The sequence below is a fragment of the Caballeronia temeraria genome (genome assembly GCF_001544795.2).
Classification (GTDB): domain Bacteria; phylum Pseudomonadota; class Gammaproteobacteria; order Burkholderiales; family Burkholderiaceae; genus Caballeronia; species Caballeronia temeraria.
This window is the reverse complement of the sequence record NZ_FCOI02000012.1, coordinates 56,380-171,722: the sequence shown is the minus strand read 5'-3', so window position 1 is coordinate 171,722 and position 115,343 is coordinate 56,380. Positions and strand designations below refer to the sequence as shown.

At 62.3% G+C, this 115,343-nt stretch carries 99 protein-coding genes (2 of these 99 only partly in view); 45 read left to right on the top strand and 54 right to left on the bottom strand.

Annotated elements, in window-relative coordinates; all coding sequences use genetic code 11:
* From AWB76_RS18930 to AWB76_RS18905, 6 genes are all read right to left on the bottom strand, one after another.
* Nucleotides 1-110, bottom strand: partial view of a glycosyltransferase family 4 protein gene (locus AWB76_RS18930; protein ID WP_061161665.1) — the start only. It extends 1,054 nt beyond the left edge of the window; the window shows 110 of its 1,164 coding nt (coding positions 1-110); the start codon lies at nucleotides 108-110; the stop codon falls past the left edge of the window.
* Between the two features lie 13 nt (nucleotides 111-123).
* Nucleotides 124-1,290 (bottom strand): glycosyltransferase family 4 protein, encoded by a 1,167-nt coding sequence (locus tag AWB76_RS18925; RefSeq protein WP_061161664.1) that lies wholly within the window; start codon nucleotides 1,288-1,290, stop codon nucleotides 124-126.
* Entirely contained in the window at nucleotides 1,287-2,357 is a 1,071-nt protein-coding gene (locus AWB76_RS18920) for an SDR family oxidoreductase (RefSeq protein ID WP_061161663.1), read from the bottom strand. Before AWB76_RS18920 ends, AWB76_RS18925 begins: the two co-directional genes overlap by 4 nt.
* Nucleotides 2,350-3,561 carry a glycosyltransferase family 4 protein gene (locus AWB76_RS18915; RefSeq protein ID WP_061161729.1) on the bottom strand — a complete coding sequence of 404 codons (1,212 nt, stop codon included), beginning with the start codon at nucleotides 3,559-3,561 and terminating at the stop codon, nucleotides 2,350-2,352. Before AWB76_RS18915 ends, AWB76_RS18920 begins: the two co-directional genes overlap by 8 nt.
* A 115-nt stretch (nucleotides 3,562-3,676) precedes the next feature.
* Nucleotides 3,677-4,954 (bottom strand): Vi polysaccharide biosynthesis UDP-N-acetylglucosamine C-6 dehydrogenase TviB, encoded by a 1,278-nt coding sequence (gene tviB, locus AWB76_RS18910; protein ID WP_061161662.1) that lies wholly within the window; start codon nucleotides 4,952-4,954, stop codon nucleotides 3,677-3,679.
* Nucleotides 4,955-5,050: 96 nt separating this feature from the next.
* On the bottom strand, nucleotides 5,051-7,291 hold the full coding sequence (locus tag AWB76_RS18905; RefSeq protein WP_061161661.1) for a polysaccharide biosynthesis tyrosine autokinase: 2,241 nt from the start codon (nucleotides 7,289-7,291) through the stop codon (nucleotides 5,051-5,053).
* A 781-nt stretch (nucleotides 7,292-8,072) separates the two neighbouring features.
* Between AWB76_RS18905 and AWB76_RS18900 the strand changes: the two genes are divergently transcribed.
* The gene (locus AWB76_RS18900) at nucleotides 8,073-9,206 is read left to right on the top strand and encodes an MraY family glycosyltransferase (RefSeq protein ID WP_061161660.1); all 1,134 of its coding nucleotides are present in this window, start codon (nucleotides 8,073-8,075) and stop codon (nucleotides 9,204-9,206) included.
* Between the two features lie 171 nt (nucleotides 9,207-9,377).
* Here the strand turns inward: AWB76_RS18900 and asnB are convergent, their stop codons facing one another.
* From asnB to AWB76_RS18865, 8 genes are all read right to left on the bottom strand, one after another.
* Complete coding sequence (gene asnB, locus AWB76_RS18895; RefSeq protein WP_061161659.1) at nucleotides 9,378-11,399, bottom strand: asparagine synthase (glutamine-hydrolyzing); 2,022 nt, start codon at nucleotides 11,397-11,399, stop codon at nucleotides 9,378-9,380.
* Nucleotides 11,400-11,445: 46 nt separating this feature from the next.
* Nucleotides 11,446-12,579: a glycosyltransferase family 4 protein gene (locus AWB76_RS18890; protein WP_061161658.1), complete on the bottom strand. Its 1,134-nt coding sequence runs from the start codon at nucleotides 12,577-12,579 to the stop codon at nucleotides 11,446-11,448.
* 213 nt (nucleotides 12,580-12,792) lie between these two features.
* A complete protein-coding gene (locus AWB76_RS18885) occupies nucleotides 12,793-14,151 on the bottom strand; it encodes a glucosamine inositolphosphorylceramide transferase family protein (protein WP_061161657.1) in 1,359 nt (452 codons plus the stop codon).
* Between the two features lie 619 nt (nucleotides 14,152-14,770).
* The gene (locus AWB76_RS40990; protein ID WP_167357769.1) at nucleotides 14,771-15,124 is read right to left on the bottom strand and encodes a hypothetical protein; all 354 of its coding nucleotides are present in this window, start codon (nucleotides 15,122-15,124) and stop codon (nucleotides 14,771-14,773) included.
* A gap of 1 nt (nucleotide 15,125) precedes the next feature.
* On the bottom strand, nucleotides 15,126-15,254 hold the full coding sequence (locus AWB76_RS42725) for a hypothetical protein (RefSeq protein ID WP_279616426.1): 129 nt from the start codon (nucleotides 15,252-15,254) through the stop codon (nucleotides 15,126-15,128).
* Nucleotides 15,255-15,463: 209 nt separating this feature from the next.
* Nucleotides 15,464-15,910: an NUDIX domain-containing protein gene (locus AWB76_RS18875; RefSeq protein ID WP_061161728.1), complete on the bottom strand. Its 447-nt coding sequence runs from the start codon at nucleotides 15,908-15,910 to the stop codon at nucleotides 15,464-15,466.
* A gap of 350 nt (nucleotides 15,911-16,260) precedes the next feature.
* Nucleotides 16,261-18,375 carry a phosphocholine-specific phospholipase C gene (locus tag AWB76_RS18870; protein WP_061161656.1) on the bottom strand — a complete coding sequence of 705 codons (2,115 nt, stop codon included), beginning with the start codon at nucleotides 18,373-18,375 and terminating at the stop codon, nucleotides 16,261-16,263.
* Nucleotides 18,376-18,404: 29 nt separating this feature from the next.
* On the bottom strand, nucleotides 18,405-18,671 hold the full coding sequence (locus AWB76_RS18865) for a hypothetical protein (protein ID WP_157696161.1): 267 nt from the start codon (nucleotides 18,669-18,671) through the stop codon (nucleotides 18,405-18,407).
* A 152-nt stretch (nucleotides 18,672-18,823) separates the two neighbouring features.
* Between AWB76_RS18865 and AWB76_RS18860 the strand changes: the two genes are divergently transcribed.
* Entirely contained in the window at nucleotides 18,824-20,089 is a 1,266-nt protein-coding gene (locus tag AWB76_RS18860) for a YbfB/YjiJ family MFS transporter (protein WP_374729935.1), read from the top strand.
* A 37-nt stretch (nucleotides 20,090-20,126) separates the two neighbouring features.
* Here the strand turns inward: AWB76_RS18860 and AWB76_RS18855 are convergent, their stop codons facing one another.
* Complete coding sequence (locus tag AWB76_RS18855) at nucleotides 20,127-21,533, bottom strand: replication initiation protein (protein WP_061161654.1); 1,407 nt, start codon at nucleotides 21,531-21,533, stop codon at nucleotides 20,127-20,129.
* Nucleotides 21,534-22,175: 642 nt separating this feature from the next.
* Here AWB76_RS18855 and AWB76_RS18850 point away from each other — a divergent pair.
* From AWB76_RS18850 to AWB76_RS18840, 3 genes are all read left to right on the top strand, one after another.
* Complete coding sequence (locus tag AWB76_RS18850) at nucleotides 22,176-23,387, top strand: ParA family protein (RefSeq protein WP_061161653.1); 1,212 nt, start codon at nucleotides 22,176-22,178, stop codon at nucleotides 23,385-23,387.
* Nucleotides 23,384-24,361: a ParB/RepB/Spo0J family partition protein gene (locus tag AWB76_RS18845; protein WP_061161652.1), complete on the top strand. Its 978-nt coding sequence runs from the start codon at nucleotides 23,384-23,386 to the stop codon at nucleotides 24,359-24,361. Before AWB76_RS18850 ends, AWB76_RS18845 begins: the two co-directional genes overlap by 4 nt.
* 1,567 nt (nucleotides 24,362-25,928) lie before the next feature.
* Nucleotides 25,929-27,899, top strand: coding sequence for a TonB-dependent receptor (locus tag AWB76_RS18840; RefSeq protein WP_096031327.1), 1,971 nt, complete (start codon nucleotides 25,929-25,931; stop codon nucleotides 27,897-27,899).
* Between the two features lie 15 nt (nucleotides 27,900-27,914).
* Here AWB76_RS18840 and AWB76_RS18835 read toward each other — a convergent pair whose 3' ends face one another.
* Nucleotides 27,915-28,388 (bottom strand): hypothetical protein, encoded by a 474-nt coding sequence (locus tag AWB76_RS18835; RefSeq protein ID WP_061161650.1) that lies wholly within the window; start codon nucleotides 28,386-28,388, stop codon nucleotides 27,915-27,917.
* A gap of 52 nt (nucleotides 28,389-28,440) precedes the next feature.
* Nucleotides 28,441-28,884 (bottom strand): zinc-finger-containing protein, encoded by a 444-nt coding sequence (locus tag AWB76_RS18830; RefSeq protein ID WP_061161649.1) that lies wholly within the window; start codon nucleotides 28,882-28,884, stop codon nucleotides 28,441-28,443.
* Between the two features lie 360 nt (nucleotides 28,885-29,244).
* Here AWB76_RS18830 and AWB76_RS18825 point away from each other — a divergent pair, with 360 nt between their 5' ends.
* From AWB76_RS18825 to AWB76_RS18805, 5 genes are all read left to right on the top strand, one after another.
* The gene (locus tag AWB76_RS18825; RefSeq protein ID WP_244173399.1) at nucleotides 29,245-29,514 is read left to right on the top strand and encodes a hypothetical protein; all 270 of its coding nucleotides are present in this window, start codon (nucleotides 29,245-29,247) and stop codon (nucleotides 29,512-29,514) included.
* 358 nt (nucleotides 29,515-29,872) lie between these two features.
* Nucleotides 29,873-30,265 carry a hypothetical protein gene (locus AWB76_RS18820; protein ID WP_061161647.1) on the top strand — a complete coding sequence of 131 codons (393 nt, stop codon included), beginning with the start codon at nucleotides 29,873-29,875 and terminating at the stop codon, nucleotides 30,263-30,265.
* A 20-nt stretch (nucleotides 30,266-30,285) separates the two neighbouring features.
* Nucleotides 30,286-30,678, top strand: coding sequence for a c-type cytochrome (locus AWB76_RS18815; protein WP_244173398.1), 393 nt, complete (start codon nucleotides 30,286-30,288; stop codon nucleotides 30,676-30,678).
* Between the two features lie 32 nt (nucleotides 30,679-30,710).
* Nucleotides 30,711-31,760: a catalase gene (locus AWB76_RS18810; RefSeq protein ID WP_061161645.1), complete on the top strand. Its 1,050-nt coding sequence runs from the start codon at nucleotides 30,711-30,713 to the stop codon at nucleotides 31,758-31,760.
* A gap of 119 nt (nucleotides 31,761-31,879) precedes the next feature.
* Complete coding sequence (locus AWB76_RS18805; protein WP_061161644.1) at nucleotides 31,880-32,800, top strand: AEC family transporter; 921 nt, start codon at nucleotides 31,880-31,882, stop codon at nucleotides 32,798-32,800.
* Between the two features lie 6 nt (nucleotides 32,801-32,806).
* On the opposite strand, the gene AWB76_RS18800 is transcribed toward AWB76_RS18805, so the two are convergent.
* Nucleotides 32,807-33,772: a LysR family transcriptional regulator gene (locus AWB76_RS18800; RefSeq protein WP_061161643.1), complete on the bottom strand. Its 966-nt coding sequence runs from the start codon at nucleotides 33,770-33,772 to the stop codon at nucleotides 32,807-32,809.
* Between the two features lie 30 nt (nucleotides 33,773-33,802).
* On the bottom strand, nucleotides 33,803-34,648 hold the full coding sequence (locus tag AWB76_RS18795) for an AraC family transcriptional regulator (RefSeq protein ID WP_061161642.1): 846 nt from the start codon (nucleotides 34,646-34,648) through the stop codon (nucleotides 33,803-33,805).
* Nucleotides 34,649-34,984: 336 nt separating this feature from the next.
* On the opposite strand from AWB76_RS18795, the gene AWB76_RS18790 reads away from it, so the two are divergent.
* From AWB76_RS18790 to AWB76_RS18745, 10 genes are all read left to right on the top strand, one after another.
* On the top strand, nucleotides 34,985-35,836 hold the full coding sequence (locus AWB76_RS18790; protein ID WP_082864467.1) for a transporter: 852 nt from the start codon (nucleotides 34,985-34,987) through the stop codon (nucleotides 35,834-35,836).
* 26 nt (nucleotides 35,837-35,862) lie between these two features.
* Nucleotides 35,863-37,587, top strand: a complete 1,725-nt coding sequence (locus AWB76_RS18785; RefSeq protein WP_061161726.1) for an FAD-dependent oxidoreductase — start codon at nucleotides 35,863-35,865, stop codon at nucleotides 37,585-37,587.
* Entirely contained in the window at nucleotides 37,584-37,961 is a 378-nt protein-coding gene (locus tag AWB76_RS18780; protein ID WP_061161640.1) for a c-type cytochrome, read from the top strand. Before AWB76_RS18785 ends, AWB76_RS18780 begins: the two co-directional genes overlap by 4 nt.
* 22 nt (nucleotides 37,962-37,983) lie before the next feature.
* Nucleotides 37,984-38,430, top strand: a complete 447-nt coding sequence (locus AWB76_RS18775) for a nuclear transport factor 2 family protein (RefSeq protein WP_061161639.1) — start codon at nucleotides 37,984-37,986, stop codon at nucleotides 38,428-38,430.
* A 137-nt stretch (nucleotides 38,431-38,567) separates the two neighbouring features.
* Nucleotides 38,568-39,059: a cupin domain-containing protein gene (locus AWB76_RS18770; RefSeq protein WP_061161725.1), complete on the top strand. Its 492-nt coding sequence runs from the start codon at nucleotides 38,568-38,570 to the stop codon at nucleotides 39,057-39,059.
* 32 nt (nucleotides 39,060-39,091) lie between these two features.
* Nucleotides 39,092-40,087: a hypothetical protein gene (locus tag AWB76_RS18765; protein WP_061161638.1), complete on the top strand. Its 996-nt coding sequence runs from the start codon at nucleotides 39,092-39,094 to the stop codon at nucleotides 40,085-40,087.
* Between the two features lie 89 nt (nucleotides 40,088-40,176).
* On the top strand, nucleotides 40,177-41,640 hold the full coding sequence (locus AWB76_RS18760) for an aldehyde dehydrogenase family protein (protein ID WP_061161637.1): 1,464 nt from the start codon (nucleotides 40,177-40,179) through the stop codon (nucleotides 41,638-41,640).
* A 23-nt stretch (nucleotides 41,641-41,663) separates the two neighbouring features.
* Nucleotides 41,664-42,719: a maleylacetate reductase gene (locus tag AWB76_RS18755; RefSeq protein WP_061161723.1), complete on the top strand. Its 1,056-nt coding sequence runs from the start codon at nucleotides 41,664-41,666 to the stop codon at nucleotides 42,717-42,719.
* Nucleotides 42,716-43,534 (top strand): intradiol ring-cleavage dioxygenase, encoded by an 819-nt coding sequence (locus AWB76_RS18750; protein WP_061161636.1) that lies wholly within the window; start codon nucleotides 42,716-42,718, stop codon nucleotides 43,532-43,534. Before AWB76_RS18755 ends, AWB76_RS18750 begins: the two co-directional genes overlap by 4 nt.
* Nucleotides 43,531-43,866 carry a Rieske (2Fe-2S) protein gene (locus tag AWB76_RS18745; RefSeq protein WP_061161635.1) on the top strand — a complete coding sequence of 112 codons (336 nt, stop codon included), beginning with the start codon at nucleotides 43,531-43,533 and terminating at the stop codon, nucleotides 43,864-43,866. The genes AWB76_RS18750 and AWB76_RS18745 overlap by 4 nt, the downstream gene beginning before the upstream one ends.
* On the opposite strand, the gene AWB76_RS18740 is transcribed toward AWB76_RS18745, so the two are convergent.
* The 5 genes from AWB76_RS18740 to AWB76_RS18720 all read right to left on the bottom strand — a co-directional run bounded on the left by AWB76_RS18740 (nucleotide 43,859) and on the right by AWB76_RS18720 (nucleotide 49,110).
* Complete coding sequence (locus AWB76_RS18740; protein ID WP_244173397.1) at nucleotides 43,859-45,166, bottom strand: hypothetical protein; 1,308 nt, start codon at nucleotides 45,164-45,166, stop codon at nucleotides 43,859-43,861. The genes AWB76_RS18745 and AWB76_RS18740 overlap by 8 nt on opposite strands.
* Before the next feature lie 259 nt (nucleotides 45,167-45,425).
* Nucleotides 45,426-46,169 carry a FadR/GntR family transcriptional regulator gene (locus AWB76_RS18735; protein ID WP_061161634.1) on the bottom strand — a complete coding sequence of 248 codons (744 nt, stop codon included), beginning with the start codon at nucleotides 46,167-46,169 and terminating at the stop codon, nucleotides 45,426-45,428.
* An 18-nt stretch (nucleotides 46,170-46,187) separates the two neighbouring features.
* Nucleotides 46,188-46,994, bottom strand: a complete 807-nt coding sequence (locus AWB76_RS18730) for an ATP-binding cassette domain-containing protein (protein ID WP_061161633.1) — start codon at nucleotides 46,992-46,994, stop codon at nucleotides 46,188-46,190.
* The gene (locus AWB76_RS18725; RefSeq protein WP_061161632.1) at nucleotides 46,994-48,004 is read right to left on the bottom strand and encodes an ABC transporter permease; all 1,011 of its coding nucleotides are present in this window, start codon (nucleotides 48,002-48,004) and stop codon (nucleotides 46,994-46,996) included. Before AWB76_RS18725 ends, AWB76_RS18730 begins: the two co-directional genes overlap by 1 nt.
* Nucleotides 48,004-49,110, bottom strand: coding sequence for a sugar ABC transporter substrate-binding protein (locus AWB76_RS18720; RefSeq protein ID WP_061161631.1), 1,107 nt, complete (start codon nucleotides 49,108-49,110; stop codon nucleotides 48,004-48,006). The genes AWB76_RS18725 and AWB76_RS18720 overlap by 1 nt, the downstream gene beginning before the upstream one ends.
* Before the next feature lie 326 nt (nucleotides 49,111-49,436).
* Between AWB76_RS18720 and AWB76_RS18715 the strand changes: the two genes are divergently transcribed.
* Nucleotides 49,437-51,179, top strand: a complete 1,743-nt coding sequence (locus AWB76_RS18715; RefSeq protein ID WP_061161630.1) for an IlvD/Edd family dehydratase — start codon at nucleotides 49,437-49,439, stop codon at nucleotides 51,177-51,179.
* A gap of 3 nt (nucleotides 51,180-51,182) precedes the next feature.
* On the opposite strand, the gene AWB76_RS18710 is transcribed toward AWB76_RS18715, so the two are convergent.
* The gene (locus tag AWB76_RS18710) at nucleotides 51,183-52,106 is read right to left on the bottom strand and encodes a DMT family transporter (protein WP_061161629.1); all 924 of its coding nucleotides are present in this window, start codon (nucleotides 52,104-52,106) and stop codon (nucleotides 51,183-51,185) included.
* A 104-nt stretch (nucleotides 52,107-52,210) separates the two neighbouring features.
* Here AWB76_RS18710 and AWB76_RS18705 point away from each other — a divergent pair, with 104 nt between their 5' ends.
* Together AWB76_RS18705 and AWB76_RS18700 are read left to right on the top strand one after the other, a co-directional pair.
* Nucleotides 52,211-53,071 carry a class I SAM-dependent methyltransferase gene (locus AWB76_RS18705; protein ID WP_061161628.1) on the top strand — a complete coding sequence of 287 codons (861 nt, stop codon included), beginning with the start codon at nucleotides 52,211-52,213 and terminating at the stop codon, nucleotides 53,069-53,071.
* A 16-nt stretch (nucleotides 53,072-53,087) separates the two neighbouring features.
* Nucleotides 53,088-53,549 carry a cupin domain-containing protein gene (locus AWB76_RS18700; protein WP_061161627.1) on the top strand — a complete coding sequence of 154 codons (462 nt, stop codon included), beginning with the start codon at nucleotides 53,088-53,090 and terminating at the stop codon, nucleotides 53,547-53,549.
* On the opposite strand, the gene AWB76_RS18695 is transcribed toward AWB76_RS18700, so the two are convergent.
* Complete coding sequence (locus tag AWB76_RS18695; RefSeq protein WP_061161626.1) at nucleotides 53,546-54,319, bottom strand: DeoR/GlpR family DNA-binding transcription regulator; 774 nt, start codon at nucleotides 54,317-54,319, stop codon at nucleotides 53,546-53,548. The genes AWB76_RS18700 and AWB76_RS18695 overlap by 4 nt on opposite strands.
* Before the next feature lie 224 nt (nucleotides 54,320-54,543).
* Between AWB76_RS18695 and glpK the strand changes: the two genes are divergently transcribed.
* Both glpK and AWB76_RS18685 read left to right on the top strand, forming a co-directional pair.
* A complete protein-coding gene (gene glpK, locus AWB76_RS18690) occupies nucleotides 54,544-56,067 on the top strand; it encodes a glycerol kinase GlpK (protein WP_061161625.1) in 1,524 nt (507 codons plus the stop codon).
* A gap of 13 nt (nucleotides 56,068-56,080) precedes the next feature.
* Nucleotides 56,081-57,631: a glycerol-3-phosphate dehydrogenase/oxidase gene (locus AWB76_RS18685; RefSeq protein ID WP_374729934.1), complete on the top strand. Its 1,551-nt coding sequence runs from the start codon at nucleotides 56,081-56,083 to the stop codon at nucleotides 57,629-57,631.
* Between the two features lie 46 nt (nucleotides 57,632-57,677).
* Here AWB76_RS18685 and AWB76_RS18680 read toward each other — a convergent pair whose 3' ends face one another.
* The 4 genes from AWB76_RS18680 to AWB76_RS18665 all read right to left on the bottom strand — a co-directional run bounded on the left by AWB76_RS18680 (nucleotide 57,678) and on the right by AWB76_RS18665 (nucleotide 63,626).
* Nucleotides 57,678-58,451: a hypothetical protein gene (locus tag AWB76_RS18680; protein WP_061161623.1), complete on the bottom strand. Its 774-nt coding sequence runs from the start codon at nucleotides 58,449-58,451 to the stop codon at nucleotides 57,678-57,680.
* 229 nt (nucleotides 58,452-58,680) lie between these two features.
* Complete coding sequence (locus tag AWB76_RS18675; RefSeq protein ID WP_061161622.1) at nucleotides 58,681-59,868, bottom strand: porin; 1,188 nt, start codon at nucleotides 59,866-59,868, stop codon at nucleotides 58,681-58,683.
* Nucleotides 59,869-59,900: 32 nt separating this feature from the next.
* The gene (locus AWB76_RS18670) at nucleotides 59,901-62,315 is read right to left on the bottom strand and encodes a glycoside hydrolase family 31 protein (protein WP_061161621.1); all 2,415 of its coding nucleotides are present in this window, start codon (nucleotides 62,313-62,315) and stop codon (nucleotides 59,901-59,903) included.
* Nucleotides 62,316-62,339: 24 nt separating this feature from the next.
* Nucleotides 62,340-63,626, bottom strand: a complete 1,287-nt coding sequence (locus tag AWB76_RS18665) for an MFS transporter (RefSeq protein WP_061161620.1) — start codon at nucleotides 63,624-63,626, stop codon at nucleotides 62,340-62,342.
* Nucleotides 63,627-63,928: 302 nt separating this feature from the next.
* Here AWB76_RS18665 and AWB76_RS18660 point away from each other — a divergent pair, with 302 nt between their 5' ends.
* The 6 genes from AWB76_RS18660 (at nucleotide 63,929) to AWB76_RS18635 (ending at nucleotide 68,772) form a co-directional block, all read left to right on the top strand.
* Nucleotides 63,929-64,327, top strand: a complete 399-nt coding sequence (locus AWB76_RS18660; RefSeq protein WP_061161619.1) for a VOC family protein — start codon at nucleotides 63,929-63,931, stop codon at nucleotides 64,325-64,327.
* 60 nt (nucleotides 64,328-64,387) lie between these two features.
* Nucleotides 64,388-65,038 (top strand): twin-arginine translocation signal domain-containing protein, encoded by a 651-nt coding sequence (locus AWB76_RS18655; RefSeq protein ID WP_061161618.1) that lies wholly within the window; start codon nucleotides 64,388-64,390, stop codon nucleotides 65,036-65,038.
* Nucleotides 65,039-65,074: 36 nt separating this feature from the next.
* A complete protein-coding gene (locus tag AWB76_RS18650) occupies nucleotides 65,075-66,658 on the top strand; it encodes a GMC family oxidoreductase (protein ID WP_061161617.1) in 1,584 nt (527 codons plus the stop codon).
* A gap of 89 nt (nucleotides 66,659-66,747) precedes the next feature.
* Nucleotides 66,748-67,077, top strand: a complete 330-nt coding sequence (locus AWB76_RS18645) for a ribbon-helix-helix domain-containing protein (protein ID WP_061161722.1) — start codon at nucleotides 66,748-66,750, stop codon at nucleotides 67,075-67,077.
* Between the two features lie 103 nt (nucleotides 67,078-67,180).
* Complete coding sequence (locus tag AWB76_RS18640; RefSeq protein WP_061161616.1) at nucleotides 67,181-68,242, top strand: catalase family peroxidase; 1,062 nt, start codon at nucleotides 67,181-67,183, stop codon at nucleotides 68,240-68,242.
* Entirely contained in the window at nucleotides 68,239-68,772 is a 534-nt protein-coding gene (locus AWB76_RS18635; RefSeq protein ID WP_061161615.1) for a cytochrome b, read from the top strand. Before AWB76_RS18640 ends, AWB76_RS18635 begins: the two co-directional genes overlap by 4 nt.
* A gap of 10 nt (nucleotides 68,773-68,782) precedes the next feature.
* Here AWB76_RS18635 and pdxR read toward each other — a convergent pair whose 3' ends face one another.
* A complete protein-coding gene (gene pdxR, locus AWB76_RS18630) occupies nucleotides 68,783-70,300 on the bottom strand; it encodes a MocR-like pyridoxine biosynthesis transcription factor PdxR (RefSeq protein WP_061161614.1) in 1,518 nt (505 codons plus the stop codon).
* 545 nt (nucleotides 70,301-70,845) lie between these two features.
* Here pdxR and AWB76_RS18625 point away from each other — a divergent pair.
* Genes AWB76_RS18625 through AWB76_RS18610 form a run of 4 tightly spaced genes read left to right on the top strand, consistent with a single transcriptional unit; the run spans nucleotide 70,846 to nucleotide 73,772 of the window.
* Entirely contained in the window at nucleotides 70,846-71,994 is a 1,149-nt protein-coding gene (locus AWB76_RS18625) for an MGDG synthase family glycosyltransferase (RefSeq protein ID WP_061161613.1), read from the top strand.
* On the top strand, nucleotides 71,991-72,500 hold the full coding sequence (locus AWB76_RS18620; protein ID WP_061161612.1) for a hypothetical protein: 510 nt from the start codon (nucleotides 71,991-71,993) through the stop codon (nucleotides 72,498-72,500). The genes AWB76_RS18625 and AWB76_RS18620 overlap by 4 nt, the downstream gene beginning before the upstream one ends.
* A complete protein-coding gene (locus AWB76_RS18615) occupies nucleotides 72,493-73,131 on the top strand; it encodes a dual specificity protein phosphatase family protein (protein WP_082864466.1) in 639 nt (212 codons plus the stop codon). The genes AWB76_RS18620 and AWB76_RS18615 overlap by 8 nt, the downstream gene beginning before the upstream one ends.
* On the top strand, nucleotides 73,131-73,772 hold the full coding sequence (locus AWB76_RS18610) for a YdcF family protein (protein ID WP_208606584.1): 642 nt from the start codon (nucleotides 73,131-73,133) through the stop codon (nucleotides 73,770-73,772). The genes AWB76_RS18615 and AWB76_RS18610 overlap by 1 nt, the downstream gene beginning before the upstream one ends.
* Before the next feature lie 38 nt (nucleotides 73,773-73,810).
* Here AWB76_RS18610 and AWB76_RS18605 read toward each other — a convergent pair whose 3' ends face one another.
* The 7 genes from AWB76_RS18605 to AWB76_RS18575 all read right to left on the bottom strand — a co-directional run bounded on the left by AWB76_RS18605 (nucleotide 73,811) and on the right by AWB76_RS18575 (nucleotide 82,742).
* On the bottom strand, nucleotides 73,811-75,124 hold the full coding sequence (locus AWB76_RS18605) for an MFS transporter (RefSeq protein ID WP_061161610.1): 1,314 nt from the start codon (nucleotides 75,122-75,124) through the stop codon (nucleotides 73,811-73,813).
* 33 nt (nucleotides 75,125-75,157) lie between these two features.
* Nucleotides 75,158-76,831, bottom strand: a complete 1,674-nt coding sequence (locus AWB76_RS18600) for a GMC family oxidoreductase (protein WP_061161609.1) — start codon at nucleotides 76,829-76,831, stop codon at nucleotides 75,158-75,160.
* A gap of 217 nt (nucleotides 76,832-77,048) precedes the next feature.
* Entirely contained in the window at nucleotides 77,049-77,873 is an 825-nt protein-coding gene (locus AWB76_RS18595; RefSeq protein WP_074171375.1) for an IclR family transcriptional regulator, read from the bottom strand.
* Nucleotides 77,874-77,882: 9 nt separating this feature from the next.
* Nucleotides 77,883-78,896, bottom strand: coding sequence for a phosphate acetyltransferase (gene pta, locus AWB76_RS18590; protein WP_061161608.1), 1,014 nt, complete (start codon nucleotides 78,894-78,896; stop codon nucleotides 77,883-77,885).
* Between the two features lie 65 nt (nucleotides 78,897-78,961).
* Complete coding sequence (gene xsc, locus AWB76_RS18585; protein WP_096031325.1) at nucleotides 78,962-80,728, bottom strand: sulfoacetaldehyde acetyltransferase; 1,767 nt, start codon at nucleotides 80,726-80,728, stop codon at nucleotides 78,962-78,964.
* A gap of 294 nt (nucleotides 80,729-81,022) precedes the next feature.
* Nucleotides 81,023-81,871, bottom strand: a complete 849-nt coding sequence (locus AWB76_RS18580; protein ID WP_061161606.1) for an IclR family transcriptional regulator — start codon at nucleotides 81,869-81,871, stop codon at nucleotides 81,023-81,025.
* Nucleotides 81,872-81,989: 118 nt separating this feature from the next.
* Entirely contained in the window at nucleotides 81,990-82,742 is a 753-nt protein-coding gene (locus tag AWB76_RS18575) for an IclR family transcriptional regulator (protein WP_061161719.1), read from the bottom strand.
* A 153-nt stretch (nucleotides 82,743-82,895) separates the two neighbouring features.
* Here AWB76_RS18575 and AWB76_RS18570 point away from each other — a divergent pair, with 153 nt between their 5' ends.
* Both AWB76_RS18570 and AWB76_RS18565 read left to right on the top strand, forming a co-directional pair.
* Complete coding sequence (locus tag AWB76_RS18570; protein WP_208606583.1) at nucleotides 82,896-83,882, top strand: AAA family ATPase; 987 nt, start codon at nucleotides 82,896-82,898, stop codon at nucleotides 83,880-83,882.
* Nucleotides 83,879-85,612 carry a cobaltochelatase CobT-related protein gene (locus AWB76_RS18565; RefSeq protein WP_061161605.1) on the top strand — a complete coding sequence of 578 codons (1,734 nt, stop codon included), beginning with the start codon at nucleotides 83,879-83,881 and terminating at the stop codon, nucleotides 85,610-85,612. The genes AWB76_RS18570 and AWB76_RS18565 overlap by 4 nt, the downstream gene beginning before the upstream one ends.
* Here the strand turns inward: AWB76_RS18565 and AWB76_RS18560 are convergent.
* From AWB76_RS18560 to AWB76_RS18545, 4 genes are read right to left on the bottom strand one after another with little or no spacing between them, the layout of a single operon-like run.
* Nucleotides 85,559-86,503, bottom strand: coding sequence for a CobW family GTP-binding protein (locus AWB76_RS18560; protein WP_244173396.1), 945 nt, complete (start codon nucleotides 86,501-86,503; stop codon nucleotides 85,559-85,561). The two genes, AWB76_RS18565 and AWB76_RS18560, sit on opposite strands and share 54 nt — an antisense overlap.
* Entirely contained in the window at nucleotides 86,500-88,152 is a 1,653-nt protein-coding gene (locus AWB76_RS18555) for an amidohydrolase (protein WP_061161604.1), read from the bottom strand. Before AWB76_RS18555 ends, AWB76_RS18560 begins: the two co-directional genes overlap by 4 nt.
* Entirely contained in the window at nucleotides 88,149-89,552 is a 1,404-nt protein-coding gene (locus AWB76_RS18550; protein WP_061161603.1) for a sodium:solute symporter family protein, read from the bottom strand. Before AWB76_RS18550 ends, AWB76_RS18555 begins: the two co-directional genes overlap by 4 nt.
* A gap of 11 nt (nucleotides 89,553-89,563) precedes the next feature.
* The gene (locus tag AWB76_RS18545) at nucleotides 89,564-89,773 is read right to left on the bottom strand and encodes a DUF3311 domain-containing protein (protein WP_061161602.1); all 210 of its coding nucleotides are present in this window, start codon (nucleotides 89,771-89,773) and stop codon (nucleotides 89,564-89,566) included.
* Nucleotides 89,774-89,998: 225 nt separating this feature from the next.
* Here AWB76_RS18545 and AWB76_RS18540 point away from each other — a divergent pair, with 225 nt between their 5' ends.
* The 3 genes from AWB76_RS18540 (at nucleotide 89,999) to AWB76_RS18530 (ending at nucleotide 93,383) form a co-directional block, all read left to right on the top strand.
* Nucleotides 89,999-91,432 carry an NAD(P)/FAD-dependent oxidoreductase gene (locus tag AWB76_RS18540; RefSeq protein ID WP_061161601.1) on the top strand — a complete coding sequence of 478 codons (1,434 nt, stop codon included), beginning with the start codon at nucleotides 89,999-90,001 and terminating at the stop codon, nucleotides 91,430-91,432.
* A 43-nt stretch (nucleotides 91,433-91,475) separates the two neighbouring features.
* The gene (locus AWB76_RS18535; RefSeq protein ID WP_061161600.1) at nucleotides 91,476-91,865 is read left to right on the top strand and encodes a nuclear transport factor 2 family protein; all 390 of its coding nucleotides are present in this window, start codon (nucleotides 91,476-91,478) and stop codon (nucleotides 91,863-91,865) included.
* A gap of 78 nt (nucleotides 91,866-91,943) precedes the next feature.
* On the top strand, nucleotides 91,944-93,383 hold the full coding sequence (locus AWB76_RS18530; protein ID WP_061161599.1) for an amino acid permease: 1,440 nt from the start codon (nucleotides 91,944-91,946) through the stop codon (nucleotides 93,381-93,383).
* A 43-nt stretch (nucleotides 93,384-93,426) separates the two neighbouring features.
* Here the strand turns inward: AWB76_RS18530 and AWB76_RS18525 are convergent, their stop codons facing one another.
* Nucleotides 93,427-94,188, bottom strand: coding sequence for an IclR family transcriptional regulator (locus tag AWB76_RS18525; RefSeq protein WP_061161716.1), 762 nt, complete (start codon nucleotides 94,186-94,188; stop codon nucleotides 93,427-93,429).
* 210 nt (nucleotides 94,189-94,398) lie between these two features.
* Between AWB76_RS18525 and sauS the strand changes: the two genes are divergently transcribed.
* The 3 genes from sauS (at nucleotide 94,399) to AWB76_RS18510 (ending at nucleotide 98,898) form a co-directional block, all read left to right on the top strand.
* Nucleotides 94,399-95,862, top strand: coding sequence for an acylating sulfoacetaldehyde dehydrogenase (gene sauS / locus AWB76_RS18520; protein WP_061161598.1), 1,464 nt, complete (start codon nucleotides 94,399-94,401; stop codon nucleotides 95,860-95,862).
* The gene (locus tag AWB76_RS18515; RefSeq protein WP_061161597.1) at nucleotides 95,859-97,493 is read left to right on the top strand and encodes an AMP-binding protein; all 1,635 of its coding nucleotides are present in this window, start codon (nucleotides 95,859-95,861) and stop codon (nucleotides 97,491-97,493) included. The genes sauS and AWB76_RS18515 overlap by 4 nt, the downstream gene beginning before the upstream one ends.
* Before the next feature lie 115 nt (nucleotides 97,494-97,608).
* Nucleotides 97,609-98,898 (top strand): MFS transporter, encoded by a 1,290-nt coding sequence (locus tag AWB76_RS18510; RefSeq protein ID WP_061161715.1) that lies wholly within the window; start codon nucleotides 97,609-97,611, stop codon nucleotides 98,896-98,898.
* A gap of 51 nt (nucleotides 98,899-98,949) precedes the next feature.
* Here the strand turns inward: AWB76_RS18510 and tssH are convergent, their stop codons facing one another.
* The 4 genes from tssH to AWB76_RS18490 form a co-directional block, all read right to left on the bottom strand.
* Complete coding sequence (tssH, locus tag AWB76_RS18505) at nucleotides 98,950-101,616, bottom strand: type VI secretion system ATPase TssH (RefSeq protein ID WP_061161596.1); 2,667 nt, start codon at nucleotides 101,614-101,616, stop codon at nucleotides 98,950-98,952.
* A gap of 125 nt (nucleotides 101,617-101,741) precedes the next feature.
* Entirely contained in the window at nucleotides 101,742-102,227 is a 486-nt protein-coding gene (locus AWB76_RS18500; RefSeq protein WP_061161595.1) for an Hcp family type VI secretion system effector, read from the bottom strand.
* 99 nt (nucleotides 102,228-102,326) lie between these two features.
* Nucleotides 102,327-104,009: an OmpA family protein gene (locus AWB76_RS18495; RefSeq protein WP_061161594.1), complete on the bottom strand. Its 1,683-nt coding sequence runs from the start codon at nucleotides 104,007-104,009 to the stop codon at nucleotides 102,327-102,329.
* A 5-nt stretch (nucleotides 104,010-104,014) separates the two neighbouring features.
* Entirely contained in the window at nucleotides 104,015-104,752 is a 738-nt protein-coding gene (locus tag AWB76_RS18490; protein ID WP_061161593.1) for a DotU family type IV/VI secretion system protein, read from the bottom strand.
* A gap of 455 nt (nucleotides 104,753-105,207) precedes the next feature.
* On the opposite strand from AWB76_RS18490, the gene tssB reads away from it, so the two are divergent.
* Both tssB and tssC read left to right on the top strand, forming a co-directional pair.
* Nucleotides 105,208-105,720: a type VI secretion system contractile sheath small subunit gene (gene tssB / locus AWB76_RS18485; RefSeq protein ID WP_061161592.1), complete on the top strand. Its 513-nt coding sequence runs from the start codon at nucleotides 105,208-105,210 to the stop codon at nucleotides 105,718-105,720.
* 55 nt (nucleotides 105,721-105,775) lie between these two features.
* Nucleotides 105,776-107,329 (top strand): type VI secretion system contractile sheath large subunit, encoded by a 1,554-nt coding sequence (gene tssC, locus AWB76_RS18480; protein ID WP_061161591.1) that lies wholly within the window; start codon nucleotides 105,776-105,778, stop codon nucleotides 107,327-107,329.
* Nucleotides 107,330-107,407: 78 nt separating this feature from the next.
* On the opposite strand, the gene AWB76_RS18475 is transcribed toward tssC, so the two are convergent.
* The 7 genes in view from AWB76_RS18475 to AWB76_RS18445 are tightly spaced (at most 29 nt apart) and all read right to left on the bottom strand, a layout consistent with a single transcriptional unit that may run on beyond the window.
* A complete protein-coding gene (locus AWB76_RS18475; RefSeq protein ID WP_061161590.1) occupies nucleotides 107,408-108,826 on the bottom strand; it encodes an MFS transporter in 1,419 nt (472 codons plus the stop codon).
* A 29-nt stretch (nucleotides 108,827-108,855) separates the two neighbouring features.
* Entirely contained in the window at nucleotides 108,856-110,073 is a 1,218-nt protein-coding gene (locus AWB76_RS18470; protein WP_061161589.1) for an NAD(P)/FAD-dependent oxidoreductase, read from the bottom strand.
* Nucleotides 110,066-111,031, bottom strand: a complete 966-nt coding sequence (locus AWB76_RS18465) for a VOC family protein (protein WP_061161588.1) — start codon at nucleotides 111,029-111,031, stop codon at nucleotides 110,066-110,068. Before AWB76_RS18465 ends, AWB76_RS18470 begins: the two co-directional genes overlap by 8 nt.
* A 10-nt stretch (nucleotides 111,032-111,041) precedes the next feature.
* The gene (locus AWB76_RS18460) at nucleotides 111,042-112,532 is read right to left on the bottom strand and encodes an aldehyde dehydrogenase (RefSeq protein ID WP_061161587.1); all 1,491 of its coding nucleotides are present in this window, start codon (nucleotides 112,530-112,532) and stop codon (nucleotides 111,042-111,044) included.
* Between the two features lie 14 nt (nucleotides 112,533-112,546).
* Nucleotides 112,547-113,371: an aspartate dehydrogenase gene (locus AWB76_RS18455; RefSeq protein WP_061161586.1), complete on the bottom strand. Its 825-nt coding sequence runs from the start codon at nucleotides 113,369-113,371 to the stop codon at nucleotides 112,547-112,549.
* Nucleotides 113,364-115,031 carry a thiamine pyrophosphate-binding protein gene (locus AWB76_RS18450; RefSeq protein WP_061161585.1) on the bottom strand — a complete coding sequence of 556 codons (1,668 nt, stop codon included), beginning with the start codon at nucleotides 115,029-115,031 and terminating at the stop codon, nucleotides 113,364-113,366. The genes AWB76_RS18455 and AWB76_RS18450 overlap by 8 nt, the downstream gene beginning before the upstream one ends.
* A protein-coding gene (locus tag AWB76_RS18445; RefSeq protein ID WP_061161584.1) for an SDR family oxidoreductase crosses the window boundary here: on the bottom strand, nucleotides 115,024-115,343 show its 3' portion. Its footprint extends 490 nt past the window's final position; 320 of the gene's 810 nt are visible here — the last part of the coding sequence; its start codon lies beyond the right edge, outside the window; its stop codon occupies nucleotides 115,024-115,026. The genes AWB76_RS18450 and AWB76_RS18445 overlap by 8 nt, the downstream gene beginning before the upstream one ends.

Below are 115,343 nucleotides of genomic sequence, written 5' to 3'. Positions count from 1 at the left end.
ATGACGAGCGTCACCGTATCGCCGCGTTGCGCCCACGCATTGACGAGAGAAGCCGCGACGCGCTCGGCGCCGCCGCTTCCCATCGAACTGACCACGAGCATGATGTTCATCGGTCGTGGCTCCTTATCGTCCGGCAACGGGAACGCGCAGATTCGCGCGGCGCGGAACCTTCACGCCGGATTCTTCGAACACTTCCTGCCATAGCGCAATGGTCTTCGGCAACGCGAACGTGTCGTTGACCGAGGTCGCGCAGTGCGCCATGCGATGACGCTCTGCGTCGTCCTTCATCAGCGTTTCGAGCGACTTCGCGAGCGCGCTCGCATCGCCGACAGGATTCACGAGCAGCCCGTTCGTGCCGTGCGTGACGATCACGCGCGGGCCCGAATCGCAGTCGTAGCTCACGGCGGCGCAACCGCTCGCCATCGCTTCGACGAGCGTCATCGAAAATCCTTCGAAGTGCGAACTGAGCACGTACAGATCCGCGCGCTCGTACCAGTCGGCGACGTTGCCGGCGCGGCCTGGCAGAAACACGCGGCCACGCAGTTTCGCTTCGTCGACGCGGCGTTCGAGACTCGCGCGCGCCAGACCTTCGCCGACGATCACGAGATCCCATTGCGGCAGCGCGCCGGCGATCTTCCTGAACGCATCGATGAGGCTGTCGAAGCCCTTTTCGGGCGACAGCCGTCCGACCGCGAGCAGCAGCTTGCGCTCTTCACGGACGACACTTTTCGGCTCGATGATCGGATTCGTTCGCGCGATGGGCAGCGTGAACGGCGGCGGAATCACCTTGACGTCGGTGCAGCGGCAATGCGTTTCGATCCAGTCGCGGGTCTCATCCGTGAGTGCGACGACCTTGTCCGCGAAGCGATACGTCATGAGCCGCAGACGCTCCCAGAACGGCGTGAGCGGCGCGCGCGGCGGATGCGTGTGCTCGCTCGCGATGATCTTGTACGGCAGGCCGATGCCCGCGAGCACGGCGAGCACGTTGGCGGTCGCCATGACGCCCAGCGCGACGGTCGGCTTGGTCTCGCGCAGCACCTTGCGGAAAGCCAGCACGCGCTTCGCGTTCGAGATCAGCGTGCGCACGAAGCCGCCGCCCTCGACGCCGCCCGCGAGACCCAGCTCGATACGCTTCACGCCCGGATGAAACGGATAGACGTCGCCTTCACCGGCCGTCAGCGTGACGACGGTCACTTCCCAGCCGAGCGCCGCCCACTCGTTCGCGAGATTGGCGGTGACGCGCTCCGCGCCGCCGCCGTGCATCGAGTAGATGAAAACGACTATTTTCATGCGGGCCTCGTCGCCATGTCGGCTTCGACCGGAACGCGGCGCTGCGAAAGGAAGCGGATGTACCACGGCATCGCGATCGCGAGACCATCGGCCAGCGGAATCGCGCTCGCATAGCCGAGCAATTGCGCCGCTTTATCGACGTTCGCCTGCGAATGACGCACGTCGCCCGCGCGGAACGGTGCATATACCGGGCTGCCCTCGTTGATCACACCGTTCTCGGCGAGCTCGCGTTTCAGGCCGTCATACAACTGATTGAGCGTCGTGCGATCGCCGACCGCGACGTTGTAGACCTGATTGCGCGCATCGGCATTCGAGAGCGCCGCGAGGATATTCATCTGCACGACGTTATCGATGAAGCAGAAATCGCGGCTCGTCTCGCCATCGCCGTTAATGGTGACCTGTTCATCGTCGATGAGCGCGGCCGTCCACTTCGGGATCACGGCCGCATACGCGCCGTCCGGATCCTGGCGCTTGCCGAAGACATTGAAGTAGCGCAGGCCGATCGCGTTCAGACCATACGTGCGCGCAAACACCGACGCATACAGCTCGTTGGCGTACTTCGTCACCGCATACGGCGAGAGCGGCTGACCGATGCGATCCTCGACCTTCGGCAGACCCGGATGGTCGCCGTACGTGGAGCTCGATGCCGCATAGGTGAAGCTCTCGACTTTCGCATCGCGCGCGGCGACGAGCATGTTCAGAAAGCCGCTGATGTTGACTTCGTGCGTCGTGATCGGATCGTTCACGGAGCGCGGCACCGAGCCGAGCGCCGCTTCGTGCAGCACGTGCGCGGCGCCTTTCACCGCGGCGCGGCAATCGTCGAGATTGCGGATGTCGCCTTCGATGAAGCTAAAGCGAGCCCATTGCGCAGGCGTCACGAGCGAGCGCACTTCGTCGAGATTGCGCTGATGGCCCGTCGCGAAGTTGTCGAGCCCGACGACTTCCTGGTCGAGCTTCAGCAGCGCTTCGAGCAGATTCGAGCCGATGAAACCGGCGACGCCGGTGATCAGCCACTTCTGCGGATCGCGCGTCAGTTGTTGACGGATCGATTCGTAACGATCAGACATGAAAGTCTCCAAATTTGCCGACGGGCGCGGCGTGTTCGCGGCGCTCGCCTTCGATCGCGATCGAGGGAACCAGCTCGCGATACACGGCAAGCGTCTTCTCGATAACGATGCGTTCGTCGAAATTCTTCAGTGCCTTCTCCCGCGCGGCGAGGCCCAGCGTTCTCGCGAGCGCGCGGTCGTCGTCGAGCTGGCGGATCGCATCGGCGAGCGCGCCTGCATCGCGCACCGGCACCTGCAGTCCATCTACGCCCGACTCGCTGACCACTTCGCGGCAGCCCGGCGCGTCCGTCGTGATCAGCGGCAGCGCACAGCCCGCGGCTTCGATCAACGCTTTCGGCAAGCCTTCGCGATAGCTCGGCAGCACCATCACATCCACTTCCGTGAAGAGCTTCGGCATGTCGCTCACATGACCGAGCCATTCGACGAGCCCTTCCTTGACCCAGCCGTGGACCATCGCCGTGCTCACCGACGCCGGATTACCGTCATCGGGCGAGCCGGCGAGGAGGAAGCGCACGGTGCGGTTCTCGCGCCGCAGCATGCGCGCCGCCTCCACATATTCCTCGATGCCCTTGTCCCACACGAGCCGCGCAGCCAGCAGAATGCGCAGCGGTTTGACCGCATCTTCCGGCGATTCTTCGCGCACCTTGAAGCGGGTGAGATCGACGCCCGATCCTTTGATCAGACGAATCGACTGCTTCTCGACGATGCGCGCGGCCTCGAACAGCTTGATGTCATCCGGGTTCTGCAGCACGAGAATGCTGTCGCGTCCATTCAGCGCCGAGCGCATGACCGTACGCACGATCGGCTTCAGAATACGCGCCTTCAGGTCGCGGCTCGTGAAGACATAGCCCATGCCCGCGACCGCATTCACGCGCGCCGGCACGCCTGCGAGCTTGCTCGCGAACGAGCCGTACACTGCGCTCTTGATCGTGAAGCCGTGCACGAGCTGCGGCTTTTCGCGCTGGAAGAAACGCGCGAGCCACAGCACGAGCGCGAACTCGCGCAGCGGATTCAGGCTGCGCCGGTTCATCGGCACGGCATGCCAGCGAAAGCCCTGATCACGCAACTTCGGGCCGTATTCGCCGTCCGGTGACAACAGAATGACCTCGAAACCCGCATCGCGCAGTTTGCGAGCGAACGAAAGTCGAAAGTTATATAGATACCAATCGGTGTTGGCGTACAGAACTACCTTGGGCATCTTCATTGCGAACTCCGAACGTCCGGTTGACATCGCCGCGGGCAACTCCCGAATCTCGAGAGCCGAACCGCGGCGATGTTGTGCGACGGCCTGCATCGATCAGTGCCGATGCCACCGAACCTCAGAGACGCATGTCGCTCGACTCGGGCGGCAGAACGTACTTGAGGTCGCACAGCACGTGCCGCGACTTGCCGTAGGCGTGGATGCCTTCCGCGCCTTCATCGGCGAACTGCTTGTGCGCCACGGCGAGCACGATCGCGTCGTAGACGCCCTTGGCCGGCTGATCGACCGGATCGATGCCGTACTCGTGATGCGCCTCTTCCTTCGAGACCCACGGGTCGTACACGTCGACCTGGACGCCGTACTCCTTGAGGTCCGCGATGATGTCGACCACGCGCGTGTTGCGCAGGTCCGGGCAGTTCTCCTTGAACGTCAGGCCCATGATCAGCACGCGCGCACCGGAGATGGCGATATCGCGCTTGGTCATCGTCTTCACGAGCTGCGAGACGACGTAGTTGCCCATGCTGTCGTTCAGGCGCCGCCCGGCGAGGATGATTTCCGGGTGATAGCCGATCGCCTGCGCCTTGTGCGTCAGGTAGTACGGATCCACGCCGATGCAGTGGCCGCCGACGAGACCCGGACGGAACGGGATGAAGTTCCACTTCGTGCCGGCCGCGAGCAGCACGGACTCGGTGTCGATGTTCATCTTGTTGAAGATGATCGACAGTTCGTTGATCAGCGCGATGTTCACGTCGCGCTGCGTGTTCTCGATCACTTTCGCTGCTTCCGCCACGCGAATGCTGCTCGCCTTGTGCGTGCCCGCCGTGATGATGCCGCGATACAGCTCGTCGACGAAATCCGCCACTTCGGGCGTCGAACCGGACGTCACTTTCTTGATGTCCGGCAGACGGTGCGACTTGTCGCCCGGGTTGATCCGCTCGGGGCTGTAGCCGACGAAGAAGTCCTCGTTGAACTTCAGGCCCGACATCTTTTCGAGCACCGGCACGCACTCTTCCTCGGTCGCGCCGGGATAAACCGTCGATTCATAGATGACGACGTCGCCCTTCTTCAGCACGCTGCCGATGGTCGTCGACGCGCCGATCAGCGGCGAAAGGTCCGGGCGCTTGTAGTGGTCGATCGGCGTCGGCACGGTCGCGATGAAAACCGTGCAGCTGCGCAGGTCTTCGACTTCGGCGCTGTATTGCATGAGCGTCGCGGAGGCCAGCTCGGCATCGTCGACTTCGAGCGTGACATCACGCCCTTCGCGCAGCGCGTTGATGCGCGCACGGTTGATGTCGAAGCCCACGACGGGATGGCGCTTACCGAATTCGACGGCAAGCGGCAGGCCCACATAACCCAGGCCGACGATACCGAGTTTCAACTCTTGCGGCGAGAACATATTCACTTCTCCTCGTTATACAACTCAGGACATTTGTTTAGTACTGCTTTTTGATTCGGGGTCCAGCACGAGTGGATGCCGGATATGAGTCAGGCCTCAGTCTTTGTCGTCGGCCTTGTAGGCAGCGTAGGCGTAGCCGCCGTACTGGCGCGCCTGGGCATAGTTGCCGTAGTGCACCTTGAAGCCGTTCAACAGAACGCCGGTGACGCTTGCGCCGGACTGTTCGAGCCGTTTCACCGACTCCGAGATTTCACCGGAGCGCGTATCCCCATAACGCGCAACCAGGAAGATCGAACCCGCGACGGGCGCCATGATCGCCGTGTCCGACACCGCCAGAATCGCCGGTGCGTCGAGCAGCACGATGTCGTAGTCCGCCGACGCACGGTTCACCGATTCCGTGAACGCGTCCGACAGGAGCAGCTCGGCCGGGTCCGGCGGATAGAAGCCGCACTGGACGAAGTCGAGGTTGTTCAGCACCGAGCGATGCACGGTTTCCTCGAGCGTCGCGGAACCGTTCACGACATCCACGAGACCCTTGCCGCGCGGCAGGCCGAAGTACTGGTTCAGGTGGCCGCGGCGCAGGTCGCAGTCGACGAGCAGAACACGCTTGCCGCCCGCGGCGAGCAGCGTCGCCAGATTCGCCGAGACGAACGACTTGCCGATGCCGGGCAACGGACCCGCCAGCATCACGACGTTGTTCGGCGCATCCATCAACGCGTACTGCAGGGACGAGCGCATCATGCGCAGGCCTTCCACGGCCGGATCGGTCGGGTAACGCGAAGCGAGTGCGAGCTGTTCCGGCTTCTTCTCGGCGATACGCTTCGCAAGCTCTTTCTGGCGGTCGCTGTCCGGAATCGTCGCGAATACCGAAAGACCCGTCTTCGATTCCAGTTCCTTCGGATCGAGCACGCCCTTGAACAGGAAGTCGCGAGCAAATGCCAGCACGATGCCGATGAAAAGACCAATACCTGCGGCGATCACGAGCACCAGCGCCTTGACCGGCTTGACGGGACGCTCGGGCACTTCGGCATGGTCGAGCAGTTCAACCGTCGGCGTGCGGCCGGCCTTGATGAGGCGCATCGTTTCGATGTTGTTGCGCAAAGCCGAATACACATCGGTGCTCATGCGCACGTCGCGTTGCAGACGAAGCGCGCCTTGCTCGGCCTGCGGCATCGCCTTGACGCGCGCCGCGAGGTCGTTGATGTACTTCTCGGTCGCCGCAATCTGCTGATCGATCACCACCACGCTCGGATGCGACGGCGAGAAGTGCACGGCCAGGTCGGCACGGCGGCGCTTCAGGTCGAGCAACTGCGCGTCGGCCTGGGAAGCCTGCTGCATGACGATGCGGCCTTCTTCGTCCGGATTGAACAGCGTGCGGCTATTGCGATACGCGTTGTAGTTGTCTTCAGCCGATTCCATCTGACGCTTGGCGTCCGGAAGCTGCTGCTCGAGATATTCGAGCGACTTCTCTGCGTTGATGCCACGACGGTCGGCGTTCTGCTTCACATACATGCGCGACAGTTCGTTGATCGTCGCCGCGACGAGCGTCGGATCCTTGCCTTCCAGCGTCGTGCTGATCACGCCCGACTTGTTGCCCTGCTCGGCAATGGCCAGCGAAGCCTGCAAACGGTCGATGGCCGACACGCGCGAGTTACGCGTCAGATCGAATTCAACACCCTTTTCGCCGTGGATGAAGCCCACGAGCAGCGAAATCGGGCCGGCTTCCGTGTCGAAGCGCTGCACGGTGCCGACCTGGCCACCGACGCCCGTCTCGACGCCCGGACCGCGCACCTGATACTGGCCGTTGCCGAGATAGCGCAGCGTGTATTCCTTGCCTTCGTATTTCTTCGGCACGTCGAACGCGGAAACGTCGATGGATTCGGCGCCCCATGCGTAACCGCCGCGGCCGAAGAGACCGGGAGTCGACGTCTCGTCGTTCATGCGTGCGACCATGCCGCCGATGATCGGGAAGCGATGCGGCGCAGCCTGGATATACAGCTTGAGCGCATCGACGACCGGGCCGAGCACAAACTTCGAGCCGATGACCTGGATTTCGCCTTCTGCGGTCGCGCGCTGATCGAACATCGTGGCCGCGGTTCTGACCATGTCGCGCGAGTCGGTCGGCGGCGCATTGCTCGAGTCGTCGACCTTGACGAGCATGCCAGCCTGGTAAATCGGGGCCGAGAAGTACGCGTACACCACCCCGATGCTGAAGACGACCGCTACGGTCGCCGCGATCATCTTCCAGTGACGGCCCAGCGTTTCGAGAATCGACGTGAGCTCGATCTCTTTGTCGGTCTCGGCCGTTACGGCTGACGCCTGATTTTTAACTTTCATAGAACGTCTCGTTACAGGCTCTTATGGGACCGGCGCGCGTCATGCGCACCGGATGCGGATCGAAACACCTGCGAGCGCCCAAAGGGCGCAAACACCTTTTGCTTATTCTTGAATTCAGGCCTGCATTCGGAGCCGTTAAAATCCCGCTCCGGCATTGCAGTGGTATTGAAACACACGACTCAACAAAAGAGAAATTCCACCAGACGATTTTTGTTGTTTATCGAACCTTTCAATGCGACCGAATGTTCGCTTTACCGCTTTTAAGAATTTATTGAGTATGCTGGCCATTTGAACAAATCGAAAACTACCACAGCGCGGATTCTTGTATGCGCGGCACCGCACACATGATTGCTGTTAATAGAATTGCGAATTTTATGAAGAAAGCCAGTTTAGCCTGTGTTCGATTTCCGGACATTTTTTCGCTCACGCTCCAGCCGTTTCGGGCCTATGCTAGCGGTAGAGACGGCGCAACACCGCTTCCTCCGCGGAAAATCGTACCGACCCCCAAACAAAATGCGAGCGAAAGTGGGCTTGCGCACCGACAACACTCGATTTTCAAAAAGGCGGATATTAAGTCCTTTATATGAAATCAGTGTTTTCTTCCCGATTATAAAATCGGTTTGTATGAATAATTGGGGGAAGTCCCGATATAATCAAAGTAGGCTCGGTTTCACACATTAAAACGCCATAAATGCGTGGACAATGGCAGGGGTAGTACCTACCATAGGCTTTCGGGTTTTGAAATTCGAAAAGAGATGCGCCCTCTTCGTGAGTGAAAAAAATGTTAAACCTTGCGCTTGGCTTCATCAGTTCTTTCTGCATGACGCTACTTATAGTTAGATTCGCGGGGCGCTACGGGGCGCTCTCCCTGGATCATGATTTGAACGGGGTTCAAAAGAATCATTCTCATCCGGTCCCCAGAATCGGCGGCATTGCATTGATGGTCGCGGCCTGCGTGACCTTTCCCATCGCAGCGATCTTCGGCGGCAATCCGCGCGACGAGTCCCTTTTGCTGCTGCTCTGCGCGGCGCCCGCGTTCGGCAGCGGCGTGATCGAGGATCTGACCAAGCGCGTCAGCGTGCGGGCGCGCCTTCTGTGCGCGATGCTCGCGGGGCTGCTGGGCGTGTTCGTGCTCGGCGGCGTGGTCGGCCGCGTGGATCTGCCGCTCGTCGACCCGATCCTCACCGTCACGCCCATCGCGATCGGTCTCACGGTGCTCGCTGTCGCCGGCCTCACCAATGCGGTCAATATCATCGATGGTTTCAACGGACTCGCCGCAGTCGTCGCGATTCTGATTTTCGGTTCGATCGGTTATGTCGCGCATGAAGTCGGCGATTTGCTCGTGATGAGCACGGCGCTCACGATGATCGGCGCAATCGGCGGTTTTGCGATCTGGAATTATCCGGCGGCATCGATTTTCCTCGGCGATGGCGGTGCTTATTTCATCGGCTTCACGATTGCCGAGTTGCTCGTGCTGCTGGTCGCGCGTCATCCGAATGTCTGCGCGTGGTACGCGATGGTCGTCGCGATCTATCCGCTCTTCGAAACGCTCTTCTCGATCTACCGCCGCCGCATCGTGCGCGGTCGTCCGGTCGGCGCGCCCGACGGCATCCACCTGCACACGCTCATCTTCAAGCGCGTCGTGGGCAAGGGCACGGACCCGCGTCAGCGTCAGCGCCGCAACGCGCGCACGTCGCCGTATCTGTGGGTGTTGAGCATGATCGGCATCGTGCCGGCGTCGCTCTTCTGGCACAACCCGGTCGTGCTTGCAGTGACGGCGGTCGTGTTCGCGGTCGCGTATGTCTGGCTCTACACGGCGATCGTGCGGTTCAAGACGCCGCGATGGCTCGTCGGCAGTCAGCGGCGCAGTGTCGTCGCCAGCACCGTTGCCGAGCAAACGACGCATCACAAGTGATCCTAAGTAGCTGGTTGTGACGGAAAGATAAAGGCCCCGGTCGAAACGACCGGGGCTTTTTTGTTTGAGATGTGCCGGCAAGCGCCGCTTCAATCGCCGATGAATCGCGCATAAAGAAAAAGGCCCTGGTCTTTTCAGACCAAGGCCTTCGTCATTCAAAGTCCGTCTATATCAGCTTGCGATTCCGGCGAGATCCGCCGTGCGCGACGTGAAGAGCGGGATCGACGATGCCTGCTGATGCTCCAGCCACTGCTGGAACATCAGCACGTTCCACAGTTGACGATGCCAGTTCTGCTCGCCCGACAGATGCTGCTGCCATTTCGCGCGCACGGTGGCCGCATCGAAGAAGCCTTCGCGACGCAGCCGCGACGCGTCGAGCAGCGCTTCCGCCCAGTCGCGCAGCTCGCCGCGCAGCCAGTGCGTGATCGGCACGCCGAAGCCTTGCTTGGGCCGCTCGATCATCGCGCGCGGCACATGGCGATACAGCACCTGGCGCAGCGCCCATTTGGTCTGGCCGTCGCGCACCTTCATCGACTGCGGCAGACGCCACGCGAATTCCACGACGCGATGATCGAGGAACGGCACGCGCGTTTCGAGCGAGACGCCCATCGCGGCGCGATCGACCTTCGTGAGAATGTCGTCGGGCAGATAGGTGATCATGTCGAGCGCCATCATGCGCTGCACGTCGTCGAGGCCGGTGAACGCGGGCGCATTGCCGGTCATCAGCGTGGGCGGTTGATAGCCGCCGATCACGAGCGCGGCCGGGTCGTTCCATTGCGACATGAGATGCAGATACACCTCGTCGCGCGACTGGCACGACAGCAGCTCCGCGCCCTTGTGCAGCTTGTCGCCGACCTTCACGCCGCGCAGCGACGACGGCAGGATCGGTTCCATCAGCCCCGCCATGCTGTTCCAGCGCTTGGGCGAAATCCCGGCGATGCCGGATGCCGCCAGCTTGCGCAACGGCGCCGGCATCATCGTCATCTTGTCCCACATGCCGGGCGCGGTCTTGTAACGCTGATAGCCGCAGAAGAGTTCGTCGCCCGCATCGCCGGACAGCGAGACCGTCACGTGCTGGCGCGCGAGTTGCGAAACGAGAAAGGTCGGCACCTGCGATGAATCCGCGAACGGCTCATCGTAAAGCTCGGGCAGGCGCGGAATGACGTCGAGCGCCTGGCGCGCGGTCACATACATCTCGGTGTGTTCGGTGCCGAGATGCGCCGAGACCGCCTTCGCGAGCTTGGCCTCGTCGAAGTCGCTTTCATTGAAGCCGATGGTGAACGTCTTGACCGGACGCGACGATTGCTTCTGCATCAACGCGACGATCGTCGACGAATCCACGCCGCCCGACAGGAACGCGCCGAGCGGCACGTCGGAGAGCATCTGCTGGCGGATCGCGTCCGTGAGCAAGTGCTCCAGTTCATCGACGGCGTCTTCCGGACTGCCCGCGAAGCCGCGCGCAGCGCCGTTCACAGCCGCTTCGACGCCCGACCAGTAGGCCCAGACGCGCGGCTCGCGCCGTTCGAGCGACACTGTGAGCATCTTGCCCGGTTCGAGCTTGCGGATGCCGTCGAAAATGGAATACGGCGACGGCACGCAGCCGTGGCGGATCTGCAGCGTCAATGCGCCGCGATCGACGTTGTTATCGAACGCGGGATGCGCACGCAGTCCCTTGAGCTCGGAGCCGAACAGGAACACGGCGTCGTCGCCCTGCCCTTGCCAGCCGTAGTAGATCGGCTTTTCGCCGAGCCGGTCGCGCGCGAGCGTGAGCTGGCATTCCTGCCGGTCCCACACAGCGAACGCGAACATGCCGACGGCACGCTCGATCGTCGCCTGAACGCCCCAGGCATCGAAGCCCGCGATCAGCGTTTCGGTGTCGGAGCTGCCGCGCCACGCGGGCGCGCGCTGCGTGTCTTCGAGTTCATCGCGCAGATCGAGGTGGTTGTAGATCTCGCCATTGAAGGCGATCACATAACGCCCGCTGCTCGACGCCATCGGCTGATGCCCTGCCGACGAAAGATCGATGATCGCCAGCCGCCGATGACCGAGCGCAATGCCGCGCAGGTCGTCAGTCCACTCGCCCGCGTCGTCGGGCCCGCGATAGGCGATGGCCAGCGCCATCTTACGCACCGTTGTCTTCGAGTCGTCCGGGCCGAAGCCGCGTCCACCCAGAAAGCCGACGATACCGCACATGTTCGTTCTCCTTACGATGCGGCCATAGGCCACGCTGATGCGATGCTCATTTCTCTTCGACGAGCCGCAGGTAGATATCTTCGAAACGCTCGCGCGCGCGCATCATCGTGAATTCGGCGTGGATGCGCGCCTTCGCGAGCTGACCGAGGCGGATGCGCTCGTCGGGTTTCATGTCGACGATACGGTCGAGCCCCGCCGCGAGCGCGTCGCTGTTTTCCTTCTCGACGACCACGCCCGTATTGGCGACGAGCATGGCCGCATCGCCCACGTCGGTGACGACGCATGGCAGCGCCATCGCCATCGCTTCGCCGACCACGTTCGGGAAGCCCTCCGTGCGCGACGACAGGCAGAACACGTCCATCGCGGAAAGACACGCGGGCACATCGCGCCGCTCGCCGAGCAGCACGAAGCGCGAGGCGAATCCCGTCTGCGCGATCCAGTCCCCGAGCTCGCGATTGTTCGCGTCGAGATCGCGGCCGACCAGCATGAAGCGCACGTCGGGATGGCGCGCGGCGAGCATGCCCGCCGCGCGCACGAAATTCTGATGATCCTTCACCGGATGAAAGCGCCCGAGAATGCCGACGACGACCGCGCGCTCGTCGAAGCCGCATTGCTCGCGGATCGCGCTGCGCTGTTCGGGCGTGGCGCACAGGCGCGCGACGTCGAATCCGTTCGGCACGACCATCATGCGGCTCGCGTCATAGCCGACGGAAACATGAGCGCGTCGCGATGCTTCGGCCGCGCAGACGATCGTCTGCGGCACGTAGTACGACAGCCACGCGCAGATCTTGCGCAGCAGCACGGTCACGCGCGAGCCGCCCGATCGGACATCGGTGGTGCGCACGCCCCAGACGATGCGCTTGTGCGCCGCGATCCGTCCGGCGAGGCCGCCGAGAAAATCGGCGTGATACATCCACGTTTGAATGATGTCGGGACGCACTTCGCGAATCAGCTTGACGAGGTGCATCAACGCGCGCGGAAAGCCGAGCGGGGATTTCATGCCGAGGCTATGCACTTCGATGCCGCGCGCGGCGAGTTCTTCGCCGATCTTGCCGGTCGTCGTCAGCGAGCAGACGACGTGACGAAACCGCGGATGTTCGATATGCGACTCGATGAGGCGCTGAAGCATGCGTTCAGCGCCGTCCGCATTGAGCGCAACGATGACATGGAGGAGCTTCATGGTCCCGGCTGCCGTTTTTCTACGATGGGCCCGTCTCCAGGCAACCGACGCGCGTCGCTGGCGGCAATGCTTGTGCTGACGGGTGTGTTTTATGACGATGGGCTGCCTCGCCGGAACACGCTCCGGCGAGTCATCAATGTAAGCCGGCGCGGTGGCACGCACTGTGCGACGTGCCACACGCCGGTCGTCCTCCCCGGGCGCCTCCGGTGGATGTCACGCACGCCTCATCGCGCCGCGCCACGGATTCCACTTGCGCAGTTGCGTCTTGAGATCGATGACCGTGATCCCGCCGACCGCATTCCACGTATGCAGCCCCTGATGACCGCGCGGCGGCGTGCGAACCGACACCGTGCGCTCGGCGTAGGTCGTCGTCGTGAGCTCGGTGATTTCGCGGAAAGTCAGCGCCGCGCCGTATTCGCGCTCGCAGTTCTGCGCGGGGCGAATCAGGCGGTTCTGGCCATCCTTGAACAGGTTGCCGGCCATGCGCGCGAGACGGCAGTCCGAGACGACCGGATTCATCGGATGCGCGGTCCATTCGCCGAACGGGCTGTCGGAATAGAAAATCGACAGTTCGTCCCAGTTCGATCCGCCATCCTCCGTCATGCTCGTGAACATCCACCACGTCTTGCCGTCGTGATGAAGCGTCGTATCGGCCGCGACGACGTCGCGCATGATCACCTTGTGCAGCACCCAGTCGGTCGGAAATGCCGCGGCGCGATACATCTCGATCGTGCGATTGCCGCAGGTCTCCGGAATCATGAAGACCTCGCCCTCATGCTCGAAGAGGAACGGGTACGACAGGTGATAGCTCTTGTCGAGCACGACGCGCGGCGTCTCCTGCCATGTCTGCGTGGCGGGATCGAACGCGATATGGCTGATCGTGCCGCGATTCGTGTCGTAAGGCAGGCTCTCGAAGAACAGGTGGTAGTCGCCGTTCTTGCCGCGCCAGAGGAACGGATCGGCATGGAATTGCGACGTCATGCCGGGCAGCGTGACCCAGTTGCGGCTTTCGTCGCCATCGGCGCCGCTCTCGATGCGCGGCTCGGCGGGCGTGTCGGTGCGGCGATACGCCAGCACCCAATGTCCGCGCTGAACGAGCAGCTTGAGCGGCTGGTTCAGCACCTTGCGTCCGAGATGCCGCAGCCCGAAGAACGCCGACGTGAACGGCGACAGCTGTGCCGGCCGCGACTTCGCCTTGACGAGCGGAAGCTCGCGCACGGACGCGGTGGCCTCGAGACGCTTCTGCGCCCGGTCGATGAGCACGGCGACGCGCCGCAGACTCGTCTGAAGCGACTTCTGGAAGAAGAGCTTCTCCGGAATCGCGACATAGGATTCGGCGAGCAGTCTCATTTCGCCGGACTCGGGTGACTTCCAGACGATCTGGATATGCGGCGTCCGGCATTGGAGAAGCGCCCTCCACAGCGCTTCGATGTTCTCATAGCCGTCGTACAGCACGATGATCGGAGCACGCGCGTGAACGTCGCCTCGTGGTGCCTCGACGGAGTCACCATAGAGCCGCTTTTCGATGCGCGTCCACCACTCGAGCACGGAAGGATATGCGGTTTGCGCCATTTTCTTTCCCTCAGACAGCAGCGGATTCGCCAGTCGATCGAATTGCGATCTTTAGCTAAGCGCTTAACTGTCTTTATATGTGTTGTAGTCCGGCGCTTTCGAAATGATGAACATACATTTCATGATGATGCCGGCGAAGAAAGACTAGAGTCTGGGGAAGGTGCTTGCGGTGCGCTATCGCACACAGTTGCGACAGCTAAATAATGCGAGGGATTTTGAACGGCTGTGCAGATATCGACGGCGCGGCGCATGGGCCGGCGCGCTCGGAGCGGCGCGCTTCGCGGATCTGGCGGAAGACCTAACTTGTTGGCGGAACGGGAAAATTGGTCCTGGGTCAGGGTTCGTCACGGCGCACGGCGACTTCGCGCCTGCGATACCACGTGGGCCGCTTGTGAGCAGGCTTGCTCATTTCATCTGCCTTATGCTTGGAAGAAGGCGAAAAGATAATTTCGAACACGGCCAGCAATGCGAGACCGATTATTGCGAAAAAAACAATTGCGCCTATGACACCGCCTACCGACATGCTTCCTCCGCGCTCGTCCGCGTTGAATCAAGCATTTGATAAATCCCGCTGCTGAAAGTTTTGGCCGAATGATGTTTTTAATTATTACCGATTATATCACATCGCAATTCGACTGATTCTGACTTCACGGACCCATATGGATGATTTTCGGACAAACCCTGCGCGTGCAAATCCCTGAACAAAAGGGTGAAAGCGCATCTGTTCCACCGACCGTGCGCCCCGCTCCCCTGTGAGGTGCCCGCCCGGCGCGGCGCGATGCGCCCCAGGCAGCGTGCGGGCGGTGGCATCCGCGATTAAATCGGCAATCGAAGCACCATTATTTATTCGATCGAGGCGGATTTCGAAAGACAGCATTGCACCATTCGAATGCCCGAGCCTGATATTCGACCGGGCGCCGACAGCCACATCTATTTGACCGACAATTAATCGGTCAGGTAGACGGAAACGCATTTCACGCGAGTCGTTCTTTCTCGGCCGGTTTCTCGGACGTTGTCAAAAGAATGTCCGCGACAGCCAGCAACGAGAGACTCACCACGGCCACGAATCCGACGGTCCCGGCGAACATACTGATGAGCTTCATGGGTTCCTCCGCCTGCCAAAGGGCGAATGCTTCCGTTGCTCAGGATTGCGGCAAGCGCCCAGCCACCACACGCCGGACTGCCAGCAACCATTCCAACGTAAGCATAGGCGCAACTTCGCCGAAAAAGTATTCATTTTTCGGCAAAATATGCGCCCACGCCTTTGAACAGACGAGAAAAATCGTCCGATCTGACGAAAAGACGATGCGATTCAGCGCCCGCGCCTGCCGAAGCCCGCCGCCACTTCCGCTTCGTCGTCGCGATGATTCCACGCGTGCCGCGCGGACTCGCGGCTGCCGCCCATCGCCCGGCTCAGGATGGCGCGCGTGCCCGGCGTCGCGCTGACATGCGCGAGCTGAGCCGCTTCGACCCACAGCAATTCGTGGAACCGGCCGCCGGCTTTCGGCCTCAGATGCACCTCGTCCGGTATCGCGATCCGGAAAACATGATGCATATGATGCGCCGACGCCTGCTGAAACAGAAACGCGGCGGCGCTCGCCTCCACGCCGGTGTCTTCGTGCAGCGCTCGGATCGCTGCGACAATCGTCAATTCGTCGAATGCCACCGTTCCGCCTGGCAGCAACCACGGTCCGCCACGCTCCCGGACCAGCAGCACTGACTGGCGACGAACCAGCAGCACAGTTGCTCGTTCTCTCATCCCCGTCTCCGTGTTGCACTCCAATTCGTTGTTGGATTGACGTGCGATACGACGCGCGACGTGCCATTTTGATTTCATCGTCGCGTCGATCTCAGGCGTGAATTGGCGTGCACGTTCGATCTTCACAGGGTTCGAGACGCTTCGCAATGCGTGATCGCCCACGTATGTGCGCTGCACGACGAGGCGTCATCGGAAAAAACGCCCGCAATGGCAGACTAGTGGGAGTGGGCCGGAAGGCCCGAGAGCCGCCTGTGCAGCGGATGACGGGAAAATTGCGATGCCGGGACGCGGCCGCGCGCAGGTTTCGAGCGCGCGCGGCCGGCAATGCTTACCGTGTTTCTCGCGCGACGTCAGGCTCCGAAAGCGGGATCGCTCATGCTGTCGCGGCCGGTCTCGACGTGACCGGCGAGGCGTCGGAGAAACGCGGCATCCGTGTCGACCGTGACGTCGATGTCGTACCAGCCATGCGCATCGCGCAGATCGAGGTAGAGCTGCGCGGTGTCGCCGCCGCGTACGCGTCGCGTGATCGTCTTCGACGGATCGTAGGCATTGACCACGCTGAAGGTGCACGCGGCCGTGCCGCGATTCGCGAGCCGCAGTTGCAGATTGCCGTTCGCGACGTCGTACCCTTCCACGACGTCCGGCGCGGCCTGCTCGCGTGACCACCAGCCGTGCTGCTGCGCGAGCGCTTTACCCGCGATCCGACGCAGAAACCCATTGGGGCCATGCACGACGAAATCGAAGCTGCCGTCCGGATTCGCCGCGACGCGGTCCGCGAGGCGCTTGCGCGCTTCGACCGTGTAGGTGCGCGGCGCATCCGTGCTGGCGTTGCGATAGAGCAGAAAGACGGCGCCCGCGCTGCCCGTGTTGATGAAATCGAACGAAACGGTATCTTTCGATGCGTCCGCCCGCGTGCGCACGAAAAGCTCGTACGGCAACGCGCGCGCGGCGCGCACGCCGGACTCCTGCTTCGGCAGCGCCTGCGCCGCGGGCGGAACGGGCACGTAGTCCGGATGGCGCAGCTTGTCGGGCGGAACGTAGCCGCTCGTGCCCGGCAGCGTGGGCATCGCGCTGTTCGGATTGCGGAAGTCGAACGCGGACGTCAGATCGCCGCAAATCGCGCGGCGCCACGGCGAGATGTTCGGCTCGGCGAGACTGTGCGCGCGCCCGAAGCGCTTCTGGATGAAGCGGATCACCGAGGTATGGTCGAAGGTTTCGGAACACACCCAGCCGCCCTTGGACCACGGCGACACGACGAGCATCGGCACGCGCGCGCCGAGGCCATACGGTCCGCTCGCGTATTTGGCGCTGCCCGGAAAGATTTCCGCGCTGGTATCGACGGTCGAGAGGCCGTTCGCGCTGGAAGCCGGCGGAAACGGCGGCACGACGTGATCGAAGAAGCCGTCGTTCTCGTCGTAGTTGATGAGCAGCGCTGTCTTGCTCCACAGATCCGGGTTCGATGTCAGCACCTGCAACACCTGATCGACGTACCAGGCGCCGTAGTTCGCGGGCCAGTTCGGATGCTCTGAGAACGCCTCGGGCGCGACGATCCACGAGACTTGCGGCAGCGTGCCGGCCTGCACGTCGCGCTTCAGGATCGAGAAGTAGTCGTCGCCGGCGGCCGCGTTCGTGCCGCGACGCGCCTTTTCATAGAGCGGGGTGCCGGGCTGCGCGTTCTGATACTGCGTGAAGTAGAGAAGCGAGTTGTCGCCGTAATTGCCGATGTACGCGTCGTCCGTCCAGCCCCAGGCGTTCTTCGCATCGAGCCCGTTGCCGATGTCCTGATAGACCTTCCACGAGATGCCCGCGCGCTCCAGCACTTCGGGAAACGTGGACCAGCCGTAGCCCGCTTCCGCATTGTCGACGACCGGGCCGCCGCCCGTGCCGTCGTTCCCGACATAGCCCGTCCACATGTAATAGCGGTTCGGATCGGTCGACGTGTTGGTCGAGCAGTGATACGCGTCGCAGATCGTGAAGGCGTCGGCGAGCTGATAGTGGAACGGGATGTCGTCGCGTTGCAGGTGCGCCATCGTCGTCGTGCCTTTGAACGGCACCCACTGGTCGTAGAGACCGCCGTGGAATGCGCCCTTCCCGTCCGTCCAGCCGTGCGGCAGATCCTGCAGGAATTGCAGGCCGAGGTTCGATGCGTCCGGATGAAACGGCAGCACTTCGCCCGCGCCGGCCGCGATCGGCTGATTGAAAACCGGCTTGCCGCTCGGCAGCGTCACGGCGCTTTTGTCGCCGAAGCCGCGCACGCCGCGCAAGGTGCCGAAGTAATGGTCGAAGGAGCGGTTCTCCTGCATCAGCACGACGATATGCTCGATGTCCTCGATCGATCCATGACGATTGTTCGCGGGAATCGCGAGCGCCTGGCGAATGCCGAGCGGCATCACGTTCAACGCGGCGGTCGCGCCTGCGGCCTCGACGGCCGCGCGCAGAAAGTCACGACGGTTCTTGTTTTTCATTCGTGTTGGCGGGGAAGTGAAAGGAAGGGTCAGTCGACAGTGTGAATCACCGGCGTCGCGAGCGGCTCCGATGCGGCTCGTGCCATTGCGGGTTGCGTGGGCTGATCGGATGCGCGGGTCGTGGCCTGCTTTGCCCAGTCCTGAAGCTCGCTCGTTTGAGTCGCGGCGGGCGCGTCGTTCGTTGCGTCGACGGGTGTCGATGTTTGCGCCGCGCGCTCGCCGCATCCGCAAACGCTTGCGCAGACGCACACGACGAAACACGCCACGAGGATGTGGCGGCTTGCAACAGTCGACATCGGCTTCTCCGGCAGGGTCGCGCAGATCGATACAGCGCTGCGAAGCATAGCCACGGCTTGTGTAAGCAATGTGACCGATCCGCGCGATACCATAGGGCCGCAGATCGACGGCACGACAACAAGACGAATCGCCATTAGAGGACGACAAGAGCGTGATACAGCGTGACGATGCGAACGGAGAACTTCGCAAGGAACTGGCCGGGGACGAGGCGGCCGGTCGCAGCCAGGCGCTGCTTCTCGCGATAGCGCTGTCGCTCGGCAGCGCCATCGCGCTCGGGCTCGCGCGCTTTTCCTACGCGCTGCTGCTCCCGCCGATGCGCCTCGATCTCGCATGGAACTTCGCCCAGGCCGGCGCGATGAACACGGCGAACGCATTCGGCTATCTGCTCGGCGCGCTGGCGTTCTCGCGATTGTCGATACGCCTGCCGTCATGCACGCTGTTCGTCGCCGGCTGCGCGCTCACGGCGCTTCTGATGGCGGCGAGCGGCGCCACGACCGATACCGACGCCCTGCTCGCGTTGCGCGTCGCGACGGGCATCGGCAGCGCGCTCGTGTTCGTGAGCGGCGGCGTGCTCGCGGCGCGGCTTGCATCGATATCGCCGCGCGATGCCGGGCTCGTGATCGGCCTCTATTACGGCGGCACGGGCTGGGGCATCGTGATCTCGTCGATCGCCGTTCCGCTCACGGTGCTGCCGGTCGCGCACGGGTGGCGCTTCGCGTGGTTCGCGCTCGCGGCGGCTTGCGCCGCGTGCTCCGGCGCCGCGATCTGGGCGGCGCGGCGAATAGAGTCCGCGCAACCGCCTGCGTCGGCGCGTCATGGCGCTCAAGCCGCATCGGGCACGCCGGTCCAACGTCGGCGTTTCGCGCTCGCGCTCGCCGGATACGCGTGCTTTGGCATCGGGTATATCGGCTACATGACGTTCATCGTCGCCCTGCTTCGCAACGCGGGCATGAGCGCGACGGTGGTGACCGGCTTCTATATCCTGCTCGGCGTGGCGACGGTGGTGTCGGCGCGGATGTGGTCGGGGCTGCTCGACCGTATGCGCGGCGGGCAGGCGCTCGCGATCCTCAACGGCCTGCTCGCGACGGCGACGCTCATTCCCGCGATGCTCGCGCATCCGTTCGCGGCGTTCGTGTCGGGCACGCTGTTCGGCGCGACGTTTCTGTCGGCGGTGGCATCGACGACGGCATTCGTGCGGCACAACTTGCCGGCGGCTCAGTGGCCAAGAGGAATCAATGCATTCACGATCGTGTTCGCGCTCGGGCAGATCGTCGGTCCGGTCGTGATCGGACGTGTGTCGGATAGCGCGGGGCTGACGCGCGGCCTCGTCTATTCCGCGCTCGTGCTGACGGCGGGCGCTCTGCTCGCGGCTTGTCAAAAGCCGTTGAAGCTGGTTCAGCGTCGAAATGACGAATGATTCGGACTTCGAATGAATTCGCGATGCTTCGCGAGATTCAGATCCTGCTGCTCACACGTGCCTTTTTCATCTTCGCGTAGACATGCGAACAGAAGGCGTCAGCGACCACGCGATTGACCGTGAGAATGTTATCGGCACTCAGGCTTTCGCGTGAAAGGCCCTGCTTCTCGATAAGCCGTTGCGGAATCAACTGGCTCACGAACGAGTGGCACAACTCCTTGCGCGCGGGCGCATCGACCGATTCGAAGTAGTCGCGGCCGGCGCGAATCTCCTCGCTCATCTTGGCCCTGGCCGTATCGTTCTGCGCCTGAATGCTCGCTTCGAGTTTGGCCTGCGTCGTATCGCGTGAGCGGCGTTGCTTCCCTTCGTCCTCGAGTTGCTTCGCCTTGATCGACGCCATCTTCCGGTCCGCTTCGCCGATGCGGTAATTCCCCTCCAGCGCCTTGAACAGATAGCCGCGCGGGCTGACCGTCACCTTGCCTTCGTTGAGCTTGTGGCGCGTGTACTCGATCGCTTGCTCGAGCCGCTCGTCGGTCCACACGTCGCGGCGCTTCGCGAGACGCTCGAAGTCGGGGGTATCGAAGGCGAATTCGTTGTGCAGGAGGAGGTACATCGAATCCTGGATGCCGGCGCGCGCTGCATCGGCGCCCTGCTTCTTCGTGAAGCGGAAACGGATTTTCAGCTTGTCCGCGGCGACGCGATCGGCGTTGGGCTCCCAACTGACATCGAAGTCGGACACTTCATTGAGCTGGTCGATGGCGGGCGTGAGGAAATGCTTCTTGAATTCCTTCACTTCCTTGCGCGATTCGCCGACCTTTCCCGGCCACTCAAGCACGTCGTCGAAAGCGAACCACTCGGTGACGCCGTGACCTTCGCAGGGGATGAGGCGGTCGTAGATCGCACGGGCGAGCGAGAGCGAAAAGGCCGTCGATGCACGCAGGCTCAACCAGTGAGCCTTGTACGGACTGATCAGATATTTGATGACGCGCCCCGAAAGCAGGACGCAAACGACATTGCGTTCGATGTAGCAGTCGCCCAGCAGACTGATGGTGCCCCACGAGTCCTTTTCGGTCAGTTCCTCGATCGACGGCGCCGTCATGATTTCGACGCGTGCCCGAGCTGCGGCTCGCATCTGCGCGATCAGATGACTGTGATTGCGGCTGTCGTAACGCATCAGCCACTTGAAGTAGTTGACGTCGGCCGTGAAGGTGTAGACCTTATCGTCGATGAGCTCTTCGGGTGCCTTCGTCGCGACAATGAAATAGGCCGCATCGAGCACGCGCCGGGCGGCGATGCCTAGCCCGCCGACCCGCGTGAAGATGTTGTTGCGCAGGAAACCAATGTCCCTCGTCGACTCGCAGATCGCCGATCCTTGTCCGGACATGTCTTCATAAATGTCCAGCGCCAGTTGCTGCGGCGTGACAGTGAGGTCTTGGTTTTCCATGCTTCGGATTCGGCTTCGATCCCCGGCACTCTATCAGGCGAGCAGGGGGTGTCAACACAAAAACCACCCCCGTGTTACCTCATGGCATTTGCACAAAAAGCGCCCCCTTCTGCTGATGCGAGCACAATTTCCGTCCTGCTCTGCACAAATTCCGCCCCCCGCTGCCCAATTTGCGGATTTTTCAGCACAAAAACCGTCCTGTGCATCACAAAAAGCGTCCCTATCCACAGGGTTTGTCGTTGTTTTTCAAGGGAAAGTGGGAACCCTGTTTGTAGGTTGGCGGGTCTAGGTTTACAAAAAACAAAACGAACTGCGGTTGCAGTTTACGCAGCCCGGCTGTTTTCCATCTTCTAAGTGCTTGAATTTGCTTTATAAAATTTGATCTGTATGCGTGGCACAAAAACCGCCCTCGGGGTGGTTTTTGTGCTGAATGGCACGGCCGTCTCGTCGTTTAAAACGCTTAAGAAACGCGGCGGTTTCGGAACGCCCACGCGGCATTTTCTACAGCGCAAAAAACGTCGATAAATCAATCGGTTGTGAAATGAGTGATAGCCGGACGGTCAAAACTCTGCGCAGTACAACCTTGTTTACGCGTATTCGTGTATTCTGCGCTTCGACGTCAATACTTGGAGAAAGCGCAGAATGGCAAACGTAGGCACGCTACCTATGGAGAACCGGAAGGTCACGCTCCGCGAAGTCGCGGAATTCGCGGATAACCTCGAACCCTTCTCGGATAACCTTCGGGAACAGATCCTTGCCCCCCGCCCGCGCAAGCTGGCACCCTACTACACCATTAGTGAATTGGCCGAGATGTGCAATCTGACTCGGCAGCAGATTCAATATCTGGTGACTAAAGGCGAGGGTGGACTGCCAAGCGGCACACTCAATGGTAGCGGCCGCAGCCGTACGTTCACGCTGCCCGAAGTGCGGGTCTGGGTAAAGATGGCGTCTGATATTTACCAGACGCGCCTCGACGACAACGACGGGGCGTTCAGAGGGAAGGTTCTCACAACAGCTCAATTGAAGGGTGGCTCGGCGAAGACCACCACGACGGTTTGCCTCGCTCAGGCGCTGACACTTCTGGGCCGCAAGGTGCTGCTCGTCGATCTCGATCCGCAGGCTTCGGCATCGGAATTGTGCGGTCTCTATGCCGAGAAGGAAATCTCCGGCGACGATACTGTGCTGCCCTACATATACGACCAGAACGTCGAAGGCGGCCTCGGCGCGAGCGTGCAGTCGACCTACTGGGACGGCCTCGACATTATCCCCGGCCACACATTCCTGTATGGCGCCGAGTTCCTTCTCCCCGCTCGTCAAAAGACGATACAGGGATACCGGTTCTGGGCTGTCTTGCGCGAGGGACTCGAACCGCTGCGATCGCAGTACGACTACATTCTGATCGATACGTCGCCGTCACTCTCGTACATGAACTTGAACGCGCTGCTCGCCGCCGACGCACTCTTGATGCCGATGATTCCGGAGAATCTCGACTTCATTAGCTCGCTCGCATTTTGGCGGCTGTTCTCCGATGTCGCGGAGGACTTTCTTCCTTATGAGGAAGACAAGGTCTACGACTTCATTTCGATCCTGCTGTCAAAGGTTGATTACGGAAAGACGTCATCGGCGCCGGTGGTACGACAGTGGGCGCAAAGCGCGTATGGTCGTTGGCTCGATCCGTTCGAGATTCCGGCCAGTTCGGTGATGAGTGGCGGAGCGCTGTCCTTCTCGACTGCTCTCGATGTCGTCAGCACACATTCGACAGCGAAATCGCTGCAGCGGGTGCGACAGCCCATGATGCAATATGCCAAATGGCTGGATGATATGTTCGTCAAATCATGGAAGGAGTCGGCATGAGCAATAACATCCGAGAGCAGCTCATGGCCAAGACGGCCAACCTTCCGAAGCCTGCGGACTTCAAGGGCGAGAACAAAAAGGATAAAACGAACCGCGGTCCGCAGACGATGCCCGGCATCACGAGCGCATTGGCTGCCGCTCAACTTCGGATTCAAGAGCTCGAAGCTCGGGGTGTCGAGACGGAGATTCCTGTCGACGCCATCGTGCCGAACCCGTGGCAACCGCGTCGCCAATTTAACGAGACCAAGCTTGCGGAACTGGCGCGCTCGATTAATGAGGTTGGGTTGCTACAGGCGGTGACGGTTCGACGTGTCGGGGAATCGTTCCAACTGGTGGCTGGCGAGCGACGTTGGCGAGCGCACAAGCTGGTCAACAAGGCAACGGTTCGGTCGGTCGTTATCGATTGCACTGATCAGGACATGGCCGCGTTAGCGCTGATGGAAAACGTCACGCGCGACGATCTATCCGATTATGAAATCGCGATCGCGATTCGACGCGCTGAATCCGAGTTTCCTAATCGGACGCGGCTGGCAGAAGCGATGGGTATCACGCGAAGCGACCTTTATCGATTTCTCGCATACGACGCTCTCCCGGATTTTGTGAAGCGGGATCTGGATTTGAATCCTTCGGTGCTTGGTGCATCGTCGGCGCAGGATATCGTCAACGCGCTCAAGAAGAGCGGCGAACAGGGAATCAAGGCGTTTCAGGAATTGTGGCCGCTGGTTCTGTCGGGCGATCTTGTTCAAACGAAAGTGGCGGCGAGTCTGAGCGCTCAAGCGAGTCGCGGGGAGTCGGCGACGGATGCCGGAGGGCGGAGCATTCTCAAGATTTTTGCGGGGAAAGTGCAAGCGGGAAGCATCACGAAGGACGTCAAGGGGCTTACGTTCAAATTCAAGGCCGGCGTGATGACCGAGGAGCAAGAGAATCAACTTCGCGAGCATATAGGGAAGATGTTCTCTATTCGGTCCGAGTGACCTCCCTCAGCAACCCGCTCCGGCGGGTTTTTTTATGCCCGCGGTTTTTGGGTCCCTGTTTTGTCGGTCTGTCGGTGCGGATTGGGCCATGAGAAGAGTGTCCGAATTCGGACAGTGGCGTGACTGTCGAATCGTGGGGGCTCCAGGCGCGCCGGCGAGGCCGACAGCTAGTGTCCGAATTCGGACACTCCGATACGCGCGTTGGCTTCGAGCAAATCGACGTGTACTGGGCTGCTTCGTTGGACGTGCGCAAATCCTTCACTCCGAGTGTGCATCCGCCTCGCCTCGACGCGTTTTTTTCTGAGTTCCGAAGAAGCGACAAGACCGCAGAACGCCCTGCCGTGCGGTTTGGGCCCCGGCCCAGACACCGGTCCCCAAGTCTGAAGTCAACGAAACATACCTGCGCGCGGCAAGACCGCGATAACGCTTGGTCGTGAGGCCAGCAACTCGACGGCGGATAGTGTCCGAATTCGGACAGTGATGACAAAAACAGTGGACCAGCGCAAATGCAGGGGAGTTTCGATTCATCAACACTAACACCCGCGGCCAGTTCATCCAGCTGAATCTCAATCAGGAAAAGATCAACTCGAACACGCAGATGCATAAGGGACTTCGGCAGCTAATCGAGTTTGCGACCGGTCGACTGATCGACCGAAATCCTTACTGCGAATGGATCCTCCCCTGGAGGATGCAGGGTTCGTGCGTTGGGGGCGCATTTCAACCTCGCCGATAATCCCGCAGCAAGGCCCCACGAAACCAGTTTGGCGCAGAAGGGCTCGAGAAATGACGAAGCCGCCGGGGGCGACTGCAGCAAAACCAATTCATCGCACGATGCGCGAGCGGCTCTTTTTACCCAAACCCTAACCAGGACTTTCTCGGCCAAGAATGATGAATGGCGGCTGCCGCTGCGTGGGGATCTTTGAACACCGCCGCGAACTCGGTGCGAAAAACATTTAATCGACGGCGATGGAGTTCAGCATGAATGCCGCGGCAAAGCTGAATGGAGGTCTTATCCGTTGCTCGCAGGGATGACGATTATGAACTCCACAGTATGGATGTGCCGCCAAGCTTATTGGCGCGATGAAGGATTTCGGTACTTCATTGCCACACTGGCATCGGTATCAGCGTCAAATGAGAGCACATTCATCGTGAAACAATGCTGCAGATAATCTGCGACAATAAACCAATTTATTATCAATGACTTAATAGACATATAGCGAAAATGTTTCACGAAAAGCGGCTCATCGCACACTGGTAACGCTAAAGAGGACGAGCCGTACAGCTCCGATGACAAGTCTCGACTTCCCTCTGTAACGAACGATACACATTCCGTATCTGCATCAGCTTGCGCCGCGACTACCGTTTTGCAATGATACGTTATATCATTACCAGCAGAATCAGAATGCACATTTCCCGTGATCCGAAAAACAAGCAAGTATTGCAACGTTATAGCATCACATAAAATCACGTGACCCGACCCAAACCAACCGCCGTCGTACCCGCGTCCAGATTCCTCCCTTGGACCGCGCTTCTCCTCTCAACCCTTGCCCGAGCCCAATCTGAAACAATCCCCGACACCCCGATCCACCCGATATTCATCACCGCAAACCCACTCGGCTCCTACGCACTCGTCTCCCCGACGAGCACCCTCGACGGCAACGCGCTCGCACTACGACGCGCCGACTCTCTCGGCGAAACGCTCAACGGCCTCCCCGGCGTCTCGACCACAACCTACGGTCCGATGGTCGGACGCCCGATCATCCGCGGCATGGACGGCGACCGCATCCGTCTGTTGCAAAACGGCGTAGCCGCATATGACGCGTCGTCCCTGTCGTACGATCACGCCGTGCCGCAAGACATGATGTCCGTGGAACGCGTCGAAATCGTCCGGGGACCGGCCGCGTTGCTCTATGGCGGCAACGCCATCGGCGGGGTGGTGAGCACCATCGACAACCGCATTCCGCGCGAAGCGATCGAAGGCGTGTCCGGAGAAGTCGATGCCAGCTACGGCGGCGCCAACGACGCACGCGCCGGCGCCGCGCAGGTGGAGGGCGGCAACGGTCGATTCGCGTTTCACGTCGATGCCTTCGATCGCGAGACCAGCAATGAGCGCATCCCCGGCTTCGCGCATTCCGCCGCCCAACGTGCACTCGACGGCCCCGATCTTCCGCAGCCCTACGGCAGCATTCCGAACAGCGACGGCCGCTGGCATGGCGGCGCCATCGGCTCGTCGTATACGTGGGCGGATGGCTACGCGGGCGTGAGCTACAACGGTTACGAGGCGAACTATGGTTCCGTCGCCGAGGACGATGTCCGCCTGCGCATGCATCAGGATCACATCGCGGCGGCGTCGGAGATCCGGAATCTGCAAGGGCCGTTCAGCCAGTTGAAGATCGACTTCGCCTACACCGACTACGAGCACAAGGAGATCGACGACGGCGAAACCGGCACGACCTTCCGCAATCACGGCTACGAGGCGCGCATCGAAGCGCGGCACAGAAAGATCGGTCCGCTCGACGGCGCGATCGGCTTGCAACTCAGTCAGAACACGTTCTCGGCGCTCGGCGATGAAGCGCTCGTGCCGACATCGCAGACGACCAACGCGGCGCTTTTCGGACTGGAAGAGTGGAACGTGACGGACGCGCTGAAATTGAGCATCGGCGCACGCTACGAACATGTGAACATCGACCCGACGTCCGGCGGAGACGAAAAGTTTGCCGGCTCGCCGAAGCGCGACTTCAACGCGGGCAGCGTGTCCGCCGGCGCGCTCTTCAGGCTGAATCCCGTGTGGAGCCTGGCCGGCAACGTCGCGTACACCGAGCGCGCGCCCACGTACTACGAGCTCTACTCGAACGGCCCGCACGATGCGACCGGCCAGTACCTCATCGGCAATCCGGAAGCACAGAAGGAGAAAGCGATCTCGACGGATCTGTCGCTGCGCTTCGCGAGCGGCCCGAACAAGGCGAGCGCGGGCGTCTTCTACAGCCGCTTTCGCAACTATCTGACGGAGTTCAACACGGGCCGGCTCGTCGATGACGACGATGAACCCGTCGCGCCCGGCACCGGCGATGCGCTCAACGAAGCCGTCTACCGCGGCGTGCGCGCGGAGTTCTACGGCGTCGAACTGGACGGCACGTGGCGTGTTGTCGACACGGGCGCACAGCGGCTCGATGTCTCGTTCGTCGCGGACTACACGCACGCGCGCAATGTCGATACCGGCGAGGCGCTGCCGCGCATTTCGCCGTTGCGCGCGACGCTCGCGCTCGACTACGCGTACGGTCCCTACGGCGCGAGAACCGAGCTGATACACGCGTGGGCGCAACATCGCGTGCCGGAAAACGATCTGCCGACCGGAAGCTACACCACGCTCGGCGTCATCCTCACGTACAAGTTTCGCTACGGCTCGACGAACTGGCTCGCCTACGTGCGCGGCCAGAATCTGACGAACCAAGAAGTGCGCTACGCGAGTTCGGTCGTGCGAGATATCGCGCCGGAGGGCGGCCGCAGCGTGATGATCGGCTTGCGTACCGCCTTTTGACGACGAACGCGCGTGTCAGAGCGGCGCCGACTTGCGCGCGTGCATCGGCTGATACGGCTCGCCGGACTTGAAGCGCTCGAGCCGATCGCTTGCAACCGACAAAGCCGCGAACGATGCGCGCCGCAACTGATGATCGTAGAGCGACACGATCGCGGCGAGCCGTTCGAAGTCGTCCGCCGCGAGCGTCCACGTACCGGATGCGCGGCCGGCATCGAACACGGCGGCCATCGACTGATCCGCGCGAAGCAGCTCTTCGTGCGAGAAGTCGCCGTGTCCCGCTTCGGCGAGAAACTTCGCGAGATACATCGCCTCGGTGATGTGCTGCGCCGGCGCGATATCCGGCGCGCCCGAGCGCAACGCCGTCAGCGACATGTGCGCAGCGAGCGCGAGCTCGTCCGCCACTGCGCGCGGGATGGGAAGCAACTGCGCTTTGCTGAGCCGCGCGCGCGTCGCGTGGGGCGAGCGCTGAAAGGGAAGAGTGCGTGACATGCGAGGATCGATGGTTGACCTTCTTGGGTTAACGTTCATCGACCGCAGAATCTTAAGGGTGCCGCGTGCGTTCCTGTTCGAAATGTTCGACGACCGCAATCGCGCGCTCGCATTGATCGGCGTCCAGCGTGTGAATGCTGCACTTCTCCGGCTCGACGCCGATCGCCTGCGCGAGCCACTTCATTCCCTTCGAACGCGCCTCGAAAACATTGCAGCCGTCGCGCCGCACCTTGGCCTGCACGAGCGGTTCGAGTGCCGCATGCAATTGCACTTTCAGATCGCGCAAGCGGGCATCGGCCAGACGGCCCAGCGGCACGTTGCGTGTGCTGCGCGGAAAAATGCCGATCCACGCCTGACAATTGGCGCACGTCCACAGCGGGCCGTGGTCATCGCGGTACGGATAGGCTTCCTCGCCCGCGCGCGCGAGTGTCGCGGGCGCGCCGCAGTAATCGCAGTTCGGATGAGGCAGAGGTTTGACGGGGCGGCCGACGCGCATTGCAAGAAACTTCCGGGCGGGAAAGCCAATATATCAAACCCTTCGAGGACGCTACCGTCGAAAGCGCTTTGCATGGCGCGATATCGCAGACCGCTTAAGCAAACGCATTCACGAAGTTCCCGCCACGCGCGCCGGCAAAGGAATGCGTGGATCGGGAATTTACTTTTACGATCGGCGGTATACGGTAGGAGTGCGTGCTACCCGCTACGCGCTTTCGGAGCTTACAAGCCCCTGCCAAGTTCGATCAGAAGCCCGGAAGGTGCGTCGTCCCGCGCCATGACCGAGTCCCCGCATGCGTCTCGCAAGCTCGTCGCAAGCTTGCAGTCCTCAATCGATTCCCTGACTCAAGAGGTGATGGCGATGAGAGCAACTCTTCTATTGGCCGCATCGGCCGCCGGTGTCTTCGCGATGAGCGCCATCGCGCAAACGCAGGACATGCAGATGGCGCCGGCGCAAGGCAGCGCCGTGCAGCAAAGTACGCAGGACAGCAGCACGGCGACGAACGATTCCAGCTACGGCGGAGCGATGTCGACGAGCAAGTCCGGCAGCGCCTCGCGCGATGCCTGGACCGGCGGAACGATGCAGCTTTGCACGCCGGGCCTGAGCTGCAATATATATAGCGGCCAGTAGCGATGTGTCGAAGGCGGCGGGGACGCCTTCGACATTTCACTTCCTCTTCCCTCCGGCTGCCTTCCATTCACAGTCCTCCAATGGCGGGGTACTGTCCCTCCGAATGCGTGGTTTTTCCCGACGACCGTTCGTTCGATAGTAGTGGCCATCACAAGACGGCCACTCATCGGCCACGCGCGGCGATGGCGCCACGCGACAACTCCCTTCCGCGACGAAACGCCTGCGACGCGCGGCATGCGCGACGCTCGTGGTCGTCGGCGGGTCTTCTGGCTTCACATTCGTCGAGGCTTCGTTCGTTCTCTATGCATCAGCACATCTGCACAGCCGCCATTGCGCGGTCCGTAAGGAGGTACCCGAAATGAAATCCCATCAGACAAGCCGCGCGGCGTTCCTTGCGATCACGATACTGGCGTGCGCAAGCACCTTCGCCGCGACGAATGGAAACGATGCCGATGCGCGTCCCATCGCCGTCGACGGCGGCCCGCTCGCGCTCACGGTACAGACGCCATCGGGCGGAACGTCGCGCCTGATCTACGCCGACGATGACGGCTGGCGCCTCGACGATCGCGATGCAAACCTCAAGCCGACGCAGGCGCACATCACGCAGGCGTCGACGGAACCGCAAAAGGAGGCGTCCGCGAGCGAGCGGCCGATGACCGTCTTCATCGACGGCCCCACGGGATTCACCTATGTATGGATGCGCGATCAGGGATGGAAGTATGTCGGCCGGCTTTCCGGGCGCACGCGTTGAATCGCGGATCGAGGCAGATCGTGACGCGACGAGCGGTGCGCTTCGCGATCGCGGGCGTGTTCGGCGTGTCGTCGTCGGCGCATGCTCAGGCGCCCGCCGCAGCCGACGCTTCGCTGATCGACGGATGGCGCGCGGTGCGCATCGCCGACTGCGCGCGCTGCCACGGCAAGGATCATGAAGGACTCGCCGCGCCGTCGATCGTCGGCTTTGCACGCACACAAAGCCGTGAGCGCTTCATCGCCGCCATTCTCGACGGCAATCCGGAGCAGGGCATGCCTGCATATCGCGGCAATCCGCTGATCGAGAATCATATCGACGCGATTTATCGCTACTTCGCGGCACGCGCCGACGGCAGCGTCGCGGCGGGCGCGATGCCAGGTCGCGCGTCAGATACCGCAACTACACTTGAATAGCGCGCTGTCACTCGAAGCGCGAACGGAGGTTAATGGTGAACTCCAATCAATCAGTCAGCGACGGCACCGGCTGGTCCGACAAGCTCGACGATGCAGCTACGCTCGCGATGCTCGTCGCGGCAATCGGCGCGCAGCAGAAGAAGCTCGCCGCCAGCAGACACACGGGCCTGAACGGAGAGATCGATCGCGCGCAACATCAGAAGCAACTGCTCGGCGCATTGGGAACGATTCGGATTGCTAAGTATATTCCAGAGGCTGCACGGTTCGGCCCGTTCGCTGGCGGCCGCGCGACGTACCGCGTCGCGTGTCGCATTTCCAACGGGCAACCGTCTCCGCAGCCCGATACGGCGCCCGACGTTCGCGGCATCGCGCTCAAGTTCTTCACGAAGGAGGGCGTCGAAACCGATCTGCTGATGACGAACGAAGGCGGCCGCTCGCACGCCCGCGACGCGGCGCAGTTCATGGCGGTCGCCGATATCATCGCCGCGCTGCTGGCCGAGGGAACGGTGAGCGGCATCGCGCAGGGCTTTCGCGAGATGATGATGGCCAGGCTCGGACCAGTCGAAGGCGCGCGGATTCTGGCGATCCTCTTCAAGGAAACGAGAGTGCATCACGTCGCCAGCGTGGCGACGGAGCATTATTGGGGATCGGTCGTGCAACTGGGGCAGGCGGCGGTCAAATACTCGCTGCATCCGCATCCGTCGACGCCCGAGGGAACGAACGCCGAGCGCCACGGCGACAATTATCTGCGCGCCGATATTTTCAATCGTCTGGAGCAAGGCCCGGTCAAGTGGCAGCTCGGCGTGCAATTCTTCGTCGATGAAGCAACGACGCCCGTGAACGATGCATCCGTTGCATGGAAGTCGGACATGGTGATGATCGGTGAACTCGAACTCGATGCGCCGCCGTCCGCCGACGACGAAGCGCGCGTCGACCGGCTCGCGTTCAATCCGGCCAATGGCTTCGCGCCGCTCGGCATCACGCATGCACGCAAGGAAGTCTATGCGGCGAGCGCGGCGAATCGCGAAGGACGCGGTGTGCTGTCGAGCGACGAAGCGCGCGCGCTGCTCGGCGCGCGCTAGCGGCGTTCATCGCGCGGCTGCGCAAGATCGGGCGTCGCGCGACGATTTTCTCCGATAATGATGCGCATTCGGAAACGGGCGTGCCGCGCCCGTGCGCAGCATCGATATCGGAGCCGCCCATGCATCTTGCAGGCATGATTCTCCCGATCTTTGCCATCATCCTGACCGGATGGATCGCGCGCGTGTCGGGCTATATGCCGCACGCGCTGGCGCCGTCGCTGATGCGCTTCGCCTACTACGTCGCGATGCCCGCGCTCGTCTTTCTGACCATCGCCGACGAATCGCTTCGTTCGCTGCTCGAATGGCGCTTTCTCGCCGCGTTCGGCGGCGGCTCGATGATCTGTTTCGCGGCCGTGTTGCTCGTCGCGCGAATCGCGCGGGGCGCGAGTCTCGCATCGGCCGCGATGCTCGCTGCCGCCGTCGCGATGACCAACACCGGCTTCGTCGCGCTGCCGGTCCTGAAGACGCTCTACGGCAAGCCCGGCGTGCTCGCGGCGGCGGTCGCAACGGTGTTCGTCGGCGCGATCATGTTTCCGGTGCTCGTCGTGTTGATCGAGATCGGCCGGCTGGATGCATCGCGCAAGATCGACGTGATCGCGCTCATGCGCCAGATCGCGACCAATCCCGTCATTCTCGCGACGATTTGCGGACTGCTGTGGTCAGTGGCGGGATTCACGTTGCCGGCGCCGGTGGCGTCGTTTCTCACGATACTCGGCGAAGCGCTCACGCCATGCGCGCTCTTCGCAATCGGCCTCGACCTGACGCTCGATGAGTTGCGCGGACGCGTAAATATATATGCACTACTGACCGTTATAAAGCTCGCAGTCGTACCGCTCGTCGTGTATGCGCTGAGCCTCGCGGCGGGACTCGGTCATGACGCGACCATCGCGGCAGTCGTCTGCGCCGCTGTGCCGACCGCGAAAAGTGCTTACGTGCTGGCTTCGGAATACGACGTCGAGAAGGCCGTCGTCGGCGCAGTCATTTCGATGTCCACGCTCTTTTCAATCGTCACCTTGCTCGCGTGGCTCTACGTTCTGTAGCGGCGATTACACGTCGCCGAGTTCTTCATCGACGTTGCGCTCTTCGTCGTCGGGTGGCGATATGCCGAGCGCCTTGTCCCATTGCGGCTCGCTCAGATAACGTTCGCGCAGAAAATCGACGAACGCCTTCACCTTGGTCGTCGAACGATGCGAAGTCGGATACACGGCGGACAGCCACAACGGCGGCGCTGCATAATCGGGGAGCACGCGCACAAGGCGACGCTCGAGCAGATCGCTCGCGGCGACCATCGTCGGAAGATAGACGACGCCCGCGCCCGCACGCGCGAATTCGAGCAGCAGATGCACGCTGTTGGTCTTCAGCACGGCGTTGAGTGCGATTTCATAACACTCGTTGCCCTTCATGAGCGGCCAGTTGTCGCCCCACGGATAGTGCGCATAGCGTGCGAAATCGTGGCGCAGCAGATCGAGCGGCGTTTCGATGGCAGGCTCTTCCTTGAGATACGCGGGCGTCGCGCACAACACGCCGCGCACCGGAAAAAGCTTGCGTTCAACGAGCAGATTCGATGCGGGCGGATAGATCTGCAACGCGAGATCGAATCCTTCCTGCACGGGATCGATGACGCGATCGTTCACCGTCACGACGAACTCGATGCGCGGATGCGCCTCGCGAAACGCGATCAGCGCCTGCGAGAAATGCCCGAGCGCGAAGCCCGGCAGCACATGAACATTGAGCGTGCCGCAGAGCGATTGCGTTTCGGGAATCGCGCGTCCGGACAACTCGTTGACTTTCGCGACGAGCATCAGGCAATCCTGATAGTAAGACTCGCCGACTTCGGAGAGACGCACCGCGCGCGTCGAGCGATGAAATAGCGCAACGCCGAAGTGCTCTTCCAGTTGCTTCACGCGCGACGTGACCACCGACTTCGCCACACCGAGTTGCCGCGCCGCGCTCGCGAAACTCTGCGCTTCGGCTGCGCGAACGAAGGCCTCCATCGACATGAACAGGTCCATGTTTCCTCCTGATTCGTGCGTTCTCGCGCGTCAGACCGCACCGTTGCGATAGCGCAGCGGTGTCGTGCCGAGCCGTTCGGAAAAGAGCGCGGTCATGTGTTGCTGCGATGAGAATCCGCACGCGGCGGCGACATCGGCGAGCGGTGCGTCGTCCGAACGCAGCATGCGCGCCGCGGCGCCGATGCGCTTCTCCAGCACGTAACGATAGAGCGAATGACCCGTGCGTGCCTTCACGCCATCGAAGACGGCGCGCACGGGCAGAGCGAGTTCCGCGGCGATATCCGCGCACGAAAGGCTCTGGTCGATGTTGTCGGCGACATAGGCTTCGAGCGTCGCGAAACCGGCGTCCGTCAGCGCGGATTTGCGCTCGCGCGTCGTGCGTTCGAGATGGCGCGTCGTTTCGATCCACGCGAGCGTCGCGACGCATTGCATCTCCCACGGATCGACCTTGTTCGCTTCGCGTTGCGCCTTCTGACGCGCATAGCGCACGAGATGACGGATCGAATCGGCGTCGAGATTGCTGCGGCTGCCCGCGCGGCGCAACGGTTCCGCGTTGCGATCGGCGATGCGGCTCACGAACGCGTCCGCATATCGAAACGCGATGAAGCCATGCCGCACGTCGTGGGCATCGATGCGCATGCTGCCGCCGCGCGGATGATACGCGGCCGTTTCCGCGCGAAACGTGAAAGGCGCGGCGGGGCCGTCGTCGTAGCGCGTGTCGGAGACGATCGTGCCGAGCAGAAGGCAGATCATGTCCGACGAATTGCTCAGTTCCAGCGAATAAGGGCGCGGACCCGAGATGCAGTATTCGAGCCCGGGGACGCCGGCAACCGCGCTGAAGCGGTCGATCCGGGCGGGCGCGGCGGTGGCGCTCATGATCGTGTCTCCATTGTCTGCGCGGCTTGGTACCGGAGCATCGGATGCCGCTGTTCACGCGAGTATAGATGCGCGCACGAAACCCCTGCACGCACGATGGGTCGCCATTCGCGAACGCTGCGTGCGTGCTTTGGCCTCGGTATTAACCCGTATTCGCGGGCAATGCGCCCGGATTCTGTCATCCGCAAAACCTGAAAGACCCGCGCGCCGTGTCTCTCTTAACGTTCGCCCATACGACACGAACGACCGGAGACGACGATGCACACGCGGCACCCGAAACAAACGATACGACGACGTCACGCATTCGCGCTCGCCATGCTGGGCGCAACGTGTTCGATGGCTCACGCCTCGGGCATTCCTTTCGCGACCGATCGCCCGCAAACCTGGCAGTTCAGCAGCGACTTCGAAGGCACTTACGATTCCTTCGGCCAGAACCTCGAGTGGAATCACGACAACCGCGCTTTCGATTCGCACGGCAATCAGGTCGCGGGACCGGGCACGAATACGTTCGTCGGACTGTCGACGTTCATCCATTACTGGAAGGTGCCGTCGCTGCCGCATGTCGGCTTCAACGCGAGCATCACGCTGCCCGCGATCCGCACGCAAGGCTCGCAGTTCTCGGCGAGCGGCATCGGCGATCCGCTCGTCGGCGGGCTCGTCTGGTACAACCCCGCGCCCGCGACGACGCTCGGTTTCCAGGCGTACGTGCAAGTGCCTGTCGGGCAGAATGCGGTATCGACGAATACGTGGTCCTTCTGGCCTTCCGTCTTCTATGACGACTGGTACGGACACCTTAACGTCGATCTTCTGCTTGGCGGCATTCTGCGCGGACGCACATTGCGCTCGGGTCAGGACGATCTGAGTCCGGGCAACACATTCCATCTGAATCTGCGCGTCGGTTACAGCATCTCGCCGCCCGACAGTCCCTTCGCGATTCCTTTCGTCGGCCTCGATTACCAGACGAGCGGCGGAACGTTCAATCAGACCGCATCGATACCGGTCGCGAACAGCGCGAGCCGCGAAACGACCGTAGGACTCGGCGTGTTGTTCCAGTTCAAGCCGAACAGCCTGCCATTCCTGCACCAGAAGATGTACGACCAGCTTTCCATCCAGTACCAGCACTCGGTTTCGGGGCGCAACACCACGCTTACCAACGGGATTCTCGTGCAGGCGTGGCACTACTGGTGAGCACATTCAAAACGACGGAGACGAACATGAGTGAGACGAACAAGCTTCCTGCCGCATCGCGGCGTACCTTCATCAAGGCGGCGGGCGCCGGCACTGCGGCCGCCGCGTTCGGCGCGGTGTCCTTGACGGCGCGTGCCGCGAGCGATGTGAAATTCGACGCGGAATACGACGTCGTCGTATGCGGCGGTGGCGGCGGCGGTCTGCCGTGCGCGCTATTTTCGCGCTGGCTGGGAAACCGCGTGGCGATACTGGAGAAGGCGGGCAGCGTCGGCGGCACGGCGGCGAAAGCGGCTTTCTGGTACTGGGTTCCGAACAACGAGCCGATGCGTCGCGCGGGCATCGCCGATCCGAAGCCCGATTACATGCGCTATGTCGCGCGACTGTCGCGGCCCGAGCAATACGATCCGTCGCTGCCGAAGCTCGGTCTGTCCGACTGGGAGTACGAGATGTGCGAGGCGATCTACGACAGCGCATCGCCGGCGGCGGAGTTGCTCGCGAGCAAGGGCGCGCTGCCGTACCGGCATGAAGGCGCGGTGCCGGATTACTGGGCCGAGCTTCCCGAAGACAAGGCGCCGCGCGGTCGCGTGCTGTTCCCGAAGGACGGCTTGCCGAGCATGTCCGATGGCGGGCGCGTCGCGATCCGCACGATGAGCGCGGCGGCACGGCGCGATGGCATCGACATCAAGACGGGTTATCGCGTGCAGAAAGTGCTCGTCGATGAATCGGGCGCGGTGATCGGCGTCGAATCGCTGACGGAAGAGGGCACGCTGTATCGCGTGCGCGCGAAGAAGGCGGTGATCTTCGCGACCGGCGGCTTCACGCACGATCCGGAATTGCGCAAGAACTTCCTGCACGGCGCGGTCTATGGCGGCTGTGCAGCGCCGACCAACGAAGGCGACTTCGTGCGCATCTCCAGCGCGCTCGACGTTCAATTGCGCAACATGAACTATTCGTGGATGGCGCCGATCTCGCTCGACAAGGCTATCGCGAAGGACGGCTCCCTCTCCGGCATCTTCACGCCGACCGGCGACTCGATGCTCTACGTGAACAAGTACGGCAAGCGCGTCGTCAACGAAAAGCTCGCGTACAACGAGGTCTGCGCGACGTTCTCGCAATGGGACGGCGCGAAGGGCGAGTATCCGAACCTCACACTCATTTCGATCTGGGATCAGCAGGCACAGGACCATTGCGCGAGCGACGACTACGGCAGCCTCATCGTGCCGAAGGGATCGAATGATCGGCACATGTTGCGCGGCAATACGCTCGCGGAACTGGCAAGCGCGATCCGCGAGCGCATGGCGAAGTACAAGAGCGCGCTCGGCGGCGCCGATCTCTCGGACGATTTCGTGCGCAATCTCGACGCGACGATCAAACGCTTCAACGGCTTCGCGAAGGCCGGCGTGGATCAGGACTTTCATCGCGGCGAGCGCATCGTCGAGAAGCTGTTCAACGGGCCGGTATCGAAGAAAGCGGATCAGAAGAACGAGACGATGTATCCGCTCGCAGCGAAAGGGCCGTACTACGCGGCGCTGATCGTCGCGGGCAATCTCGATACCAAAGGCGGCCCGAAAACCAATTCGCACGGGCAGGTGCTCGATACGCGCGGCGAGCCGATCAAGGGCTTGTACGGCGTAGGCAATTGCGTGGCGTCGGCGTCCGCGCGCGCATACTGGGCGGGCGGCGGCACGCTCGGGCCGATCATCGCGTTCGCGTACCGCGCCGCGCAGTCCGCCAATGGAGGTCAATCATGATTCGGATAACGAACTTAATTGCGATACTCGCGCTCGCAAGCACGACGGGCCATGCGCAACAAGACCCTGTCGCAATCGGCAAGAAGCTCACGACGAACAACTGCGCCGTGTGCCACACCTTCGGCAAAGGCGAGCCGAACGGGCAAGGACCGAATCTCTTCGGGATTATCGGCAAGCCGATGGCATCGGAGCCGGGCTTCAAGTATTCGGCGGGCATGAAGGCGGCCGCGTCGGGCAAGGTCTGGGACGAAAAGCTGCTCGACGCCTGGCTCACCGACACGCAATCCGTCGCGCCCGGCAACGCGATGACCTATTTCGAAGGCGACGAAGCTCGGCGGCAAAAGATCATTGCTTATCTGCGCACGCTGCATTGAACCCACATCAGGAGACGAGAGCATGAACCCCATCACCATGACCGACGAACAGCGCAAGATCATCGCGCTGGAATATCTGCGCAGGCTCGATCGCGGCGCAGCATTTTTCGATCTCTTCGACGACAACGCCGAAGTCTATTTTCCCAAGTGGGGCATCGCGACAGGCCGCGCGGCCTTCGAGAGGCTCTTCGCGGATCTCGGCTCGATCGTCGCGAAGTTCAAGCACGATCTCGCGTATCTGAACGTGATTCAGCAGGGCGATACGGTAGTCGTCGAAGGCACGAGCCACGGCACGACGCAAGGCGGCGTCGACTGGCGCGCGGGCGTCACGCACGCGGGCCGCTGGACCGATGTCTTCGAAATTCGCGACTTCAAGATCCAGCGCTGCTTCATCTATCTCGACCCCGACTACGAAGGCGCGGACACGCAGCGTTACCCGTGGCTCGCGGAGAAAAATGCGCAAAAGTAAGTACTTTCCCTAGGGTTGCGATCGAGCACGCATCGTTCGGCAAACGCGAACCTCGATTCATTGCCTCGCGGCGCGCGCAGCCCTAATCTTGATTCCACCGCGACACCGCGAACGTGAACGCAGACATGGAGACAGACATGCAACAGACCCAACTCGGCAGCCTCGACAGCTATCGCAAAGGCAGCATCGAAATCATCAAGGGGCAAGCCTCGCATTACGTGATGTCCAACGTGTTCGAAGTGGCGAGCCACTCCGCACCGTATGAAAAAGTGGTCGTCGGCAAGAACCTCAAGTACGTGATCGAAACGCTGCGCGCGGAAGGCGTGTCGCCGTGGTTCACGGCATCGCACGATGAGTTCGTCGTCGCGCTCGATGGCGAAATCGATGTGCACTTCATCAAGCCTTCCGATGGTGCGCTCGTGAACGCCGACACCGAAGGCACCGTGAAGCTCGAAGGCGAGCCTTCGGGCCAGAAGATGGGCTTCGTGCGCTTGCGTCGCGGTCATCAGGCGCTGCTGCCTGCGGGCGCGGCGTACCGCTTCGAAGCGAGAAAGACCGGCGTGCTGCTCGTGCAGACGATTGCTGGCGCCGAATCGGTCGAGAAGTGGGCCGACATCTGCATTCAGTGAATCCCAACTCTCATCTTTCGGAGCACAGCATCATGGATCAAACCGTCTTTCTGCAAAGCGTCGTCGCGACCGACCCCGATGCGACCACCGGCTATCGCACGTTCAAGCTCGGCGATTTCGAATTCAGCCGCGACGCGTATTTCGTCACCGTGAAGTGGCCGGCGCAGGGACAGACGCGCTCGCATCAGATGCATGCCGACGACTTCCTGCGCGCGATGATGCGCGATGTTGCATGGGGCTTCTTCTACGGCTGGGTCAATTTCGACGAAGTGATCGGCACGCGCAATCACTACGGCAAGGTCGACATGTATGCCGGCGCATATAACGCGAGCTTCCGCGACGCAGGCGTCGACTACACGCAGCAGTTTGAAACGCCGATCATCATGGCGACCTTCAAGGCGATCCTGAAGGACTGGGTCAACGAAGGCTTCGATCCGTTCGCGGCGCCCGAGGAAACCGGCTCGGCATTCGGCGCGAAGCATGGCGACAATATCGCCGCGATCGATCGCACGCGCATCGCGACGAAGCGCATGCCGGGCCTCGAAGGCGATTCGCCGTTGCGCGATGACTTCCCCGTGAATCGACAGTTCGCGGATGTATCGCAGGACGAGCCGGAAATTCACGCCGAGCCTGGATTCGAAGGGCAATTGCACGCGTTCAGCCTCTTCAAGTATCTCTCGCGCTCGGACGTGACGTGGAATCCGTCGGTCACGTCCGTGTGCAAGCAAAGTCTCTTTTGCCCGACGACCGAGGAATTCGTGCTGCCGGTCTTTCATGGCAACGATCGCGTCGAGTGGTTCCTGCAATTGTCGGATCAGATCATCTGGGATGTCGCCGACAAGGACACGGGCGAGCCGCGCGCGCGCATCACGATGAACGCCGGCGATATCGCCGCGATGCCCGCCGACATCCGTCACAAGGGCTATTCGCAGAAGCGCTCGATGCTGCTCGTGTGGGAGAACGCAACGCCCGATCTGCCCAAGCGCTATGAAAGCGGCGAACTGCCGCCGTATCCGGTCGCGTTCTAAGCCCTTCACGTTCCGATGCCTCACGACGGCGCCTTGAAAAAAGGCGTCGCGGGAAACGCTTCGTCTTCAATCTTCGATACGAGCAAGACATGCAAACGCAACTCTTCATCGATGGCCGCTTCGTGCCCGCGCTTTCCGGCGCAACGCTCGCGACCCTGAATCCGCACGACAACAGCGAGATCGCGCAAGTCGCGATGGCTGGCCGCGAGGACGTCGACCGCGCGGTTCAAGCTGCAAAGAAAGCGTTCCCGGCGTGGAGCGCGATGGCGGCGGCGGATCGCGGACGCCTGCTGCTGAAACTCGCCGATGCGATCGAAGCCAACGCCGACGAACTCGCGCGCCTCGAATCGATGGACACGGGCCACCCGATCCGCGATACGCGCAATCTCGACGTGCCGCGCACCGCTGCGACGTTCCGCTATTTCGGCGGCATGGCCGACAAGTTCGAAGGCTCGGTGATTCCAGTCGAAGCGGGCTTTCTCAACTATCTGACGCGCGAGCCGGTGGGTATCGTCGGACAAGTGGTGCCGTGGAATTTTCCGCTGATGTTCACGAGCTGGAAGATGGCGCCCGCGCTCGCGGCGGGCAATTGTGTCGTGATGAAGCCAGCGGAACTCACGCCGTTGTCGAGTCTCGCGATTGCCCAGCTGATGGCTGAAGTCGGCTTTCCGGCGGGCGTCGTGAACGTGTTGCCGGGCTTGGGTCACGTCGCGGGTCAATACATCGCGGAGCATCCGGAGATCGGCAAGGTCGCGTTCACCGGATCGACGGCAGTGGGCCGCAAGATCGTGCAGGCATCGAGCGGCAATCTGAAGAAGGTGCAACTCGAACTCGGCGGCAAGGGCGCGAACGTCGTATTCGCCGATGCGAATCTCGATGCCGTCGTGCAAGGCTCCGCGTTCGGCATCTTCCATAATCAGGGGCAGGCATGCATTGCGGCATCGCGTCTGATCGTGCACGAATCCATCGCGGATGATCTGCTCGAACGCTTCACGTCGCTCGCGCGGTCGATCCGCATCGGCGATCCGCTCGATCCGTCGACGGAAATGGGGCCGCTCACATCGCAGATGCATCGTGATCGCGTGCTGTCGTATGTCGATATCGCGCGCGAGCAAGGCGGGCGCGTGCTCGCGGGCGGCAAGTCGCCGGACGCCGCCGCGCTCGCGAACGGATGCTATGTCGAGCCGACCATCGTGCAGGCGAAGCCGACGGATCGCGTCGCGCAGGAAGAAGTGTTCGGCCCGTTCGTGACCGTCAGCACGTTCAAGTCGGATGAAGAAGGGCTCGCTATCGCCAACGGCACCGAATACGGCCTCGGCGCGGGACTCTGGACGCGCGATCTGCAACGCGCACATCTCTTCGCGCGGCAACTGAAGAGCGGCATGGTGTGGATCAACTGCTACAAGCGCGTGAGTCCGGGATCGCCCTTCGGTGGCGTGGGCGCGAGCGGATATGGACGCGAGATGGGCTTCGAAGTGATGCGCGAATATACTCAGGCGAAGTCGGTGTGGGTGAATGTCGACGCCAACATTCCGCCTTACTATCCACGTTGAACACGTTGAGCGCATCCGAAATCATGCAATCGTTCGTTTATCAAGGCATGCCGTCGCGCGTGGTGTTCGGTGCGGGAAGCATCGAACATCTCGAGCGCGAGATCGAACTGCTGGGCGCACGACGCGCGCTCATTCTCTCGACACCGCCGCAGCGCGATCAGGCCGAAGCGCTTGCCGAACGCATCGGACATCGTGCGGCGGGCGTGTTCGCGCAAGCGGTGATGCACGTGCCCGTCGAAACGGCGCGTGAGGCGCGCGAATATGCGGAGCGTATCGGCGCGGATTGCGCGATCGCGATCGGCGGCGGTTCGACAACGGGACTCGGCAAGGCGATTGCGTTGACATCGTCGCTGCCGATACTCGCCGTGCCGACCACTTACGCAGGTTCGGAGATGACGCCGATCTACGGCCTCACCGAAGCGGGTTTGAAGAAGACCGGCCGCGACATGCGCGTGCTGCCGAAAGCGGTGATCTACGATCCGCAACTCACGGTGTCGCTGCCCGCGTCGCTTTCGGTGACGAGCGGCATCAACGCGATCGCACACGCGGCCGAAGGGCTGTACGCGCAGGACGCGAATCCCGTCGTGAGTCTGATGGCCGAAGAGGGCATTCGTGCGCTGGCGCAAGGCATCGGCAAAGTCGTCGCGAAGCCCGGCGATCTCGAAGCGCGAAGCGATTGTCTCTACGGTGCGTGGTTGTGCGGCGCGGTGCTCGGCAGTGTCGGCATGTCGCTGCATCACAAGCTGTGTCATACGCTCGGCGGCACGTTCAATCTGCCGCATGCGGAGACGCATACCATCGTGTTGCCGCACGCGCTCGCCTATAACCGCGATGCCGCGCCCGAAGCGATGAAGCGCATCGCACGCGCAATAGGCTCGGACGACGCGGCACAAGGCGCGTTCGAACTCGCGCACATGAACGGCGCGCCGACTGCGCTGAAGGACATCGGCATGAAAGAGAGCGATATCGATATCGCCGTCGATATCGCGATGAAAAGCCCGTACTGGAATTCGCGACCGGTGGAACGCGCGCCGCTGCGTGCGTTGATCGAAGCGGCATACGAAGGACGACAGCCATGAACGAATCCCTCACGCAGTCCGTCACGGAATCTTTCGGCCAATGCGCCGATGCGCGCACGAAAGAGATCGTGATCGCGCTCGTGCGTCACCTGCACGCGTTCGCGCGCGAAGTGAACCTCACGCACGACGAATGGCGAAAGGGCATCGAGTTTCTGACTGCCACCGGCAAGAAATGCGACGGCATCCGGCAGGAGTTCATTCTGCTATCGGATACGCTGGGTCTTTCGATCGTGCTCGATGACATCAACCAGCATCACGACGATGCCGCGACCGAGAGCAGTCTGCTCGGCCCGTTCTATCGCGATGGCGTGAAGGAATCCGCGTTCGGCGCGAACATCGCGCAAAGCGATGGCGAGCCGGTGTTCTTTCATGGCACGGTCCGCGATGTTGAGGGCAAGCCCGTTGCCGATGCGCTCATCGAAGTGTGGCAGACGGCGCCGAACGGTATGTATGAAGGACAAGACCCGGATCAGCCGGAAGGCAATTTGCGCGGTCGTTTTCGCACGCACGCGGACGGCGCATACGCATTTCATTCGATCAAGCCGACGAGCTATCCGATTCCAACCGATGGTCCCGTCGGTCAGATGCTCGTCGCAACGGGCCGTCATCCGATGCGCCCCGCGCACATTCACTTTCGCATCGACGCGCCCGGCTACGAGTCGCTGACGACCGCGCTCTATTCGTCCGATGATCCTTCCGTGAACTCCGATGCGGTGTTCGGCGTGAAGGCTTCGCTCGTCATCGAGTATGTGGCGGTCAAGGAAGGCTACGACGCCGCGCGCGATTTCGTGCTGATTCCGCGGGAGCGAGCGTGAGCCAGCCGGCGTCGAACGATATCTGCGCGCTTCACGACATACCCGATGGCGGCGGTCTCGAAGCTGCGCCTTCGGTGCTCGTGCTCCGACGCGGCGGCGAAGCCTGGGCGTATCGCAACGTCTGCCCGCATTTCTCGATACCGCTCAACTACGAGCCCGACGCGTTCTGGACCTACGAAGGCGGGCTGCTGATGTGCGCTCATCATAGCGCGATGTTTCGCTTCGAAGACGGCGTATGTGTCGATGGGCCGTGTCTCGGCGCGAGCCTCAGGCGCATTCCCATTCGCATCGATCATGGCCGTGTGATGATCGAGGACGAAAGCATCACATAGGATGCGCTGCGACGAAGTTCTTGAACGCGGCGTAGGCAGGCTTCTGCGTGTGGCCGTCGTTCTGCAGCAAGCCGTACGCGCCACCGCCTTGCAGGGTGGCCGGATCGTCGTAGAGCTCATAGCTCTGGATCGATTCGATATCGTATGTCGATGCAAGCGCGATGAACTGCGCCATCATCTGGTCGCCGACGAGATACGCTGCGATTGCCTGATCCGTGCCGTAGTTCGGGCGCACGCCGAACTCGTTGATCCAGATCGGTTTGCCCAGCGCCTTGAGCGCCGCGAGCACGTTATGACAGCCGGTGCCGCCGCACGCATGCGTGATGTCGTTCTGATCTGAGTACCAATGCCACGCGGTGATGTCCCAGTCGACGACCGGATGCCCGAGACTGCCGTCCGGCTCCATGCCCGCCGCGAGCATCTGCTGGAATCCATAGTGCAGCCATGTGCCGCCGCCCATGATGATCTTGCCCGCCGTATCGACCGACTTGATGCCCGCGATCATCCCGCGAATGACGCCGCGCAAAATCCTGAACTTGGTGAGATCGTACTGTGACGGAAGAACGCCATCGACATTGCCGAGAAGCAGCGTGGCTTCCATCTCGTTCGTGACCTCGTAGTACGGGTAGCGACGCGAACTCGCCGTCTGTTGCCCGAGCGCGAAACCGGCGTTATAGCCGTCCGTTTCGTTGATGAGATTCGCGATGTCCATGAGGATCACCGGATACACGGTGACGCCGCCGGCCGCGATGATGTCGGCGATGCCCGCGAGCTTGTTCGCGGTGCCCTGGCTATAGACCTCGTTTCGATAGAGCTTCGCGCCGAGATCCTGCAATTGCGAAAGCTGCAGCGCGGCGCTGGATGTATCGTAGGCGCCGCCTTCGTTGTTGTGGCCGTTCACGCCGTAGAAGAGGCGCGCGGATTGCGGCGGCGTGGTGGTGCCGGTATTGCCGGCATCGCCCGTGCTGTCCGGAGTGGACGCGGCAATGGGCGCGCTTGCGGCTGCGTTGTCCGTGTTCGTCGAAGGCGTATTCACCGTGCTATTGACGGAAGGCGGGCTCGTCGTGAGCTTCGTCGTTCCTGTGTCCGAAGCGGGAATATCCGCTGCCGGAACGTTCACGGCAGACGCGGATGTGTTGCCGCTCCCCGTGGCGTTCGTGGATGAAGCGGTGTTGTCGCCGCTGCCGCCACCGCCGCCGCCGCACGCGGCAAGCAGCACACTTGCGGCGGCTGCGAGCGTAACGGCCTTGCATCGGATGAAGCGGAGAGCCGGCATGCCGGAAAAAACGAAGTTCGTCATGTCTATATGCACTACTAAATGGCTGACATCCATGTCCACGAAGTAGGCGAGCGCGTTACGAGTCGTCCGGACGAACGCGGACGGACCGATGACGGACGTTCATCCCGCGTCGGACGCAGGAACAGTGGGACTGCCGGAAGCAGAAAGCTAAGAGAAGACCGCGTCGAAGCCGGTCTTAATAGGGTTTACGGCAGGGAGAGACGCGACTTGAACGAATTTCGTCCGAGGCGGACGTTGCGACGCGCCGAAGCAGCAATATTTACCCTGAGAGCGGCCGGTCCGGTTCGAGCGCTGCACCGCCGAGAATCGACGTGGCGTCGGCGCGTGCATTGTCGAGCTGCACGACGCTCGCCTGACGTGCCGCCAGCGCATCGCGGTTCGAGATCGCGGTGAAGATCGCCTTGTGACGCGGCAGCGACAGCGCGTGCGTGTTCGGATGACGGCTCGTCAGCTTGATCGATTCACTGAGCGCAAGCGAGAGCATGTTGCCGATATACGCGAGCATGTCGTTGTGCGTCGCCGACATGATCGCGCGATGAAACTCGAGGTCGGGATCGAGCAGATCGGCGGCGGTTTGCGCGCCTTCCATGCGCTCATACGCGGCGCCGATTCGCGCAATGTCCTCATCCGTCGCGGAAATCGCCGCGAGCGCGGCGGCGGCAGGCTCGATGATCTGACGCACCGTCATCAGCGAGCGGAAGAACTCGCCTTCGGGAAGATGACTGATGGTCCACACGAGCACATCGGGATCGAGCATGTGCCATTCGTCGCGCGCGCGCACGACGCTGCCCACGCGCGGCTTCGATACGACGAGCCCCTTTGCGACGAGCACGCGCGTTGCTTCGCGCAGCACCGGACGGCTCACGCCATAGTTTTCGCAGAGCGTGGGCTCGGCGGGCAGACGCTCGCCGGGCGCAATGCGTCCGCTCACGATCCGCATGCCGAGCTCCTGCACGATGCGTCCGTGCATGCTCTTGCGTTGCCTGGGGTTGCGGTAATCCATGAGCGGCTCGAACGACGGCTATTGAGCGGTCGTCGCGCGCATCGCCCGATATTCCCGCCTCACGATATCCATCAGCTCCGCGACCGACGTGTTCGCGCTCCTCTGCTCGTAGGTCACGCGGCCGCGCTGCATCAACATGATGCGATCCGCGATGTCGAGCGTCTGCGCATAGTTGTGCATGATCATGATGATCGAGAGGCCGCCATTTTCCTTCAGGCGCATCACGAGATCGATGATGAGTGCGGCCTCGCGTGCGCCCATCGCGGCGAGCGGCTCGTCGAGCAGCAGGATCTTCGCATTCGAATGCACCGCGCGCGCGACCGCGATCGCCTGACGCTGACCGCCCGATAGCCGCTCGACGGGAAGATCGACGGAAGGTACATGCACGCCGATATCTTCGAGCAGATGCGCCGCGCGCTCGCGCATCTGCTTGTGATCGACGAGACGCAACACGCGGCCAGGACCGCGCCGCACGATCTCGCGATTGAGGAACATGTTGTGATAGATCGACAACGAGTTCGCGAGCGCAAGATCCTGATACACGCATTCAATGCCGAGCGAGCGCGCATGATCGACGGACTTGAGCAGCGTCTCCTCGCCATGCACTTGCAATGTGCCGCTCGTCTGCTGATGAAAGCCAGTGAGGATCTTCACGAGCGTCGATTTGCCCGCGCCATTGTCGCCGAGAATGCCGAGAATCTCGCCTTTGCCGAGCGTGAGCGACACGCCGTCGAGCGCGGTCACTGCACCGAAACGCTTGACGAGTGTGTCGCCGCGCAGTGCCAGATCGCCGTGCGCGACAGGAGCCGTTTGCGGTTCTGCCATCACCGTGCTCCTTTGCGGCGAATGCGCCCGACGTGGATATTGAAGATCATCGCGGCAAGAATCGCGGCCCCGAGAATGATGTTGAACGTGAACGCGTTGATGCCGATGAGCGTAAAGCCATCGCTCAGAATGCCGAGCACCGCCGCGCCGAGCAGACCGCCGACGATCGTGCCCGAGCCGCCCGTCAAAGGCGTACCGCCGATCACCGCTGCGGCCACCGCGAGGAACATGATCTGATTGCCGCCCGCTTGCGGATCGATCGACGTGATGCGAAAGCTTTCGAGGATGCCCGTGAAGCCCGCGAGCACGGCGGCCAGCACGAAATTGCCGAGCCGCAGCCGGTTCACGTGAATGCCCGCCTCGCTCGCGCCGATCGCGTTCGCGCCCGCCGCCTGCGTATGCAGACCCCAGCGCGTATGCCGCAACAGCACATGCATGACGAACGCAATCGCCACGGTCCAGATGATCTCGCTATAGCCCCACGCGCCCATCACGGCGGCGAACCCGGGCGAGCCCGGTGTCGCGGCGGGCGTGCCGCGCGAAACGGTCAGCGTGATGCCGTTGATGAGGAACAACGTGCCGAGCGTCGTCACGAACGAAGGCAGGCGCAGAAAGACCGTCACCGCACCGTTCACGAAGCCGATGATCGCCGCGGCGACGAGCCCCGCGATCACCGCGAGCCACATCGGCGCGCCTGCATCGTTCGCGAACACCATCATGAATGGTGCGAACGCGAACACCATGCCCGCCGAGAGATCGATGTCGCCGCCGATCATCAGCATGATCTCGCCGAACGCGATGATGGCGACCGGCGCGACATACTGGGAGAGATTGACGAGACTCGCGTTGCTGAACAGGAAGTCGTGATTGACGAACTGGAAGTAGGCCGCGAGCAGCACGGCCACGAGCAGGATGCGCAACTCGGGCGCCCAATGCGACGCCCACGCACCGCGCGGACTGCTGATCCGCGCGGACGTCGTTGCTTTACGAGGTTCGTTCACTGTATTCATCAGGACTTGATCGCGCCTTTCATCGGCACGATTTGCGGCTTGGTGGTCTTGCCTTCATAACGCGTCGATGTGTTGAGGTACGGCTCGACCGTGTCCTTCGTCACGAACTTGAGACCGGTGTTGATGTTCGCCGGCCCGACGAGCCCGCCCGACGCGAGGAACACGAACGCCTCCATCACCGTATAGAAGCCCTGCACGTACGGCTGCTGGTCGATGGTGAAATCGAGGAAGCCTTCGTGAATGAGCTGGATGGTTTGCGGCAACAGATCGAAGCCGCCGCCGTGCACGCCCTTAGAAGGCAGGTTCGATTCCTTCATCACTTGCGCGACGCCTTGCGTGCTGCCGGCATCGACGGCGAACATGCCTTTCAGGTCCTGATGGCCGAGATAGAACGACTTGATCTTCGACAGTTCTTCGTTGACGGTCGCGCCCGTCGCGACGGTCTGAATGTCGATCTTCTTGCCAGACTTCTTGATGGCGTCGCTCGCGCCGTCCAGACGCGGCTGGATGTTCAACTGTCCCGGCGTCGCGATGAAGAGCGCGACCATGCCGCTGTCGATGAGACTCGCGATGCGCTCGCCCATCTGATAGCCCGACAGATACAGATCCTGGCCGATATACGCGAGCCGCGGATTCGTCTTGCCGCGCGGCGCGTCGGCGTTGTAAGCGAATACGGGAATGCCGGCGTCGAGCGCGGCTTGAATCGGCTTGTCGAATGCGTTCGGATCGACGATCGGCACGGCGATGGCATCGGCTTTCGCAGCGATCGCGGAATTCACCGCGCGCACCATTTCGCCTGCATCGGACGTGGCCGAGCCGGTCCATTGATAGTCCATGCCGAACATGGCGCACGCGTCCTGAATGCCGTATTGCGTCGGCACGAAGAACGGATTTGTCGTCACATGATTGACGAATACGATCTTCCACTTCTTGTGCTGCGGAAACGCCGCTTCGGCCGCCTGCGCGGTCGAGATCAGGCCGCCGCCACCGGTCACGCCGCCCAGGAGCGACAGCGCCGCACCGAGTCCCGCGCCCTGCATGATGCCGCGCCGGCCCGCACTGATGAGCTTGCTGTCGTTTGCGTCGTCATCCCGATTCTGCGCCATGTCTTCCTCCGTCTCTTCTTCGTTGGTCGATGGGTCGACTCATCGTCGATCACGTTCAGATACTGGGTTTCACGGCACGTCATTCGCATGCGGCTTTCATGAATGAAAGAACGAAGTGCTACGGATGACGATGCGAGCAGTGTGCGAGAGGGCGATTCGAAAGCGCGGCGTTTTGACTAGTAATTGGGATCTGCGAAGCCCGCGCGCTGACTTCAATAGACAAACTATATGCAGAGTGTTTTAACGTTTCGATTAGCGTTTTCCCGGTACGTGCCCCGCATATAGTCATGCTATTTATAGGTCTTTCTCACGAAGTGAGCAAAACCATGAGCGCCCCAAAAGCGAAGCTCCGTTCGGCAGCGTGGTTCGGCACCGCCGACAAAAACGGATTCATGTACCGGAGTTGGATGAAAAACCAGGGCATTCCGGATCACGAGTTCGCGGGCAAGCCGATCATCGGCATATGTAATACGTGGTCCGAACTAACGCCATGCAATTCGCACTTTCGCAAGCTTGCCGAGCATGTGAAGCGCGGCGTGTTCGAAGCGGGCGGATTCCCCGTCGAGTTTCCGGTGTTTTCCAACGGCGAGTCGAACCTGCGGCCCACCGCCATGTTCACGCGCAATCTCGCGAGCATGGACGTCGAGGAGGCGATACGCGGCAATCCCGTCGATGCAGTCGTGCTGCTCGTCGGCTGCGACAAGACGACGCCCGCGTTGCTGATGGGCGCGGCGAGCTGCGATGTGCCCGCGATCGTCGTCTCCGGCGGCCCGATGCTGAACGGCAAGCACCACGGGCGCGATATCGGCTCGGGCACGGTCGTATGGCAACTCAGCGAGCAAGTGAAGGCGGGCAAGATTTCGATTCACGAGTTCATGTCGGCGGAAGCGGGCATGTCGCGCTCGACGGGGACCTGCAACACGATGGGCACCGCATCGACGATGGCGTGCATGGCCGAATCGCTCGGCGTCACGCTGCCGCACAACGCGGCGATTCCCGCCGTCGATTCGCGTCGATATGTGCTCGCGCATCTGTCGGGCATGCGTATCGTCGAGATGGCGCTCGAAGACTTGCGTCTCTCGAAGCTGCTTACGCGCGAGGCGTTCGAGAACGCGATTCGCGCGAACGCAGCCATCGGTGGATCGACGAACGCGGCGATTCATTTGAAAGCGATCGCGGGTCGTATCGGCGTGAAGCTCGAACTCGACGACTGGACGCGCATCGGTCGTGGCACGCCGACGCTTGTCGACCTGCAGCCTTCCGGGCGCTTCCTGATGGAAGAGTTTTATTACGCGGGCGGCCTGCCTGCCGTGCTGCGGCGTCTTGGCGAAGCAAAGCTGATTCCGCATCCGGATGCGCTCACCGCAAACGGCCGCACGCTGTGGGAAAACGTGAAGGACGCGCCGCTCTACAACGACGAAGTGATTCGCCCGATCGACAAGCCGCTCGTCGCCGATGGCGGTTTGTGCGTGCTGCGCGGCAATCTCGCGCCGAATGGCGCGGTGCTGAAGCCGTCGGCGGCGACGGCCGCGTTGTTGAAGCATCGCGGCCGCGCTGTCGTGTTCGAGGACTTCGACGATTACAAGCGCCGTATCGTCGATCCCGATCTCGATGTCACGGCGGATTCCGTGCTCGTGATGAAGAACTGCGGACCGAAGGGTTATCCGGGCATGGCGGAAGTCGGCAACATGGGCCTGCCGCCGAAGCTGCTCGCGCAAGGTGTGACGGACATGGTGCGCGTGTCGGATGCGCGCATGAGCGGCACGGCGTATGGCACGGTGGTGCTGCATGTCGCGCCCGAAGCGCGCGCGGGCGGGCCGCTTGCGATCGTGCGCGATGGCGACTGGATCGAACTCGATTGCGATAACGGCGTGCTGCGCATCGACATCGGCGACGATGAAATCCGCACGCGCCTCGATGCGTGGACCGCGGCGAAGCGCGAGATTCCCGAAGACCGCGCGGGATATCGCAAGCTATACGTGGAGCACGTTCTTCAGGCCGATGAAGGTTGCGACTTCGACTTCCTCGTCGGATGCCGTGGCGCGGATGTGCCGAAACATTCGCATTAGCCGCTATTTGCGCGGCTTCCACGTGGCGATGGCGACGCCGAGCACCGCGACGCCCATCGCCCACCATGCGGCGGCCGGCAGCACTTCGCCGAGAAAAAAGTAGGACAGCACGGCAGCGGCGGGCGGCACGAAGAAGAACAGCGACGCCACGTGCGATACCTTGCCCGCGCGCGTCATCGCGAGCAGCAGCGTGATCGCGATCAGCGAATTGCCGATCACGAGATACGCGAGCGTCGCGATGAACGTGGGCGTCCATTGCACCGGCGTGTGTTCGAAGAAGAACGCCATCGGCGCACAGAACACGAAGCCGACGCTGTATTGCACGAGATTCGATGTCAGCGGATCTTGCGCCGTGCCCAGGCGCTTTTCATAGAGCATCGCGCCCGTGATGCCGATGAGCGCGCCGATCGCGAGCAACACCGGCCCGAGCGATTCCGCATGCAGCGGTCCACGCGCGATGATCACGCCCGCCGCGCCCGCGAGGCCGAGCAGCAAGCCGATCCAGCGTCGCGTGCCGATGCGCTCGCCGACGAACTTCGGCGCGAGCACGCCGACGAGAATCGGCTGCAAGGACACGATCAGCGCGAGCACGGATGTCGCGATGCCCGCGGTCATCGACAGATAGCTGAGTCCGAAGTACATCACCTGCACGAGAAAGCCGACGACGCCCAGATGCAGCCACGCGCGCGCGTTGCTCGGCCATTGCGGACGTCTCATGACGCATACGGCGAGCAGCACGCCGACGCTCAACGCAAACCGTATCGCGAGAAAGGTCAGCGGCGAAGCGTAGTGCAGGCCGGTTTTCGCAATCGGAAAGCCCGCGGACCAGAGCAGCAGAAAGAGGATCGGGCCGCCGGTCGTGAGCCAGCGATTTTCGTTTTGCGTGCTGCTGTCTTTCTGCCCGTCGATGTGCGGCGCTTGCGCCATGTTCGCGTCCTCGTGCTCGTTCGATACAGCGGAAGTACCCGATTGTAGTGGCCGCGTCGATGCGGACGAAATGTGCGACAGTCATGACTTTTGAACGCTGAATCATGAACGACAACACGAACGCGGCGCCGGACAGCACCGCCGCGCGCGTCGCGATGTGGCGCGCACTGCATGTTCAGGCCGATGCGCCGCCGCATGTGCTCGACGACACCATCGGACTCGACTTGCTCTCGCCCGATGCGAACTGGCGCGAACGCGGCGACATGAATCCGCAATTCACGCGGCCCTTTCGCGCATCGATCGTCGGGCGGGCGCGGTTCATCGAAGATCTCGTTGTCGAACACGTCGATCGCGGTGTCGCGCAATATGTGATCCTGGGCGCGGGTCTCGACAGCTTCGCGCAACGCAAGCCCGAGATTGCCTCGCGTCTGAAGATGTTCGAAGTCGATCCGCCGGGCCCGCAAGCATGGAAGCGCCGGCGTCTGATCGAGCTCGGCCACGGCGTGCCGGACTGGCTGCGCTTCGTGCCCGTCGATTTCGAAGCGGGCGAATCGTGGCACGAGAGGCTCGTCGACAACGGCTTCGATGAAAGCAGGCCCGTGATCGTTGTATCGACCGGCGTCAGCATGTATCTCACGAAGGAAGCGAACGCAGCCACGTTGCGCGAAGTCGCGGGATTCGCGCCGGGATCGATCTTCGCGATGACCTTCCTGTTGCCGCTGGAGCTTGCGGACCCGGAAGTGCGTCCGGGCCTGGAAATGGCGGAGAAGGGCGCGCGCGCGAGCGGCACGCCGTTCATCAGCTTCTTCACGCCGGCGCAGATTCAGACGCTGGCACGCGATGCCGGTTTCAGCGACGCGCGCCATGTTTCGGCGGACGATCTGACGCAACGCTACTTTGCGGACAGAACCGATGGACTGCGTCCGCCGCGCAATGCCGAAGAGTTGCTGATCGCGATGATCTGAACGACGAGAGCCTGCCATGCCGAAGATCGACATCGACACCCTGCCGGAGATAAAGGGTTCGGGATTTCCAGCGCCCTTCGATGCGCCCTGCGCCGAGCGCATTCGTCAGCGCCTCGGCAATGCCGCCGGGCTCAGCGATTTCGGCGTGAATCTGATGCGTTTGCCGCCAAGCGGCTGGTCGAGCCAGCGTCACTCGCATTCGCATGAAGACGAGTTCGTTTATGTGCTTTCAGGCGAGCTGGTATTGATCGAAGACGAAGGCGAAACGATCTTGCGCGCGGGCGATTGCGCGGCGTTTCCGAAGGGCACGGGCAACGGTCATCACATGGTGAATCGTTCGAATGAGATCGCGGTGTATCTCGAAGTCGGCAGCCGCGTGTACGACGATCTCACGACCTGCTCCGATATCGACATGATGAGCGCCAACGCCGATGGCCGTTTCGTCCACAAGGACGGCAGCCCGATCACGCAAGCCTAGTCCGCGACATGCACCGCGATGTCGGCGGCGGCGAGGCTTTCGGCGATCCATTCGGGCGGCGGGGCATCGGTGAAGAGTGCGTCGATCTGATCGAGATGCCCGAGCTTCACGAGCGCGGCGCGGCCGAACTTCGAATGATCCGCGACGAGAAACACCGTGCGCGACTGCTCGATGATCGCCTGCGCCACGCGCACTTCCGCGATATCGAAGTCCCTCAGCGTGCCGTCTTCCTCGATGCTCGAAATGCCGATGATCCCGAAGTCCACCTTGAACATCCGGATGAAGTCGACGGCCTGCTCGCCCACGACGCCCTTGTCGCGCGCGCGCACCTTGCCGCCCGCGACCATCAGCTCGGCATCGGATTCGTCCGCGAGAATGCTCGCCACGTTCAGATTGTTCGTGATGACGCGCAGACCCGTGTGCTCGCGCAGCGCGCGCGCCACTTCCTCGGTCGTCGTGCCGAGGTTGATGAAGAGCGTCGCGTTATTGGGAATCTCCGAGGCGACGCGCTTCGCGATGCGCCGCTTTTCATCGAGAAACATTTGCTGGCGCGCGGTATAGGCGGCGTTCTCGGAACTCGTCAGCGCGCTCGCGCCGCCGTGATAGCGGCGCAACAGGTTCTGATCGGATAGCCAGTTGACGTCGCGTCGAATAGTTTGCGGCGTGACCTGAAAGTGCGTCGCGAGGTCGTCGATGGTCGCGAAGCCATCTCGGGCAACGCGGTCCAGCAGTGCGCGCTGCCTGCCGTTCAGTGCATGGTCGGATGTCATCGGGCTGCGCGAAATCGCAAAAAAATGAAAATAAGCAGATGCGGGCAGTGTACGACGAAACCCGCCGCCGACCAATGTCGGCGTTCGTAATGCAGCGTTTCCAATGCGCGAGCGAGCTGCGGCCACCCTCTTTCCGTCGCTGCCCGCCGATGCTAGGATGGTTGTAAACGAATATCGACATTCGTTTTCGAACATACATTCAACCGGCTGTCTGGAGTGGCCGCATGAGCCAGCGACGTTTCATCCTTGCCCTCGATCAGGGAACGACCAGTTCCCGCGCGATGCTTTTCGCCCGTTCGGGCAACGTGATCGCCAGCGCGCAGCGAGAGTTTGCGCAGCATTATCCGCAGCCTGGCTGGGTCGAGCACGATCCCGCCGACGTCTGGCAGTCGCAACTGGCCGTCGCGCAGGAGGTCATGCGCAAGGCGGGCGCGCAGGCTTCGGACATCGCCGCGATCGGCATTGCCAATCAGCGCGAAACCACGCTGCTGTGGGACCGGAAAACGGGCGCGCCCGTCGGGCCGGCGATCGTCTGGCAGGACCGGCGCACCGCTGCGCACTGCACGCGGCTGATCGAATGCGGCGCGCAGGCGCTCATCGAACGAAAGACCGGGCTGCGTATCGATCCGTACTTTTCGTCGACCAAGCTCGCGTGGCTGCTCGACAGCGCGCCCGGACTGCGCGCGCGGGCACGCAATGGCGAACTGGCTTTCGGCACCGTCGATAGCTGGCTCGTGTGGCAATTGAGCGGAGGGCGGCGGCACGTGACGGACGTATCGAACGCCGCGCGCACCGCGCTCTTCGACATTCGCACAGGCGCATGGGACGACGAGCTGCTTGCGCTCTTCGATATCCCGCGCGCCGTGCTTCCTGAAGTGGTCGCGTCGAGCGGCGCGATCGCGCATACCGATGCCGCGTTGTTCGGCGCGGCGATTCCGATCACAGGCGTCGCGGGCGATCAGCAGGCCTCGACGTTCGGCCAGGGTTGCGTCGAACCGGGCCTCGTCAAGAATACGTACGGCACGGGCCTTTTCATGCTGATGAACACGGGCGCGCAGCCCGTTGCTTCGCGGCATCGGCTGCTGACCACCATCGGCTGGGAATTCGGCGGGCAGCGAACTTATGCGCTGGAAGGCGCGGTCTTCATGGGCGGCGCGATCGTGCAATGGCTGCGCGATGGGCTCGGCTTCATCGAGAACGCGGCGGAAATCAACGCGCTCGCCGCGCAGTGCGCATCGAGCGAAGGCGTGGTGCTCGCGCCTGCATTCGCCGGCCTCGGCGCGCCGTACTGGGACCCGTATGCGCGCGGCACGCTGCTCGGCATGACGCGCGGCACGGGCCGTGCGCATATCGCGCGGGCGGCGCTGGAAGCCATCGCGCTCCAGACCGTCGATGTCCTCGACGCGATGGAAGCCGATGCCGGCATCGCCGTGAGCGAGCTTCGCGCGGACGGCGGCGCATCGCAGAGCGATCTGCTGATGCAGATTCAGGCCGATCTGCTCGGCCGTCCCGTCGTGCGTCCAAGCATCACGGAGACGACCGCGCTGGGCGCGGCCTGCCTCGCGGGACTCGGCTCGGGCTTCTGGTCGAGCCGCGAGGAAATCGCGGGCGAGTGGCCCGCCGCGCGCCGTTTCGAACCCGCGATGGCGGCAGCGGAGCGCGCGATGCATATCGAGCGCTGGCACCGCGCGATCGATCGCGCCCGCGCATGGGAAAGTCCCGCCGATCAAACTACTTCCACGGTCTGACATGAAAACGAACATGCCACCTGCACGCGCGGCGATCTTGCGCGAAGTGGATCAGACGCCGTGCTTCGATGTCGTCGTGATCGGCGGCGGCGCGAGCGGCCTCGGTACGGCCGTCGATGCGGCGTCGCGCGGTTATCGGACCTTGTTGCTGGAGGCGCGCGATTTCGCGAAGGGCACGTCGAGCAAGGCGACCAAGCTTGTGCACGGCGGCGTCCGCTATCTCGCGCAAGGCAATATCCCGCTCGTTCGCGAGGCGTTGCGTGAACGCGGACTGCTCGCGCGCAACGCATCGCATCTCGTGCACGCGCTCGGTTTCATCGTCCCGGCTTACCGGCTCGGCGACAAGCTGACCTACGGCGCCGGCCTCAAAATCTACGACTGGCTCGCGGGTTCGCTCAATCTGCGCGCGAGCCGCAGCCTCGATCTCGCCGAAACCCGCGCCAAATCGCCGATGCTCGCCGAAAGCCTGCACGGTCGCGCGTTGCGCGGCGGCACGCTCTATTTCGACGGTCAGTTCGACGACGCGCGTCTCGCCGTCACGCTGATGCGCACGCTGTTCGATCTCGGCGGCGTGGCGCTGAACGATGCCGCCGTGCGCGGCGTGCAGTTCGATCGCGAGGCGGGGCGTCATCGGGTGGAGGTTGAGGATGTCGAAACTGGCGACCGGTTCGCGGTGCACGCGCGGTGTCTCGTCAACGCGACGGGCGTCTGGGTCGATTCAATCCGCGCGATGGCCGAGCCCGGCGCGCGCCCGATCGTCGCGCCGAGCCAGGGCGTGCATCTGACGTTGCCAGGCCGCTTTCTTCGCAGCGACAGTGCGATTCTCGTGCCCAAGACCAAGGACGGCCGCGTGTTGTTCATCGTGCCGTGGCATGGGCATGCGATCGTCGGCACGACGGACACGCCGCGCGAAGACCTGCCGCTCGATCCGCGCGCGAGCGACGAGGACATCGACTTCATCCTCGCGACGGCGGCGGATTATCTGTCCGTGAAGCCGACGCGCGACGATGTCCTGAGCGTCTGGGCGGGCCTTCGTCCGCTCGTGAAGAACGATGGCGCGGCATCGACGGCGTCGTTGTCGCGCGAGCATACGATCGAGATGAGTGCGACCGGCATGATCACCGTGACGGGCGGCAAGTGGACGACGTATCGCCTGATGGCGCAGCAGGTGATCGATCTCGCTGTGTCGAAGCAACTGCTGTCCGCCGCGCCGTGCTGCACGGCATCGTTGCCGCTGCATGGATCGACGGCGGAGCAGCACGGCTACTACGGTTCCGATGCCGCAATGATCGGACGGCTGCCGGGCGCCCAAAACGTGCTGGTGAAGGCGAGCGGGCTGACCGAAGCGCAGACGCGTTTCGCGGTGCGCGCCGAACTCGCTCGCTGTGTCGAAGATGTGCTGGCGCGGCGCAATCGCGCGTTGTTTCTGGATTCCGCCGCTGCCCGCGATGCGGCGCCGGACGTGGCTCGGATCGTTGCGGAAGAGTTGGGGAAAACGCCGCAGTGGCAGTCGGAAGAGGTCGCGCGTTTCGATGAATTCGCGCGGAGGTGGATGCTTAAGTAGAAAATCGGCGAAGCGCGAGAAGCGCTTCGCCTGCCGAAGACGGATATCAGACCTGGCGCAGCAGGAGGTCCTTGAACCACTCCCGGCGGTCATACTGATGCACCACCGGGATCGGCTCGTCATTCGCATTCAGCAACTGCCCATTGGAATTGAACTTGAAGTATTTCGCGTGATGCAGGGTCGCCACATTGCTGGAATATGTCGCGCCAAGGATCCAGTTCTTCAGTTTGTTATACGCCAGGTAATTCAAGAGCGCCTGATCGCACTTGCCAAAAAATCTCTGATTCCCTGCCAGTACGCCGAGTTCGGCCCAGAATATCTCGATGAGATTGAGAACTGCGTCTCTCGTTCCCAATATCGCGCCGCCGCAGATGATCAACTGATTCTTTACTTCTGCAAGGCCTGTGTCGCCGTAGAGTTGCTTGTACCAGTCAGCATTTACCGCGCACGCTCCAATCATTTCCGGTTCGGCATAAAGGTACAGACTGGCCATATCCGTGTTGGTGAACGGATCACCCTGGAAAATCACATCTCTCGTATCGACAAGAAAAACCTTTCTGAATTGAGACGCAGCGACGTTGTTCAAGAACTGATGATACATCTGGAATCTCATCACGTTGATGGTTCCGAAATCGATCGTCTCTGCTATTTCATGCGTGTCGATATTGTGATGCTCATAGAACGCACGTGTGGCCTCGTCGAGATTCTGAACAAAAAGAACTACTTTCCCGCCGTAATATCGACGAAGTGACTTAACGAAAGGCTCGATTTGCTCGATCTGGTAGGAAAAGGCCGATCCGATAACAAGGTTTCCATTCATAAAGCGGGCGTTCTTTAGCTAGAGTCGTGATTGTGGCGTGGTGCATTAGTATTATTCGCATTCCTTAGCGTATATCGAGGCGTGCCGGTCGCAGGCGGCGCGATGCCTTCGCGCAGAAGTGCGAGAAATATCGTACTACTGCGCGAATAGACGCGCCTCTTTCTGCAACAAATAATTTCGCTTTGCTTTCGGACTGTTCCTTCTCGCTTTCGCCGTTGTCTCTACGGAATCAGAACGCGTGCCGGATGCCCACCATCGCGACAAACTGCGACGGTCCCGACGAAGGCGATGCATTCTGCGAATCGCCGACGACCGCCACCGCATTCGCGATGACCGTGCTTCCCGCGCCCGATGCGACGAGCGACTTGCCATGCGCCCGCTGATACGCCTGCAGCGCGTAGAACGTGGTGCGCGCGGACAAGTTGTACGTCTCTTCGAACGAAATCTGGTGATACTGCGCCGCATCGGCGATGCCGTTCGCCTTGCTCGCGCGCGTGTAGCTGTAACCCGCCGCGACGTTCACCGCGGGCGTGACCCGGTACGTGGCGATCGCGCCGTAGCTGTTGAACACGGCTTCGTCGGTGAAGAGCGAGCGCGATCCGGGCGCGTACTGCACGTTCGAATAGTTGACGCCGAGCATCAGATCGTTGTACGTGTAGCGCGCGGCCGCCGCGATCAATTGGGCGCTCTGTGCGCTCGCGTAGCCGTTGTTCACCGGCGAGTTGATCGCGAAGGTGCCGAGCGCCGGGCTCGTCGCGATGTCCTTCAGCTTCACGTAGCCTGCCGCGATCGAGAACGGCTTGTAGTCGTAACGCAGCGCGGCGCTGAAATTGCTGCCTCTCGCGATGCTGCCCGGCACGCCGCCGAGGCCGTATTGCACGCTGAACGCAAATCCCGCGATGACCGGCGATGCATACGTGACCGCGTTGTTGAAGCGCAGCGTGGTGTCGAGGGCATCGACGTCGCCGGGATGGGCGCCGGTCGCGCCGGTCAAGACGCCCGTCGGGCCGAGCGCGCCGACCATGCTGAAGTAGGGCGTGTACTGGCGGCCGAGCGTCAGCGTGCCGTAGCGTTCGTTGCTCAGGCCCATGTACGCTTGCCGGTTGAACATCACACCTGAACTGGCTTGCGCACCCGTCAACGAATTGAAGCCGCTTTCGAGACGGAAGATGGCCTTCGTGCCGCCGCCGATATCTTCCGCGCCGAGCAGGCCGAACTTGCTCGCCTGCAGATTCCCTTGGCTCATGTAGAAGTTGGAATGTCCGCGCTGATTATTGACATACGCGAACGCGTTATCGACGACGCCGTATAGCGTGACGCTGCTTTGGGCCGCCGCCGTGCCGCTGAACAGTGCGACAGCGAGAGAAGTGGACGTGAGGACGCCTGCGCCCATGCGGGCGCGATTCGAATGCTTCATTGCTGGTTGCTTTTTCCGTGGAGTGATAAGGCTCAGGTCGCGAGACGCAGCGTGATATGACGCCAGCCGTCAATGACCAGATCGTCTATCAGGTTGCCCGTCGTGCAGATCGCGTGGCGCATATCCGATGCCGGCACGCTCACACACACGTCGTCCTGCAGGCGCGGCATCGCGCCGTGACGTTCGATCGTGATGCGCAGGCTTTGCGCATCGCTTTCGATGACAACGTTCCAGCGCCCTTGCGCACCGCCGCGCCAGGCTTCGCTCTCGCCGTCGTCTTCGATGCACTCGCCCCGCGCGACGCCGACGCCCGCGCACGGCAACGCGATGAACGCGCGCTCATCGGCGGGCCGTGCGAAGTGCTGTTCCGCGATGTTCAACGGAATCACGTGGCCTTCGCGAATCAGCATGACCGGGCGATCGTGCGGCGCGGGCTGCGTGATCGTCTCGCCGCCGTCGAAGACTTCGCCGCTCCAGTACGATGCCCAGCGCGCGCCCATCGGCAGATAAACGCGACGCTCGCTGTGGCCCGCCTCGACGACCGGCGCGACGAGCATCGACGAGCCGAGCATCATGTCGTCGCCATCTTCGAGGCAGAGCGGATCGCCGGGGAATTCGGCGAACATCGGACGCAGCACCGGCTCATACGCCTGATGCGATCGCCACAGCAGTTCGTACAGGTACGGGATGAGCCGGTAACGCAGCTTGATCAGCCCCGCAATGACCTGCGTGATCTCGGGATACATCCACGGCTCGTTGACGGTGCCGTCGTCGTTCCACGAGTGAATGGAAAAGCGCGGCAGGAAGATGCCGAACGCGACCCAGCGCGACAGCAACTCCGGCTCGGGCGCAGGCCCCGCGAAGCCGCCGATGTCATGCCCGCTGTTCGATACGCCCGACATCGCGAGACCGAGGCCCATCTTCAGATTGAAACGCAGCGTGTCCCACGACGTGTAGTTGTCGCCCGACCACGTCTGCACATAACGATGCATGCCGACGCCGCCCGAACGCGACACGAGAAATGGCCGCACGTCGGGCGCATGTTCGCGCTGCGCGTCGCGCGACGCGCGCATCATCAGTTGCGTCTGCAGAACCTTGGCTTCGCGCGCCGGAAACGGCTGGCCGAAGCCGTGCGCGATCGCGTCGGGACTCCAGATTTCGAATTCGTTGTTGTCGTTCCAGGTCGCGGTCATGCCGTGCTTCAGCAGGCTGTCCGTCACGCGCGCCTTCCACCAGTCGATGGTCCGCGGATTCGTGAAGTCGAGATACGCGCCGACCTCGTCCCAGAACTGCACCCACGCGGGCTCGCCGTCGCGCGCTGCGATCAGAAGCCCCGCGCTGGCGACGGCATCGAACAACGGATGATCCTGCAACAGGCACGGCTTGATGTTCGGGCAGAGCCGCACGCCTTCGCGCAGATAGCTGGCGACGAAGCCGTCGATATCCGGAAACTTGTCGCGGTTCCAGTTGAACACGTAGCGCTTGCCGCCGATCGACGTATAGCCCGACGACAGATGGAACGAGTCGCACAGGATGTCGTGCTCGCGGCATCGGTCGATGAATTCGGCCATGCGCGTTTGCGCGTCGGGTGCGTCGGTGTAGCTCATCGTCGAGCCGGAGTAGCCGAGGCCCCACTTCGGCATCCACGCGGGCCGGCCCGTCAGCCACGTGAAGCGGCGCACGGCGTGAAGCGGCGTATCGGGCGATGCGATGAAGTAATAGTCGAGATCGCCATGCTCCGCGACGAAGTGCCGATAGTGCCCGTGATAGTTGTCGAGCTCGCGGCCCATGTCGAAGCGGCAATCGGCGAGCGTGTCATAGAAGAGGCCGAAGCCCGTCGATGTTTCCGGCTGCCACGTCACGTAGAACGGAATGTGCTTGTAGAGCGGATCGGTCGTGCGGGCGCTGTAGCCCATTGCATCGACATTGCGCATCTCGTAGCTTTGATTCGCGCGATCGAGCGAGCCCGCGCGTTCGCCGAGTCCGACGACCATTTCGCCCGGCTTGCGCTCGACGTAGTGATACACGCGCGCGTCCCACCAGCCGAAGTTGTACGCCTGCGTCTTGCGGTCGCTCATCGCGTGATGCCACGCTCCGCCGCGCAGGATCTGCCACGAACAGAAGCCGCCATCGAGCGCGACCGTCAGGCGAATCTGCGCGGTTTCGATGACGACACGCCCGGCATCGCCCGACAACGTGAACGGCGTGCGCGCGAAGCCGCTCGTATCGAAACGGTCGCGCCCTTCGAGCGGCACGTCTTCCTGTCCGGGCGCGATCGCCCATGTGCGAGGGCCGCGTAATTCGCCGTGCGGCAGCACCAGCACACGGATGATGTCGTCGGCGAGGACGAACAGTTCGATGCGCGCGCCATCGGCGGAACTTAGCGCGACACGGTTGTCCGCTCGCTCCGATATCGCGAATTGCGGACGATTCTTCATGTTGGCCATGATGTGTTTCCGGTTGATTCGATCTCAGGCGGCCCGATGCGCCGTTGCGGGCGGATTGGCGTCGCTTTTCACGCCGCGCATCAGTACGACGAGCAGCGCCGCGCCGATCAGATCGAATGCGCCGAGCGCGGCGAAGAGCGGCGTGTAGCCGACAGAATCCGCGAGCGCGCCCACGACGAGCGAAAAGCCCAGTCCGCCGATCCACGCCGCCATGCCCGCGAAGCCCGCGGCGGTGCCGACTTCGCCAGGCTCGAAGACATCGGCGGCGAGCGTGTTGACGAGCGCGGAGATCATCTGATGCGCGAAGCCGCCGACGCAAAACAACGCGATGGCTTCATACGGCGACGCGACCAGCCCGATGCACGCCGGCCCGATCATCATGAACGCGCCGAGCACGACGCCCGTGATCCGCGACGCGATGAGCGGCACGCGAAAACGCTTCATCAGGAACGGCGAAAGATAGCCGCCGAACAGTCCGCCGAGATCGGCGGCGAGAAACGGCAGCCACGCGAACATGGCGATCTGCTTGAGATCCATGTGACGTTCGGTCGCGAGATAGAGCGGAATCCAGAAGCTGAAGGTCTGCCACGCGGGTTCGGCGAAAAAGCGTGCCTGCGCGATGGCCCAGAATCGGCGCGTGCCGAGCACTTCGCGAATGCGCCGCTTCTCGCCCGAGCGGTTCGTGACGGGCGTCTGCCCTTCGACGATCGTGTTGTGCTCCTTCTCGCCGATCTTCGGATGCTGCCCCGGCGCGCGATACAGCCAGTACCAGAACGCGGCCCAGACGAAGCCCATCGCGCCGGTCACGACGAACGCGCTTTGCCAGCCGTAGCGCAAGGAAAGAAAGACGACGAGCGGCGGCGCGAAGAGCGAGCCGAGCGACGTCCCGGCGTTGAAATAGCCGACCGCGACCGACTTCTCGCGATTGGGAAACCATTCCGCGACGACCTTCATGCCCGCGGGAATCGCGACGGCTTCCGAGAGGCCCATGAGCCCGCGCAGCGCCGCGAGCGACATCCAGCCGGTGGCGAGCGCGTGGGCCATGCCCGTCGCCGACCAGAGGCACGCGAAGAGCGCGAAACCGAGCCGCAGCCCGACGATGTCGATGATGAGTCCGCAGACCGGCTGCATGATGGTGTAGCCGACCTGGAACGCGGCGACGACATACGAGTACTGCTGCGTGCTCATGTTCATGAGCGTTTTCAACTCGGCGGCCATGACGCCGAGCGCGTTGCGCGAAAGATAGTTGACGATCGTGCCCGCGCAGACGAGCGCGATGATCCACCAGCGCAAGCCGATGACTGTTTTCAAGATTGAGTCTCCGTTGTTCTCGGCGGGCGAGAAGCGGCGGCGCGCCGTGCCCGTTTTACCCAGAGTTCGCGATGATCGAATTCGAATATTCAAGCATCGTAAACCGTCATTTATCGTACTACTGAGCGGCGAAGTTATCGCGGATGCGACAAATAGTTTCGTTTATGTTCCGATATGTTCGTTTGCGCGCATCTCCGATCACGTGCGCTCACGAAGCTCAGGGAAACGCCTAGGCCCGATTTAGCCGGCCATTACCCTTTGCGCGCGAGGCTTCCTACACTTGTTTCAAGGAGGAGGCGCCCATGTCAAAGCTCATTCACACGATGATTCGCGTGCAGGATCTGCAACGTTCGCTCGATTTCTATCAGAAGGCTTTCGACCTCGGCGTCGCGCATCGGCTGGACTTTCCCGACTTCACGCTCGCCTATCTGCGCAACGACGAAACGAACGCCGAGCTCGAACTCACCTGGAACAAGGGGCGCGCGGAGCCGTACACGCACGGCGACGGCTATGGCCACGTCGCGGTGAGCGTGCCGGATGTGAAAGCGGAGCGCGAGCGTCTGATCGGCCTCGGTCTCACGCCGAACGACGTGCGCGAATTCAAGAACGACGACGGCTCGCTGATCGCGCGGTATTTCTTCATTCAGGATCCGGACGGTTACAAGGTCGAAGTACTCGAACGGCACGGACATTACGAGTAGTCGATGCATCGGGCGGGACCATATAAATAAGCTGTTGCAGTGCCCCACAAGGAGAGAGACATGCGAGACACGATCATTCCGATCGTCGCGCAGCGGCGCGCGCACGACGACGAACATCATCATCATCACGACCACGATGAAATCGCCGCCGCACCCCCGAAAATCGCACTGACACGGCGCGAATTCCTGCGCGGCACCGGCGTGCTGGTCGGCACGATCGCCGCGACGTCGATCTTCGCGAGCCTCGCGCCGAGCCGCGTCTGGGCGCTCGAAATGCAAGGTCTCGATACGCATCAGGGCGAAGTGCTGCTGCAGGTCACGCGGCAGATCTATCCGCACGCCACGCTCGATGACGCCGTGTACGCGCTCGTGGTGAAGGACTTGGACGCGAAAGCGAAAGCCGATCCCGCCGTGCGTCAGCAACTCGCCGATGGCGTCGCGCAACTCGACGCGAAGTCCGGCTCCGACTGGACCAAGCGCGGCGCGAACGACAAGGCGCAGGACGTCGCGGCGCTCGCGGGCACGCCGTTCTTCAACACCGTGCGCAGCACCGCCGTGGTGTCCCTGTACAGCAACGCGATGGCCTACGAGCACTTCGGCTATGGCGCGTCGAAAGGCGATGGCGGCTATCTCTATCAGGGCTTCAACAACCTGTCCTGGCTGCCCGATCCGCCCGCGGCCGACAGCGGCCCGATTCCGAAAGACAGCTAAACCAATCCAGCGATCCGACGGAAAACGGAGGCAGACATGTACACGGACAACAAGGTGCAGTTCAAACACAACGACGGTCACGTCGTGGTGATCATCGGATCGGGCGCGGGCGGCGGGACGCTCGCGAACGAGCTTGCGCAGAAGGGCGTCGACGTGGTCGTGCTCGAAGCCGGCGCGATGCACACGCAAGGCGATTTCGCGACGGAAGAGTGGAGCGCGTTCAAGCAACTGTCGTGGCTGGACAATCGCACGACATCGGGCACGTGGCGCGTCGCGAAAGACTTTCCGAATCTTCCCGCGTGGATTTGCAAGACCGTGGGCGGCACGACGGTTCACTGGGCGGGCGCGAGCCTGCGCATCCAGCCGCACGAGTTCAAGGCGAAGACGACATACGGCGACGTTCAGGGCGCCAATCTGCTCGACTGGCCGGTGACGCGCGCGGAACTCGACCCGTACTACGATCGCGCCGAAAAGAAGATGGGCGTGACGCGCACGAACGGCAATCCGGGCTTGCCGGGCAACAACAACTTCAAGGTGATGTCGGCGGGCGCGACGAAGATCGGCTACAAGGAGTGCAACACCGGCCATATGGCGATCAACAGCACGGTACGCGACGATCGCACGCACTGCTTCCAGCGCGGCTTCTGTTTTCAGGGCTGCCGCACGGGCGCGAAGTGGTCGACGCTCTATACCGAGCTGCCGCGCGCGCAGGCCACGGGCCGCATGGAATTGCGTCCGCAATCGCATGTGGTGAATATCGAGCACGATGCGCGCGGCAAGGCGACGGGCGTCGTCTATGTCGACAAGGACGGCAAGATGCAGCGGCAGAAGGCGCGCGTCGTCGCGGTGGCGGGCAATGCGATCGAGACGCCGCGCCTGTTGCTCAACTCGCATTCGAGCAAGTTCCCCGATGGCCTCGCGAACGGCTCGGGCCAGGTCGGCCGCAACTACATGCGGCATACCACCGGCTCGGTCTACGGCGTGTTCAACGACAAGGTCGAGATGTTCAAGGGCACGACGATGGCGGGCATCATCGAAGACGAATCCGTGTTCGATCCGAAGCGCGGCTTCGCGGGCGGCTATCACCTGGAGACGCTTTCGCTCGGGCTGCCGTTCTACGCGGCGTTCCTCGATCCCGGCTCGTGGGGGCCGAACTTCGCGGCGGCGATGGACCAGTATCAGTACACGGCGGGCATGTGGATCGTCGGCGAGGATATGCCGCGCGAATCGAACCGCATCACGCTCAATACCGACGTGAAGGATCAGTACGGATTGCCGGTGCCGAACGTCCACTTCGACGATCATCCGAACGACGAAGCGATGCGTCAGCACGCGTACAAGCAGGGCAGCGCGGTGTATGAAGCGGCGGGCGCGAAGGCGACGTATCTCGTGCCGCCGTATCCGTCGACGCACAATCTCGGCACCGCGCGCATGAGTGCGAAAGCCGGCGACGGCGTGTGCAACCCGCATGGCCAGACGCACGAAGTGTCGAACCTCTTCATCTCCGATGGCAGCCAGTTCACGACCGGCGCGGCGGAAAACCCGACGCTCACCATCGTCACGCTGGCGATCCGTCAGGCCGATTACATCGCGGGACAAATGAAGCAGCGCAGGGTTTGACGCGATTGCCGCTGAGCGCGTTGCGGAGTAGTTTTTTCGATCGGCCGTCGTGCGCGCGCATGACGGCCCGTTTCCTGGAGGCTGACGTCATGTGTCGGGTGTATATCAACGCCGATCCGATCCTCTACGAATCGCGCACGCGTTCGCTGCGCATTCATGGCGTGATCACCACGGTGCGGCTCGAAAATCTCTTCTGGGACGTGCTGCAGGAAATCGCCGGACGCGAGAATCTGACGACGAGCCAGTTCGCCGTCAAGCTCTACGACGAATTGATCGCGCTGCGCGGCGAGGCGCCGACCAATTTCGCGTCGTTTTTGCGCGTCTGCTGTCTGCGCTATCTGTCGATGCGCGAGGCGAAGCAGGGCGCGGAAGGCGAGGCGGCGGGCGCGTTGCCGTTGCGGGTGCTGAAGGCGGGGTAGCGCGGGCGGGCTCGGGGTATCTGCGAATTTTGCGCGTTGCTGGCACGATTTCCGTCACGCTGCTAGATTACCGTGCAACAGAATCGTTGATCGAGAGACTACGATGCCTGACAAATCCGCCTCCCCGCGTTCGCCCCTTCCCGCGCTGATCCTCATCGCGGCCATCGTCGTCGTGCTGGTCGCGGCCTTTGCCTACACGGCGGGCTGGCTCACGCCGAATCGCCTCACGCCGGCGAAGATCGTCGGCAGCCTTGCGCCGCCCGGCGGCGCGGTGCCGGGTTTCAGGCGCAATCACGCGAAGGGCATCTGCTTCAGCGGCGATTTCGAATCCAACGGCTCGGGCGCCGCGATCTCCAAAGCGAAGATGTTCATGCCGGGCACGTATCCGGTCACGGGACGCTTCAATCTCGCGACGCCGGACCCGAAAGCATCCGACGCGATGGCGCGCGTGCGCGGCCTGAGCCTGCGCATCACGATGCCCGACGGAAGCGAGTGGCGCTCCGCGATGATCGATGCCCCGTTCTTCCCCGTCGCGACGCCGCAGGCTTTCTACGAGCTGCAACGCGCGCTCGCCAACAAGAACGATCCCGAGTCGATGCAGAAGTTCGCCGCGGCGCATCCCGAGATCGCCGCGTTCGGCGCGTGGGCGGGCAGCGCGCCGTGGACGGGATCGTATGCGGAAGAGCGCTATAACAGCCTGAACAGCTTCGTCTTCACGAACGCGGATGGTCAGGACCAGACCGTGCGCTGGTCCTTCGTTCCGGCGGCGAAGCCCGAGAACCTGACGCCCGACGAGCTGAAGCAGAAGGGCGCGAATTTCCTCGATGCCGAGATCACGAAGCGCGTGCAAAGCGCGCCGCAGCGCTGGGCGATGGCCGTCACCGTCGCCAATCCAGGCGATGCCACCGCCGATCCGAGCAAGGCCTGGCCTGAAGACCGGCATACGATCGAAGTGGGGACGCTCGTCGTGAAGTCGATCGAGCCCGAGCCGGACGGACCGTGCCGCGATCTGAACTTCGATCCGACCGTGTTGCCCGCCGGCATGCGCGTATCCGACGATCCATTCCCTGCCGCGCGCTCGGCCGCGTATTCCGTATCGTTCAATCGACGCACCGCCGAGGACAAGGATTATCCGCACACGCCGTCGCAAGGAGCCCAGCAATGAACGCGATCAACGAGCGGTTCTCGCCGCTGCAACGCGCCCTGCACTGGATCATGGCGATCTGCATTCTCGCGATGTTGTTCATCGGCGTCGGCATGGTGTCGACGGTGAGGCCGGACTATCTGACGCTCGTGTCGATACACAAGCCGCTCGGCGTCGCGATACTCGTGCTCGCGCTGATTCGTCTCGTTGTGAGAATCACGCGCGGTGCGCCGCCCTTGCCCGCGGATATGCCCGAGCCGATGAAGCTCGCCGCGTATCTGTCGCACCTGGCGTTCTATGCGCTGATGATCGCGTTGCCGCTCCTCGGCTACGGCATGTTGTCCGCGGCCGACTATCCGATCGTGATATGCGGCCTTCGCTTGCCATCGCTTCTGCCGCACAGCAATTCATTGCACACGCTGCTCTGGAACGCGCACCGGTTCCTTGCGTTGTGCTTCTTCGCGCTGATCGTCGTGCATCTTGCGGCAGCGCTGTTTCATGCGCTCGTGCGGCGCGATGGCGTCTTTCACGCGATGGCGCCGTGGAAATAACCACGCTCGCTCAAGGACGCCGCTGCTGCACGACTTGAGCGAGCGCGCGCACGCCCGGCTCGATCAGCTCCGCGCGTATTGCGGAAAAGCCCATGCGGAAGCATCGCTGGCCATCGGCGGGATCGGCGAAGAACACGCTGCCCGGTTCGATGAGCACGCCGAGCGCTTGCGCGTCCTTCGCGAGACGCGTCGCATCGAGCCAGGGCGGCCCTTCGACCCAGCATGATGCGCCGCCCGTCACGTTCGATGCACGCAGCTCCGGCAGATGCGTGGCGAGCGCATCCATCAGCACTTCGGCGCGTTCCTTGTAGACGCGTCCGAGCTTGCGCAACAACGTGTCGTGATGACCGAGCGCGAGAAAGGTCGCGAACGCGCGTTGAATGTACGCGGCCGGATGCCGGATCATCAGGCGGCGCAACGCGCGCAACTCGCGTATCAGCTCGCGCGGCGCGACGATATAGCCGAGCCGCAAACCCGGCGCGAGCGTCTTCGACAACGAACCGATATACACGACGCGCTCCGCCGTATCGAGGCTTTTTAACGCGGGATGCGGCGTTCCGGAGAACGTGTTCTCGCTCTCGTAGTCATCTTCGACGACGATGAAATCGTGCTTCACCGACAGATCCAGCAAACGGCGGCGCCGCTCGATCGGCATCGTCACGGTTGTCGGACATTGATGGCTCGGCGTGACATACACGTAATCGCAAGGCGCGATCACGCTTTCATCGTCGATGACGGCGCCGTCTTCATCGACTTCGAGCGGCACGATATGCGCGTTGTGATGCTGGAAGATGTTGCGGGCATCCGGATAACCGGGGTTCTCCATGCCGACTTTCGTCTGCGCGCCGCACAACAACGCGCCGATCAGATACAGCGCCTGCTGGCAGCCGTTCGTGACGACGATCTCTTCGGGCATCGCGAACACGCCGCGGCGCGGCAGCACGCGCGTGCGTATCTGTTCGACGAGCGTTTCATCGTCGCGTTCGATGAGATCGGGTGCCCAGTTGCGGATCTCCATCACCGACAAGCCGTGCATGCAGCTCTCGCGCCAGTCGCTCGTCGGGAAGAGCTCGGTGTCGAATTGCCCGTAAATGAAGGGATATTCGTAGCTTTGCCAGTTCGACGGCTTGACGATATTGCGCTGATGCGACGGCGCATGTCTGATGCGCGCGCTCCAGTCGGGATGTCCTTGCTGCGTTTCGATGGTCGGCGTATCCGCGAGTCCTGCGGCGGTGAAGCCGCGCTGCAACTCGTCGTTGGCCGGATTCACGAAATGGCCGCTGCGTTCGCGCGACACGAGATAGCCTTCCTCGACCAGTTGCTGATACGCGAGCACGACGGTATTGCGCGACACGTTGAGCTGATCGGCGAGTTCGCGACTCGAAGGCAAGGCGGAATCGGGCGCGATATGACCGCTCAGGATCGCATTGACGATCATCTGGCGGATCTGGTTCTGCAGGCTCATCCCCGAGACCCGCGAGCGCTCGAAGAGCTGCGCCCAGAGCATGGCGGTGGGGCGGGTGGGCATGCATGTCTCCTGCAAAGTTATCGTGATCTCCAAATATTAACAGTTGAAAAATAGCTTGAGCGAAAGCAGGCGGATTTGTCCGCGGACTCATTCGCGGGGAGCGTCGAAGTAAAAAATGATCCCCGATTGAGGAGGCGGCGTAGCGATTGAATAGAATCGCTTGCGTTTCTTCGGATAAGAAAAATGAGGACGTTTAGCCCTTGAAAAAGCCGTTCGGTTCAATCGCTCTGCTTATTGATCTTCTCGTTGCCGGCCCATCCTTAGCACGCGCGACTGAAAGTTGTCCGGCTGCAAGTGCCAAGGCGCGGGATGTTCTTGTCGCACAGCACCTTCTGGCCAGTGCGACTGACGGTCGGGATCAGGATGGTGCTTCAGTCTCACTTCAGCAGCGCGACGGACTTCGCGGGTTCAAAGTGACGCGGATCCCTCATGCCAGGGCGGCGATCTGATGTCGCGGCGTTGAACTCGTCACCCGATGCGGCGGCACTCAATCGTTGCGGCCGAAGCCATTTCTAATAATCCCCTCATTAAGCTTTCCAATACCTATGCCCAAGGTTCTTGTTCTCAGCGTGAGCGCTGGCGCGGTTCATGTGCGTGCCGCAGAGGCGTTGTGTGCTTATGCGAAGGCTGATCCCGCAGGCGTGGAGGCCGTGCATCTCGACGTCATGGACTTCGTTCCGGCGAGCTTCAAAGCGCTCTACGCGGAGTTCTACATCGAACTCGTTGCTCGCCAGCCAGCCCTCTGGAGTTATCTCTATCAAAAGACGGACAGCGTTTCGCCGCGATCATTCGGCGAACGTATCCGGCGCGCGGTCGAGCGGCTCAACTGCCGGGCGCTGATAGCGGAGATCGAGCGGCATCGCGCCGATGCCATCATCTGCACGCATTTCCTGCCTGCGAAATTGCTCTCGCGTGAACGCCGTCTCGGCAATGTTCGAACGCCGGTGTGGGTGCAAGTCACGGACTTCGATCTTCATCGCATGTGGGTCGTGCCCGGCATGCAAGGTTATTTCGCCGCGAACGACGAAGTCGCGTGGCGCATGGTGAACCGTGGCATTCCCTCGGCATCGATTCACGTCGGCGGAATACCTGTGATGCCTGCCTTCAGCGAGCGTCCCGACCGCGCGACATGCGCGGCTCAATTCGGCCTGGACCCCGCGCGCAGGACGCTCCTGATGATGTCGGGCGGCGCGGGTGTTGGAGCGCTGGACGCGCTTGCCGAGCGACTGCTTAAGATGAACGGCGATTTTCAGTTGATCGCTTTGGCAGGACACAATGAAGCGATGCTCGCTGCGTTGCGAAAGTTGGGCGAATCCCATCCAGACCGTCTGCACGTTTCGGGCTTCACGCCCCACGTCGAGCGACTGATGGCCTGCTCCGATCTCGTCATCACGAAACCGGGCGGACTGACCACGTCCGAGTGTCTTGCAATGCACTTGCCGATGGTCGTCACTTCACCGATCCCCGGTCAGGAAGAGCGCAATGCGGACTACCTGCTTGAACAGGGCGTCGCGCTGAAGGCCGTCGATGCGGTAGCGCTGGAATATCGCATCCGCGCGCTGCTCGACGATCCCGCCCGCCTTCACGCGATGCGCGGCAGGATCGCCCCGATAGCGCGTCCATACGCAGCGCGCTTCGTCCTGGATACGGTGTGCGATGCACTCGGCAAGCAGCATAGCGAGGTGGCGGCATGAACGCGCGCGTCCTGGTGCCGTGTAAGCGAACGCTCGCGCTCGTCGCGTGGGTCGCCCTGCTGGGCTTCTGTTTTGCCAACGTCGAAATACAGATCGAAGGGAGCGCAGGCTGGGCCGCCAATCTGCCGACGTGGCGAGTCGAACATCACTGGCTGCTCGATATCTTCTGGGGCGGCCGACCGATGACGGGATACCACGCATGGGTCTTTCCGTTCGTCGCGTTGTTCTTTCATCTGCCCGTGATCTTTTTTGGTCGATGGTCATGGCGTATCGAAGCGCGCGTCGTCGCATGCGTCATGTCGTTCTGGCTCATCGAAGACTTTCTCTGGTTTGTTCTCAATCCGGCCTTTGGCATCGCCCGTTTCGATCCCGTCCACGTGCCTTGGCATAAACACTGGATCGGGTTCGCACCCACCGATTACTGGACCATGAGCGTGGCGGCGCTCGTGCTGTTTCAGCTTTCGCGTCTGCATGATCAAAGCGCGAGGCGCTCATCGCATGAATAAGCTTTTCAGGGTTCTCTTCTACGGCGCTGGACTATTGGTCGTGGCACATGTCGTTCAGTCGAAGGTGACTACCGCGCCCGTTGCGGCGACGGACGCGACGACGCCCGCATCGATGACGGCCGCGCGGCCGCTCAACTGGGCGGAACCGATCGTGAATGCGGGCGTCGACAATCTTCATCGCATCACGCCGTCGCTTTACCGGAGCGCGCAGATAACGGCGACCGACATTCCGAAGCTGCGCGCACTGGGCATTCGCAAGATCATCAGCTTCCGCTCCTTTCACTCCGACGAGGAGCTTCTGAAAGACAGCGGCATCGCGCTGGAGCGCATTCGCATCAATACATGGAGCATCAGGGACGAGGACATGATCGCCGCGCTCAAGGCGTTGCGCGATGTCGATCGCGATGGTCCGGTCCTTATCCATTGCCAGCACGGCGCGGATCGTACGGGGCTTGTTTCGGCGCTGTATCGCGTGGTGTATCAAGGATGGACGAAGCAGCAGGCCGAAGACGAGTTGCTGCACGGCGGATATGGATTCCATCCTGTCTGGACGAACATCAAAAGCTATCTGGACCACGTGGACGTCGAATGGTTGAAACGACAGCTGATTGCCGTCCCGAGGGCTGTCTGATGCGCGTCTCGAGAGTGCTGTATGTGGCCGGCGCGATCACGCTCTGCTGGCTCGTGGCTGCCGCGCTGATCTGTCTGCGAGGCGTCACGATGCCTTTCGATGGCGCCGATGTCGCCGTCGTCTTCGGCAATGCGCTCGCAGTTGACGGCACGCCGAAGCCCATTCTCGCGGCGCGTCTCGACACCGCCGTGAAGTGCCATCGTGCGGGTCTTTGTCCTGTGCTCTTCGTGAGCGGAAGCATCGACGGGCCGGGCTTGAACGAAGCGACGGCGATGCGGGCGTGGTTGATCGGTCATGGCGTGAAGCAAAACGCAATTGTCGTCGATGAGCATGGCGACAACACGCTCGCTTCGGCGCGCAATGCCGTTGCGTTCATGCGCGAGCATCGAATGACGCGCGTCATGCTCGTCACGCAGTATTACCACCTTCCTCGAGCCCGCCTCGCATTCGAGCGGGCGGGCGCCGCCGTCGTGCTGGGCGCCTTCCCGCATCGATTCCGCGCGATGGATGTGTATTCGAGTTGGCGCGAGGTGCCCGCATACGCCGTTTATTTCGCCCGGCTCGCGCTCGACGAGAACGCGAAGCCCGTGTCGTTCAGGCCGGTCAGGTTCTTGATGCGTCTCTTCTCGAAGTCTGAGTAAGGCCATATCCCCGCGATGAGCCGCAAGACGATAGGCAATCAACCCACCGAAAACGCCATCTCCCGCCGCTGCCGCATCCCGACCCACGCCGCCGACATCGCACTGATGATCCCCGCCGCGAGGCAATATCCCGCGATCATCCACGGATCGCCGCCATTGCGTTGCAGCAGCCACGTCGCGACGATCGGGCTGATGCCGCTCGCGAAAATCCCCGAGAACTGGTACACGAACGAAATGCCCGAGTAACGCACTTTCGCATCGAACAGCTCGGAGAAGAGCGCGGCTTCAGGACCATAGATCGATGCATAGACCACGCCCAGCGGAATCACGACGGCAAGCCATGCGAGCATCGTGTTGCCGCCGCTGTTCTTCATGAGCCAGAAGCCGAAGAACGCGGAAAGCCCCGTCGCGAGCGATCCCCAGAAGTAGATGCGCGCCCGCCCGATACGATCCGACAGCCGGCCGAAGAGCGGAATCGTGAAGATCATCACGAAGGCCGCGACCATCACGCCGAGCAGCGCATCCGTGCGTTGAAGATGCAGCGTGCCCGTCAGATAAGAAATCGAGAACACGCCGAACACGTTGAAGAACACGCCATCGATGAAGCGCGCGCCCATGCCCGCAATCGTGTTGCCGGGATACTTCGTGATCACGTCGACGATCGGCATGCGCGCTTCGCCGCCCGTCTTCTGAATACGCGTGAATTCCGGCGTTTCCATCACGTTCAGCCGGATATACATGCCGATGAGCACCAGCGCAAACGACAGGAAGAACGCGACACGCCAGCCCCACGCGAGGAACTGCGCATCGGTCAGCGTGAGCGACAGCGCCGCGACCACGCCCGACGACAGACACAAGCCGAGCGCGAGACCGATCTGCGGGATGCTCGCGTAAAAGCCGCGCTTGTTCTCAGGCGCATATTCGAACGCCATGAGCACAGCGCCGCCCCATTCGCCACCCAGACCGATGCCTTGCAGCACACGCAGCAACAGCAACAGTGTCGGCGCCCAGACGCCTATTTGCGCATACGTCGGCACCATGCCGATCAGCACCGTCGCGACGCCCATGATCGTCAGCGTCATCACGAGCATGCTCTTTCTGCCGACGCGATCGCCGAAGTGACCGAAGATCACGCCGCCCAGGGGCCGGCTGAGAAAGCCGACGGCGAAGGTGCCATAGGCGAGCATCGTCGAGATGAGCGGATCGCCGCTCGGAAAATAGAGCTTGTTGAAGACGATGCCGGCGACCACGCCGTATAGAAAGAAGTCGTACCACTCAATGGTCGCGCCAATCAAACTCGCGACGACCACCTTTCTCATCTGTTTGCCATCGGTTCGGGGCTGTGCGTTCATGGTTTGTCTCCGTGATGTGTGTGAGACTTGTGCTCAGTCTCTTTGGCCTGCATGGGCCATGGGCTTTTTCGCAACGACCTTGTGTCCGTCTTCCACGCGTGTGACGTGCTGATAGCGCTGGTCTTCGAGAATCATGTCGGCCGCTTTCTCCGCGATCATGATGACCGGCGCATTCGTGTTGCCCGATACGAGCTCCGGCATGATCGACGCATCGACCACGCGCAGGCGTCCGATGCCGCGCACTTTCAATCGTTCGTCGACGACCGCGAACGCATCGCTGCCCATCTTGCAGGTGCCCGCCGGGTGATAGATCGATTGACTGAACTTGCGCGCGACGTCGAGCAATTCGGCATCGGACTGATACTGCGAACCGGGAATGAACTCCGACACGATGTGCTTCGCGAGCGACGGCGCGGCAGCGATACGACGCGCTACTTTAATGCCGCCGATCACGACTGGATGATCGCGTTCGTCGGAAAGATAGTTCGCGTGAATCGCCGGATACTGCAGCGGATCGTTCGAGCGAATCTCGACGCTGCCACGGCTGTGCGGCCGCAACTGACACACCGAAGACGTGAATGCCGAAAACGGATGCGCACCCTGACCGGGCTTGTCGGCGGAAAGCGGCTGCATGTGAAACTGGATGTCGGGACGCGCGACGTCCGGCGACGAGCGCGTGAAGATCACCACCTGGCTCGCGGCAAGCGTGAGCGGTCCGGTGCGCGAGATCGCATATTGCAGGCCGACGAGCGCTTTCTTCAGCGGATTATTGACCTCGTCGTTCAAGGTGCGCTCGCTCGTCTTGAAGACGAGTCGCACTTGCAGATGGTCCTGCAAATTGCGGCCGACGCCGGGAAGCTCATGACGGACCTGCACGCCTGCATCGTTCAGCACGCTCGCAGGCCCGACGCCCGAATTCTGCAGGATCTGCGGCGAACCGATCGCGCCGGCCGCAAGAATCACTTCGACGCGCGCGCGAACCGTCTTCACGACGCCTTCATGCATGTACTCGATGCCAGTCGCTTCCTTGCCGTTGAACAGCACCTTCCGCGTCTGCGCACGCGTCTCCACGATCAGATTGCGCCGGTCGCGCACCGGCTTGAGAAAACCCTTCGCGGTGCTCCAGCGAAAACCCTTGTAGGCCGTCTGCTGAAAATAGCCGACGCCTTCCTGCGTCGCGCCGTTGTAATCGTCGTTGAACGGTATGCCGATTTCCTGCGCCGCCGCGATGAAGTGATCGGCAATGGGACGACGCAAGCGCAGGTCCGATACTTTCAAAGGCCCGCCCGCGCCGTGATATTCGCTCGCGCCGTGCTCCTGATCTTCCGATTTCCTGAAGTAGGGCAGCACGTCCTTGAAGCTCCAGCCCGCGTTGCCGAGTTCGGCCCAGCGATCGTAGTCCTCGTGCTGGCCGCGCACATACAGCAGACCATTGAGCGAGCTGGAACCGCCAAGCACCTTGCCGCGCGGCCAATCGATGCTGCGTCCCGCGACAGCATCGTCCGGCTCCGTGCGATAGCACCAGTCGAGCTCGGGATCGTGCATCGTCTTGAAGTAGCCGACGGGAATATGAATCCACGGGCTGGAGTCGGGGCCGCCGGCTTCCAGCAGCAACACGGTATTGGACGGATCGGCGCTCAGCCGGTTGGCGAGCACGCAACCTGCCGAGCCCGCACCGACGACGACATAATCGACTTCCTGCTGCATGACACCTGTCTCCTGAAGTCTTCTTTTGGAACGAATCGTTTCGTTTGCGTTTCGTTCAATGTGGAAGAAGCGGGCAAGGAAGCCAAGAGAAAAGCGCGGAAGCTCGCGAAAGTGAAACAGAAACTGCGAAATCCGATTCAGAAGCAGGAGCCGGATTCGGGTTGTCCCGGAGTCTGTTTTATTGATTCGGGATGCGAAATATTAATGTTGCGGTGCGTCAGAACGTAGCCGTCAGATCGGCGGCGGCTTCCTGCAAGCGCGGAACAAAAGTCAGCGCGCGCGACAACGCCATGCGCGATACCGGCGCGTGCACGGCGATGGCCGCGATGCATTTGCCGCGCGAATCCAGCACCGGCACGGCGACGCACGCGATGCCCAGCACGAATTCCTCGTTGTCGACGGCGATCCCTTTGTGCGCGATGCGATCCAGCTCCCCTTCGAGCAGATTCGGATCGTCGAGCGTATTGGGCGTGAAGCGTTCGAGCCGCATTGCGCGAACGAGTGCGCTGCGTTCGTCGCGCGGCATCATCGACAGAAGGAGCTTGCCGCTTGCGCTGCAATGCGCGGGGACGTGCGAACCGGGTTTGAGTTCGAGCCGCAACGCCCACGGCGATTCGCATCGGTCGAGATAAAGCACCTGCGTGTCGTGCAGCGTGCTGAGATTGCAGGTCTCGCCGAGATCGGCGACGAGACGTTCAAGAATGGCGTGGCGCTGGCGTCGCGCGCCGCTGTGTATCATCACGTCGACGCCGAGCCGTTCGAGACGCGGACCGATCACGTAGGCGTTTTTCTGGCCCGGCTCGCGCGCGACGAAGCCGCCCGCTTCGAGCGATTGCAACATGCGATGCAGCGACGCCTTCGGCTGCTCGATGATCGCGGCGAGTTCCGCGAGCGACAGCGCGCCCTTCGCCGCGACGAGATGTTCGAGCACGCTAAATGCGCGTAGCGTGGGCGTATCGGTGCGCGCGGCGCTTTCGACGAGCGGCGCGTTGTCCGTCGCTTCAGTCTGCGCGAATGCTTCTGTGTCGGCTCGCGTATCCATGATGCGCACTCATGCCGTGTGATGCCGCGCGGCCTGCGCCTGCACGCAGGTCACGGCGATCACGTGATAGATGTCGTCGGCGCTGCAACCGCGCGACAGATCGTTGGCGGGCTTCGCGAGCCCTTGCAGCAAGGGTCCGATGGCCTTCGCCCCACCGATGCGCTCCGCGAGCTTGTAGCCGATATTGCCCGCTTCCAGACTCGGGAAGATCAGCGTGTTCGCGTGTCCTTCGATTTGCGAGTGATGCACTTTTCGCATCGCGATTTCGGCGACGATCGCGGCGTCGAGCTGCACGTCGCCATCGATTGCGAGGCCCGGACGCGCTTCCTTCACGCGCCGCGTAGCATCGATAACCTTATCGACGGCCGCATGATGTGCGCTGCCGCTCGTCGAGAACGACAGCATCGCGACGCGCGCGTCCTCCATCAGCAGACTGCGCGCGCTGTCGGCGGCGGCCATCGCGATTTCGGCGAGCTGCTCGGCATTCGGTTCGACAACCAGCGCGCAATCGGAAAAGATGAGGCCGCCTTTCATCGTATGAAAGGGCTCGCAGAGCATCATCAAAAAGAAACTGGAAACGAGCTTGAATGAAGGGCGAATGCCGATGATCTGGATCGCGTTGCGTACGACGTCCGCCGTCGTATTGACCGCACCGGACACCGAGCCGTCAGCCTCGCCCGTGCGCACCATGAGATTGGCGAAGCACAGCGGATCGAGCACGGCGGCGCGCGCCTGATCGGCCGTCATGCCTTTCTTCTCGCGCAATGCGAAAAGCTCTTCTGCAAAGCGTTCGCCGAGCGTTGACTGAGACGGATCGATCACCTCGATGCCTTCGAGATCGATGCCCGCGCCATCCGCGACCTGATACGCACGCGCCTTCGCACCCACAAGCACGATGCGCGCGATGCCTTCCTCGTGCGCGCGTTGCGCAGCCTGAAGCACGCGCGTGTCTTCGGCTTCGGAGAGGACGATGCGCATCGGCAGGTCGCGAGCCTGATCGATGATGCGGTGCATGGCTTTCATGGCGGGCTCTTGGTGATCGGAAGAAAAACGCCGCTCTGGGGGCGCGGAGCGGCGTGGATAAGGACTTAGACGTAGTCCTTGTACTTGTCGAGCATGCGAACCGGCTTCGAGAGCGCATCGCGACGGAACGGATCGCCGAGCTCACGCGTACACATGATTTCGATGATCGTCGTCTTGCCGTGATTCATCTGCAGATCGATAGCCTTCTTCAGCGCCGGCCCCACATCTTCCAGCTTGTCGACGACGATGCCTTCCGCACCCATCGCCTTCGCGATCTCGGCGAAGCTTTGATTGTCGAGCTCGCCCGCGACGAAGCGGCGGTTGTAGAAGTCCACCTGATTCTTCTTCTCCGCGCCCCATTGACGGTTATGGAACACGACGGCCGTCACCGGAATGTTGTGGCGCACGCACGTCATGGTTTCCATCAGGCTCATGCCCCATGCGCCATCGCCCGCATACGAAACGGCCGGACGATGCGGCGCCGCCACCTTCGCACCGATGATCGTCGGGAACGCATAGCCGCAATTGCCCCAGCTCATCGCCGCGAAGAAGCTGCGCGGCTTGTTGAAGCGCAGATAGCTGTTCGCGACCGAGTTGATGTTGCCGATGTCCGTCGACACCATCACGTCTTCCGGCATCGCCTTTTCGAGTTCGCGCAACACCTGACGCGGATGCAGATACTGACCGCCGCTGAACGGCTTCTCGCCCTTCTGCTCTTCGATCATGTCGAGGCTGTATGCATCGCGCTCGTGGGTCCATTCATCGAGCTCCTTCTCCCACGCGGCCTTTTCATCGGCGATGGTTTTCGCGCGGGTATCCTTCGTCGCATCGCAATCGAGCTTGCGATCCGCGAGACGTTGCGTGAGCGCGATGGCGGTCGCTTTCGCATCGCCGCAAATGCCGACCGAAATCTTCTTCACGAGGCCGAGCATCTTGTGGTCCGCGTCGATCTGGATGACCTTCGCTTCCTTCGGCCAGTAGTCGAGACCGTGCTGCGGCAGCGTGCCGAACGGCCCGAGACGCGAGCCGAGCGCGATGACGACATCGGCTTGACTGAGCAGCTTCATCGCGGCCTTCGAGCCTTGATAGCCGAGCGGACCGCACCACAGCGGATGATTCGCAGGGAACGAGTCGTTATGCAGATAGCTGTTGACCACCGGTGCGCCCAGCCGCTCGGCGAGCGCCTTGCATTCCTCGATGGCATCGGACATGACGACGCCGCCGCCCGAGATGATGACGGGGAACTTGGCTTGCGCGAGCAGATCGGCGGCTTCGTTCAGGCTTTGATCGCCGCCGGGGCCGCGATCGAGACGCTGCGGCTTCGGGATTTCGACCTTGACCTGGCCGTAAAAGTAGTCGCGCGGAATGTTGAGCTGCGTTGGGCCCATCTCCGACATCGCACGGTCGAAGCAGCGCGCGGTGAATTCGGCCATGCGCGCCGGATGCGTCACGTGACCCTGATACTTCGTGAATTCCTGGAACATCGGCAGTTGCTTCGCTTCCTGGAAACCGCCGAGGCCGATGCCCATCGTGCCGGCTTCCGGCGTGACGATCACAACCGGGCTGTGCGCCCAGTACGCCGCCGCGATAGCCGTCACGGCATTGCTGATGCCGGGGCCGTTCTGACCGATCACGACGCCGTGACGGCCCGACACGCGCGAATAACCGTCGGCCATATGGCCCGCGCCTTGTTCGTGCACGACAGGAATCAGGCGGATGCCGGCGGGCGCGAAGATGTCCATCGCATCCATGAACGCCGAACCCATGATGCCGAACATCTCGGTCACGCCGTTGGCGGCGAGCGTTTCGACGAATGCTTCGGACGGGGTCATCGCCTGCGGACCGGCGGGCGCCGCTGCGGTGGCGGCGAGTGTGGTCTTGGAGGGACGTGCTTGGTCGTGCTCGCTCATGAGTGTCTCCGGATGAAAATAAAACGGAACGTTTGGTTCCGAAATCTGTATCGTGGACCTATCGTAGAGCGAGCCAGTTTCGGCGTCAACCTATTTTCCAAATAAACGGAATGAAACGTCTCTAAAAAAATCTGAACTTTAGGGGTGTCGAGACGATGAATCGCCGCCGCTGCCCGTGCGGCGGGCCTCGGCGCGAAGTTTGCGGAAAGGAAGGCGCTAGCGCGCGGCGGGACGATGACGCGACATGAGCGTCAGACCATCGGATGTATCGATGAGCGTGGCGAGTTTGACGGCCGTTTCGCGCAATTGCGGAACGGCCTGAAGCAGATCGTTCAGGTTCGCGCGGGCCGTGGGCGCATGCGCGGCGAGGCAGGCGAGCGCGCGTCCGGTCGCGGGGTCGATGATGGGTACCGCGGCCGCCACCATCCCCAGCACGAACTCTTCGTTATCGATGCCGATTCCGCGCGCGGCAAGCCGGTCGAGTTCGGCTTCCAGCAAGGACCGGTCGGTCAGCGTGCGGTTTGTCCTTTTCGTGAGCGTGAGGCGGCCGAGAATCTGGCGCCGCTCGGCGAGCGACATCTGCGACAGAAACAGCTTGCCGCTCGCGGTGCAGTGCAGCGGCACGCGCATGCCGGCTTGCATGTGCAGGCGCAGCGGCTCGGCTGTCTCGACGCGTTCTATATAAAGGACCGTATCGCCATCGAGCGCGGTGAGATTGCAGCTTTCGCCGATCACGTCGACGAGCGAGCGCAGAAGCGAGCGGCACGCGCGCGTGAACGAATTGTTGGCGAGCGTGGCGAGCGCAAGCTGGGCGGCGCGCGGCCCGAGTGCGATGCCGCGATCGGTGCCGCGCGAGTCGGGCATATGCGTGACATAGCCTTGCGCTTCGAGCGAATCGATCAGTCGAAGCAGCGTCGCCTTCGGAATGCGCACGCGCGCGGCGAGTTGCGACAGCGTGTACGCATGGCCGGCGGCGGCCAGTTGTTCGAGCACGGCAAGCGGACGAAGCGTCCGCGCTTCATCGCCGACATGCTCGGCGGGATCGAGATGTGTGACGTCGCGCATTAACCGGAATCGGAACAGTTGGTTTCGGATTACGGCTACTTTACGACGATAAGGCGCCGCTACGCCACAATTTTCGGAACGGGCGGTTGCGTTTTTATCCGGAATGGCGTCGCGCTATTCAGAATGTCTTGCCCAGCTCCGCCGCGGCTTCTTTCAGACGCGGCACCATTTCCAGCGCGCGTGAAAGCGGTGTGCGCGACACCGGCGCGTGAACCGCGATCGCCGCGATGCATGTGCCGTGCGCATCCGAAATCGGCGCCGCGGCGCATACGATGCCCTGCACGAACTCCTCGTTATCGATCGCCACGCCCTTCTTGGCGATGCGATCCAGCTCCGCCTCCAGCATCTCCGTGTCGGTGATCGTGTTGGCGGTGTAGCGCTCCAGCTTCATCGCACGAACGAGCGCATTGCGCTCCTCGCGCGGCTGCAAGGCGAGCAGCAGCTTGCCGCTCGCACTACACCACACGGGCACGTGCGAACCGGGTTTCAGGTCGAGGCGCAGCGGCCAGGGCGCTTCCACGCGATCGAGATACAACACTTCGTTCTCGTGCAGCATCGTGAGATTGCAGGTTTCGCCGAGATCGGAGACGAGCCGCGTGAGGATTGCGTGACGCAGCCGCCGCGCGCCCGCGTGCGTCATCACATTGAGTCCCAATTGGGCGAGGCGTGGGCCGACGACATACGCGTTTCTGTCGCCGGGCTCGCGGATCACGAGACCGCCCGCTTCGAGCGACGCGAGCATCCGGTGCAGCGAAGGCTTCGGCATGCCGATGTCGTCGGCCATGTCGGTCAGCGACACGGGAGTGCCCGCTTGCACCAGGTATTCCAGCAGTGCGAAGGCTCGCAGCGTAGGCGTGTCGGGCTTGTCCATCGGCATGATTTCCATATGAATTCGTTCGACATTATTTTAATTGAGGTACCGATCATCGCCCCATAGGCCGTTTGGATAAAAATAAGCGAAATGATTTGTTCCGGAAAAAGATAATTGCTATCCTGAGGGCAACGTTACAGGAGACGAAGCCTCATGATGCGCGAGCAATGGTTGGACGAGCCGGATCGGAAAGTGTCCGTGCGCACGCTTTTCGGAATCGATACGGATCTGGAGGTTTCCGCGTTCAGCACGCGCGATCCGCACGTTCCGGAAATCGACGAGGCGTATCGCTTCAATCCGGAGGTCACGCTGGCGATTCTCGCCGGCTTTGCGTTCAACCGGCGCGTGATGGTGCAGGGGCTGCACGGCACGGGCAAGTCGACGCACATCGAACAGGTGGCGGCGCGGCTGAACTGGCCCTGCATGCGCGTGAATCTCGACGGCCACGTGAGCCGGCTCGATCTCGTCGGCAAGGACGCGATCGTCGTACGCGACGACATGCAGGTCACGGAGTTTCAGGAAGGCATCGTGCCGTGGGCGCTGCAACGTCCGGTTGCGCTCGTCTTCGATGAATACGACGCCGGCCGCCCCGACGTGATGTTCGTGATTCAACGAATTCTGGAACGCGACGGCAGCTTCACGCTGCTCGACCAGAATCGCGTGATCCAGCCGCATCGCTTTTTTCGTCTGTTCGCGACGACGAACACGATCGGCCTCGGAAACCTGAACGGCATGTATCACGGCACGCAGATGCTGAACCATGCGCAGATCGACCGATGGAACGTCGTCGCGACGCTCAACTATCTGTCGCGCGAGGAAGAGGCGCGCATCGTGCTCGCGCGCGTGCCGCAACTCGACGACGATATGGGCCGCGCGCTCGTCGATTCGATGGTGAGCATGGCGGGACTCACGCGTCGCGGCTTCGAGGCGGGCGATCTGTCGACGCTGATGTCGCCGCGCACCGTCATCAGCTGGGCGGAAAATTGCGAAGTGTTCGGCGATGCGAAACTCGCGCTGCGTCTCACTTTTCTGAACAAATGCGACGAAGCGGAACGTCCTATCGTCGCGGAATATTTTCAGCGCGCGTTCGGCGATGAACTGGACACGCCGTCGCAATGGCATGACGAGTCGGCGAGATGAACGACTCGCGTGAACTCGCGCGGCGCGATGCGCTCTGCGCCGCGACCGTGCGCGCATTGACCGGCGACGACGCGTTGCATTATCGCGGCGGCAGACTGTATCGTCATTTGCGCCCGGTGCCGTTGCATGCGCCTCATCTGCGCGGCGAGCGCAGGGACGCGGAAGACATCGATTCCACACGCGGTGCCGCCGATGCGTCCGCGTTGCGCATCGCATATTCGGACGCCACGCTGCACCGCGAATATGCGCCCGACGATTCTGTCGCGCGCATGGTCTTCGACATGCTCGAACAATTGCGCTGCGAAACGCTTGCGCCGTCAGGCATGGAAGGCGTGACGCGTAATGTGCATCATCGATTCGATGCGTGGTCGCTTGCATGCTATGAATCCGGCTTGCTCGACAGCGATATCGGCCTGCTGATCTACACCGTTGCGCAAATGGCCGAATCGCGTCTTTCGGGCCGTGCCGTGCTCGAGCAAACCGAAGGTCTTATCGAAGCGACGCGTGCCGCGCTCGCGCCATCGCTTGGACATGCGCTTGCAGGCATGCGCCGGCATTGCGACGATCAGCGGGCATTCGCGCTTCATGCACTGGATATCGCGCGACAGATAGGCGAGAGGGTGCAGGAAGTGCGTCACGCTTTCGTCGAAAACGATTCATCCGACGACGACGACGATGAACAAGCCGCGCGCACGATGCTCGGCACGTGGTTCGATATCGAGGATGAAGAAGGCGACGTCGAACGGCTCGTGCTTACAGCCAGCGGCGAGAGCAGCGCGCGCGAGGCTTCGGGCGAGGACTATCGCGTGTTCACCACGCGTTACGACAAGACCATTCGCCCGGCGACGATGATTCGCGCCGCATTGCTGCGCGAATTTCGCGAGCGGCTGGACGATCTGATCGCCGCGCGGCATATCAACGTGCCACGTCTCGCGCGCATTCTGCAAGCATCGATCACGGTGCCGCGCCGCGATGGCTGGTCCTTCGGCGAGGAAGAGGGGCGCATCGACGGGCGTCGGCTTGCGCAAGTCGTAACGTCGCCGGATGAGCGGCGCGTCTTCAGGCGCGAGCGCGAACGTCCGCATGCGGATTGCGCGGTGAGCTTTCTCATCGACTGCTCGGGATCGATGAAGGCGAGCATCGAGCCGGTCGCGGTGATGATCGACGTGCTCGTGCGCGCGCTTGGCATGACGGGTGTCGCGACGGAAGTGCTCGGCTTCACGACCGGCGCATGGAATGGCGGACGCGCGAAGCTCGACTGGATCGCGAAGGGCAGGCTGAAGTATCCAGGCCGGCTCAATGAAGCGTGCAACATGATTTTCAAGGAAGGCGATGCGAGCTGGCGCGCGGCGCGAGGCGATATCGCGGCGCTATTCAAGGCCGATCTCTTTCGCGAAGGTATCGATGGCGAAGCCTTGGACTGGGCGTGTTCGCGGCTCTATGCGCGTAATGAAGCGCGCCGCATCGTCGTGGTCATCTCCGATGGCAGCCCGATGGACAGCGCCACCGCGCAAGCCAACGACCCGAACTATCTCGATCAGCACTTGAGAGAAGTCGTGGAGAAGCACGACGCGGCGGGAAGAGTGGAGGTGCTCGGACTTGGCGTCGGACTGGATTTGAGTCCGTACTATCGGCATCACTTCGCGGTGGATCTCTCCGTCCCGCCTGATATGACGCTATTCGCGAAGCTCGCTGCATGGCTCGGTGCGCGGCGCAGAGGCAGAACTTAATGCGCGATGGATGTCGTCGCGTTCAAATATGCCTATGAAGACGATGCTCGTTTCGATGAGATCACGGCATGGCGTTATATGCCAGCGCTTGCCGACGACATGAATCTCGGCACACGTCCCGTCGATGAATCGCACGAAGCCCTTCGCGCGCAGGAGCCGATCGCTGAATGACGCGCATGCCGCCTTCAGTGAACGCCGGTCGAAGCGATCATCGGAGTGAAATGAAAAACTAGTCAGCCCAGCCGGAAACTGATTCGCATACCTTAACGTATGTGGCGATTTCCTTTCGAGCAATGATGACTCATCGCCGAAGAAAAGCGCATTGGGCACCTCGCCCCGATCGCCTTCGAACACGATACGCGTATGCGCAATGTCCATCACGCGTGCTCGTGCAGTTCGAGCTCTTTCGCTGCCGAGAAGATCGGTCTTGGTCAGCACGATCGATGTCGCGCCTTCGATCTGCCGTAGCGCGATATCGCCGATATAGGCATCCGCGAGCGTCTCTTCGATGTTCTCCGCATCCACCGCAACGACGATACCCTGCAGCCGGAACGCACGATCGAGCATGCCGACCTGCGCGATGCGCACAGGATCGGATACGCCGCTCGCCTCGATCACGAGCAAGTCGGGGCGCACATCGCGCGCGCCGATCTCGATCAGCGTCTCCATCAGCTTGCCGCCGATCGAACAGCAGACGCAGCCGTTCTCCAGCCCGATTACATCGTCGGTGCGTTCACGAATCAGCGCGGCATCGATATTGATCGAACCAAAATCGTTGACGAGCACGGTGACGCGACGGCCATCGGTGTTGGTCAGGAGCGCGTTGATCATCGTCGTCTTGCCCGCGCCGAGATAGCCGCCGATGACGACGAGCGGGATCGGCGTCATCATGCCGGCGCCTGATATATGCGTCCGCCGAGAATCGTGCCCCACACGCGCAGTTCGCCGAGACGTTCGGCGGGAATGTTGCTGGGATCTTCATCGAGCACAGCGAAGTCGGCGAATTTACCTACTTCGATGCTGCCGATCACATCGTCCATGCCGATCGTATAAGCCGCGCCGAGCGTGATTGCGCGCAGCGCGGCGGGCACGCTCAAGCGCTCCGCTTCACCGAGCACACGCCCCGATGCAGTCTGACGTTGCACCGCGCACCACGCCGTGAACAGCGGATTGAGTTGCGTGATCGGCGCATCGGAATGCAGGCCGAACGTGATGCCGAGTTCGTCGGCCGTGCCCGCGGCGTTCATGCGGTTCGCGCGGTCGGCGCCCATCGTTTGCGCGTAGTGCGCGTCGCCCCAATAGTAGATGTGGTTCGAGAAGAAGTTCACGCACATGCCGAGGCGCGCGGCGCGTTCGAGTTGTCTTCTGTCGGCCATCTGGCAGTGCTGCAATGTATGCCGATGATCCGACCGCGGATGCTTGTTCAGAATGGTTTCGATGGCATCCAGTACGAGCTCCGTGGCTTCATCGCCGTTCGTGTGGATGTGCAGTTGCAGCCCCGCGAGATGAAAGGGCAGGAAAGTAACAACGAACTGCGCGGGCGGGATCAGCCATAAGCCGTTGGGCCGGCCGTTCACGTATCCTGGCCAGCGCAGGCGCGCGGTGAAGCCTTGGATCGAGCCATCGACGATGAACTTCACAGGACCAAAGCGCAGCTTGTCCGAGTTGAGCTCGATCGCATCGAGCACGCGCGAAGGTCCGCCTTCCGGATTGCGTTGCGGCCCGAACGCGGGCACGAGGCGAATCGGAAAGCGTGTATCGCGCGTCACTTCCACGAGATTGCGCATACCCGTGTCGGAGAGATCATTGAGCAAGTCGGTGGCCGTCGTGACGCCCGCGAGTTGCGCGACCTTGCCGAAGTCGCGAATGGCATCGGGGTTGTCGCTCGCAGAGAGCGAAAGCTTCGCGCCGATCACGCGATACACCGGGAACATCGCCGCGAACTCCTGCAACTCGCCCGTGAGCCTGCCGCTGTCGTCCTTCACGATGCCGTCGACGTCCGTATCTTCGTCGATGCCGGCGAGCGCGAGCATCGGCGTATTCACGTTCATCAGATGCACGCTTGCATGCAGGATCGCGATGGGGCGCGTCGCCGATACACGATCGAGTTGCGATACCGTGAGGCGCTCGCTGCCGAAGAAAATCGGATCGAAGCCCCAGGCAAGCAACGGCGCGTTGTCGTCGTCCAGTTTGCGTTCTGCTTCCTGCAAGCGTTCGATGACCGCATCGAGCGATTTCAGTCCCGGCCAGCGCGTGCCATCGGGTCCGCGACGCTCGTAATAGCCGACATAGACCGCGCTCCACATCGCGCCTTCCATCAGATGCGAATGGCCTTCGACAAGTCCAGGCATCAGCACCTTGTCGACGAAAGTCGTGTCGGGTTCGGCGCCGGTCCATTGGCGCATGTCGTCGAGCGTGCCGACCGAAAGAATCTTGCCGTCGCGAATCGCGACGTGTGTCGCGAGCGGCTCGCGCGGATTCATCGTCAGAATCTTGCGTGCGACGAGCACTTTCACTGCATGGTTGTCGGTCTGAGTCATGAGTCGTTCGAGTGGATCAGGTCAGCATGAACGTGCTTGCGGCCCGCGCTCGGATTGGCGAGAAACACGACCAGCACATTCACCGCGAGACAGATGAGGCCGATATTGATTCCGGCGATATCGACATGGAAGACGTACAGGATGACCGCGAGCACTTGTCCCACGAGCAGTCCCGATGCAATCGCACGCGCGCCCACGCGCAAGCCGAGCACGATCGCGATGACGCCCGGGAAGTACTTCGTCACGCCGTAATACGTCATGTTGATGAGCGTGAGCATGAGGTTGGGCGTGGCGAGCGTCATGCCGATGGAGAGCAGCAGATAAAGCCCGATCACCACTTTAGCGCTGGCCTTCTGACGCGTCTCCGGCATGTTCGGCAGCAGATTGCGCGTGACGACAGGCCCGATCGCGAGACAGATGCCCGCGAGCACGAGCAGGCCCGAAAGCGACGCGCCCGCTGCGACGAGGCCGACGAGCCATGACGGCAACAGATGCACGACGGCGGTAAAGAACGCTTCGTTAGGCGACGCGAGCGGCACGTTCTGCGCGATCGCGTAATACGACGCGACCACGAGAAACGGATACATCAGCATATAAAGCGGCATCACGACTTGCGACCGGCGGATCGTATTCGCGCTCTTCGCGGTGAAGAAGTTCTGAATCGCGAAGGGCATCACGTAGAAGCCGAGCGACTGAAAGAGCATCGTGCTCATCGAGAACGTGAGCTGATGCGCGCTCATCGCATTCGATACATGCTGGCTCGCGGCCCTGAAGACCGGTTCGACGCCCGCTTCCCACGCCACCGCGACGCCCGTGACCACGATTGCGGCGACCATCAGGATGTCCTTCAGAATCGCGATATACGCCGATGCCCGCACGCCCGCGATCGCGATATACGTGAACGCGAGCAGCGCGGAAATCATGATGAGAAACACGGGATTCAGGTTCCAGCCGAGACCTTTTAGTGCAGCGACGAGTCCGGTGAACTGCAACTGGCCCCACGGCAGCAGAAAGATCAGCGCGGAAATCGCTACGATCAGTTCGAGCGCGCGGCTCGAGAAATGTCCCTTGAAGAGATCGGGCAATGTGATCGCGTTATAGCGTTGACCCGCCTCCCAGATTTTCGGGCCGATGAAATAGCCGATCGGATACGCGAGCAGGATATAGCCGAGAAACCACACGCCATACGTCGGCCCTTTCGCATAAATGCCGCCGGGAAAGCCGACCATCGTGCCGATGCTGTAAATCTCGCCTGCCGCGAGAAAGAAGACGAGCCATGCGCCGAACTGACGCGACGCGACGAAGAAGTCGTGCACGCTTTGCGAGCCGCGCCCCTTGCCGGCCCGCAGCGCGAGCCACAGCGACAGCGCGATGAAACCCAGAAATACCGTGGAAGCCATGCCATGTCTCCTTATGCGCCGTGCGTATCGAGGCGTTCCGCTTTTTTATCGAAAAGCATCCAGCAAACCTGGAGACAGACCGAGGTCAGCACGAACCAGCCGAAAATCCACGCATAAATAAACGGAACGCCGAGCACATAAATGTCCTTGGACGCGGCCCACGGCAACAATCCGATGACGCCGGCAAAAGGCAAACCGAGTCCGATCAACAGCTTCAGCATGGCTTACTCCGTATGACGATTGGCCCGCGCGAGGCATGCGATGCGCGAGTGAAGAGAGGAATCTGCCCAGTATGACCAGACAAAATCCGCAGGTCGTAGTGCCAGAAAGGACCAATCGCTAGGGCCAGCGGGGACCGCGTTCTGGCACTAACGATGGTTCCGGCGTGGCTCTAAGCGGCGCATGAAGTTCGGTGCAGTATGAAGGTACTTTCCAAGGAGTTATCGGTGGCTACTCTCGACTACGTTGCGCCGGCCTTTCGTGGCGCGTGCGCCCCATACGATCCACTCTACGACCCGCTCGTTTCGCCCATCGGACGCCAGGCGATGGACTATGCGCCGACCTATTGGGTGGCCACCGCCGGCGAGCCGCCCGAAGACGACGGCCCCTTGCCCGGCGATGCCGATGTCGACGTGCTGATCGTCGGCTCGGGATTCACCGGTCTGTCGACGGCGCTCTTTCTGGCGCGGGAGCATGGCATTCGCGCGACCATCGTCGATGCGAATCGCACCGCGTGGGGCTGCACGAGCCGCAATGGCGGCCAGGGGCAGAATGCGAGCGGCCGGCTCTATCGCTCGCAATGGATCGAGCGTTGGGGAAAGCAGACCGCGCTCAAGCTCGACGCCGAAATCCGCGAAGGCTTCGACACGTTCAAGCAGCTGATCGGCGAGTTCGCATGCGATCCGCAACCGGGCGGGCATCTTTACATCGCGCATCGGGCACGCAAGATGGACTTTCTCGCGAACGAATGCAAGGTGATGCGCGATGTATTCGGCTACGACACGCGCATGCTGAGCGCGAAGGAAGTGGCGCAATCGTATGTCGACGATCGCGAAAGTTGCGGCGCGCTGCTGGAACCGGATGGCATCGGCGTTCATCCGCTCAAGCTCGCGTTCGGCTATATGCGCATGGCGCGCTCGCTCGGCGTGAAGGTGCATCCGAGCACGCCGGTGCTCAACGTCGAGACGATTCGCGGCGTGCATCACGTGCATACGCCACGTGGCGTGATTCGCGCGAAGGCAGTCGCATTCGCGACGGGCGGCTATACGCGCAACGACATGCATCGCGCGCTGTCCGCGAAGATCATGCCGATTCTGTCGAACTCGCTCGTCACGCGGCCGCTCACGCAGGAAGAACTCGCATCGACCAATTTCCTCTCGCGACAGGTCATCACCGATACGCGCACGTTGCGCTTCTACTATCGCCTGTTGCCGGACAACCGCGTGCAGATCGGCAGCCGCAGCGCGATCACCGGCGCGGATGCCGCGAATCCCCGTCACATGGAAGTGCTCATCGAGGGATTGCATCGCAAGTTCCCGTCGCTGAAGGGCATTCGCATCGATTACTCGTGGTGGGGCTGGGTCGATGTCAGTCACGACATGATGCCGCGCGTCGCGCAGCCCGATCCGCAGCAGAGCATCTTTTATGCAGTCGGTTACGGCGGCAATGGTGTGTCGTTCTCCGCGCATGCGGGGCGGCGCATGGCCGAGCGCGTCGCGGGAAAATGGCAACACAGTCGCGACGATCTGCCGATCTACGACTCCGCGCTCGAATATCCGAACGTCATGGGCATGGTTCGATGGAAAGGCTTCGCGCCGTTCCGTCGCGTCGGTCAGCGGTTTCTGTATCACAAGTATCTGGCGCAGGACGAAAAGCGCTGAACCCGGCTTCAACTCTTTAGCAACGCACTGAAAATATCGACACATGAGCACTCAAACGAATCAGGATTACATTGCCCTCTTGCAGACATTCAACGATGCATGGAATCGCCACGATATCGATGCATTGATGAATTGCATGGCGGAAGAATGCGTTTTTCACGGCGTGGCCGGACCCGATGCACTGGGCCGCACATTCAAGGGCCGCGACGAAGTGCGCAAGGGCTTCACGCTCGCGTGGGAAACGTTCCCGGACGCATCGTGGAATGAAGGCGAGCACTTCGTGAGCGGTGAACGCGGCGTATCGGAATCGACGTTTCGCGGCACCAAGGCGGACGGCTCGCGCATCGAGGCGCGCATGGTGGACGTCTTCACTTTCCGCGACGGCAAGATCGCGGTGAAGAACGCCTATCGCAAGGATCGTCCGGCGCTTTGAAGCATCATTGAACGAACGCCTCGACCCGCTGGCAACGAATCGGCGGGCGGCGCATCGATTTAGGAATCAGGAGACGACATGCAATCGAGTACGGAGCACAGCGATCTCAAGTGTGGCCTCAAGCAGCGCCACATGACGATGATCGCATTGGGCGGCGTCATAGGCGCCGGACTTTTCGTCGGTAGCGGTGTGGTGATCCAGCAGGCCGGTCCCGCCGCGATTCTTTCGTTCCTCATCACGGGCGGCCTCGTGGTTCTCGTCATGCGCATGCTCGGCGAGATGGCCTGCGCGATGCCCGCCGTCGGCTCGTTCTATGAATATGCGCGCCTCGCGTTCCAGACGCAGCGCGGGCCGGGCCGTCTCGCCGGCTTTCTGACGGGCTGGATGTACTGGTACTTCTGGGTCATCGTGATCGCGCTCGAAGCAGTGGCGGGCGCTAAGCTCGTGCAGTTCTGGATACCCGACGTGCCTGCCTGGATCATCAGTCTCGTATTGCTCGTCGTGCTCACGCTCACCAATCTCATTTCAGTAGGCAGCTACGGCGAGTTCGAGTTCTGGTTCTCGTCGATCAAGGTGGGCGCGATCATCGTCTTCCTGTTCCTCGGCGGCCTGTATGTGTGCGGCTTCTGGCCCGCATCGATGCACACGACCGATGTCGCCACCACGTTCCTCGGGCACGGCGGTTTCATGCCGAAGGGCATCGGACCGGTGATGACGGGCGCGGTCGCGGCGACTGGCTTCTACTTCGGCGCGGAGATCGTCACGATCGCGGCGGCGGAAGCGAAAGAACCGGCGAAGGCCGTCGCCAAGGCGACCAATTCGGTCATCACGCGGGTGCTCGTGTTCTATGTCGGCTCGGTGGCGCTCGTCGTTGCGCTCGTGCCGTGGAACTCGCATCAGATGGCGACGCCTTATGTCAGCGCGCTCGAAGTGATGGGCATGCCTGCCGCGGCCAACGTGATGAACGCGATCGTGCTGACCGCTGTATTGTCCGCGCTCAACTCGGGCCTTTACGCAGCATCGCGGATGCTGTTCGCACTGACGCGTCATGGCGATGCGCCGCTCGGTCTCGCGAAGGTCAACAAGCGCGGCGTGCCGACGCGCGCCATTCTGCTCGGCACCGTGTTCGGCTATGTGTCGGTGGTGATGTCGTATGTATCGCCGGATACGGTGTTCGCGTTCCTCGTCAATTCGTACGGCACGGTGGCAATCTTCGTGTACTTGCTCATCGCGTTCTCGCAACTGCGTCTGCGTGGCCGCATGACGAGCTTCGAAGTCGGTGACCTGCGCGTACGCATGTGGGGATTTCCCTATCTCACGTGGCTCGCGATCTTCGGGATGATGGCGATTCTTATCGCAATGGCGTTCATTCCCGATCAACGCAAGCCGCTGTGGCTCGGCGTAGCGAGCCTCGGCATTCTGATCGTCGCGTATATGGTGTTCAAGCGTGGCCGAAAGGAAGTCGACGTCGAAGAGCAGGAGCATTCGACGCAGCGTCTGCAAACCGTCGAACGATAAGCGTTGAAGATAAGGCCGGTTTGCTGCATCGCAAACCGGCTTTTCATTCCTTGAAGGTCTTGGCGGTTTCTTCCGCGGTGCGCCGCAGGTCGGGCTCGAATGCAAGCAACTGATCGAGCGCGACGCGTCCGACAGGCGCCTGAATCGCGATTGCCGCGCACGCGCGATTGCGATCGAGCATCACCGGCACCGCAATCGCAACGAGTCCCTGCAAATGCTCCTGGTTGTTGATGGCGAGCATGCGGCGGCGCGTCAATGCAAGCTCTTTGCGCAACGCATCACGATCGGTGATCGTGCGCTCCGAATAAGAGCGCAATGGTAGGCGCTCGATCATGCGCTCGCGCCGTTCCTTCGGTAAGAAACTCAACAACAGCTTGCCACTCGCGGAGCAATGCAGCGGCACATGTGAGCCGGGCTGCAAGTGCATGCGCAAGGGCCAGCCCGTTTCGACGCGATCCACATACACGACGTCGTTGCCCGCGAGCATCGTCAGATTGCAGGTCTCGCCGACGCGCGTGACCAGTTGTTCGAGCAGCGCATGACGCGCCGCAGCGGGCCCCGCGTGCATCAGCACGTTGATGGCGAGCGTACGCACGCGCGCCGAGCATTCATAGAGCTTGTCGCTGGCGCCACGCGTGACGAGCCATGCATCCATCAGTTGCACGAGGATGCGGTGCACGGTCTGCTTCGGCAGGCCCAGCGCATCGACGAGCTCGGTCATCGAGAGTGGACGATTCGCTTCGGCGAGCGTTTCGAGCACGCGGAACGCGCGCACGGCGGCGGCATTCGATTGGTTCGACGTCACGTTGCTTGTCTCCGTCTGCTTACTTTTCGCTTTGATTTCATTGTGCGTCGAAAACACCGGTTTTCGGGACTCTGGAAAGTCCCGAAAAGTTAAATTTCCGACGCTGGTGTTTTCGCTGCATGCGTTAGTCCAGAAAACGGGACCGCGCGAGGGACGCGGCTGACTAGATTGGATAGCAGATTCAATCTTCCAACAGCCGAGGTTTATCGCATGAATCACATGGCAAGCGGCGCAACGCTCGCGCGTCCCGGCGACAATGCGTCGAATACACCAGAACCCGATGTGGAGCGTACCGTCGCGGCGCTCGTGGCGCGGGCACGTGCCGCGCAGCAACGCTTCGAGCGGGCGGGGCAGGAGACGCTCGATACCGCTGCGGCGGCCGCGGCATGGGCCATCATGGAGCCGCAGCGCAACCGCCGACTCGCGGACCTGGCCGTGCACGACACGGGCCTCGGCAATGCCGACGACAAGTTCCGCAAGAACCATCGCAAGACGCTCGGCCTGCTGCGCGATCTTCACGGCGTCGCGACGACGGGCGTGATTGTGCGCGATGAGGAATACGGCATCGTTGAGATTGCGCGCGCTGTTGGCGTGGTGGCTGCGATCACGCCATCGACGAATCCGGCCGCGACGCCCGCCAACAAGATCATCAATGCGCTCAAGTGCGGCAATGCGGTCATCGTCGCGCCTTCGCCGAAGGGCTATTCGTCGTGCGCGTTGCTCATCGACTTCATTCACGCCGAATTCGCCAAGGCGGGTCTCGATCCCGATCTCGTGCAGATGCTGCCGCATCCGATCGGCAAAGCGGCTACCGCTGCGTTGATGAAACTCGCCGATCTCGTCGTCGCCACGGGCTCGCAGGCGAACGTGCGCATGGCTTATACGAGCGGCACGCCGGCATTCGGTGTGGGCGCGGGCAATGTCGCGTCGATCGTCACGGCGAACGCCAATGCCGATGACGCAGCGCGCAAGATCGCCGTGTCCAAGACCTTCGACAACGCGACGAGCTGTTCTTCGGAGAACAGCGTCGTGATCGATGAAGCGATCTACACGCGCATGCTCGATGCGTTGACGAGGCAAGGCGGCGTGCTGCTCGATGCCGCGCAAAAGGCGCAACTTCAGGCGGCGATGTGGCACGACGGCAAGCTCTCGGCGCGCTGCACCGCGCGTTCGGCTGCGGCTATCGCGGCTGAGGCCGGCCTCGACGATATCGCCGCGCGCGAGCCGAAGTTCCTGATGGTCGAAGAAATCGGCTACGGCGCCGAGCATCCGTTCTCCGGCGAGAAGCTTTCGCCCGTGTTGACGGTGTATCGCGCGCGCGGCATCGACGACGCTATCGATATCGTGCGCGGCATCTACGGCTACATGGGCGCGGGCCATTCGGTCGGCGTGCACGGCGCGGACGACGCGCTCGCCGTCACGCTCGGCACGCAATTGCCGGTGGCGCGCGTGATCGTCGATCAGGCGCATTGCCTGGCAACCGGCGGCAACTTCGACAACGGCCTGCCGTTCTCGCTTTCGATGGGCTGCGGCACGTGGGGCGGCAACAATTTCTCGTCGAATCTCGGGTATCGGCAATACCTGAATGTGACGCGCGTCGCGTACCCGATCGCGGAGCGCGTGCCGGACGTCGATTCGCTGCTCGGCGATTACTTCCGGAGGATCGGACGATGAGCGCGCTGCCCGATCGAATCGTTTCGTCCGATCGCGCGCCCTTCGATGCGTCGACGTTGCGCGCATTGATCGACGCGCGCGCCGAGCACGCGCCCGATAAGTCCTTTCTGTTGTCCGTCGCGGGAGACGATGTACTGACTTTCGGCGCATTGCGCGACGCATGTATCGCGCTGGAAGCACGTTTCGATGCAGCGGGTCTGCGCCCCGGCGATGTCGTGTCGGTTTTCATGGGCAACGGCATCCAGACGGCGCGGCTGTTGCTCGCGGCGATGTACAGCGGCCTCGTCGCGAATCCGTTGAATCTCTTGTGCCAGCCTTCCCAGGTGCGCTACATCGTCGAGCATTCGGAGACGCGCGCGATCTTCGTCGCGGACGATACGCACGACATCATCGTCGAAGCGATCGACGTGTTGCGTCGAGAAGGCATGGAGCGCGAGATCGCGGTGGTGCGCACATCGCCCGATGCAAACGAGTTGCCCGATATCCCGACGCTTTCTCCGCGCGCCATACCGCTCGTGCGCGATGAAACACCCGGCACGCATATCGTCGCGAGCGACGCGGGCGCGATGAATTCCGGCGATACCGCGCTGCTCATGTACACGTCGGGCACGACGGGCGCGCCCAAAGGCGTGCTGCTGAGTCATCGCAGCCTGCTCGCCAACATGCGCAACATCACTGCGGAACATCGGCTGTCCGGCGATGATCGCGTGCTTGTATCGCTGCCGCTTTATCACATCAACGGTCTCGTCGTCGCGTTGCTGACGCCGCTCTGGCACGGCGGTTCGGCGGTGATGGCGCCGCGCTTTTCGGCGCGCACGTTCTGGAACGAGGCATCGCAATCCGGATGCACGTGGATCAACGTGGTGCCGACGATCGTTGCTTATCTGCTGAATGGAGAGGCCACGCAGGGCTGCGATATCTCCGCGCTGAAGTTCTGCCGCAGCGCGTCGGCGGCTTTGCCTGCGGATCATCATCGCGCGTTCGAGGAGCGCTTCGGCATCGGCGTCATAGAAACGATGGGGATGACGGAGACTGCCGCGCCGATATTCAGTAATCCGTATGAACAATCGATGAGACGCATCGGCAGCATCGGCTTGCCTTCTGGCGGCGACGCGAAGATTGTCGACATCGACGGACGCGAATGTGCGCCCAACGAAACTGGCGAACTCGTGCTGCGCGGCGAGCAGGTGATGAGCGGCTATTTCAAGCGCCCGGAAGAAACGCGCAACGCCTTTACCGCGGATGGATGGCTGCGCACCGGCGATCTCGGCTATCGCGACGAGGCGGGCTTCTTTTACATCAACGGCCGCGCGAAGGAACTGATCATCAAGGGCGGCGAGAACATTGCGCCGCGCGAGATCGACGAAGCGCTGCTGCGTCATCCCGGCGTGCTCGAAGCGGCCGCGGTCGGCGTGCCCGATGCAGCGTATGGACAGGACATCGTCGCCTACATCGTGCCGGCGGGCGGCGCAGCGTCGCTCGATGTGGCCGAACTGCGCGCGCACTGTCTGCGCGAGCTGGGCCGTTACAAGACGCCGCGTGAATTCCGCTTCACCGATGCATTGCCGCGCGGTCCATCAGGCAAGGTGCAGCGCCTGAAGCTTGTGCAGAGTCCGCAACCTGCGGGATAAAGCGACGCGGGTTCGATGGGACAGCTTGATATTCCACATCAGATGGACATAGGAAGGAGACACCGTGAACAAGCAACGTCAGCGCGTGAAGACGCGCCATATCATTCTCGGCGTGATGTGCCTGATGTACTTCATCTCGTACATCGACCGGGTGAACATCGCCGTGGCGGGACCGCTGATTCGCCAGGAAATGGGTCTGACGTCCGTGCAACTCGGACTCGTGTTCTCCGCGTTCGCTTATCCGTATGCGGTGATGCAGATCGTCGGCGGATGGCTTGCGGATCGTTTCGGGCCGAAGCTCGTGCTCACCGTGCTCTCGCTCATCTGGGGCGCGGCGACGCTCGCGACGGGCTTCGCGGGCAGCATCGGCATGCTGGTGCTGATGCGTCTCGCGCTGGGCATCGGCGAGGGCGGCGCGTTTCCGACCGCAACGCGCGCATTCACGTTCTGGATGCCAGTGCAAGAACGCGGCTTCGCACAGGGCATCACGCATAGCTTTGCGCGGCTGGGCGGTGCGGTGACGCCGCCGCTCGTGCTTGCGGTGGTCGCGGCGAGCGGATGGCGCGAGGCGTTCATTCTGCTGGGCGTGGCGAGTCTTGCGTGGACGGTGTTGTATCTCTTCGTCTTCACCAATTCCCCTGATGAGAACCGCCGCGTGACGCCCGAGGAGACCGCTGAAATCGGCTATCGCGCGGGAGAATGTGCACGCGCGAGAAAGCAGGCGACGCCGTGGCGCATGCTGATTCGTCGCATGTGGCTCGTGACGTTCGTCGACTTCTGTTATGGCTGGCTGCTGTGGGTGTATCTGACGTGGCTGCCTTCGTATCTGAAGGAATCGCGCGGTTTCGATCTCAAGCACCTCGCGCTCTTCACTGCGTTGCCGCTGCTAGCCGGTGTGATCGGCGATACCTTGGGCGGCGTGCTGTCGGATCGCATCTACAGGATGACGGGACGGCTGCGTCTCGCGCGTTGCAGCATTCTGGTGGTCGGCATGGGCGGCTCGCTTGCCTTTCTTCTGCCGATGGTCAACGCGCCGAGCCCGATCATGGCAGTGTGGTTCCTGACGGCATCGTTCTTCTTTCTCGAGATCACGAATCCGGTGTTGTGGACCTTGCCGCTCGATATCGCGGGCAAGTATGCGGGCACGGCGGGCGGGATGATGAACACGGGCTTCGGCGTCGCGGGAATGGTGTCGCCGGTTGCGTTCGGCTATCTGATCCAGCAGACCGGCAGCTATAACGTGCCGTTCACGATCTCAGCGGGCTTGCTCGCGGTCGGCGCGGTCGCGGCGCTGTTCATCGATACGAGCAAGACAGTGGAAGCCGATGAAGCGCGCGCGGCGCAAAATCGCGAGGAGATGGGTGTGCCCGCGTTCGCGGGCGGCGCGGGGCCTTGGCAGAAGTAGGGTGTGCCGTGCAGCGAGGGGATGATCGGATCTTCCCCTCGCGCGCGTGCTTCAGACCGCGTCGTGGATCGCTTCGCCTTGGTCGACGAACTCGATCGTCAGATTGCCTTCGTCGGAATTCGCAAGACGAATCTGCGCGGGCGCGGCGCCGCTTGCCATGCGTGTCAGAAGTTCTCGTGAGACGGTCGGCAGAATGCGTTGATCGAGGAAGGCGTCGATGTTGCGGGCGCCCGAATCGCGCGAAAGACACACCTCGGCAAGCGATGCGATCAGCGATTCTTCGCACGTGAGCGAGACACTGTGCTGCCGCTTCAGGCGATCCGCGATCTTCGCGATCTTCAGCCGCACGATATTGCCGAGTGCGTTCGCATCGAGCGGACGATAGACGAGCGTCTGGAAACGCGCGAGCAGCGCGGGCTGAAAGTGCTTCACGAGCGGATCATGAATGGCGTCGAGCAACGCGGCGTGCGCGATATCGGGCGTGTCCGTCGTCGCATCGTGGATCAGTTCGGTGCCCAGGTTCGAGGTCATCAGTATCACGCAGTTGCGGAAGTCGATCTCGCGACCTTCGCCATCGCGCATCGAGCCGCGATCGAACACCTGATAGAACATGTCGAGCACATCGCGATGCGCCTTCTCGACTTCATCGAGCAACACGACGCTATACGGACGCTGACGTACCGCTTCGGTCAGAACGCCGCCGCGCCCGTAACCGACGTAACCCGGCGGCGAGCCCTTCAACTGCGAGACCGTGTGCGCTTCCTGATACTCCGACATGTTGATCGTCGTGAGCGCGGCCTGGCCGCCGAAGAGCACGTCGGCGAGCGCGAGCGCCGTCTCCGTTTTGCCGACGCCCGACGGTCCCGTCAGCAGGAACACGCCCAGTGGCGCGTGTTCGCTCTTGAGCCCCGCTTTCGCGGTGCGAAGGCTTTGCGCAAGCATGCCGAGCGCGTCACTTTGCGCGACCACGCGCTTTTCCAACTGGTCTTCGAGCGTGAGCAGATTCAGCAGTTCGTCTTCCACCAGACTGCCGACCGGCACGCCTGTCCATTCGGCAACCACGCGCGCGATGGCCTGTGCGTCGACATCGGCGTGGATCAGCGGCGTCTTGCCTTGTGCTTCGGCGAGTGCATGCTTCGCGGCGGCGAAGGCTTGCGCATCGGGCTTCGTCGCGCCGTCGCCGCGTTGTTCCAGTAGAGCGCGCACCAGCGACAGCTCGTGATCGTAACGCGTCTGAAGATCCGCGAGCTCCTGATTGGCCTGTGCGAGGGCACTATCCAGCGCTTCGTGGCGCATAGCGACATCGTCGACGCCAGCGCGCGCGTCGGCATCGATGGTCGTTCGCTCCAGTTCCAGCGCCGCCACGGTTGCGCGTGCGCGCTGCAATTCGGCGGGCGGCGTGTCGAGGCCCATACGCACGCGGGCGGCGGCGGTGTCGATGAGATCGACGGCCTTGTCCGGCAATTGACGCGCGGGGATGTAACGGCGCGACAGTCGCACCGCCGCGACGAGCGCCTCGTCGCGGATATGTACGCCATGATGCTTTGCGTAACGCGTTGCGAGGCCGCGCAACATGAGGCACGCGGCGTCATCACCGGGCTCTTCGACCTTGACCATCTGGAAGCGCCGCTCGAGCGCCGCATCGCGCTCGAAGTATTCCTTGTATTCCGACCACGTCGTCGCCGCGATGGTGCGCAGCTCGCCCCGCGCGAGCGCAGGCTTCAACAGATTGGCCGCGTCCGAGCCGCCGGCCGAATTGCCCGCGCCGATAAGCGTATGCGCTTCATCGATAAAGAGCACGATCGGCGTCGCCGATGCCTTCACTTCATCGATCACGTTCTTCAGGCGCTGCTCGATTTCCCCCTTCACGCCCGCGCCGGCTTGCAGCAGACCGAGGTCGAGCGTGAGGATGGACACCTCGCGCAAGAGCGAGGGAATGGTGCCTTCAGCAATCCGCAGCGCCAGCCCCTCGACGAGCGCCGTCTTTCCCACACCTGGCTCGCCCACGAGGATCGGATTGTTCTTGCGGCGGCGCACGAGCACGTCGATCATCTGCTGGATTTCACGATCGCGGCCGAACACCGGATCGATCTCGCCGCGCCGCGCCTTCTCCGTCAGATCGATGGCGAAGCGTTCGAGCGCCTGACCTTCGGTCGAGCGTGCGGCGTTCTGTTTCACTGGTGCTTGCGCGTCTGCGTGCGCGATGTCGGCGGGTTCATCGGCATCGTCTTCCTGCGCGGGTGCGTTCTCGCACGATGCCCGTCCGAGACGCGGCAGCAATCGCTCGATCTGCGCGCCGGACAGCGAAAAGAGTGGCCACGCGTCCTGCGTGCGCATCGCGTGCGGTGCGCCGATGATCGCGCGCAGCAGATGCGCCGAACGGATCGTGCCGTCGACATCCTCGCGCGATGCCAGATTCCACGCATCCTGCAGCACGCTCGCGAGCTGAATCGACAGCGATGGCATGCCACGCAAATTGCGCGGCAGACGATCGATCGCGCCGAGCAGCGCGGTCCAGATCGCATCGACATCGATTTCATAGTGACGCAGGATCGCCGGAATGTCCCCATCGTCCGCCTCGATGAACTTCAGCAGCCAGTGCTCGACGGTGATTTCGTCGGAAAGACGCGTCTGGCACAGGCTCGCGGCCGCTTCGAGCGTGCGGGCGCAGTGAGGATTGAGCCGGCGAAGCAGATGGGTGGAGTCGCGCATGGTCATATGAAGTCCGGTGAGGAGGGAATGAATAAGGCGTGGAGGCGATTGGCGGTGCAGAAGAACAACCAGCCCGCAGAGCGGGCCGGCTTCAACGACTCACGTTGTCATGAGCCGTTCAATCGAGTCGCTTACGCGCGCTCGTTCCACGTGTCCTTGTGGATGATGTTGCCGTCCTTGTACGACCAGGTGATCTGTTCGTAGCGCAGTTCGACTTCTTCCAGATGATTGTGCTTCTCGTAATCCGGATTCTTGATGTCGAGCATCTTCGGACGCACGGCGACGACCTTGACGTTGTCGAGCTTGGTGTTGAAGTATTCCTTCTCCTTGCCCGCGTCGTCGATCTTGTACCACTTGATCTCGACCGACTTCAGCGTCTGGCCGCTCGTCACCGCCTTGTACAGATACGGCGTCGACGAATCGGTTTCCTTGGTCAGCGTGACCGGCGCGTGCACGCGCGTGCCCGTAAGCTTGCCGGTGTTGCCATCGGTCGGAATATGCACGCCATGATCGAACGCGACGATTTCGACGCTGCCTTCGCGGCTTTGCACGGTGACGGAACCCTTGATGTCGGCGCCGCCGTCATCCTTGAGCCACATATATGCGGGAATTGCCATTTACTACTCCTCTTTGGTACTGCCAAGCAATGCTCAGAAATAGATTTCTCCGAGCGACAAGATCCCGGAAAGAGAACTCCGGGGATTCGATTCGCGATGTCAGTTCGTGTTGTTCGCGGTATCCGGCACCAGCGTGATTTCGACACGGCGATTCTTCGCGCGCCCGGCGGGGGTGTCATTCGGGACGATGGGGCGTGTGTCGCCGTAGCCTTGAACCGCGAACTGCGTCGCCGGAATGGCGGAGGCTTCGATGAGCCAGTCGCGTAACGCCGCGGCACGCGCGTTCGATAGTCGCAAGTTGCTTGCGGCGTCGCCCACATTGTCCGTATGGCCCGCGACCAGTATCCGTTTGCCGGGATTCGCCTTGATCATTTCGACCGCTTCGACGAGCACTCGCGCGGAACCCTGCTTCAGTTGCGCCTTGCCGCTGTCGAAGAGCGACATGCTGTCGAGTGTCACGACGGCGGGCGGAGGCGGCGGTGGCTGATAGCTCGCGATCGCCGCATTCAAGGGCGGCAATAATTGCGCGCCGTGATACAGCCCGAAGGACAGTTTGAGCGGGACGCCCGTTCGAGCGTAGCGGTCGAGCTCGTCCCGGTCGGCGACAAGCGCCCGCAACGCATCGCGGCGCGCGGCGTCGTGATCGGGCGTGATGGATACATAGCGATCCAGATCGGCATGCACGCGGTCGAGCAGCTTCGCGTTGTGACGGCCTGCGCCGATAAACGCTGCGCCCGCGAAGATCGCGATGATGCCGACGGCATGCGCCAAGGCGACGATGCGCGGCGACGTCGCGCGACGGCGTGGCATCGATTCGATCAGCGATTGCGGCAGCGGCCACGGTGCTGGCGTCGCATCGACGGTCGCGGGCGCGATGCACGTTTGCATCTGCACATCGCGCTCCCACGGTCGGGTTGCATCGCTCGCGGGGCCGCAATCGATCCACCCCGCGCCATGAAGCGCCCAGGGCGCGGCCGGCTGGCGTGGATCGGTGAGCGTGCCGAACACGGCGCGCTGCGTCCATCCGATGATCGATGCCAGCGCTGCAGCGTGAGCGGACGCGTAACGATCATCCGCGCGACGGCGCGCTTCGTCTTCCGCCGTCCGGACGATGGCGTCGAAGCGCTTTGCGTCGATGAACGGTACGCCTGCCGCCACGCTATACCACTGGCGCGCCGCGTTCGCATCGCGCGGTGCGAGGCGCGTCAGCCGCTGATATACGGCGATGTAACCCGGCAGGCGTGCACTCACGACGCGTGATGCATCCGCGAGTGCCTGGCGCGCCACGCGCAGACGTTGTGCGAGCGCGTCGGCATCGGCGTGGAACGCGGGCGCGATGCTCAACACGACGCCATCGGGCGGCAGGCCATCGCGCCACTGGTGCATCGCGAGCGCAATTTCGGGCAGATCCTGCGGACGATCCACGCGCAGCCAGATCGCGCCGTCGCCGATGAACACGAGACGCGGCCTGCTTGCACCGTGATCGAACAGCGAGGCGAGCGCATCGCCCGTCACGAGCACGAGCGGCATGCGGGTCCGCAGGTTCAGCGGAATGTCGACGGTCGCCGCGCCCAGCGCTTTCAGGATATGCGTGCTGCGTTCGCGCGCGCGCGACAACTGCCGCGTGCGCCAGCCGACGAGGCTCGCGGCGAAGACCAGAATGCAGACGGTGGAGAGCCAGATCCATTGCTTGCCGAAGGGTTGCACGACCCAGTGCACGGCGAGCGCGAGAAGCGCGGCGAAAACGATGATCGTGCGCGCCGGGTAGCCCAGTTTTTGCATGGCGCTCACGGTTTGACGGCTGTCGAAAGCAGCGCGGCGAGTTGCGCGTCGAGTGCGATGTGCCAGATGAACCACGTGACGAGTGCGACGGCGCAACCGATGCCGGCGATAGCCCACGGCGAGATGCGCCTAAGCCAGTCGCGCAAACGCCGGTCCCGCTGGTCGATGACGAATGAGCGCTCGCTTTGAGGCCGAAGTCGCTCGATCAGTGCATTCAGTTCCGCGATAAGTGCGCGCCGCTCGTTTTCGCCGTCGAGCGCGTATCGTCCGCGAAAGCCGAGCCCGAGAATCGCCGCAAAGCATTCGAGCAGATCGACTTGCGGTGAGCGCTCGCGCATGCGGAACTCGAGCCGCTCGAACACGCGTTCACCCGCATCGTGCTGCTTGAATTTCTCGACTTGCAAGGGCTGCGCGGACCACAGGGGTTTGTCGTCGCGGGAGAGATGATGCAGGGCCGTTTCATCGAGCAGTGCGCATTGCGCTTTCAACGCGTCATCGCGCACGTCGTCGGGATAGCCGCGGCGTTCGAGCGCGTTGCTGAAATCCGCGATCATCGACGCGCAGCGCGTCCGCAATGCAGCGAAATTTTCTGCGACGCCGCCCGTCGACAGATTCGTGACGAAGAGCGCGGTGTCGCGAAGCAGATCGCAAATACCGGCGATGGAGGATGCCGCGGCACCGGGCGATGCTTCGACGAGACGCGGTTGCGGCTGGGACGTGCGCAGCGGGTTACTGATCCCCATGAATGTATTTCGCGATGCTGATTGTTTATGTGGGGAGCGATTCTATCGTCGAGGGCATCATTCGTATACTCACGATATAGACAGGTTATAAATGGAACGACAAGGCGAAATGGGAGCGGAATCAGGTACTTGCTGGCGTGGCAGGGCAGGCGCGGATTGGGCGGAAAGAGCAGGCACAACACTGCGAACTGTCAATTAATGTGCCAAAAAAATTTATCGGCCGGAGGGGATTGAAAAAAAAGCCATTGTTTATCAATGGCAATCCGTATCCAAAAGCTGCGGATTGCTGAATAAGGCGGCAGACGTGAGATTCTTTTGGTTTGGTATGAAACCTGTTCTAATGTCTGCGAAAAATTGAACGAAATGTTCAGGCCGGGCGCTTGAAACCGATCATCGCCCTTCCGCATAGTGTCTCGGATTCGAGATGTGTTTGATTAATTTAGTAAGGATTATTGATGGATAGCTTCCAGAGAGAGATTCCCAAAAGTCGCGTTTCGATCACGCTCGATCTGCACACGGGTGGCGCTCAAAAGAAGGTCGAATTGCCGCTGAAGCTGCTGGTCGCGGGAGATTTCAGCGCGGGCCGTGAACAGGCGCCGCTTTCCGAGCGCAAGAAGGTCAACATCGACAAGAACAACTTCGACGCGGTTCTCGCCGACTACGCGCCGGATCTGAAGTTCGCCACGGAAAACACGCTCGCAAGCGACGGTTCCGAAATGCCGGTCAATCTTTCTTTCCGTTCGATGAAGGACTTCGAGCCGGAACAAGTAGCACGTCAGATTCCGGAACTTCAGGCGCTGCTCGCCGTGCGCAATCTGCTGCGAGATCTGAAGTCGAATCTGCTCGACAACGGCACGTTCCGTCGCGAGTTCGAAAAGATCCTGAAGAACAAGGAACTCTCTGACAAGCTGCGCGGCGAGCTCTCGCAGATCGCGACGGCCGCAACACAGCCTGAAGGCCACGCCTGAATCTCGTCAGCCTTCTTCACGCTTCAATCGACAAGCTTTCCAGACAGGACAATCAATGAGTAAGAAAGAAGTCCGCGCGAGCGCCGCTGGCGAAACCATTGTGCTCGACGCTCCGCAAGCGTCGTATGGCGACAGCGTCTATGCAGCGCTTTGCGACAAAATCAATCTGAGCCCGGTTGCAGAGGCCCGTCCGCTCGAAGCATTCCGCGATAACGACATGCTTTCCGAAGCGTCGGCCGACGAACGGCTCGCGCGCGGCATGGGCGCCTTCCTCGATCTCGTCGCGCAGACGAGCAAGCCGGTGGACCGTCTCGACAAGTCGCTGCTCGATTTCTTCATCGGTCAGCTCGACCGACAGATCAGCCGGCAGCTCGATTCGGTCATGCACAATCCCGAATTCCAGGCGCTGGAAGGCCGCTGGCGCGGTCTGAAGATGCTCGTGTCGCGCACGGATTTCCGCAAGAATGCGCGCATCGAAGTGCTGGATGTATCGAAGGACGCGCTGGTGCGCGATTTCGAGGACGCGCCGGAACTGATCCAGAGCGGCCTGTATCGCCTGACGTACATCGAGGAGTACGACACGCCGGGCGGCCAGCCGATCAGCGCGATGGTCAGCGATTTCGAGTTCGCCAACTCGCCGCAGGACGTGGCGTTGCTGCGCAACATCTCGAAGGTCGCGGCGGCGGCGCACATGCCGTTTATCGGTTCGGTGGGTGCGGCCTTCTTCGGCAAGAAGTCGATGGAAGAAGTCGCGGCGATTCAGGATATCGGCAACTATTTCGATCGCGCCGAATACATCAAGTGGAAGAGTTTCCGCGACACGGACGACGCGCGCTACGTCGGTCTCGTGATGCCGCGCGTGCTCGGTCGCCTGCCGTACGGCAAGGACACGACGCCCGTGCGCGGATTCAACTACGAAGAGCAGGTCAAGGGCCCGGACCATGATCGTTACCTGTGGGTGAACGCGTCGTTCGCGTTCGCGGCGAACATGTCGCGCAGCTTCGTAAATAACGGCTGGTGCGTGCAGATTCGCGGTCCGCAGGCAGGCGGCAAGGTCGAAGATCTCCCGGTGCATTTGTATGATCTCGGCACCGGCGTACAGCCGAAGATCCCGACGGAAGTGCTCATTCCGGAGACGCGTGAATTCGAGTTCGCGAACCTCGGCTTCATTCCGCTTTCGTTCTACAAGAACCACGATTTCGCGTGTTTCTTCTCGGCGAATTCGACGCAGAAGCCCGCGCTCTACGAGACGAAGGAAGCGACCGCGAACAGCCGTATCAACGCGCGTCTGCCGTATATCTTCTTGCTGTCGCGCATCGCGCATTATCTGAAGCTGATTCAGCGCGAGAACATCGGCACGACAAAGGACCGGCGTCTGCTCGAGTTGGAACTCAACAACTGGATCAAGGGCCTCGTCACCGAGATGAAGGATCCGGGCGATGAACTTCAGGCTTCGCATCCGTTGCGTGAGGCGAAGGTGACGGTCGAGGATATCGAGGATAACCCCGGCTTCTTCCGCATCAAGCTCTTCGTCGTGCCGCACTTCCAGGTGGAAGGCATGGATATCGGCTTGTCGCTGGTTTCGCAGATGCCGAAAGCGAAGAGCTGATTCTTCGCGATAGTGTGTGTAGACGCCGGAGCGCCCTTGCGGGACGCTCCGGCGTTTTCGTTTTCAACGAACCAACCCTCACACCTCCAACTGCTCCAGCACTTTCCCCTTCGTCTCGATCCCCATGAAATGCACCGCCACCGCCGCAACGACCGGCACCACCGCGAGCGCATAAAACGCGACGTTCATGTTCCCGCCCATCAGGGTCTTGCCGACGAGCGCGGGCGCGAAGATCGCGGCGATCTTGAGCCATGCGCCGCCTAAGCCGCATCCGAATGCGCGGATGCTGGTCGGATACAACTCCGGCGTATAGACATAAGCGGTGATAAAGCCGCAAGCCATGAAGCCGAGCGCCAGCGCGCAGAACGTCGCGACGACATACACGGACTGCGTGACGAACACGCCCGCGCATACCAGCGACACCGCGCACAACACGAACGACCAGTTGATGACCGGCTTGCGTCCGACCTTATCGACGATCAGCGCGCACGTCAGCGAGCCGATGACGCCGAGCACCGACGCCGCCACAGCAAGATTCAACGCGAGCTGCAACGGCGCGTGATAGACGGTCTTGTAAATCGTCGGCAGCCACGTCGAAAGACCGTACTGAAGCACGCCGCATGTCATCCACAACAGTGCGACGGCGATCGTGCGCTTCAGATACGCCGGCCCGATCAGATCGAGACGACGGCGCTTCGGATGCCGATTCGCCATCGCTTCGAATTCGGCGAGATTGCCGAGCGGCGGCAGCGGCTGCTTCACGGTCGCTTCGAAAGCGGAAAGCGCATCGCCTGCTTCATCCATGCGGCCGCGCTCACCGAGCCAGCGCGGCGACTCGGGCACCAGCGTGCGCAGCAGGAAGAACAGGACGAGCGGAATCCCGCCGATGAAATACATCGCTTCCCAGCCGAAGCGCGGCACGATCCACGCGCCTAGCGCATTCGATGCGAGCAGGCCGATGGGAAACACGATCTCGTAAAGGAGTACGAAACGTCCGCGTCCATGCGCGCGCGTGATCTCGTTGATGTACGTGGCCGCCACCGGCAACTCGCCGCCGAGACCCAGTCCCTGCACGATACGCAACGCGACGAACACCGCGAACGAAGGCGCGAACCCGCGTGCGATGCTCGTCAGTCCGATGATGCCCGAACTCCACGCAATCGAACGCACGCGCCCGAAGCGCTCGGCGAGCGACGGAAACAGGAACGCTCCGACTAGCTGCCCGATCGATCCCGACGCGATCAGAAAACCGACCTGCCCCGGCGTAAGCCCCCAGCTCTGGATGAGTAGCGGCAAGGTCGCCGCGATGACGATGACATCGAAGCCATCGAAGAACGTCGCCGCGCCGATCAGAATCCGCGCGCGCACTTGCATCGCGTTGGCGGGCAGCCGCTCGATGCGCGCGATGATCGATCCTTTCGTGACCGCGTGAGCGGCCGAAGCTGCGTCGGCGACTGTCGTGGCCGTGCCGCCGTGCTGAACGGCCGTGTTGCTCATGCTCCTCATGCCTGCTCCCGTCTGTACGTTTATGCGAGTGCTTTCGCGGTGTCCGCAAGCGCCGCGATGTCGACCGCGCGCCCCTGGCTCATCCATTTCTTCGCGACCTTCAGATCGCGCGTCGCGTTGATCGCGATTACGCCGCGCAATGCATCGCCATCGAAGAAGAAGAGCGATGCGCGACGTGCTTCCAGATCGCCACGCACGACGGGCGTCGCGCCGGGCGGAATGTCGCCGAGAATCTGCAGGTTCACGTCGTACTGATCCGACCAGAACCAGGGAATCTCCGCGTACGGCGTGCGCACGCCGAGCACCGCGCGCGCCGTCGCGATCGCCTGGTTCTGCGCGTTCGCCCACGATTCGAGACGCACGCGGCGCTTCAACCACGCATTCGGGTGATTGGCGACATCGCCGCAAGCGAACACGTCGGCATCATTGGTTGCGCCGAATTCATCGACGACGATGCCGTCATTCACCTCGATGCCCGCGCTTTCGGCGATCGCCGTATGCGGCGCGAGACCGATGCCCGCGACGGCGAATCCTGCGTCGAGCGTGGTGCCATCGGCGAGGCGAGCACGCACGCCGCATTCGCAGTCTTCGAGCGACACGAGCGACGCATCGAGCCGCACATCGACACCGTTATCGCGATGCAGCTTCAACAGAAACGCCGACACGCTCTCCGGCACCGAACGTCCGCACAAACGCGGCGCGCCTTCGATCACCGTGACATCGACGCCGAGCTTTCTCGCGGTCGCCGCGACCTCGAGGCCGATCCATCCGCCGCCTATCACGAGCAGACGCTTCGCGTGACTCTCGCGCAGACGCTTGCCGATGAGCACCGCATCGTCGAGCGTGCGCAGATAGGCGAGCTGCGAGGTCTTCACCATCGATGCCGGCAGACGCCGCGCTGCGCCGCCCGTCGCGATGACGAGCCGGTCGTACTGCACTTCGCGCCCGCTCGCAGTGCGCACGATGCGCGCATCGCGATCGATCGACGCCGCGCATTCCGGCTGCCACGCTTCGACGTTCAGCTCGGCGAATGCATCGTGATCGACGATGCGCACGGTGTCGATATCCGCTTCGCCCGCGAGCACGGCCTTCGACAACGGCGGCCGCTCATAGGGAAGATGAATCTCGTCGGCGATCATCACGAGGCGGCCGTCGAAGCCTTCCTTGCGCAACGTCTTGACGATCCAACCCGCCGCCTGTCCGCCGCCGATCACGACGACTGTCCGAATCTCAGCCATTTTTCCGCTCCGTCATGAACTTGCCTTCGGGCGCCTTCGCGTCCTTCTGACGACGCGTGTTGCCATCGAGACCGCCATCGACGGCCCATTCGGCGAACACGGTCGGACCCGGTTCGAAGTCGCGCGGCTGCCATTCGGGCGTGAGCACGTCTTCATCGGCGTAATACTCGATGAGGCCGCCCGCGGGATTCTTGAAGTACCAGAAGTACGCCGACGACACCGGATGACGTCCCGGCCCGAGTTGCGTGGTCCATCCGCAGCGGCTGATGTGCAGGCCGCCACCAAAGACTTCGTGGATATCGCGCACGGTGAACGCGACGTGATTCAAGCCGCGCTTGCCGTCGGGCAATTGCAGCAGAAACAGATCGTGGTGCCCGCCGTGCGGCGCGCAACGCATGAACGCGCCGCGTCCCGGATAGCGATCCGACGTCTCGAAGCCGAGCAGCTCGTGGTAGAACTTCTCCTGCTCCGCGACGCAGTTCGTGAAGAACACGACATGTCCCACTTCGACCGGCTCCGCGCGTTCATAGACGGGACTCGGCGTATCGACGCGCAAGGTTTGACCCCACACGTTCGACGGCGAACCCTTCACGTCGATGTCGCGCTTCTTCGTCACTTCGACGCGAATCGCCATGCCGTTCGGATCGATGCAACCGATTGCATCGTCCGTTTCGATGTGACCCGGCTGGCCCGCGAAGCGTCCGCGCAATGCATCGAGTTCGGCGCGCGTCGCAACGCACCACGTCACTTCGCGCAACGTCGGGCCGGCTTCGAATGCCGGTGGCAGTGCGGGATCATCGGATCGTGCGAGCAGCACTTCGCAACCGTTGAGGGTTTCGAAACGCGCGCGCGTCTCGTCGTGCGCGACTTCCTTCAAGCCCCAGTCGGCGAAGAAGCGCCGGCAGGTGTCGAGATCGGTCACGCCGTAGGTGATGCGTTCAATGCCAAGAATCGTCATGGCAACTCCTTCAGTTCGCCCACGGCAGCGGGGCATCGTTCAAGCCCCAGTACAGGCTCTTTTGCTGCATGTATTCGCGCAGACCGAGGCGGCCTTTCTCGCGTCCCATGCCGCTGTCCTTCCAGCCGCCGAACGGCGTCGAAATCGAAAACTGCTTGTACGTGTTGATCCACACCGTGCCCGTGTTCAACGCACGCGCGACGTTCCATGCGCGCTTGTAATCGCGCGTCCAGATGCCGGCGGCGAGGCCGAACACGCTGTCGTTCGCTTGTTGCAACAGCGGGGCTTCATCGTCGAAGGGCAGGGCGGCGAGCACCGGGCCGAAGATTTCTTCCTGGCACATGCGCGCATCGTTCGTGAGACCTTCGATGATCGTCGGCAGATAGAAGAAGCCTTTTTCGCGGCCCTCGCCCGTTGGACGTTCGCCGCCGCACAACAACGTGCCGCCTTCTTCGAGACCGAGCGCGACATAGCGTTCGATGCTCTCCCGATGCTGCGATGTAATCAGCGGGCCCATCTGCGTGTTCTCGCGCGCGGGATCGCCGATGCGCAGTTTGCGCGCACCATCGACGAGACGCGCGATGAACTCACCATACACCTTGCGCTCGACGAAGAGCCGCGAACCCGCGATGCACGACTCGCCCGATGAACTGAAGATGCCGTACAGCACGCCGTTCACTGCGTGATCGAGATCGGCGTCGGCATACACGATGGTCGGCGACTTGCCGCCCAGTTCGAGCGATACGGGCATCAGCTTCTCCGCCGCGAGTCGCGCGATGCCGCGGCCCACTTCCGTGCCGCCTGTGAACGCGACCTTCTTCACGAGGGGATGACGCACGAGCGCATCGCCGATCACGGAGCCCTTGCCTGGCAACACGCTGACGACGCCCTTCGGCACGCCCGCTTCCTCGCAGATGCGCGCGAGCGCGAGCGATGCGAGCGGCGTCACTTCGGCGGGCTTCAACACGACCGCATTGCCTGCGGCGAGCGCGGGCGCAAGCTTTTGCGCATCGGAAGCGATCGGCGAATTCCACGGCGTGATGGCCGCGATGACGCCGAGCGGTTCATGGACGCTCATCGTCAGATAGTCGCCGCGCGCGGGCGTGAGTTCTTCTTCGAGCGTTTCGAGGCACGCTGCGAAGTAGCGGAACGTGCTGGCCGCGCTCGTCACCAAAGCGCGCGTTTCGCTGATCGGCTTGCCGTTGTCGCGACGCTGCAATCGCGCGAGCGCTTCATGACGCGCTTCGATCAGATTCGCGATGCGATGCAGGACGGCGGCGCGCTGATGCGGCTTCAATCCGGCCCAATCGGCCTTTCTGAACGCACGATCCGCGATCTCGACGGCTTCGCGCGCGTCGTCGGCATTGGCGGTGCTGATCTCCGCGTTCACCGATTGATCGGCGGGATAGATGCTCGCGTACTGATTGCCGCGCCCTTTGCGCCACTCGCCGCCGATATAGATATCGCCGGACGTCACGAGCGAAGTGTCGGGATGATTCATCGTCCAAAAGCTCCTTAGATGACGCAACGCGCGGCGCGATTGCGCAACGCACGGATCGCGCTGAATGCAGTGAGCGCCGATGTCTTGGGATTCGACGGCAACGGCTTGCCGCACATTTCCAGCGACATTTCACCGAATGCGCCGCGCGCGACGATGCGATGCACGTTGCGCTCGACCGCTGGATCGGCGATCAGACGCACGCGCGTGCCATCGAGTCCGAGGCCGGCCAAAGCGATCGTCGCTGCGACATTCGCGTTCTTCGGATAGAGACGCGCGGCATCGCGGGCGCTGCCTTCGAAGATGACCTTCTCTTCAGTCAGCGACTTCAGATCGCACAGCATGTCGGCGGGCGTGCCGAGCCAGCCACGCGGCGGCTTGCGGCCGGTGTATTGCACGTCGTCGAGGCCGCCTTCCTTCGCGGCGGCGAGTGCATCGACGCCGCCGATCGCGCCCGACAGCAGCGTGATCGTGGCCGCGCCTTCATCGGCGGCATCGGAAAGCGCATCGAGCAAACCGGCTTCCGACAGCGCGCCGATCGATGCAACGGCGCAGTCCGTGCCCGACTTCAGCAGCGGCACGACGTGATCCACGAGTGCAGCATGTCCCGCGCATTCGAGCGCGAACTCGGGATGACTCGCGAGCGCATCGACACGCGATACGACATCGACCGTATCGCCGAGCACCGAGCGCACGTGATCGCGATCGCGCTCCGGCACGATCACATGCGAGATGCGCACGAGCGGATCGTTGTCGAGCGCGCGAAACACCGCCGAGCCGATCGCGCCGAAGCCGATCATCGCAATGTCGATCGCATGCTGTGCATGACGGGGATCACGCATATTCCGGCTCCTTCGGCTCTTCCTTCTTCACGGGCGGCCCGGCGAACGCGGTGGCGAACGAGCCGACCGACAGCATGTCGACTTCGACCAGAACCGGTCCGTCTATCAGGAGTCCTTCCTGAACGATGTCGTCGGCCTGCTCGAGCGACGTGATGCGGCGATGCGCAAGCCCGAGACTCGCGCAGAACTGCGCAAAATCCGGCTGATGCAGATCGACGAACATGCGGCGGCCGCCATAGTTCGCGTCCTGAATGTTGCGGATCACGCCATAGCATTGATCGTTCATCAGCACGATCATCACGTTGGCTTTTTCCTGCACGGCCGTCGCGAGTTCGCCGACATTGACCATCAAGCCGCCATCGCCGACGAGCGCGACGGTCTTCTTCGCCGCGCCCGAAAGCGCCGCGCCGATCGCCATCTGCATGCCCTGGCCGATGCCGCCGCCGAGCGCATGCACGCCCGCGCGCGGATTGAAGATCTTCAGGAGGCGATTGCCCCACGTGCTGTTCGAGATCGTGACGTCGCGCACCCAGTTGTAATCGCGGCCCACGGCGCGTTGCAGCGAATCGACGAGTCGCTTGTACGGTCCCAGTCCCTTCGATACTTCCGCGACCGCCGTTTCGCGCGCGGCAGCGAGATCCCCCGCGAATGCAGCATCGATGCGGATGCGGCCCTCAAGCAGCGTCGCGAGTTCATCGAGCACGCGTGATGCATCGCCATGCACGAAGAGATCGTTGCGATAGCCGCGATTGTCGGCGAGAGCGTCGGCGTCGATGCGATAGAGCGGTTGCGGCAGCGCAAGTTTGTACTTCAGCGTTTCGTTGCCACGCAGACGCGAGCCGACGACGACGAGCGCATCGCACGTCTTGTAGAACGCTTCGACGGACGGATGCACGTTGAACGCGCCGAGCGTCGCCGGATGATCTTCGGGCAGCACGCCACGGCCTTGCACGCTCGTCACGACGCCGAAGCCCAGTTTCACGAGACGCTCGACCGCGCCGCGCGCATGACGCGTGCCGCCGCCGAGCCACAGCAACGGACGCTTTGCGTGCGTGAGTGCATCGGCGAGCTGCTTCACGCGCAGGCTGTCATGCGTGAGCGTGTTCACATGCGGCGCGGCGAGATCGGCAGGCCATTCGATTTCGGCCGCCTGGATGTCGATGGGAATCTCCACACTTACCGGACCCGCGGGCGCGGTCAGCGCGACGCGCACGGCTTCGCGGATCGTCGGCAATGCGGTGTCGACGGTGCGCACGCGGAACGCGGCCTTCGAGATCGATTGCAGCATCGACAATTGATCCGGCGCTTCGTGGATATACGCGAGGTCCTGATCGAGATACTCGGTTTCGATCTGCCCGGTGATGTGCAGCAGCGCCGTGCCCGCGGTCAATGCTTCGACCATCGCGCCCGCTGCGTTGCCGGCAGCCGTGCCCGTCGACGTGAACGCAACGCCGAGTTCGCCGGAGACGCGCGCGAGGCCATCGGCCATGTTCAGCGCGCCCGCTTCGCCGCGTGCGCCGACATAGCGGATGTTGCCGCGACGTCCGATCGCATCGAGGATCGGCATGTTGTGGATCGAGATCACGCCGAACGCCGTGCGCACGCCGCATTGTTCGAGGAACGCGGCGATCAGTTCGCCGACCGTGGTTTTTTCAGACATGACGAGCAAAGCCTCCGGAAACATCGATATGGCTGCCGGTCGTGTACGACGACAGCGTTGTTGCGAGATAAAAGAGCGCCTGCGCCGCTTCTTCGGGCAAGCCGAAGCGGCCGAGCGGAATGTTCTTCTTGCGCGCGAGCTCGCCGGTCCATTGCGCCCAGCTTTGACGCGGCTCCTGCGCGTGTTGGAGATAGTCCTGATAACGCCGCTTCCATTGCCCCGATTCGACGATGCCGATCAGAATCGAATTCACGCGGATGCGCTGCGGCGCGAGTTCCGTCGCGAGCGATTTCACGAGGCTCAACACGCCCG

Excerpts from the sequence above, each read along its gene's own strand:
- AWB76_RS18705 (WP_061161628.1), top strand. The coding sequence starts at position 52,211 with ATGAACGACAACACGAACGCGGCGCCGGACAGCACCGCCGCGCGCGTC.
- AWB76_RS18510 (WP_061161715.1), top strand. The coding sequence starts at position 97,609 with ATGTGCCTGATGTACTTCATCTCGTACATCGACCGGGTGAACATCGCC.
- AWB76_RS18490 (WP_061161593.1), bottom strand. The coding sequence starts at position 104,752 with ATGGGGATCAGTAACCCGCTGCGCACGTCCCAGCCGCAACCGCGTCTC.
- AWB76_RS18725 (WP_061161632.1), bottom strand. The coding sequence starts at position 48,004 with ATGAATACAGTGAACGAACCTCGTAAAGCAACGACGTCCGCGCGGATC.
- AWB76_RS18790 (WP_082864467.1), top strand. The coding sequence starts at position 34,985 with ATGGCTCACGCCTCGGGCATTCCTTTCGCGACCGATCGCCCGCAAACC.
- AWB76_RS18750 (WP_061161636.1), top strand. The coding sequence starts at position 42,716 with ATGAACGAATCCCTCACGCAGTCCGTCACGGAATCTTTCGGCCAATGC.
- AWB76_RS18600 (WP_061161609.1), bottom strand. The coding sequence starts at position 76,831 with ATGCAGCAGGAAGTCGATTATGTCGTCGTCGGTGCGGGCTCGGCAGGT.
- AWB76_RS18580 (WP_061161606.1), bottom strand. The coding sequence starts at position 81,871 with ATGCGCGACGTCACACATCTCGATCCCGCCGAGCATGTCGGCGATGAA.
- AWB76_RS18700 (WP_061161627.1), top strand. The coding sequence starts at position 53,088 with ATGCCGAAGATCGACATCGACACCCTGCCGGAGATAAAGGGTTCGGGA.
- AWB76_RS18755 (WP_061161723.1), top strand. The coding sequence starts at position 41,664 with ATGCAATCGTTCGTTTATCAAGGCATGCCGTCGCGCGTGGTGTTCGGT.
- AWB76_RS18810 (WP_061161645.1), top strand. The coding sequence starts at position 30,711 with ATGGTGAACTCCAATCAATCAGTCAGCGACGGCACCGGCTGGTCCGAC.
- AWB76_RS18675 (WP_061161622.1), bottom strand. The coding sequence starts at position 59,868 with ATGAAGCATTCGAATCGCGCCCGCATGGGCGCAGGCGTCCTCACGTCC.
- AWB76_RS18735 (WP_061161634.1), bottom strand. The coding sequence starts at position 46,169 with ATGGATTACCGCAACCCCAGGCAACGCAAGAGCATGCACGGACGCATC.
- AWB76_RS18765 (WP_061161638.1), top strand. The coding sequence starts at position 39,092 with ATGGATCAAACCGTCTTTCTGCAAAGCGTCGTCGCGACCGACCCCGAT.
- AWB76_RS18650 (WP_061161617.1), top strand. The coding sequence starts at position 65,075 with ATGTACACGGACAACAAGGTGCAGTTCAAACACAACGACGGTCACGTC.
- AWB76_RS18800 (WP_061161643.1), bottom strand. The coding sequence starts at position 33,772 with ATGGACCTGTTCATGTCGATGGAGGCCTTCGTTCGCGCAGCCGAAGCG.
- AWB76_RS18900 (WP_061161660.1), top strand. The coding sequence starts at position 8,073 with ATGTTAAACCTTGCGCTTGGCTTCATCAGTTCTTTCTGCATGACGCTA.
- tssB (WP_061161592.1), top strand. The coding sequence starts at position 105,208 with ATGGATAGCTTCCAGAGAGAGATTCCCAAAAGTCGCGTTTCGATCACG.
- AWB76_RS18610 (WP_208606584.1), top strand. The coding sequence starts at position 73,131 with ATGCGCGTCTCGAGAGTGCTGTATGTGGCCGGCGCGATCACGCTCTGC.
- AWB76_RS18460 (WP_061161587.1), bottom strand. The coding sequence starts at position 112,532 with ATGAATCATCCCGACACTTCGCTCGTGACGTCCGGCGATATCTATATC.
- AWB76_RS18760 (WP_061161637.1), top strand. The coding sequence starts at position 40,177 with ATGCAAACGCAACTCTTCATCGATGGCCGCTTCGTGCCCGCGCTTTCC.
- AWB76_RS18670 (WP_061161621.1), bottom strand. The coding sequence starts at position 62,315 with ATGGCCAACATGAAGAATCGTCCGCAATTCGCGATATCGGAGCGAGCG.
- asnB (WP_061161659.1), bottom strand. The coding sequence starts at position 11,399 with ATGTGCGGTATCGTCGGCTTTCTGGGTGGACGCGGCTTCGGCCCGGAC.
- AWB76_RS18845 (WP_061161652.1), top strand. The coding sequence starts at position 23,384 with ATGAGCAATAACATCCGAGAGCAGCTCATGGCCAAGACGGCCAACCTT.
- AWB76_RS18550 (WP_061161603.1), bottom strand. The coding sequence starts at position 89,552 with ATGGCTTCCACGGTATTTCTGGGTTTCATCGCGCTGTCGCTGTGGCTC.
- AWB76_RS18870 (WP_061161656.1), bottom strand. The coding sequence starts at position 18,375 with ATGAAAAACAAGAACCGTCGTGACTTTCTGCGCGCGGCCGTCGAGGCC.
- AWB76_RS18685 (WP_374729934.1), top strand. The coding sequence starts at position 56,081 with ATGCCACCTGCACGCGCGGCGATCTTGCGCGAAGTGGATCAGACGCCG.
- AWB76_RS18500 (WP_061161595.1), bottom strand. The coding sequence starts at position 102,227 with ATGGCAATTCCCGCATATATGTGGCTCAAGGATGACGGCGGCGCCGAC.
- AWB76_RS18595 (WP_074171375.1), bottom strand. The coding sequence starts at position 77,873 with ATGGATACGCGAGCCGACACAGAAGCATTCGCGCAGACTGAAGCGACG.
- AWB76_RS18905 (WP_061161661.1), bottom strand. The coding sequence starts at position 7,291 with ATGAAAGTTAAAAATCAGGCGTCAGCCGTAACGGCCGAGACCGACAAA.
- AWB76_RS18625 (WP_061161613.1), top strand. The coding sequence starts at position 70,846 with ATGCCCAAGGTTCTTGTTCTCAGCGTGAGCGCTGGCGCGGTTCATGTG.
- AWB76_RS18475 (WP_061161590.1), bottom strand. The coding sequence starts at position 108,826 with ATGAGCAACACGGCCGTTCAGCACGGCGGCACGGCCACGACAGTCGCC.
- AWB76_RS18805 (WP_061161644.1), top strand. The coding sequence starts at position 31,880 with ATGCATCTTGCAGGCATGATTCTCCCGATCTTTGCCATCATCCTGACC.
- AWB76_RS18720 (WP_061161631.1), bottom strand. The coding sequence starts at position 49,110 with ATGGCGCAGAATCGGGATGACGACGCAAACGACAGCAAGCTCATCAGT.
- AWB76_RS18645 (WP_061161722.1), top strand. The coding sequence starts at position 66,748 with ATGTGTCGGGTGTATATCAACGCCGATCCGATCCTCTACGAATCGCGC.
- AWB76_RS18555 (WP_061161604.1), bottom strand. The coding sequence starts at position 88,152 with ATGACTCAGACCGACAACCATGCAGTGAAAGTGCTCGTCGCACGCAAG.
- pta (WP_061161608.1), bottom strand. The coding sequence starts at position 78,896 with ATGAAAGCCATGCACCGCATCATCGATCAGGCTCGCGACCTGCCGATG.
- AWB76_RS18770 (WP_061161725.1), top strand. The coding sequence starts at position 38,568 with ATGCAACAGACCCAACTCGGCAGCCTCGACAGCTATCGCAAAGGCAGC.
- AWB76_RS18605 (WP_061161610.1), bottom strand. The coding sequence starts at position 75,124 with ATGAACGCACAGCCCCGAACCGATGGCAAACAGATGAGAAAGGTGGTC.
- AWB76_RS42725 (WP_279616426.1), bottom strand. The coding sequence starts at position 15,254 with ATGAAGCTCATCAGTATGTTCGCCGGGACCGTCGGATTCGTGGCCGTG.
- AWB76_RS18775 (WP_061161639.1), top strand. The coding sequence starts at position 37,984 with ATGAACCCCATCACCATGACCGACGAACAGCGCAAGATCATCGCGCTG.
- AWB76_RS18875 (WP_061161728.1), bottom strand. The coding sequence starts at position 15,910 with ATGAGAGAACGAGCAACTGTGCTGCTGGTTCGTCGCCAGTCAGTGCTG.
- AWB76_RS18620 (WP_061161612.1), top strand. The coding sequence starts at position 71,991 with ATGAACGCGCGCGTCCTGGTGCCGTGTAAGCGAACGCTCGCGCTCGTC.
- tssH (WP_061161596.1), bottom strand. The coding sequence starts at position 101,616 with ATGACCATGCGCGACTCCACCCATCTGCTTCGCCGGCTCAATCCTCAC.
- AWB76_RS18885 (WP_061161657.1), bottom strand. The coding sequence starts at position 14,151 with ATGGCGCAAACCGCATATCCTTCCGTGCTCGAGTGGTGGACGCGCATC.
- glpK (WP_061161625.1), top strand. The coding sequence starts at position 54,544 with ATGAGCCAGCGACGTTTCATCCTTGCCCTCGATCAGGGAACGACCAGT.
- AWB76_RS18865 (WP_157696161.1), bottom strand. The coding sequence starts at position 18,671 with ATGTCGACTGTTGCAAGCCGCCACATCCTCGTGGCGTGTTTCGTCGTG.
- AWB76_RS18495 (WP_061161594.1), bottom strand. The coding sequence starts at position 104,009 with ATGCAAAAACTGGGCTACCCGGCGCGCACGATCATCGTTTTCGCCGCG.
- AWB76_RS18680 (WP_061161623.1), bottom strand. The coding sequence starts at position 58,451 with ATGAATGGAAACCTTGTTATCGGATCGGCCTTTTCCTACCAGATCGAG.
- AWB76_RS18825 (WP_244173399.1), top strand. The coding sequence starts at position 29,245 with ATGAGAGCAACTCTTCTATTGGCCGCATCGGCCGCCGGTGTCTTCGCG.
- AWB76_RS18830 (WP_061161649.1), bottom strand. The coding sequence starts at position 28,884 with ATGCGCGTCGGCCGCCCCGTCAAACCTCTGCCTCATCCGAACTGCGAT.
- tviB (WP_061161662.1), bottom strand. The coding sequence starts at position 4,954 with ATGTTCTCGCCGCAAGAGTTGAAACTCGGTATCGTCGGCCTGGGTTAT.
- AWB76_RS18660 (WP_061161619.1), top strand. The coding sequence starts at position 63,929 with ATGTCAAAGCTCATTCACACGATGATTCGCGTGCAGGATCTGCAACGT.
- sauS (WP_061161598.1), top strand. The coding sequence starts at position 94,399 with ATGAATCACATGGCAAGCGGCGCAACGCTCGCGCGTCCCGGCGACAAT.
- AWB76_RS18730 (WP_061161633.1), bottom strand. The coding sequence starts at position 46,994 with ATGGCAGAACCGCAAACGGCTCCTGTCGCGCACGGCGATCTGGCACTG.
- AWB76_RS18925 (WP_061161664.1), bottom strand. The coding sequence starts at position 1,290 with ATGAAAATAGTCGTTTTCATCTACTCGATGCACGGCGGCGGCGCGGAG.
- AWB76_RS18855 (WP_061161654.1), bottom strand. The coding sequence starts at position 21,533 with ATGGAAAACCAAGACCTCACTGTCACGCCGCAGCAACTGGCGCTGGAC.
- xsc (WP_096031325.1), bottom strand. The coding sequence starts at position 80,728 with ATGACCCCGTCCGAAGCATTCGTCGAAACGCTCGCCGCCAACGGCGTG.
- AWB76_RS18470 (WP_061161589.1), bottom strand. The coding sequence starts at position 110,073 with ATGGCTGAGATTCGGACAGTCGTCGTGATCGGCGGCGGACAGGCGGCG.
- AWB76_RS18615 (WP_082864466.1), top strand. The coding sequence starts at position 72,493 with ATGAATAAGCTTTTCAGGGTTCTCTTCTACGGCGCTGGACTATTGGTC.
- AWB76_RS18530 (WP_061161599.1), top strand. The coding sequence starts at position 91,944 with ATGCAATCGAGTACGGAGCACAGCGATCTCAAGTGTGGCCTCAAGCAG.
- AWB76_RS18455 (WP_061161586.1), bottom strand. The coding sequence starts at position 113,371 with ATGCGTGATCCCCGTCATGCACAGCATGCGATCGACATTGCGATGATC.
- AWB76_RS18545 (WP_061161602.1), bottom strand. The coding sequence starts at position 89,773 with ATGCTGAAGCTGTTGATCGGACTCGGTTTGCCTTTTGCCGGCGTCATC.
- AWB76_RS18820 (WP_061161647.1), top strand. The coding sequence starts at position 29,873 with ATGAAATCCCATCAGACAAGCCGCGCGGCGTTCCTTGCGATCACGATA.
- AWB76_RS18465 (WP_061161588.1), bottom strand. The coding sequence starts at position 111,031 with ATGACGATTCTTGGCATTGAACGCATCACCTACGGCGTGACCGATCTC.
- AWB76_RS18785 (WP_061161726.1), top strand. The coding sequence starts at position 35,863 with ATGAGTGAGACGAACAAGCTTCCTGCCGCATCGCGGCGTACCTTCATC.
- AWB76_RS18780 (WP_061161640.1), top strand. The coding sequence starts at position 37,584 with ATGATTCGGATAACGAACTTAATTGCGATACTCGCGCTCGCAAGCACG.
- AWB76_RS18635 (WP_061161615.1), top strand. The coding sequence starts at position 68,239 with ATGAACGCGATCAACGAGCGGTTCTCGCCGCTGCAACGCGCCCTGCAC.
- pdxR (WP_061161614.1), bottom strand. The coding sequence starts at position 70,300 with ATGCCCACCCGCCCCACCGCCATGCTCTGGGCGCAGCTCTTCGAGCGC.
- AWB76_RS18570 (WP_208606583.1), top strand. The coding sequence starts at position 82,896 with ATGATGCGCGAGCAATGGTTGGACGAGCCGGATCGGAAAGTGTCCGTG.
- AWB76_RS18515 (WP_061161597.1), top strand. The coding sequence starts at position 95,859 with ATGAGCGCGCTGCCCGATCGAATCGTTTCGTCCGATCGCGCGCCCTTC.
- AWB76_RS18655 (WP_061161618.1), top strand. The coding sequence starts at position 64,388 with ATGCGAGACACGATCATTCCGATCGTCGCGCAGCGGCGCGCGCACGAC.
- AWB76_RS40990 (WP_167357769.1), bottom strand. The coding sequence starts at position 15,124 with ATGCGTTTCCGTCTACCTGACCGATTAATTGTCGGTCAAATAGATGTG.
- AWB76_RS18795 (WP_061161642.1), bottom strand. The coding sequence starts at position 34,648 with ATGAGCGCCACCGCCGCGCCCGCCCGGATCGACCGCTTCAGCGCGGTT.
- AWB76_RS18710 (WP_061161629.1), bottom strand. The coding sequence starts at position 52,106 with ATGGCGCAAGCGCCGCACATCGACGGGCAGAAAGACAGCAGCACGCAA.
- AWB76_RS18890 (WP_061161658.1), bottom strand. The coding sequence starts at position 12,579 with ATGAAGCTCCTCCATGTCATCGTTGCGCTCAATGCGGACGGCGCTGAA.
- AWB76_RS18920 (WP_061161663.1), bottom strand. The coding sequence starts at position 2,357 with ATGTCTGATCGTTACGAATCGATCCGTCAACAACTGACGCGCGATCCG.
- AWB76_RS18695 (WP_061161626.1), bottom strand. The coding sequence starts at position 54,319 with ATGACATCCGACCATGCACTGAACGGCAGGCAGCGCGCACTGCTGGAC.
- AWB76_RS18575 (WP_061161719.1), bottom strand. The coding sequence starts at position 82,742 with ATGGACAAGCCCGACACGCCTACGCTGCGAGCCTTCGCACTGCTGGAA.
- AWB76_RS18915 (WP_061161729.1), bottom strand. The coding sequence starts at position 3,561 with ATGAAGATGCCCAAGGTAGTTCTGTACGCCAACACCGATTGGTATCTA.
- AWB76_RS18740 (WP_244173397.1), bottom strand. The coding sequence starts at position 45,166 with ATGACGAACTTCGTTTTTTCCGGCATGCCGGCTCTCCGCTTCATCCGA.
- tssC (WP_061161591.1), top strand. The coding sequence starts at position 105,776 with ATGAGTAAGAAAGAAGTCCGCGCGAGCGCCGCTGGCGAAACCATTGTG.
- AWB76_RS18565 (WP_061161605.1), top strand. The coding sequence starts at position 83,879 with ATGAACGACTCGCGTGAACTCGCGCGGCGCGATGCGCTCTGCGCCGCG.
- AWB76_RS18560 (WP_244173396.1), bottom strand. The coding sequence starts at position 86,503 with ATGATGACGCCGATCCCGCTCGTCGTCATCGGCGGCTATCTCGGCGCG.
- AWB76_RS18450 (WP_061161585.1), bottom strand. The coding sequence starts at position 115,031 with ATGTCTGAAAAAACCACGGTCGGCGAACTGATCGCCGCGTTCCTCGAA.
- AWB76_RS18715 (WP_061161630.1), top strand. The coding sequence starts at position 49,437 with ATGAGCGCCCCAAAAGCGAAGCTCCGTTCGGCAGCGTGGTTCGGCACC.
- AWB76_RS18535 (WP_061161600.1), top strand. The coding sequence starts at position 91,476 with ATGAGCACTCAAACGAATCAGGATTACATTGCCCTCTTGCAGACATTC.
- AWB76_RS18640 (WP_061161616.1), top strand. The coding sequence starts at position 67,181 with ATGCCTGACAAATCCGCCTCCCCGCGTTCGCCCCTTCCCGCGCTGATC.
- AWB76_RS18835 (WP_061161650.1), bottom strand. The coding sequence starts at position 28,388 with ATGTCACGCACTCTTCCCTTTCAGCGCTCGCCCCACGCGACGCGCGCG.
- AWB76_RS18850 (WP_061161653.1), top strand. The coding sequence starts at position 22,176 with ATGGCAAACGTAGGCACGCTACCTATGGAGAACCGGAAGGTCACGCTC.